The sequence below is a fragment of the Microbacterium insulae genome (assembly GCF_042677065.1).
In the GTDB taxonomy this organism is placed as follows: Bacteria; Actinomycetota; Actinomycetes; order Actinomycetales; family Microbacteriaceae; genus Microbacterium; species Microbacterium insulae.
Genome location: NZ_JBHTII010000001.1, coordinates 1,860,074 through 1,975,416, shown reverse-complemented (window position 1 = coordinate 1,975,416; position 115,343 = coordinate 1,860,074). Strand labels below are relative to the sequence as shown.

The window sequence follows — 115,343 nt, the reverse complement described above, 5'->3', positions numbered from 1 at the left end:
CGGCTGCGGTGACCTCGCCGTCGCCGCTGGCGGCGGCCGGGACGATCGAGGCGTCGAAGCCCGAGCCGATCGGCGCGTCGCCGATGGATGCCGACGGGTCGAGCTGCACGGGGCGTCCGGCCGGTGACGCCACGAGCAGCGTCGGCACGGCGCTGGCGTTGACGCCGCCCGCCCCGGCGAGCGCGTCGCCCTCGGCCAGCGCGCGGGCCACGTCCTTCACCGTCGCGGTCGAGTCGGCGGTCACGAGCACGTCGACCTTCGCGCCGACTCCGCGTCGCAGTCCCAGCTTCAGCTTCACGAATCAGCACCCCTCGGTACGAGCTCGAACGTCCTGCCGCCCACGCGGACGGTCCACCCCACCGGCACGCGCATGCGCTCGCCCGGCGGCACATCGACGACATCGCCTCCGGGAGAGACCAGCTGCGTGCCGTTGCGCGAGCCGCGGTCGCCCACCCACACGCCCTCGGCGTCCTGACCGAACGCGGCGTGCGTCTTGGACATGAGCCGCTGGGGGTCCTCCAGGCGCACGAGCGCGTCGGGCGCCTCGCCAGCGGCGGCCTCGGGGTCGCGTCCGACGAGTCCGAGGGCGGGCACGCGCACGACCGAGCCGTCGTCGAAGCGGATCATCGCCTGGGACCGCCGCAGCCCGCTCGCCGGCGCGGCGCCGGAGGTCTGCACGACCTCGGCAGGGGCGGGGGCGGGGACGGCACCAGGGCCGGCCGTTCCCGCCGACGCGACGGGGGCGAAGGCCGCCGCGGCGTCGTCGAAGCCGACGGGGGCGGGCGGTGCCGGGGCCGTCGCGGGGGCGCCCGTGATGAGCGGGCCCGCGTCGACCGGCGGAATCCCGTCGATCACCCCGAGGTCGTCCTCGCCCGTCGCGAGCCGCCACTGTGCGCCAGTGCCGCCGGGTCCGACCACCCCGGCGCGGGAACGCGCGTCCGGGATGCGCAGCGCGATCTCGTCGGGCGCACCGCTCGCCATCGAGGGCAGGTCCTCGCCGGCCTCGACCCGGTCGCGCAGCGCGCGCCGGGCGTGGCGCATCGCCTTGGCGTCGAACGGGTCCAGGCCCGCGCGGGCATCGATGACCCAGCAGCCTCCGATGCGGTCCAGGATGCTGCGGCCCCGCCGCTGCGGATCCCACAGCGCGGACGCGAACAGCACGGCGGGGCCGACCACGACGAGCACGATCGTGCTCGCCCACAGGACGAGCGCGCGCAGGACGACGCGCCAGAAGCCGGGCCGGCCGAGATCCGCGGACGACACCGAGCGCAGGCGGAGCGCGGCCTTGCCCGCGGTCACGCCGCGGCGGCCGTGCGCGATCAGCTGCACGATGACGAAGACGCTGGTCAGCGCGCCGCCGGCGAGGACGAGGATCACCGGCAGCGGCGAACGGTCGCCGAGGGCGATCATGACGGCGCCGATCGCGAGGGGCGCCGCCAGTGCGAGCCAGATCGCGACGTCGATGGTGAAGGCGAGCGCGCGGAAGCCCGTCCCCGCCGGGACGATGCCCAGCCGTGCGGCATCCGCGGGGTCGACGTCGTGACGGGTGTCGGCGGCGTCGGGTTCGGTCATCGTCATCCTCAGGTCAACGGATCCGTCAGGTCGTCAGCAGCAGCACGAGCGCCGCCGTCGCGGCGATCGCCCCCGCGGTCGCGCACAGCACCACGACCAGCGCGCGGCGCCGGGCCCGCGCGCGGACGGCACGCTCCACACTCTCACGGTCGGGGGCGGGAACCGCGACGTCGTCGTCGGTGCGCCGCGGAGCGACCGGGACCCGCACGATCGGGGCCGGCGGCGCCGGACGGCGTGCCGTCGGGGCGCGCAGGGCCGCGGCATCCGGGATCAGCGCCTCGCGCACGACTCCCGCGCCGTCGTCCGGCGCCGGGGTCGGCGCCCGGCGAGGTGGGCGGAGCACCGTGTCCTCGGTCTCGGGGAGGGTCTCGGCCGCCTGCGCCGCACGGCGCGAGATGACGGTGTCGTCCTCGTCCGGAGGAGGGGATGACGCTCTCCGCGCGGGGGCGGTCGCGTCGTCGGGCTCGAGGCCCGCGGGCCGGCGCCGAGCCGCGATCTCCGTCACGTCCTCGAGCGGCTGGGGCGCCCGCCGCCGCGCGGCGATCACGGTCTCGTCGGCAACAGGGTCGGAGCCGTCCGGGGGCGCGCCCTGCGCGGGCGCGCCGGCCTCGCCGTCAGGCACGTCGGCTGCGGTCATCGGCTCGCATCGTCCGGCGTGAGCCGGAGCTCGGCATCTCCCAGCAGGAGTCGGGCCGCCGCGCGGTGGGGCGCACCGGGAGCGATCTCCCGCTCGGCGCCGTCCGGAGCGACGAGGATCGTGCCGTTGGTCGAGTGCAGGTCGATGACCGACCAGTGCTCGCCGTCGCGCTCGAGTCGCAGGTGCGTCTTGGACACGGTGCCGTCGTGGACCTCGACGAGCTGGGCGTCGGGGTACGCCGTGCTCGGTGCGGGGCGACGCCCGACGAGGACGGTGTCGGCGACGAGCTCCACCTCGGACCCGGTCGGGAGCACGAGGGACCAGTGGGCTCTGCGCCGGTGCGAGATGACCGTGTGGTCGATCTCGTCCTCGGGGATCTCGGGACGGACGTGCTGCGCAGAGACCGAGGAGCGCGCGGCTCGGGGGATGCCGGCATCCGGAGCCCCCACGACCGCCGAGACCTCGCCCGAGGCCTCGGGGAACGCTCCCTGCTCGGGGAACGGGGAGCGCGCGGGCGACCACGGCTCGCGCGTCGGTGCCGGACGGGTGGGCGGAACCCGTGTCACGGCGGGTGCCGCATCGTCACGGGGCACGGCCGAGACGGGCGACGGCGCTCCGGCGACGGCGGCGGTCACCTCGCTCGTCAGCTCGTTCACGGCGCCGAGGTCGAATCCGCCCCAGCCCTGGTTCGCGCGCGCCGCGGAGGCGGGAGCGGGCGCGGAGGGCGCGGCGAGGACGTCGCCGTCGGGCTGCGGCGCGGGCGTGAACGGCGCCGGCGGCACGGGTGGCACGGCGGGGGCGGATGCCTCGGGCTGCGCGGCGGCCGGAGCCGAGGGCAGCAGCGGCACGAACGAGATCGGTTCCTGCGGGTCGGCATCGGAACGCGCCGCGGCCGCCCGGCGCAGAGGCGGCACGGGCGGGGCCGGCGCGGCCGGCTCGAACGACGCGGGAGGCACCGGCGCCCAGCCGCCCGGGATCGTCGCGTCGGACGAGGGAGCCGGCGGGGTGGGCGGCGGGGGCACCGGATCTGCGCCGGACGCGCCCGGCGCGACCGGGGACGCCGAAGTCGTGGCCGCACCGCGATACGCCGTCGCGCCGTCGGGCGGAACGGCCGACGAGCGCCGTGCCCCGGGAACGGTCTCGGCCTCGGCGCCGAGCCAGCGGGCGGCGCCGAATCCGACCACGGTCGCCCACACCGGGAAGAGCAGGGCGGCGAGGACCGTCATCCCTGCGCCGTAGCCGAACGCGACGTTGATGCGATAGCACGCGATGACCTGCACCACCCACAGGGCCAGCAGGCCGGCGATCGGAACGAGAGCGAGCAGCACCAGCCAGCCGGACAGTCCGCCCAGCTGCAGCAGGATCACGACGTTCAGGACCGGGACCCAGGCCTTCCAGCCTTCCTCGCCCGCCTTCCGGAGAACCGCGGACAGCGCAAGGGCCGTCCAGACGTAGAGCGCGACGAACGCGGCGAGGCTGAGGAGGACGGGGCCGATCGGCGCAGAGGCGTCGACGGTGGTGGCTGCGGTGATCATGGCATCGGACGCGCGGGCTGCGGGACCCTGCGCCTCCCCCTCTCAGCGGAACGCGGCCCGGAGCCCGGTACGGGCGCCAGGTGTCGAACGAACGACCTCAACGATACGGCGGCGACGAGCCGGCGCCAGAATCCACCCTCGCGGGCGAGCAGGCGTCGCTGCTCGTCCACCGTCGCCCAATACTGCTCGGCGTCCTGGGCGGTCTGGCTTGAGCGAGAGAATACGGCGCGATCCGCCGCGGCGGCGAGATCCACTCCGGCGTCGCCGCCGAACCCCTCCGCCAGCTCGCTCCGGGTGTGCGTGGACGGCGCATCGCGACCGGCATCCACCGCCGCGTCGACGTACTCCTCCCAGCCGGCGGCGATGACCATCGCCGGGGGCCCGGTGCGACGGCGCGTGCGGCGCCGCGACGCCTTGGCGCCGATCACGATGAGGAACGGCCCGAGCGCCAGGACGAGGATGAGCAGGACGATCGCGACGCCGCGCAGCACGGGCCAAAGCCACGCCAGGTCGATGCCGGCGTCGTCGGCGGCGCGGTCGCCCGCTCCGGTGTCCTCCTGCACGGGGTTCGGCGGCACGACCTCCTCGACGGTGTCGGGGCGCACCTCCGTGACCACCTCGGGATCCCGCTGCTCGGTGACCTCGAGGCTGGGCGGCTGCTCGAACTGGGGCGTGACGTCGATCGGGATCCACTGCCCGCCCGCGCTCTGGACCTCCGTCCACGCCGAGAGGTCGCTCGCGCGGCATGCGCCGTCTTCGCACACGGCCGCGCCGGGTCCGGTCGACGAGAGTCGTGCGCCGAGCACGACGCGCGAGGGGAATCCGAGCTCGCGGGCGATGAGAGCCACCGCGACGGCGAACTGCTCATCGTCGCCGATCGCGGCGACGTAGTTGCCGGATGCCTCGGCACGGGGATCGGTCTCGCGTGCGAGCAGGCGCGAGAACATCGCGTCGATTCGCGCGAGCGAGTGACCCGAGGCGCTCGGCTGGAACGTGTAGCCGGGCAGGTCCTGCGCCCACGACGGCAGCTCGTCCCCCTCGCTCAGACCGTGGCTGAGGTATCCACGGTCGCGAAGGAGCGCGACCAGCCCCGCCAGGGCCGGACCGTCCGTCCCCGACGCGTGCTTCTCGACCCACGCGCGAAGACTCTCCGGCGCGGCCACCCCGCCGGTGTCACCGCCCGGCGCGACCGCCTCCGCGAGATCGGGCGCCGCGGGCTCGACGCCGCGCAGCACGTAGGCGTCGTCTTCCCGAAGACCGCCGCCCGCCGTCTGCACGCCCGCCGCGGCCGCGGCGTTGTAGTAGAACCGGTCGGCGAGCGCGGCAGCCCGGGAGCCGGTGAACTCGACCGATGACAGCCGGCCGGCGGTCGGCATCCAGATGCCGCCGAGGGACTCGACGTCGACGCGCGCGGACACGGGCGCCCCCGGTCCCGGGTCGAGGGTCGACGGCACGCGGATGAAGCGGCCGGAGTCGACAGCGCCCTCGCCGCCGGCGCGGAAGACCTCGCCGTCGTACGCGTCGAGCGTCGCGAGGCGGATCCGCGCCGGAAGGCCGGATGTCGCGGCCACCGTGAAGAGGACGTCATCGGCCCGGTCCTCGGCGAACAGCGACCGGTACTCCGAGAGCGGGCTCACCGCGGCCGACAGATCGATCTCGGGCTCCACGGCGCTGCGCAGCACGTCGCGCTCCGCTCCGCGCGCCGCGTACGGCACGATCCCCACCGCGACGACGAGCGCCCCCGCCACCATCGTCGCGCCGAGCGCGGTGCGCCGGCGGTCGGCTCCCGACGGGCGGCGCGAGATGCGCACGCCGCTGGTGACCGCGGCGCGCTGGAGAGCCCGAACCCGCTCATCGTGCGTGCGCCAGGCCAGCCACAGCAGGCACGACAGGAGGGTCGTCGGGCCGAGGAGGGTCTCCACCGGCGCGTAGAGGGTCAGCGGCCCCAGCCGCAGCGGGGCGCTGACGCTCGCGCGCCCGAAGAACAGTCCGAACGACACCATGCCCAGCGCGACCGGCACCGCGGCGTACGCCCACCCGTCGGAGCGCCACGAAAGCAGCAGCAGCAGACACGTCCCGACCAGGAACACCACGAACGCCGGCACGAGCAGGTTGCGGTACGCGCCCACCGGCAGCTCGACCGTGACCAGGTCCTTCCAGGCGACGACGGCACCGGCGGCGAGCTCCCCCAGACCGCGCGCGATGTCGGTCGCGCCGCCCAGGCGGGACGGCACGGCGAGGGGCACGCCCAGCACGAGGAAGACCCCCGCGAGGGCCGCGGCCACCGTCCAGCCCGACCACCGCAGGCGCTGGGCGAGGGCGGCGATCACCGCGGCCGCACCCGCGCCGACCCCCACCAGCAGCGCGAACTGCCACGAACGGTAGATCGGCCACGCGGCGAGGGCCGCCGTCGCGACGGACACCGCCGCCAGCAGCGCGCCCGCGACGATGTGCGCCGCCTCCTGCGGCGAACGCGTCGCGGGGGCCGCGGCATCCGTCGTCTGGCTCATCCGGTGGCTCCCCGCAGAAGCAGACCGGACAGGTCGTCGAGCGTGCCGACGGTGAGCACGGTGATGCCCGCCAGGGACTGCATGCGCGGGTGCGCGCGCTCGTCGCACAGGACGGCGACGACGGCCGTGTCGGCCGCGAAGGCGAGCGACGCCTGCTGGAGGCGGGTGAGCGTCACGCGCGAGCCCACGACCATGAACGCGATCGACAGGCGGTCGCCGGACTCCGCCGTCAGTCGGCACACGTCTCCGACGTTCATCGTGCTCTCGAGCAGATCCACGCCGCTGAAGCCGTCGAGCATGGGCCGAGGGGCGCCCGCGGGGATGCGCCGGATCGCCCGCAGACGACCGCGCACGACGCGCGGGATCTCCGACCCCACGACGATCTCGACATCCCGCGCATCGCGCACCGCGCGCAGTCCGAGCGACGCCGCGCAGCCGACGGCCAGTTCGAACTCGTCGGCGTCGGCGTACTCCTGCTCCCAGACGCCGAGCACGACCGCCATGCGCGAACGGCGGGACTCCTCGTACTGGCGCACCATCAGCCGGCCGGTCTTCGCGGTCGACTTCCAGTGGACCTGGCGCCGGGAGTCCCCGGGCGCGTACTCGCGGATGGCGTGGAACGACATGTCGGCATCGACCAGGCGCCGCGTGGGACTGCCCTCGAGATCGCGGATGAGCCCCGCGCTCGTCGTCGGCAGGGTCGTCGTGCGCGGATGCACGTAGACCTCGTGGGCGTCCGGGAAGGCGTGCTCGCGACGCAGCAGTCCGATGGGGTCGCTGCGCACGGTCGTGGCGGGTCCGACCGTCACGATCCCGCGACGCAGCCCGGGGATCTCCAGCGGCTGCGAGACCTCGTGACCCGGACGCAGGAGCGGGACGCCGAATTCGACCAGCCCCGCGCCGACGGGGATGTCGAGGCGGCCGGGAAGCGCGGTGCGGTGTCCGTCGTTGCGGACCACGATCTCGCCCGTGACGCCGTCGCCCGCGACGATCCGCTCGTGCGCGAGAGTCAGCCCCACGTCGTACGCCCGCGCGCCGAACAGGAAGGGGACGGATGCCGCGAGCAGCACGAGCGCGGTGGCGCCGGCCACCATCCACTCGACCCAGCCGAAGACGATCCCGATCACGAGCCCGCCCGTGGCCGCCAGGATCACGAGGACGCCCGCGGGCCGCACCGTGCGGGCGGTCCACGCGGACGCCGCCGCCGCGCCGCGCGCGATCGCCGCCCAGGCTCCCGCAGCCCACACGACGGCGCGCACGAGAAGGCGCCCGCGTCGCGACGAGGCCACCGCGGTCTCGGTGACGTCGGTGCGTCCGCCGGTGCTCGTGGCGACCGACGTGCGGGTCAGGCGGGACTCGGTCAGGCTCATACGGCCTCGCGGCGGGTGGGCGGGGCGACGTCGAGGAGCACCTGGCCGACGACGGCCTCCTGCGTGACCCCGTCGAACTCGGCCTCGGGATGCAGGATCAGGCGGTGGGACAGCACGGGCACCGCGAGCGCCTTGACGTCGTCGGGCGTGGCGTAGGTGCGGCCCTGCGACGCGGCGCGCGAACGCGTCGCGCGGGTGAGCGCGAGGGCGCCGCGGATGCTGACGCCCAGGCGGACCTCGTCGGCCGAGCGCGTGCCGTCCACGAGGCGCGCGATGTAGTCCAGCACGAGCGCGTCGACGTAGACCTGCGCGGCGAGGTCGGCCATGCCGACGAGCGCCTGCGGGGTGATGACGGCGGTGAGCTCGTCGGTGGCGACCGCGGCCCCGTCGAGGATGCGGACCGTGGCCGCGTGGTCGGGGTAGCCGAGGGAGGTGCGCATCATGAAGCGGTCGAGCTGGGCTTCCGGCAGGCGGTAGGTCCCCGCCTGCTCGACGGGGTTCTGCGTCGCGAGGACCAGGAACGGCACGCCGACGGGGCGCGTGACGCCGTCGATGGTCACACGGTTCTCCTCCATCACCTCGAGGAGCGCCGACTGCGTCTTGGGGCTCGCGCGGTTGATCTCGTCGGCGAGGACGATGTTGGCGAAGATCGGCCCCGCGTGGAACTCGAAGACCCCTTCCTTCTGGTCGTACACGCTGATGCCGGTGATGTCGCCGGGCAGGAGGTCGGGGGTGAACTGGATGCGCGTGTTCGTCCCCTGCACGGACTGCGCCATCGCGCGGGCCAGAGAGGTCTTGCCGGTCCCCGGCACGTCCTCGAGCAGGACGTGGCCGTCGCTGAGCATGGCCGTGAGCACCAGCTCGACGACGTGACGCTTCCCCAGTACCGCACGCTCGACGTTGTCGGCGAGCTGGCCGAACGTCTGCGCGAACCAGGTCGCCTGCTCCTGCGTGATCGTCATGGGGTTCCTGTCCTCCGGGTCGGGGCGAAGCGGCTCATGGGGTCGTGGTCCCGGAATCGGGTGCACAGTCGGCGGAGAAGGTGGAGGATGCCGGGGCCAGGCCCCATCCCTGCGCGTCCCAGTTCACCGACACGGCGATGCCCTGCACGCTCTCGGCGCCGACGGGCACCGCCCACGAGTCGGGGGTGCGCGGCAGCACGGCACCGTCCGCATCGTAGAACACCAGGCCGGCGTTGCCCCAGGTGAAACTCGCGAGGCCGTCCGTCGAGTCGCCGGCGAGGGTGAGGTCCGTCCCGCCGACGCAGCTCACGGCGCGCCAGCTGGCCTGCACCTGATACGGCGCGCTTCCGGCGCGTGCGGTCACGGGGGCCCACGGCGTCGCGGTGCCCCAGAACTCGTGGACGTAGCGCACCTCGATGTTCGGGTTCTGTCCCACCACCGAGGTCGGCCAGCCCCGGAACTCGACCCGGTTGCGGTTGGGGATGCGGTCGGAGGACTGCGGCTGATCGCGGATCAGCCAGTCGGCCCGCTGTCCTTCGACGGTGGGCTCGGGCGCCACGACGAACGTCCAGCCGACGGGCGGGCGACCGGACTGGACGGCGCGGACGGTCTCGGTGACGGATGCCGAGCCGAACGCCTCGCCGTTCCACCAGGACTCCACGCAGAGGCGGAACCGGTACTCGTTGCCGTCCAGCAGGCCGGGGAAGGTGGCCGTGTCGCCGCCGGTGACGGGCTCGCACCGGTCGCCTTCGGGCACGATGCGGTAGCGGAGCGTGGAGCCGTCGCCGTTTCGCACGGCCGTCCCGCGGGCCGACACGGTGGAGGTCCCGTCCCCGTTGGAGGTAGAGCTGAGCGACAGCTGCAGCTGCAGCGGCGCGCCGACCCCGTTCCCGGTCACGGTGGCCGCAGCGCCGGACTCGCTCCCGGTAAGCCCCGGGGGAAGGGCGAACCGGGAGAAGGGCGTCACGGTGATCGGCGTGGCGGAATTGGTCCCCACACGGTAGGACGGCACCTCCAGCCGCGTCTGATTCCCCTGCAGCGCGATGCGCACGCGCTCGCCCGTCGCACTCGCGATCTCGACGCTCCCCGTCTCGGACGGGTCGAGTCCCTCGATGTCGAGCGCGACGACGCCGCCCTCTCCCGCGGTGACGACGGGCCGCACCGTGACCTGCGACGGCGTCGGGGGCGGGTCGTACGCCCACCCGGTGGTGCGCACGGCGCTGCGCGACTCCCCCACGCCGTTGACCGCGACCGCCTCGTAGGTGCGCTCCTCGCCGTTCGGTGCCGCGATTTCCGGGCACATGCCGTCCACGGAGCACTGCGCGATGTCCTCGCCGTTCCAGCGCAGGACGAAGCCCGACAGCGCCGGGTAGGCCTGCCGGGCCTCCCCGGGGTCGACCCGCAGAGTGAGGCTGCCGTCGTCGTAGGCCGTCTGCGACAGGCTGGCCGGTGCCTTGGGGTAGCCGAGGAGGTCGAGGGTCAGGCGGCCGTCGCGCTCCGACCCCGTCGTACGCGACTGCGCATCGCGCAGTGAGAACGAGGCGGTGCACGTCGCGCCCGGCGCGTCATCGGTCCACGAGGCGAGGACCGACGTCGGCGAGGAGACGCGGAACGAGACGCCGACGCACGCGCCGGTCGCCCGGACGTCGACCAGCTCCAGCGGCGTGCGCGGCAGCGGGTTGACCTCGCCGGTCGCGCCGACGACGGTGATCGTGCACGAGGATCCAGTCGCCTGCGAGCACTGCTGGACTGCCGAGCCTCCCTGGGGGAGCGTCGAGGGCGCCGAGCCCACACGCAGGATGAGGCGCACAGGGGTGACGAGCGGGTGGCTCGTCACCGAGACGATCGCGGCTTCCTCCGAGCCCGGGACGGCGCGGTCCGACCCGGTCACGGTGACCAGGGATCCGTCCGCGGAAACGTCGAAGGCGGTGCCGTCGTATTCGACGGCGTACTCGATTCCGTCCCAGTCCTCGCGCAGCTGCCACGTGGTCAGGTCGCGCAGATCGAAGGTCGTGGTCTCACCGGGCCCGACCGTCAGCGATCCGGGCCGCAGCACGGGCTGAGGATCGAGGGGGATCACGGTGATCGGGACCGAGAGATACGTCCAGTCGTCCTGCCCTTCCAGCCGAACGGGGACGCGGCACGCATCCACCCACGGTGCACCGGCCCCGGATTCGTAGCGCACGACGGCTCCCGACTCCACGGTGCACGCTGCGTCGGCGCGCGCGCCCGAGGCCCGGATGTCGTTGCCGACCTCGACGACGCTGTTCCTCGGCGCGGCGACGAGATCGGCCATGTCGAACGACACGGACTCGAGCTCGGTGACCTCCGGCGGCTCGAGCCCCGCCCGCAGGGCGAGGGACAGGTCGTCGTCGCCCGGAACGCGCAGGAAGGCGTAGGTCGTCACCTCGCCCGACGCGCCCTCGCCGGTCACGGCGAACGGGATCAGGCGCGACGTCGCGGGCAGGTCTCCGCTGAGCTCCCGGCCGTCGACGCTGACGCCGTCGGCCTCGCCCCACAGCGAGACCTCGAGGTCGGTCACGTCACCGCCGGACCACGTCGCCTTCCCGTCGAGCACGTCGACCCCGTCGGGGAAGTCCTCGCGCGTCTCGGCCGTGAGATTCGTGTCGGCGACGATCGGATAGTCCGGGACGCTCTCGCGGACGACCTCGACGACGATGAGCCCGCGCCCGGTGTTGCCCGAGCTGGACTCGATGTCGTACAGGAACGACATCGTCGTGGGTGCGGTGCCGGCGTCGATCACGACGGTGTCGTCGTCGACGGAGCGGATGCGCGCCTCCAGCCGCGCGAACTCCGGATTGTCGGCCCCGTCGAGCAGCTGGGGCGGCAGGTCGGGCCGCACCTCGGTGATCGCGAGGGTGCCGAACGTCGGATCGACATCGTTGGCGAGCGGGCTGACGCGGATGCTGCTGTCGGCGCCCGCCTGCACCTGGACGTAGTCGGTGAACGTGACGGGGCTCGGGTTGGCCTCGCTGTCGAGCACGCCGATCCGCACCGTGGCCTCGCCGGTCTCGCCGAAGGCGTCCACGACGCGGTAGCGGAAGGACACCTGTCCGCTGTCGCCCGGGACGCTGGCGTACACGATGGCCGTGCCGTCCGCCGAGATCGTCGCCGCGCCACGCTCGGGCTGCTCCACGATGCGATCGAGGGTGACGACATCGCCGTCCGGATCCATGCCGAAGCCGTCGAACTCGATGAGCGCCGACTGGCCGCTCAGCGCGCGCCCTTCGAGCGCATCCGGCACCGGGGGACGGTTCGTCTCGTCGGCGAGCACGCGGATGCGCACGGTCGCGGTGTCGGCGAGCGCGGGCGCGCCGGTCGTGAAGACCGAGTAGTCGACGGCGTAGTCCCCCGGCTCGCCCGGCGCGAGATAGCGCAGCATGTCGCCCGAGGCGAAGGCGAGCGCGTCCGGCGTGGTCGAGACCACGGTCGCCGGGTTGAGGGTGGGCCGTCCGCCGGCGGGCGAGATGTCGTTCGCCAGCACGGGGATGTCGATCTGCGCGCCCGCGCGGACCACGATCGTGTCGTCGACCGCGATCGGCGCGAGCTCGGGCGCGGGTGGGAGGAGGTACACGGTGGCCTCCCCCTCGACGCTCGATCCGCGGTCCTCGGTGCCGTCGCTCACGACGTAGCGCACCGTGCCCAGGCGTCCCGCCGCGCCGGAGGCGGTGCTGCCCGAGACGCGCAGGTAGTTCTGGCCGACAGCATCCACCGACAGGCTCGCACCCTCGTCCGCCGCGGCGACGACGTCCGAGAGGAGGAGCACGCGCCCGGTCGGGTTGGAGACCGCCGCGAAGATGTCGAGCGTCGCGTCCTCCTGCGGATGGACGAACGCCACGACGGGGGCGGTCGCGAGGTCGGCGGGAGCATCGGCCGGGAGGAGGGTGATGCGCGCCGTGCCGGTCGCGTCGGTCGTGCCGTCGGTGACCGTGAAGTCCACGCGGAAGGTGCCGGCGCCCGTCGCGGCGAAGTCGAAGGACGTCGTGCCGTCCACCACCGTCGCCCGCGCGGCGGCGTCGTCGAGGACGCGCACCGAATCCAGCGTGACCCTGCCCGCGGTCCCTGTGACATGGCGGGCGACGTCGACGGTGAGCGATCCGCCGGCGCGGTCGACGACGGCGAACGAGCGCACGCGCACCCGCGGCTCCGGAGAGACGCGGACCAGCAGCGACTTCTGCGAGGTCATCCCCTCGGTGTCGGAGACGGTCACGACGAGCTCGACCACCTCCTCGCCGCCCGACCCGTCGTCGTCGTGCTGGTAGACGACCTCGCCGGACGGCGTCGACGCGACGCTGCCGCTGCCGGACACGTCCTCGACCGAGAGGAGCAGGAGCGGGTCGCCTTCGGGGTCGACCCAGCCGGGGAGCACGGGGACGGTCACGGTGCCGCCGCGGGCCACCTCGGGCTGCGGCCAAGGGACGAGGCATCCCTCCACCCCGCACCACTGGGGAGCCGAGTCCACCGACGAGTCGACGACCTCGAGCGTGACCGTGGTCGCCTCCGACAGCAGGCCGCCCTCGGCCGTGCCGTCGGTCACGACGTAGGAGAACGTGGCCGAGCCGGTCGCTCCGGGGGTCGTCCGCACGGCGAGTCGCTGACCGTCGTCGGTGATCGACACCGTCCCGAAGCCGGGATCGAGCCCCGTCACCGAGATGGGGTCGATGCTGAGGACGTCCTCGTTCGGATCGTGATCGTTCAGGAGCACCGGCAGTGCCATGAGGCTTCCCGCCCGGACCCCGAACGCGTCCGGCTCGGCGACCGGCGGCTTCGGGTCGAGCACGACGGGCAGCTGCTCCTCGCTGGGAACGGAAGCGGGGTCGATGCGGTCGTCGAGCGACCAGTCCTGGCTCGACGGGATCAGCGCCCCGTCGGGAACGGTCCATGCCCAGCCCGAGCGGGTCTCGTTCAGGATCACCGCCGAGTCCCCCGCGACGAAGGTGGGCCGACGCTGATCGGGCAGCGTCCGCGCACCGTAGTCGAGCACGATGGGCTCGGCATCCGATCGCCACAGCAGGCCGCCGTCGTCGCCCTGCGCCAGCCACGCGGCGTACACCGTGCCGTCGTGGACGATCGGACGCGCGGGCGTGCCGAACACGGTGCCCGTGCCGCCGGTCGCCACCACCGCGCCCGAGCCGTCGATGGGGACGCGCACGAGCGTCGTCTCGTCGGCCAGATAGACGTCCGCGCCGTCGGAGGCGGGCCTGCTCACCACCACGGCTCCGGTGGTCGGCGCCACCACCGGGCCCTCCGTGCCGCGCAGCCACACCTCGGCGTCCTCGGTGTCCACCACCGCCCACACGTCGCCCGCCGACGTCACCGCGGGCGCGCCCATGCCCTCGGCGTCGAGCGGATCCCGGCCCAGCACCTCCGCGGAGGCGATGTCGTAACGCAGGACAGATCCGTCCTCGCGGGAGTAGGCGAACAGGATGCCACGGTCGTCGACGGCGATCGCGTCCGCAGCGTAGGGCGCAGCATCCTCGTCCTCCGTGGGGAACGGATCCAGCTGCGAGGCCTCCCCCGCCGACAGCAGACCCGCGAAGACCGCGCCGACATCGGTGCGGTAGGCGACGAAGTCGCCGGCGGTCGCGACATCCGTCGTGCCCTCCGGTGTCGACGTCGACGCGCGCAGGGCCTCCTCGTCAAGTTCCGTGGGCTGGGACTCGTCGATGCGCGTCACCTTGGAGAAGCTGTCGCTGAAGATGTAGGCGGCATCCCCCGACTGAGCCACCTGGTCGGGATTGCTGATGCCGCGAACCGTGTCGAGCTCGCCCACGGACGTGTTCACGCGCGCGTAGTTACGGCCCTCGGCCGTCTGCAGCGCCCACACCGCCGTGTCGACCTCGGGTGTCTCCTGTGCGTCGAGCCCCGGCCACACGACGCTGGCCAACACCACGACCGCGACCGCGGCCCCGGCCGCCGCAAGCCCGAACAGCGTCCGGCGGCGCATCACAGCACACCCGTCGCCAGCAGCGTCGCCACCAGGGCGCCGACGGCGACGACGGCGCCCGCAAGGGCACCGAGGACCCACGGCACCGGGCTGCGTCGCGCGGGAGTCGGCGACGAGAACTCGGTCTCCTCGTCGCGTGCGAGGCCGGATACGCCCGCCGGGGCTCGCCCCTTGCGCGTCGACTCGCGCTCGAGCTGCGACCGCGACGGACCGCGCAGGGCGGAGTCGGCGAAGTCGACCGGCGCAGAGGCCGGCGACCACTCCTCATCGGGGATCTCGAGCGGTGTGGGAGACGAGCCGAGCTCGGCCTGAACCGACCGCAGCGCCTCGGCGAACTCCCGTGCCGAGGCGTAGCGCTTCGACGGATCGCGGCTCATCGACCTCGCCAGCACCGCCTGCAGCGACGCGGGAACGTCCGCCCGCGCGATCTCGGTGTAGGTCGCGCGCCCGATGCGGCGGCGAAGGAGGTCCTTCGAGTTCTGGCCGCGCTCCCGGCGCTCGAACGGACTGTGCCCCGCGAGCAGCGAGTAGACCGTCGCTCCGAGGCTCCACACCTCACTCGCGATCGAGCCCGAGGTCTGCTCCGCCACCACTTCGGGCGCGCTCCACGGGATGGACATCGCCAGCACCTCGTCGGTGCTCTTCTGGATGAGCGAGGACGAGATGCCGAAGTCGGCGAGCACCGGCGTCCCGAACGTCGTGATGAGGATGTTGCTCGGCTTCACGTCGCGGTGCACCAGCCCCGCGCGGTGCGCCGACTCGAGCGCGCCCGCCATCCGCACGCCGATGGCCAGCACCTCGTCGACGGGCATGCGCTCGATGCGGTAGCGCTGCGCCAGCGACCCGGGGCAGTACTCCATCACGATGTACGGGCGCCCGTCAGCGGAGATGCCCGCCTGGTAGACCGTGACGATCGCCGGGTGGGCGGAAAGATGCGCGAGGACGTCGGCCTCGGCGTTGAACATGCGCCGCAGCTCGGGATCGCGCACATCGCTCGGCAGGACCTTCACGGCGACGTTGCGCCGCGGCATGTCCTGCTCGTACAGGAAGACGTCGGCGAAACCCCCGGACCCGAGAGGCCGGATGTAGGCCAGACCGGGCAGGATGGGCGGCGCGGAAGGGAGTCTGGTCGCCACGACACCTCCCCGAGTCCGTTCCGCCGGGACTCCGGCGTGCCGACAGCACAGCAAACGCGGTCATGCTAACAAAATCACCTTCGCGTCCCGTGGATGGTTGCCGTGAGCCGCGGAGCGGTCGAGACCCGGGTCTTCAGCCCCCGTTCAGCGGGTCGTGGGGGTCGAACGGCGCATCGAGGGAGCGGGTCAGCTCCTCGAGCATCGCCTCGATCTGGGGCTCGACATATTGCGTGATCGCTTCCTGGATCCGCAGCCGGTGGTGCAGCAGGATCGTGCAGACCTCGCGGCCGACCATGTTCGCGTAGTCGTCGGCCAGGCCGACCTCCTGCCGGAGGGCGGCCTTCGCCTCGTCGCTGAGCGGCGGAAGGGCGGGGATGTCGGCATCGACCTCTTCGGCGAGGCCCGAGATCGTGAACAGGAACGGCGCACCGGGCACCGGGTCGGGATCGAGAGGGAGACCCTCGTACTCGGGCTCGAGATCCTCTGCGGGACGGTAGCTTCGCGAGCGGTTGCGGGCCGCCTGCTGATCGAGCTCGGCCTGCAGCATCGGCAGATTCAGCGAGGTGTACTCCGCTACCGCGCGATCGACGATCGTCTTGACGCGCGTCGAGAGCCCGTGCTGCACGCCGTGGGGCACATCGGCGCCCAAGCCCGCCGCGGAGAGCACCGGCGAGCCGAAGCAGCGACGGCACGGGGCGACGCGTCCGCGGTGGGTGGCGGGCTCCCACCGGGGCAGCCACGCCAGCCAGGCGTCCACCGCCTGGCTCACCTGCGTCTCGAGCGAGCGCTCCACAGCGTCCACGGTAGTACCGACACGGCTCCGCCGCCGGTATTCTCCGGCCCGCACTGTGGAGCGAGCGACGACAGTGGATGCAGCGACCCGGCCGTCAGCGACTCGCAGCGGCCGCTGCGGCCGCTCCGACGCTCCGCGCTGCACTTCGCGACGGGCGCTGTGGTTCGCGACGCAGCGAGCGTCGGAAACTGCCGCGCCACGGGCACAGCCGGGCCGGCTCACTCGTCGAACTCGTCCTCCCACGGCCAGCGGGGCCTCCCCGCCCTCGTGCGCACGAGGGCGATCCCACCCCACGCGCACACGAACCCGGCGACGGCGATCACGAGCCCGAACCACGTCGTGGCGATGCGGCCGGCGATCGCCGCGGCCACCCCGAGACCTGCGCCGGTCACGAGCGCGCCGAACCACAGTCCGCCGAGGTATGCGAGATACGTCGCCGCTGTCGTCCACGCCGACCCCCAGTACGTGACCGGCTCGCGACGGACGGCGACCCAGAGTCCCGCGGCGAACGCCGCGGTCCCGGCGACGGTCGCGACGATGCCCGGGACCTGACCCAGACCACGGGTCGCGATGACGTCCTGACCCCAGGTCAGCGACGTCATCCCGAGACCGAAGATCAGGAGGGCGACGAATGCGGCAGTCGCGAAGACGACCGCGGTGGCCGGCCGAACCGATCCTCCGCCGGATTCGACGGGGTCAGGCATCCCTCACCCCCGATCGCGTTACTGCCGGACGAGCTGCGGCCCCGCCTCGAGCGTGCGCTCGTACTCGCGCTGGGCCTCGGTGTTGAGCTCGGTGACGCGCTTGCCGCGCGAGGCGGCCCACGCGCCGAACCAGATCGTCAGCTCGCGGCCGATGATGAAGGCGGCGATCGCTCCCGGAGCGAGGACGTGCTCCTCCATGAGCTGCGCACCCTGCGACGCGGTGATGTTCCAGAACTGCTCCTGGAAGAGCACGCCCAGGAGGTACCCGCCCCATGAGGCGAACCCGACCAGGAGGCCGAAGACCACCCACGAGCCCCAGCGGCCGCGGTTGATGATCGCGCCGAGCAGCCAGAAGGAGACGAAGAACACGACGACGGGCACCCACAGCAGCCACGACGTCGCGGTCGCCACGGCGACCTCGGCGATGTTCGCGCCGGTGAGCTCGCCCGAGAGGGCGGACAGACCGAGCCACACCGCGAAGGAGAGGACGGCGAAGACGAGGGCGGCGACGAGGCCGATGGCTCCGGCGGCGGCGCGGTTGCCGCGCGGGCGTGGCGCCTCGGGCGCCTGCACGAAGATCGGCTGGGGCTGCGGCGCGACGGGGGCGACCGCCGGGGCGGCGGGCTCGGACACGGGCTCCGCGGGCGTGACGGGCTGGGCGGCGGGCTCCGGGGTGGAGTCGTACGCCGCGACCGCAGGCTCGTCGTACACCCGCGTCTCGGGCGCCGGTGCGGGTTCGGCGTTCAGCGACGCCGCTTCCGGCGAGTCCCAGGGGTCGGGCTCGGCGGGAGCGGCCTCCGGCGCGCGGTCGGCCGAGGCCTCAGGAGCGGACTCGGGCGTCGCCGCGTCGGGGTTCTCGCTGCGCACGGCCTCCGCCTCGGCGAGACCCTCGTGCGCACGACCGACGACGTCGTCGACCGGCGTCGGCTCCTCGACCGGCTCACCGTAGGACGACTTGGGGTCACTCATCGCAGGCACTCCTCACGCGGGAGTCACGGCCCCGCAGTGCGAGGGTAACCCCCGCCCCGCCGTGCGGCGTGGAGGCGTGCCGGTCATTCTCGGCTCACCCGAAGACGGACCGTTCCACTCGCGCGCCGTAGTCGTCGGGATGCCACGCCCGCTCGAGCGAGGCCAGCCACAGTCCGCCGCGCATCACGTGCGACTCCACCGCCTCGCCCTGCGTGCGGGTGCACCGGATCGCGCCGTCGCCGGAGGCGCACGCGAAGCCCTGTCCACGCAGCGCCGCCTCGGCCAGCGCGGGCGCGTCCGGCGGAATCTCGGCGAGCGAGGTCGCCACGGTGCGGCCGGCGCGGTCCGTCCACACGCACGACACGCGCACCTGCGGCGTGAGGACTTCGGTGAGCGCAGCCACGTCCGTGGGCGGGGGGTCGGCCGCCTGATCGAGGATGGTGCGCCCCTGCCACGTGAGCTCGTTCCACAGGCTCGGGGAGTACAGCGCCCGGCAGTCCACCGGTTCGCCCGCGAGCGCACGTCCCGCGGCGGTGTCCTCCGACGAAGGCGCGGGACGCGGAGTGGTCGCGTTGCGCAGCATGTCGCCCGCCCACGCCACCGTCACGGGCACCATCGGCAGCGCCATCCAGACCAGCACGGCGACGACGGCCGCGCAGATCAGTCCGGCGGGCACGGCGATCCAGGAGTTGCGCCCACCCACGCGTGCCATGGCCCCCACCACCTCCGTCTCCACGGTACGGCGGCGGGAGGGGATGCCTCGGCACGGCGCGCGCCGAAGCACCAGGCTGCTCTCCCCCCTCCCCACTTCCCTCCGGCATGTCACACGAATGGCGGGTGCGTCCGGGCGACACCCGCCAATCGTGTGACATATGTGGGATGAACGACCAAGGGCCCCGGGAATCCCGGGGCCCTCGGTCGTTCAGCCGGCTCGGCGACTAGTTGTAGTTGCCGCTGAAGTCGCCGTCGGTGGAGAAGCTGTCGAAGTCGACGTAGCTCAGGTCGGCGTCCGAGTAGGCGCCGTCCGAGGCGAAGATGCGGTTGGGGTACCGCTCGCTCTTGGCCTCCTCCGTCGCCTCGACCGACACGTTCCGGTACTTGGAGAGTCCGGTACCCGCGGGGATGAGCTTTCCGATGATGACGTTCTCCTTGAGGCCGACGAGCGGGTCGCTCTTGCCCTCCATCGCCGCCTGGGTGAGGACGCGCGTCGTCTCCTGGAACGACGCCGCCGACAGCCACGACTCCGTCGCGAGCGACGCCTTCGTGATACCCATCAGCTCCGGACGACCCGACGCCGGGCGCTTGCCCTCGGCGACGGCCTCGCGGTTCATGTTCTGGTAGCGCTTGAAGTCCACCAGCTCACCCGGGAGCAGCGCCGTCTCGCCGTGGTCGACCACGGTGACCTTGCGCAGCATCTGACGGACGATGACCTCGATGTGCTTGTCGTGGATCGGCACGCCCTGCGAGCGGTAGACGCCCTGGACGCCGTTGACGAGGTACTTCTGCACCTCGCGCGCACCCATGACGCGCATGACCTCCTTGGGGTCGAGCGTGCCGACCTGCAGGGGCTGACCGACGGTGACGTGCTGTCCGTCCTCGACCAGGAGCGTCGCGCGCTTCAGGACCGGGTAGACGTGCGGCTCGTCGCCGTTGTCGGGCGTGAGGATGACCTTCTTGGACTTGTCGGTCTCGTCGATCGTGATGCGTCCGTCGGACTCGGCGATCGGCGACGCGCCCTTCGGGGTGCGGGCCTCGAACAGCTCCTGCACGCGGGGCAGACCCTGCGTGATGTCGTCGGCCGACGCCGAACCACCGGTGTGGAACGTACGCATCGTCAGCTGCGTGCCGGGCTCACCGATCGACTGGGCGGCGATGATGCCGACGGCCTCGCCGATGTCGACGATCTTGCCGGTCGCGAGCGAACGGCCGTAGCACTTCGCGCACACGCCGACGGCCGAGTCGCAGGTCAGGACCGAGCGCACCTTGATGCTCTCGACACCCGCCTCGACGAGACGGTTGATGAGCACGTCGCCCACGTCGTCTCCGGCGGCGGCCAGCACCTCGCCCTTCGCGTTGACCGCGTCCGCGGCCAGCGTGCGGGCGAACACCGAGTTCTCGACGTTCGGGTCCTTCACGAGCGAGCCGTCGGCGCCCATCGCGGCGATCGGAAGCTCGAGGCCCTTGGTCGTGCCGCAGTCCTCCTCGCGGATGATGACATCCTGCGAGACGTCCACGAGGCGTCGCGTGAGGTAGCCCGAGTCGGCCGTACGGAGGGCCGTGTCGGCCAGACCCTTGCGGGCACCGTGGGTCGCGATGAAGTACTCCGCCACCGACAGCCCCTCGCGGTACGAGGAGATGATCGGACGGGGGATGATCTCACCCTTGGGGTTGTTCACCAGGCCTCGCATACCCGCGATGTTGCGGATCTGCAGCCAGTTACCACGGGCACCCGACGACACCATGCGGTTGATGGTGTTGTCCTCCGGGAAGTTGTCGCGCATGGCCTTCTGCACGGCATCCGTCGCCTCGGTCCAGATCTTGATGAGCTCCTGACGACGCTCGGCGTCGGTCGTGAGACCCTTCTCGAACTGCGCCTGGACCTTCGCGGCCTGCTTCTCGAAGCCGCCCACGATCTCGGCCTTGTTCGGCGGGGTGAGGATGTCCGACAGCGCCACCGTGACACCCGAGCGGGTGGCCCAGTAGAAGCCGGCGTCCTTGATGCGGTCGAGCGAAGCCGCGACCTCCACCTTCGGGTACTCCTCGGCGAGCTTGTTGACGATCTGCGACAGCTTGCCCTTGTCAGCCTGCTCGCGCACGAACGGGTAGCCCTTGGGGAGCGTGTCGTTGAAGATCGCCTGGCCGAGCGAGGCATCCACCAGTCCGTGGCGCTCGTAGCCCTCGGGGGCTTCGCCCTCGAGGAAGGTCAGGCCGGGCACGCGGATGCGGACCTTGGCCTGCAGGTCGAGGGTGCCCTCGTCCTTCGCCAGGATCGCCTCGCCGACCGAGCCGAACACGCGACCCTCGCCGACGGCGCCCTCCTTGACCGTGGTCAGGTGGTGCAGACCGATGATCATGTCCTGCGAGGGCAGGGTCACCGGACGGCCGTCCGACGGCTTGAGGATGTTGTTCGACGCGAGCATCAGGATGCGGGCCTCGGCCTGGGCCTCGACCGACAGCGGCAGGTGCACGGCCATCTGGTCACCGTCGAAGTCGGCGTTGAACGCCGCGCAGACGAGCGGGTGGAGCTGGATGGCCTTGCCCTCGACGAGCTGCGGCTCGAAGGCCTGGATGCCGAGGCGGTGCAGGGTGGGCGCGCGGTTGAGCAGCACGGGCCGCTCGCGGATGATCTCCTCGAGCACGTCCCACACCTCGGGACGCGTGCGCTCGACGGCGCGCTTGGCCGCCTTGATGTTCTGCGAGTGACCGAGGTCGATCAGACGCTTGATCACGAACGGCTTGAACAGCTCGAGCGCCATCTGCTTGGGCAGACCGCACTGGTGCAGCTTCAGCTGGGGTCCGACGATGATGACCGAACGGCCCGAGTAGTCCACGCGCTTGCCGAGCAGGTTCTGACGGAACCGACCCTGCTTGCCCTTGAGCATGTCGGACAGCGACTTGAGCGCACGGTTGCCCGTACCGGTGACGGGGCGTCCGCGGCGACCGTTGTCGAACAGCGCGTCGACGGCCTCCTGCAGCATCCGCTTCTCGTTGTTCACGATGATCTCGGGAGCACCGAGGTCGATGAGGCGGCGAAGGCGGTTGTTGCGGTTGATCACACGACGGTAGAGGTCGTTGAGGTCACTGGTCGCGAAGCGGCCACCGTCGAGCTGGACCATCGGGCGAAGCTCCGGCGGGATGACCGGGACGACGTCCAGGACCATGGATGCCGGGCTCATGCCCGTCTGCAGGAACGAGTTGACGACCTTCAGGCGCTTGATCGCGCGGATCTTGCGCTGACCCTTGCCCTCGGAGATCTGCAGGTGGAGGCTGTCGGCCTCGGCCTGCAGATCGAACGCCTCGAGGCGGCGCTTGATCGACTCGGCGCCCATGTGGGCCTCGAAGTACTGACCGAAGCGGTCCTGAAGCTCGTGGAAGATCTCGTCCTCGCCCTTGAGCTGGCCGACCTCGAGCGTGCGGAAGTCCTCCCACACGCGCTCGAGACGGGCGATCTGCTCGTCGGCGTTCTTGCGGATGCCGGCCATGTCCTTCTCGGCGGCGTCCTTGACCTTCTTCTTCTGGTCGGCCTTGGCGCCCTCCTCCTCGAGCGCGGCGAGCTCCTCCTCCAGCTTGGCGAGGCGGCTCGCGACGCGCGCGTCGCGGCGGTCGGCGAGCGTCTTCAGCTCGAGACGGATGTTGTTCTCCTGCGTCGCGAGGTCGCGGTGACGCGCCTCCTCGTCGACGGAGATCACCATGTACGCGGCGAAGTAGATGACCTTCTCGAGATCCTTGGGCGCCATGTCGAGCAGGTACCCGAGGCGCGAGGGCACGCCCTTGAAGTACCAGATGTGGGTCACGGGAGCGGCGAGCTCGATGTGGCCCATGCGCTCACGGCGTACCGAGGACTTGGTGACCTCGACGCCGCAGCGCTCGCAGACGATGCCCTTGAAGCGGACGCGCTTGTACTTGCCGCACGCGCACTCCCAGTCGCGGGAAGGTCCGAAGATCTGCTCGCCGAAGAGGCCGTCCTTCTCGGGCTTGAGCGTGCGGTAGTTGATGGTCTCGGGCTTCTTGACCTCGCCGAAGGACCAACGACGGATGTCGTCGGCCGTGGCCAGGCCGATGCGAAGCTGATCGAAAGTTGTTGACTCGAGCACTAGTTCTCAGTTCTCCTGTGTCGAAAATTCTGTAGAGGGCCGGCCGGGTCAGATCTCGTCGATCGACGAGGACTCGAAGCGGCTGGAGATGTTGATGCCGAGCTCTTCGGCCGCACGGAAGGCGTCGTCGTCGGTGTCGCGGAGGTTGACCGCCGTGCCGTCGGCCGAGAGGACCTCGACGTTCAGGCAGAGCGACTGCATCTCCTTCATGAGCACCTTGAACGACTCGGGGATGCCGGGCTCCTGGATGTTCTCGCCCTTGACGATGGCCTCGTACACCTTGACGCGGCCGAGGATGTCGTCGGACTTGATCGTGAGGAGCTCCTGCAGCGCGTACGCGGCGCCGTAGGCCTCGAGGGCCCACACCTCCATCTCACCGAAGCGCTGACCGCCGAACTGCGCCTTACCACCGAGCGGCTGCTGGGTGATCATCGAGTACGGGCCCGTCGAGCGCGCGTGGATCTTGTCGTCCACGAGGTGGTGCAGCTTCAGGATGTACATGTAGCCGACCGAGATCGGAGCCGGGAACGGCTCACCCGAGCGGCCATCGAACAGCTGGGTCTTGCCCGAGGAGTCGATGAGTCGGATGCCGTCGCGGGTGGGCGTCGTCGAGTCGAGCAGACCCGCGATCTCCTCCTCGTAGGCACCGTCGAACACCGGGGTCGCGACCTTGGTGCCGGCGGGGGCCTCGAGGGCCTCCTTCGGCAGGCGCGCGGCCCACTCCGGCTCGCCCTCGACCTTCCAGCCCTGCTTGGCGATCCACCCGAGGTGGGTCTCCAGCACCTGGCCGAAGTTCATGCGGCCGGGGATGCCGAGCGGGTTCAGGATCACGTCGACGGGGGTGCCGTCCGCGAGGAACGGCATGTCCTCGATCGGGAGGATCTTCGCGATGACGCCCTTGTTGCCGTGACGGCCGGCGAGCTTGTCGCCCTCGGTGATCTTGCGCTTCTGGGCGATGTAGACCACGACGCGACGGTTGACGCCCGAGCCGAGCTCGTCGTCGCCGTCCTCGGCGTTGAACTCCTTGACCGCGATGATCGTGCCCTGCTCGCCGTGGGGGACCTTCAGCGACGTGTCGCGGACCTCACGGCTCTTCTCGTTGAAGATCGCGCGCAGCAGGCGCTCCTCGGCCGACAGCTCGGTCTCGCCCTTCGGCGTGACCTTGCCGACGAGGATGTCGCCGGGGCGCACCTCGGCGCCGATGCGGATGATGCCGCGCTCGTCGAGGTCCTTCAGGAGGTCGGGGCTCACGTTCGGAAGATCGCGCGTGATCTCCTCCTTGCCGAGCTTCGTGTCGCGAGCGTCCACCTCGTACTCCTCGATGTGGATCGAGGAGAGGGTGTCGTCCTTCACGAGGTCCTGGCTGAGGATGATGGCGTCCTCGAAGTTGTGACCCTCCCACGTCATGAACGCGACGAGGAGGTTCTTGCCGAGCGCGAGCTCGCCGTTCTCCGTCGCCGGGCCGTCGGCGATGACCTCGCCGGCCTCGATGCGGTCGCCCGCCGAGACGATGACGCGCTGGTTGTACGACGTGCCCTGGTTGGAGCGGTCGAACTTGCGCAGGAAGTAGTCCTGCGTGCCGCCCTCGTCGAGCTGCACGGTCACGACGTCGGCCGAGACCTCGAGCACGACACCGGGCTTCTCGGCGATGACGACGTCACCGGCGTCGATCGCCGCGTAGCCCTCCATGCCGGTTCCGACCACGGGCGACTCCGAGCGGAGCAGCGGCACGGCCTGACGCTGCATGTTCGCGCCCATGAGGGCGCGGTTGGCGTCGTCGTGCTCGAGGAACGGGATGAGCGAGGTCGCCACCGACACCATCTGGCGCGGGGAGACGTCCATGTAGCCGATCTCGTCCGCCGGGAACAGGTCGACCTCGCCGCCCTTCTTGCGGGCGAGGACGCGGGCCTCGGTGAAGTGACCGTCGGCCTTGAGCGGCGCGTTGGCCTGGGCGACGATGAAGTCGTCCTCCTCCGACGCCGTGAGGTAGTCGATCTGGTCGGTGACCTTGCCGCCGACGACCTTGCGGTACGGCGTCTCGATGAAGCCGAACGCGTTGATGCGGGCGAAGGACGCGAGCGAGCCGATCAGGCCGATGTTCGGGCCTTCAGGAGTCTCGATCGGGCACATGCGGCCGTAGTGCGACGGGTGGACGTCGCGGACCTCGACGCCGGCGCGCTCGCGCGACAGACCGCCCGGGCCGAGCGCCGACAGGCGGCGCTTGTGGGTCAGCCCCGCGAGCGGGTTGTTCTGGTCCATGAACTGCGACAGCTGCGACGTGCCGAAGAACTCCTTGATCGCGGCCACGACGGGGCGCACGTTGATCAGGGTCTGCGGCGTGATCGCCTCGATGTCCTGGGTGGTCATGCGCTCGCGGACGACGCGCTCCATGCGCGACAGGCCGGTGCGGACCTGGTTCTGGATGAGCTCGCCGACGGCGCGGATGCGGCGGTTGCCGAAGTTGTCGATGTCGTCCACGTCGAGGCGGATCTCGGCGGGCTTGCCGCCGCGCAGACCGTCGAAGGTGACGTCGCCGCGGTGCAGGCGCACCAGGTACTTGATCGTCGCGACGATGTCGTCGACGGTGAGCACCGAGTCCGTCAGCGGCTTGTCGAGGCCGAGCTTCTGGTTGATCTTGTAGCGACCCACCTTGGCCAGGTCGTAGCGCTTCGGGTTGAAGTAGAAGTTGTCCAGGAGCGCGCGGGCGGCCTCGGCGGCGACCTGCTCGCCCGGACGCAGCTTGCGGTAGATGTCGCGGAGCGCGTCCTCCTTGGTGAGGATCGTGTCCTTCGAGAGGGTCTCCTCGATCGACTCGAAGCCGGCGAACTCGGCGAGGATGTCCTCGCTGGTCAGGCCGAGCGCCTTGAGGAAGACGGTGACGGACTGCTTGCGCTTGCGGTCGATGCGCACACCGACCTGGTCGCGCTTGTCGATCTCGAACTCGAGCCATGCACCGCGGCTGGGGATGACGCGCGCCGACACGATGTCCTTGTCGGAGGTCTTGTCGGGGGTCTTGTCGAAGTAGACGCCGGGCGAACGGACGAGCTGCGACACGACGACGCGCTCGGTTCCGTTGATGATGAAGGTGCCCTTGTCGGTCTGGAGCGGGAAGTCGCCCATGAAGACCGTCTGAGTCTTGATCTCACCGGTCTGGTGGTTCATGAACTCGGCCTCGACGTAGAGCGGAGCGGCGTAGGTCTTGCCGCGCTCCTTGCACTCCTCGATCGAGTACTTCTCGGGCTCGAGGTAGGGGTTCGTGAACGAGAGCTGCATCGTCTCGCTCAGGTCCTCGATCGGCGAGATCTCCTCGAAGATCTCCTCGAGACCGCTGATCTCGGGGACGTCGGTGCGGCCGGCGGCCTTGGCTTCGGCCACGCGCGCCTTCCACGCCTCGTTGCCGACCAGCCAGTCAAAGGACTCGGTCTGAAGCGCCAGCAGGTCGGGGACCGTCAGCGTGTCGGAGATCTTGGCGAACGAGAGGCGGGATGCTCCGCGGCCGTTCTTGGGGGTGGTGGTGGTTGCGTTGCGCGCAGCAGCCAAGGGGATTACCTCCGTGGGCCCGGGTGAGGGCACGTTTCCTTGTCGTCAGGGTGGAGTGCTCGATCGTCCCCGATTGCCCGCGCACCACGCCTCACCGCGAGAGTGAGGGGGCGCAGGCACAGCCGACCACCATATGAGGGCAGGGGGAATCCAAGAGCGCAAGGACCTACTATACGCGGGATGGCGCACCATGTCCAGCGTGATCCTTGACGAGTTTCGGATGCTGCGGTATAACCGCGCACGGACCTGGACGGACGCGGCATCCGCACCCCACAATGAACCCCATGACGCCGGGGAGCGCAGGGACCACCGGCGCGATCCGCACACCCGATCAGCGGCTTCGCGTCTTCGTGAGCTCGACGCTGCGCGAGCTCGAGGGCGAGCGGCGCGCGGTCCGCGGGGCGGTCGAGGCGATCCGCCTGGCGCCCGTGATGTTCGAGCTGGGCGCGCGCCCGCATCCCCCGCGGGACCTGTACCGCTCCTACCTCGCACAGAGCGACGTCTTCGTCGGCGTCTACGCCGACAGCTACGGCTGGGTCGCGCCCGGCGAGGAGATCTCGGGGCTCGAGGACGAGTACCGGCTCGCGCCGCCGGAGATGCCCAAGCTCATCTACCTGCGCGAGCCCGCCGAGCGCGACGCGCGACTCGAAGCGCTCGTGCAGCGCATCCGGGAGGACGACACCGCGTCGTACAAGTCGTTCTCGACCTCGGACGAGCTGGCGGAGCTGGTCGAAGCCGACCTCGCCGTGCTGCTCGCCGAGCGGTTCGACGCGTCGCGCGCCGCCGCGGACGCGCGAGCGGAGCGGGGCCACGAGACCCCCATGCCCGCGCCGTACAGCCGCATCATCGGACGCGAGCGAGAGATCGCCGATGTCATGGCGCTGCTGACGTCCGGCGCCCACCGCGTCGTGACCCTGCTCGGTCCGGGTGGCATCGGCAAGAGCCGCCTGTCGCTCGAGGTCGTCGAGGCGGCGCGGCCCCACTACCCCGGCGGCGCGTGCTTCGTCGGACTCGAGAACGTCTTCGAACCCCGTCTCCTCCTGCCCACGATCGCCTATGCGCTGGGCATCCGCGACGGCGGCGACCTGCCGGTCGAGGAGCGCCTGCGACTCGCCCTGGCCTCGCGCCGCATGCTCATCGTCCTGGACAACTTCGAGCAGCTCGTGGCTGCCGCACCCGAGCTGGTCTCGCTGTACGCGCTCGCCCCCGAAACGTCGTTCCTGGTCACCAGCCGCGCGGTCCTGCGGGTGCGCGGCGAGCGCGTCTACGAGGTCTCTCCCCTGCGCATCGACGACCCGACTGCTCCGGGGTCGGTGTCGAGGGCGGCGACATCACCGGCCGTCGAGCTGTTCGTCGAGCGCGCCCGCGCGGCGAAGCCGGACTTCTCGCTCACGCCGGCGAACACACCTTCCGTCGTCTCCCTGTGCCGGGAGCTCGACGGACTTCCGCTCGCGATCGAACTCGCCGCCGCGCGTATGCGGCTGCTCACGCCCGAAGCGGTCCTGTCGCGGCTCCACAGGTCGGGCTCGGCGCTCGGCGACGCCCGCGATCTGCCCGAGCGCCAGCGCACCCTGCACGCGACCATCGCGTGGTCGGAGGAGCTGCTCGCCTCCGATGAGCGCGCGATGCTCCGAGACCTCGGCGTCTTCTCGGCCGGCTTCACGCTCGATGCCGTCGAGGCGGTCGCCGCCGGCCGGCCATGGGCGGAACGCGCGGTCGACGCGCTCGAGGCGCTCGTGGACAACTCTCTCGTATCCCAGTCCGAGTCCGACGGCGAAGCGGTGTTCACGATGCTCGTCATCGTCCGTGAGTACGCCGTCGATCGGCTTCGGTCGAGCGGCGACGAGGAGCGGATGCGGGGCGCCCACGCCGCCTACTTCCTCGACCTCGCCCGGCGGATCTCCCCGCTCCTCGGCGGCTCCGATCAGCGCAGCGCGACGAGGCGGCTGGACCTCGAGCGGGGGAACCTCCGAACCGCGGTGCGGCACCTGATCGCGGCCTCCCGAGCCGACGCCGCCACCGAGATCGCGTGGCGCCTCTACATCTACTGGTGGCTGCGGGGGTTCTTCTACGAGGTGCGGGTGTGGATGGAGGAGCTCATGGCGGCCGTGCCCGACATGCCGCGCCACTCGCTCGCGATCGCGCGCTTCTACTACCTGTGGTCCGAGATGTGGCGCACGGACGAGCGCGAGGACATCGTGGGCGGGCTGCTCGAGTGCGGCGCGATGTTCGCTGCGACCGGCGACGAGTTCGGCCGCACCATGTCCGAGGCGACGGCCGGCCTCGCGCGGGTGACGATGGGCGACCCCGACATCGCCTCTGCGGCGGTCGACCTCGAGCGCTGCGCGGCACGGTTCCGCGAGGGCGGCGACCGCTGGGCCGAGGTGCTGACGCTCATCGCGCTCGGCCGCCTGGCATGGACTGTCGGCGACACCGAGGGTGCGACGGAGCGGTTCGCCGAGGCATCCGTCGCCGCCCGCGCGGGAGGCGGAATCTTCGGCCTGTCCGTCGCGACACACCACCTCGCGCGCCTTCGGCTCCTCGAAGGAGACACGGATGCCGCGGCCTTCCGCTTCACCGAGGCCATGCGCATGTCGATGGAGCTCGACCACGACGAGGGCATCGCCTACGCGATCGAGGGGCTCTCGGCCATCGCGTCGCTGCGGGGAGACGTCGAGACGGCGGGCGTGCTCGTCGGGGCCGCCGAGACGATCCGAGAGCGGCTCACGATGTACGACGCGCCGCAGTTCGTGTTCCACCTCGCCTATCTCACCGCCGCGACGCGCGACCCGGAACCCGTCGAGGCGGCGCGCGAGCGCGGGCGCGCGATGACCGCCTCGCAGGCGGCGGCTTACGCCCTCGCCCACGTGCCGGCCGTGCCGCGCACGGATGGTGCCGAAGTCGTCCCCGTCCGCGCCATTCGCGAACGGTGATGGCGCCGCGCCGGAGTCCGGGCCAAGATGTGCCTATGACTGGGGTTCAGCACCCCGTGATCCGCACGCCCGACCAGCGGATCCGGGTGTTCGTCAGCTCGACCCTCCGCGAGCTGGCCGACGAGCGTCGGGCCGTCCGCGGCGCCATCGAGAGGATGCGGCTGGCACCCGTCATGTTCGAGCTCGGCGCGCGCCCGCATCCACCGCGCGAGCTGTACCGCTCGTACCTCGCGCAGAGCGACGTGTTCGTCGGGATCTACGGCGACAGCTACGGCTGGGTCGCGCCCGACGAGGAGATCTCGGGACTCGAGGACGAGTACAACCTGGCGCCGCGCACCATGCCGAAGCTGATCTACATCAAGGCGTCGCAGGAGCGCGACGAACGGCTCAGCGAGCTCATCGGCCGTATCCAGTCCGACGACACCGCGGCGTACCTGCACTTCCGCTCCGCGGAGGACCTCGAGGACCAGGTCGCCTCCGATCTGGCCATGCTCCTCGCCGAGCGCTTCGACGAGTCCCGCGCCGCCCTCGAGCCCGATCCCGAGACCGCCGCGTCGGCCCTCGTCGCCCGCGTGCCCGTCCCGTACACCACGACCATCGGCCGCGACGACGACGTCGCGCGCGTGCGCGACCTGCTCGCCCGCGGCACCGACCGGGTGGTGAGCCTCATCGGCCCCGGCGGGATCGGCAAGAGCCGGCTCGCGATCGAGACCGCCCTGGCGACGGAGGACCTGTTCCCGGACGGCACCTACTTCGTCCTGCTCGAGGGCGTCCTCGAGCCGGGACTGCTGCTTCCGACGATCGCGTACACCCTCGGCATCCGTGACAACGGCGAAGCCGAACTCGAGCAGCGCATCTCTCACGCCCTCGCCGACCGCCGGGTGCTCGTCGTGCTGGACAATTTCGAGCAGATCGTGGATGCCGCGCCCGTCCTCGTGCGGCTCTACACCGTCGCTCCGACGGCCGCGTTCCTCGTCACCAGCCGCATCGTGCTGCGCATCCGCGGCGAGCGCGTGTACGAGGTGCCCGCCCTCCATGCGCCGCCGGGCACCGCGCCGGCCAGCCTCGACCCCGCCACGCGGACGCCCGCGGTCGCGCTCTTCGTCGACCGCGCGCAGGCCGTCAAGCCCGGCTTCGATGTCACCGAGGACAACGCCGCAGACCTGGCGGCGATCTGCCGCCGGCTCGAAGGACTGCCGCTCGCGATCGAGCTGGCCGCCGCGAAGGTGAGGATCCTGACTCCCGCCGGCATCGCCGAACGCCTCGAGCAGAGCCTTCCGCTCCTGACCGCCGCGGTGCGCGACCTCCCGGAGCGGCACCGCACGATGCGCGCGACGATCGACTGGAGCGTGAGCCTCCTTCCCGAGTGGCAGCGGGAGCTGCTCGAGGACCTGGGCGTCTTCGCGACGCGCTTCACCCTCGACGCCGTCGAGGCGATCGGGGTCGGCCGGCCCTGGGAGGGGCAGGAGATCGACGGGCTCGCCGCCCTGGTCGACGGCTCCCTCGTGAAGCAGACCGAGGTCGGCGGGCGCGCCGTGTTCTCCCTCCTCGCGATCGTGCGCGAGTACGCCCTCGGCCGGCTCAAGGCGCGGGGCGAGGCCGACCGCGTGCGGGCCGCGCACGCCGACTACTACTTCGGGCTCGTGCGGCGGGTCGCCCCCGACCTCGGCGGCCCGAAGCAGGCGGAGGCCGTCGTCCAGCTCGGACTCGAGCTCCCGAACCTGCGGGCCGCCGTGCGCCACCTCGTCTACACCGACCGTCTCGACGACGCCGGCGACTTCGCGTGGAGCCTGCTCATCTACTGGTGGATCTCGGGGTTCTTCGCCGAGGTGCGGGTGTGGATGCTGGAGCTGCTCGAGAAGCAGCACGACCAGCCGATTACGCAGCACACGCGGGCGGTGGCGTGGTTCCTGGCGCTGTGGGGCGAGATGTGGCAGCACCCGAGCGAGCAGGTCGTCGCCGGGCTCGGCGAGTGCGTGCGGCTGTTCACCGAGAGCGGGGACGAGGATGCCGCGGCGATGGCGCTCGCCGCACGCGCGACGGCGCGTGTGCAGCTGACCGACCCCAAGGCCGCCAAGGCCGAGAAGGAGCTGCGCAAGGCCGTGACCAAGCTCCGCGAACTCGGCAACGGATGGGCCGAGGCCATCACGGAGGTCTCGCTCGGCCGGCTCGCGTGGGTCCGCGGCGCCACCGACGACGCGCTCGTGCACTTCGACCGCGCCCGCGAGATCGCGTCCTCGCGCGGCGATCTGTTCACCACGTCGGTCGCCGGCAACCTGTGGTCGCGACTCAGTTTCCAGCTCGGTCATCTCGACGAGGCGGAGGACGAGTTCGTGCGGACCCTGCTGATCTCGGTGCGGCTGCACTACGAGGAGGGCGTGGCCTACGGTCTGGAGGGCGTGTGCGGCGTGGCGGCGGCGCGAGGTGACGCGTGGCGCGCCGCGGCACTGGCGGTCGCGGCGGGGGTCATCCGGCGGCGCATCGGCATCTTCGACGCCGAGGCGTTCACGGTGCACACGCCCTACCTCGAGATCCTCCGCGGCCGCGACCCCGAGAGCGTCGCGGCCGGCGAAGCGGCGGGAGCCGACCTGCCTGTCGCGGACGCGGTGCTGCTCGCGCTCCCTCCCGAGCACCACGCCGAGGTCGAGGAAGCCCTGCGCCGCTGGTGAGGTTCAGCCCGACGCGCGCGCGTGCCGGAACCGGATGCGGGTCCCCGGGCGCGCCTGCGCGATGAGGTCGAGCGAGGCATCCGTCACCACGGCGATGACCGGATAGCCGCCGGTGACCGGCCCGTCCGCCAGCAGGACCGTCGGGCGGCCGCTCGGAGGCACCTGGAGCGCACCGGGCACCATGCCCTCGCTCGGGAGCTCCTCCGTCCGGGCCCGGGTGAGTTCGGGTCCGTCCAGGCGCGCGCCGACGCGGTCTGCGCGGTTCGACACCGTCCAGACCGAGTCGTAGAGCAGCGCCCGCGACTCGGCGGTGAACCAGTCCGCGCGCGGACCGGGTGCCAGCTCCAGCGTGAGCTCGTCGTCGTGGGGCGCTCCCCACGGCGACGGCGGTGGGACGGGGATGGGGCCGGATGCCTCGTCCCTCACGCCGACGGACTCTCCCGGACGCAGCGCGGGAGGTCCGAGTCCGGCGAGCACGTCGGAGGAGCGCGACCCGAGGGCGGCGGGTCCGTCGAGACCACCCCGGACAGCGAGGTAGGCGCGCGCGCCGTGCGCGAACCAGTCCAGGTGCAGCTCGGCGCCGGCCGGCCACGGGTGGGCCGTGTAGGGGTCCGCCTCCCGGCCGTCGAGCCGCACCGGCCCCCACGCCCCCGTCACGGCGAACCACAGGTCGCGCTCGGCCACGGCCCGCAGCCCGCCCATCGTGACCTCGATCCCGGCTGCGCCCTCGGGGTTTCCGACGAGACGATTGGCCGTGCGCAGCGCCGCACGGTCGAGCGCGCCGGAGCCCGAGACGCCGAGAGCGGCCGCTCCGGGGCGCCCGAGGTCCTGCAGCGTCGACAGCAGCCCCGGCTCGACCACGGCGATCCCGCCGGGGTGACGAGGGTCGACGCCGCGCGCGGCGGCGGGGGGTGCATCGGCGCCGGGTGCAAGAAGCGGAGGAGAAACGGGCGTTCCGGCGCTTGCCGGGAGCTCTAGACCGGCGTATCTCCTCCGCTCTTGGCGGGGCAGGGCCGAGACCGGGCGGAAACGCACGCGCGTTCCCGGCGAGAGGAGGGCCGGAGGGGAGGCGTCCGGGTCGAACAGCCGGGCGTCGGTCGTCCCGATCAGCCGCCACCCGCCCGGCGTCTCGCGGGGATAGGCGCCCGAGAACTGCCCGGCGAGCCCCACCGCGCCGGCCGGGACCCGCGTGCGCGGGGACGCGAGCCGCGGCACGTCGAACGGCCAGTCGTCGCTCACGAGGTAGCCGAAGCCCGGCGCGAAGCCGGTGAAGGCGACCGTCCACTCGGTCTCCGCGTGGCGGCGGGCGAGCGCCGCGGGACTCAGTCCGAGGAGCGCCGCGGTCTCGGTCAGATCCGCGCCGTCGTAGACGATGTCGAGCGCGACGAGGGCTCCGCCTCCGGCCGCACCGGGCTGCGCGGCCGCGGCCGTCGCCGCCGCCCACGCGCGGGCGTCCGCGAGCGTCAGCGCCCGAGGGTCCAGCCTCACGAGCACGGTGCGCGCGGCGGGCACGATGTCGATCACCCCGTCGGGCCGCGAGGCCTCCAGCGCCGCACGGAGAGCGAGCACCTGGGGCAGGGCGTCCGTCTCGACGAGGAGCGCCCGCTCCCCCATCGGCAGGACGCGCGCGCTCACCACGGCGGCCGCACCACCACGCCGGCGGCGTCCAGCGCCGCCCGCACCGCTCGCGCCATGTCGACGGCGGCCGGGGTGTCGCCGTGCAGGCACAGCGATGCCGCCTCGACCGCGACCACCGACCCGTCGGCGGCGGCGACGACGCCCTCCCGCACGAGCCGCACCGCACGATCGGCGACGGCGGCGGCATCCTCCAGCAGAGCTCCGGGGGCGGACCGCGGCACCAGTGAGCCGCCCGCCGTGTAACCGCGGTCGAGGAACGCCTCCTGCACGAAGGGAAGACCCGCGGATGCCGCGGCCCGCGCGATCTCGCCGTGCAGGCCCAGCACGGGCAGGGCGCGGCCGAGCCGGGCGGACTGATCCGCGATCGCCGCCACCACGGCCTCCGCCTGCGCGCGATCGGCCGAGACGGCGTGATAGAGCGCGCCGTGCGGCTTGACGTAGCGGACGTCGGCGCCCGCGGCGATCAGGGCGCGGAGCTGCACGGCGACGGCTTCGGCGAGCTCGTCGCGGGCCATCGCCAGGGGGACCCGGCCGAAGCCCGCGCGGTCGGGGTAGGACGGATGCGCGCCGACGGCGACGCCGTGTCGGGCCGCCCGGGCGACGGCCTCGCGCATGGATGCGGCATCCCCCGCGTGTCCGCCGCACGCGACGCTGGCGCTCGAGATCAGCGCGAACATCGCCTCGTCGTCGGCCGTCGGCACCGCGTCGACCGTCTCTCCGAGGTCGGCGTTGAGGTCGATGGCCACCATGGCTCCACGGTAGCCGGGGCCGTCATCGCGCGCGGTCGTTACGACTGCGTAAAGGCTGGGGAGCCGCGGGTGCGCCGACCCGCGCGGGAAGGCAGGATGGACCAATGGCCCGATCCAACGAACGTCTCGCGGCCGGTGCGCCGCTGCTCCAGGTCCGCGACCTCGCCGTGGAGTTCCGCACCGTCGACGGCACAGTCAGCGCCGTGGAGGGCGTCGACCTCGATCTCGCCGCCGGCGAGACCCTCGCGATCGTCGGCGAGTCCGGATCGGGCAAGTCCACCAGCGCGATGGCCGTCATCGGCCTGCTCCCCGGCAACGGCCGCGTGACGCAGGGCAGCATCCTGTTCGAGGGCGAAGACCTCGTGGGCGCGCCCGAGAGCGTGCTGCGCACGATCCGCGGCCGGTCCATCGGGCTCGTTCCGCAGGACCCGATGTCCAACCTGAACCCGGTCGCGAAGATCGGCTCGCAGATCGCCGAGACGCTCCTCGCGCACGGCCTGGCGACCCGCAAGAACGTCGACCAGCGGGTGGTCGAGACCCTCGCCGCCGCCGGGCTTCCCGACGCGGCCGAGCGCGCCAAGCAGTACCCGCACGAGTTCTCGGGCGGCATGCGTCAGCGCGCGCTCATCGCCATCGGCCTCGCGTGCGATCCGAAGCTCCTGATCGCCGACGAGCCCACCAGCGCCCTCGACGTGACCGTGCAGAAGACGATCCTCGACCAGCTGGACCGCATGACGGGCGAACGGGGAACCGCCGTCATGCTCATCACGCACGACCTCGGCCTCGCCGCCGAGCGCGCTTCGCGCGTCGTGGTGATGAACCGCGGGCGCATCGTCGAGCAGGGACCCGCACGCCAGATCCTCGAGGACCCCCAGCAGCCCTACACGCAGGCGCTCGTGAAGGCGGCGCCCTCGGTGGCCGCCGTGCGGCTGCGGCCCGAGGTCTTCCGCCGGCCGGATGCCGCTGCGCAGCCCGGGATCGCGTCGGCACCGGCAGGCGACACCGCGCCGAGAGCGGCGGAGGTGCCGGATGCCGCGGCCGAGGCATCCACTCCCGATCACATCGTCGAGGTCGAAGGGCTCACCAAGACGTACAAGGTGCGCGGCAGCAAGGAGGACTTCGTCGCGGTGAACGACGTCTCGTTCGCGATCCCGCGCGGTGAGACGGTGGCGATCGTGGGCGAGTCCGGGTCGGGCAAGACGACCACGGCGCGCATGATGCTGAAGGTCATCGAGCCGACCAGCGGCGTCATCCGCTTCGACGGACAGGATGTCGCGGCGCTGAAGGGCCGCGATCTCAAGCAGTTCCGGCAGCGCGTGCAGCCGATCTTCCAGGACCCGTACTCGTCGCTGAACCCGATGTTCTCGATCGAGCGGATCATCTCCGAGCCGCTGGAGTTCTACAAGCGCGGCTCAGCCAAGGAGCGCGCCGCGCGCGTGCGGCAGCTCCTCGACGACGTCGCCCTGCCGCAGACGATGCTGCGCCGGTATCCGTCGGAGCTGTCCGGCGGTCAGCGGCAGCGCGTCGCGATCGCCCGCGCGCTGGCGCTGTCGCCCGACATGATCGTGTGCGACGAGCCGGTGTCGGCGCTCGACGTGCTCGTGCAGGACCAGGTGCTCACGCTGCTGCGAGACCTGCAGCGGGAGTACGGCCTCAGCTACCTGTTCATCTCGCACGACCTCGCGGTGGTGCGGCTGATCAGCGACTACGTGTGCGTCATGAAGGACGGCGCTCTCGTCGAGGCCGCGTCGAGCGAGGAGATCTTCACCAACCCGCGCGACCCGTACACGCGGCGCCTCCTGGCGTCGATCCCCGGCAACGAGCTCGACATCGCCGTCTGAGCCCGGCGGGGGCGGGCAGGTCGTGCCCGCGGGCGTGCCGGACACCGGGGCAGGTGCGTTCTCGGCCGCGCGCGCGGCAGTTCCCGACGCGCGCTGCACTTCGCGACGCAGCGGATGCCGGAAACTGCAGCGGATGCCGCGGCACGGCGGCAGGCCCCCGGCACGGCGGCGGATGCCGCAGCACGGCGCGCGCGGCAGTTCCCGACGCACGCTGCACTTCGCGACGCAGCGGATGCCGGAAACTGCAGCGGATGCCGCGGGACACCGTCCCCGCCGCGGCCCAGCGCCCGCGGCAGCTGCCGCGGGGCGCGAGGCTCAACGAGCGCGGGTGCGGGGATCCATCGCCTCGCGCAGGGCCTCGCCCAGCAGCGTGAACCCGAGAGCGGTGACGGTGATGCAGATGCCGGGCAGGAACGCCAACGACGGCGCGATGGCCAGCTCCAGCTGCGCGTAGGTCAGCATGCGCCCCCATTCCGCGGTCTGAGGCACGTCTCCGCCGAGCCCGAGGTACGACAGCGCGGCCGCCTCGATCACCGCGGTCGCGAGCGACAGGGTTCCCTGGACGATCACCGGCCCGACGGCGTTGGGCAGGACGTGGCTCATCGTGATCGTGCCGCGGCCGAGGCCCAGCGTCTGCGCCGAGAGGACGTAGTCGGCGTTTCGCTGCTGGAGCATCGACGCACGCAGCAGGCGCGCGAAGACCGGCACCTGCACGACACCGATCGCGATCATGAGGGATGCCTGGTTCTGACCGATCACGGCGGCGACCGAGACCGCGAGCAGCAGCGACGGCACCGAGAGCATGATGTCGACGATGCGCATGATGAGCGTGTCGACCCATCCGCCGAACATGCCGCACAGGAAGCCGAGGATCATTCCACCCACGAGGCCGATGGCCGTGGACACGACGCCGATGATCAGCGTCGCCCGCGCACCCCAGATGAGCTTGGACAGCACATCGCCGCCGAAGCGGTCCAGACCGAGCGGGAACTGCGGGAGCTCGCCCGGGCCGGGGATGTACGTCGGCGTGATGTACCGCTGTCCCGGGAGCTCGGTGGGGCCGTACGGCGCGAGCCACGGCGCGAGGAGCGCCACGAGCAGGAAGACCGCCACGATGCCGGCGCCCACCCACGCGCTCGGATTGCGGCGGAGCCGGCGGAACACGTCGCGCCAGAAGCCGCCGCCGGAGGTCTTGGCCGACAGGAGCTCGGCGTCGTCGATCGCGGTGTCGTCGACCGGGCCGCCGCTCGCGGCGGGGGGAAGCATCGCGGACGTCATGAGACCCTCACTCTCGGGTCGATGAAGCTGTAGGACACGTCGACCGCCAGGTTGATGAGGGCGTAGCCGATCGCGATGAAGATGATGAAGCCCTGCAGCACCGGGTAGTCGCGGGAGAAGATCGCGCGGTAGAGGAAGGAGCCGATCCCGGGGAAGGCGAACACCGTCTCGGTGAGGACCGCCCCCGAGATCAGGAGTCCCACCTGGAGACCGATCGTGGTGATGACCGGCAGCATCGCGTTGCGCAGGATGAACCGCCCGCGGATCGTCGAGCGCGACACGCCCTTGGCCATGCCCGTGCGCACGTAGTCCGAGTTCTGCACTTCGAGGACCGAGGCGCGCGTGATCCGCGTGATGATCGCGAGCGGGATCGTGGCGAGCGCGATCGCGGGGAGGATGAGATGCAGGAACGCGTCCCACGCGGCATCCCACTCCCCCGTCAGGATGCCGTCGAGCACGTAGAAGCCGGTGTAGTGCGTGGCATCCATCCGTGGATCCTGGCGGCCCTCGGAGGGGAGCCAGCCGAGCTGCACCGCGAAGATCCACTTGAGGATGAACGCCAGGAAGAAGACCGGGATCGTGATGCCCAGCAGGCTCGCGCCCACGAGGAAGTGGTCGGATGCCTTGCCGTGGCGTCGTGCGGCGAGATAGCCGAGCGGGATGCCGACCCCCACCGCGATGATGATCGCGAAGATCGTCAGTTCCAGCGTCGCGGGGAAGCGCCGCAGGAACTCCTCGACGACGGGCACGCGCGTCTGCAGCGAGACGCCGAAGTCGCCCGACAGCAGCTGACCCATCCAGGTCAGGTACTGCTCGATGAGGGGCTTGTCGAAGCCGTAGGCCTCGTTGATCTCGGCGATGGCCTCGGGGGTGGCGCGCTCGCCGAGGAGCGCGACGGCCGGGCCGCCGGGGAGGGCGCGGACCCACAGGAACAGCAGGACCGAGAGCCCGAAGAGGGTCGGGATGAGGAGGAGGAGCCGATGGCCGATGGTGCGTAGCACGAGGTGGGGTTCTCCGGGGATGGGCGGCCGCGGCCGCGCGGGACGTGCCGGACAGCGGGCGGGGCGCCGCGGCCGATCTTCTGGCCGCGGCGCCCGCTGATCGCTGCCTTACTCGCTCAGCTCGATCATGTTGTAGACCTCGTCCTGCACGGGGCTGGCCGGGTACGACGTCACGCGCTCGGCGAACGCGAGGGTCGGCACCGGGTGTGCCAGCGGGATGCCGGGCAGGTACTCCATGATCTCCTCGTTGATCGCGAGGTAGGCGGCCTCCTGCTCCTCGGCCGTCGCGAGGCCGCGGGCCTCGGTCAGGGCGTCGGTGAGCTCCTCGTTGGTGAAGCCCCACTCGTTGCCGGGGGAGGCGAAGAACGTCCCGACGAAGTTGTCGGGGTCGTTGTAGTCGCCGGTCCAGCCGAGGAGGTGGATGCCGTGGTCGGCGCCGCCCTGGATGCGGTCGAGGTACGTGGGGTTCCACTCCTCGCCGACCGGCTCGAGCACGATGCCCACGGCCTCGAGCTGCGAGGCCAGGTTGGTGTAGATCTGCTCCGGGTTGGGCATGTACGGACGCGACACGTTGACCGGGTAGTTGAACTGGATGGTCAGCGGGTTGGACTCGTCGTAGCCGGCCTCGGCGAGGAGCGCCTGGGCGGTCTCGGGGTCGTACTCGTACGTGGTGACGTCCTCGTTCCAGCCGATGACGGCGGGCGGCATGAACTCCTGCGCCACCTGCGTGCCCTCCGGCAGAACCTGGGCGACGAGCTGGTCCTTGTCGATCGCGTGGGCGATCGCCTTGCGGACGTTCGGGTCGTCGAGGCCGGGAGCCAGCTGGTTGATGCCGAGGTAGAGGATGTTGAACGGGTCGCGGTTGACCAGGTTGAATCCGGCCTCCTCGAGCGCGCCGAGATCGGCGGGGGCGACGAGGTCGTAGCCGTCGATCGATCCCGACTCGAGCGCCTGACGGCGCGCGGTGGTCTCGCCGATCACCTGGAAGATGATCTCCTGCACGGCGCCCTGCTCGCCCCAGTAGTCCTCGTAGGCGCTGAGCTCGACGCTCTCGCCCGGCGACCACGATTCGAACTTGAAGGGTCCGGTGCCGACCGGGTGGCCCTGCGCGTACTCGCTGAGCACGGGAGCCTCGGCGGTGCCGCCGACCTCGTCCGCCGCGTACTCCTCGAGCGCGGCCGGGCTCTGGATCGCGAACGACGGCAGCGACAGGGCCGGGATGAAGCCGGCGAAGGGCTGCGTCAGGGTGATGACCACCTCGGTGTCGCTGGTGGCCTCGCAGCCGCCGTAGATCGAGGTGCCGGTGTCGGCGTAGCCGCGCATGAGCTTGCCCCAGTAGTACGACAGGCTCTCGGATGCCGCGACCCCGGTGAAGTTGTTCATCCGGTCGAAGTTGAAGCAGACGGCCTCCGCGTTGAAGTCGGTGCCGTCGTGGAAGGTCACCCCCTCCTTGAGCTGGAAGGTGTAGCTCAGGCCGTCCTCGGACTGCTCCCAGCTCTCGGCGAGACCCGGGGCAGGGTCGGCCGTGCCCGGCTCGACGCCGACCAGGCCCTCGAAGATCTGGCGCGAGACGCGGAACGTCTCGCCGTCGTTGGCCATCGCCGGGTCGAGGCCCGAGATGTCGCCCGACGCCGCGAACACGAAGGTCGGATCGACGTCGCTCGCCTCGCCGGTGTCGCCGCCGTCTTCGCGCTGACTCGCGCACGCGGTGAGGACGAGCGCGCCGATGGCGATCGCGGCAGCGCCGCCGAGGACGCGGCGCTTCGTTGAGTGGAACATGTGCTGTGCACCTTCCAGGTCGTGCGGGCGCGGCTGCACATCGTCGTGGAGCAGAGGTGCGCGTTGCCCTCAGGGGGTGTGATGCATCGACGCTACCCGGCGAGGACGGCCGCGACGGTTACGCCTGTGTCTCGATTCTGTTTCGGCGCGTTTGATCGTGCGCACCTGATCGATCTGCTCCGACTCTCGTCCTGCTGTTGCGCAGAAGTACCAGCGAGATTCGGCGAGCGCTCTCCGCAGGCCTCTCCGGGCGGGCGCGGGCTAACGTGGTCCCATGGCGCGCGGGCGGGACGAGGCATCCACGCCCGCCGTCCGGCTCTCCGACGGCACGCTGGCGCGTGTCGTCCCGTCGGCCTACGGCGGCGGGAAGGAGCTCGACGTCGACGGCACCCCGCAGTCGCACGTCGACCTCGACGATCCGACGCACCTGCACTTCGAGTACGTCGCGCGCATGGGCGCCGTGATCGACCGGCTCCGGATGCCCGGGCAGCCGCTCACGGCGATCCACCTCGGGGCGGGTGCGCTGACGATCCCCCGCTACATCGAGGCGACCCGGCCGGGCTCACGCCAGCAGGTGATCGAGCTGGAGCCCGCGCTGTGGGACCTGGTTCGGGAGAACCTCCCGCTCCCCCGCGGCGCCGCCGTCCGCGTGCGCATCGGCGACGCCCGCGCGGGGCTCGGCCGCCTGCCCGCGGGACTCGTCGGCGCAGCCGACCTGATCGTGTCGGACGTGTACTCCGGGGCGCAGACTCCCCCGCACCTGACGACCGTCGAGTTCTACACCGAGGCCGCACGGTTCCTCGCACCGGACGGGGTGCTGCTGGTGAACGTGGCCGACGGCGCGGGACTCGCGTTCGCGCGGCGGCAGGTCGCCACGATCGGGCGCGTGCTGGAGCACGTCATCGTGCTCGCCGAGGTGCAGACCCTCAAGGGCCGGCGGTTCGGCAACCTCGTGGTGGCGGCATCCCGCGCGCCCCTTCCCACCGAGTGGCTGCCGCGGCTCATGGCGGCCGGACCCCATCCGGCGAAGGTCGCGCAGGGCGCGGAGGTCGTCGAGTTCGCGCGCGGGGCCCGGATCGCCACCGACGCCGACGCCACCGCATCGCCCCTGCCCTCGGCATCCCTCTTCGACCGCTGACCCATCCCTGCCTGTCCTCCCGTCGAGTTCGCACGTTCTCGCCGACAGACCTTGTCTTCGACGCCGCGAGCATGGTCGTTCGACGACATCGCGGGTTCTCGACGACAGAGAGGATCTGGAGTGGGCTCGGGTGAGCTGGGGGGCGCGAGAACGAGGAGGGATGCCGCGGCTCGGCGTGCCACGACGGCGCACGGTGCCGACCGGGGCACACTGGACGGAGCCGAGCGAGAACGGGCGAAGGGAGTCTCTGTGAGCTACATCCGCGGGTATGACCCCGACACCCTGCGCGAGAAGGTGGACGCGCGCCAGTGCCGCGAGCGGCTGGACGAGATCGGCGAGCAGCGGAGCCTCCCGGCGCTCCTCGAGCGCGTGTGGCTGCTCAAGGTGCTCGATCGCAGCGAGGACGCGCTCGTCATCTCGGAGCAGTCCGTGCGCGTGGCCCGCATGGCCGGGACCCGCAAGGACCTGCTGCGGGCGCGCATCCTGCACGCCACGGTGCTCCAGGCGCGCGGCGCGTATGCGGCCGCCGAGCAGGAGCTGACGATGTGCGCCGAAGAGGCCGAGGGGCAGGGGTGGGCCGGCATCGCCGCGTTCGCGCTCCAGCACCGCGGCAAGGTGGCGTACGAGGCCGGCGACTTCGACGCGGCGCGGCGCGACTTCAAGCGGGCGCTGTTCCTGCGCCAGGAGTCCGGCGTGCCCGACGATCAGCTCGAGTCGACGCTCCTCGCCATCGATGCCGCCGACCGGCGCCGGGCCGCGGCATCCGTCGCCAGCTGACTGTCGCAGGCTCGATCTACTCTTCCCCCATGTCGGATCTTCACCGCGTGCGCCGTTGGGCCGAGGCGCTCATCGACGTCCATCTCGACGACGGGTGGTCCTTCGGGTTCGACAATGCCAAGCGCCGCGCGGGGCTGTGCGACTACACGCGCAAGCGCATCAGCGTGTCGCGGTACCTCGCCGCGCGGTACGACGACGACGACAACCACCAGACGCTCCTGCACGAGGTCGCCCACGCGCTCGCCGGGCCTGCGGCCGGGCACGGCCCGCAGTGGAAGTCGATCGCCCGCGACCTCGGCTACGTCGGAGGCACGACGCACCGCGGCGAGACGGCCACCGAGCTGGCCCCGTGGATCGGGGTGTGCCCGGCCGGGCACGTGGCGTATCGGCACCGCCGCGCCACGCGGTCCACGTCGTGCGCGAAGTGCGCGCCGCGGTTCGACGAGCGGTACGTCTTCACCTGGACCCGCCGTGAGATCACGCCCGCGACGAGGCTGGCCGCGATGACCCCGCGCGGCGACTAGAGAGCCGCGAACACCCCGTCGCGCAGCACCGGGACGACGGATGCCGCGTCCACCGCGGCCGCGGCGAGAACCTCGTCCCGCCGACCGTCCGCCTCGAGCTCGCGGCCCGATCCGCTCGCGGTGAGCAGGTGCTTCGCGGCACCCCGCAGTGAGCGGAACCCTTCGGCGGCGACCGCGGCTTCGGGCGAGGAGTGGTCGAGGCCGAGTGCCGCGAGCGCGTCGATCACCGCCCCGGCGCCGAGGAGGTCCTCGACGGCGAACCGCAGCGCCGCGCCCGGTTCCCGCGACTCGAGCTCACCCGCGGCGATCACGGCCACGCTGGTCCTCGCCCCGCGCCGCTCCTGCTCCGCGAGGACCGCCCCCGCGACGGCCGCGGCGTTGCGCAGCGCGCCGAGCACGACGAGCCCGTTCGCGGCCTCGGCGACGGCGGCGCCGCCCGGGGAGACCGCGGGGGCCGAGGCATCCATCGCGACCGTTCCGCCGCGCTCGATCTCCTGGATCACCGTCGAGGAGAAGCGCAGCACGTCGACGACGACCGTGACGTCGGCGGGCGCGAGGCGGGCGAGCCCGGCGACCCCCCACTCGAAGCGGACCTGGTAGGCGGACTGGTCGAAGGGATGCCCGGGCATCCGTCCAGCGTAGGACGCGTCCGCACGGCGGAGATGCGCACGGCCGCGCGCCGCGCCGACCACCACGATGCAAGACTGAGGCATGCGCATCCTGCTCAAGCTCGTGATCGACTGCGATCCGGATGCCGCGTGGCGGGCCATCCACTCTCCCCGGGCGGTCGCCGAACTGTACGGGCCGCTCCTCGACCTCGAGCCCCTGATCCCGGACGGCCTGCCCACGGCGTGGTCACCCGGCGACGACGTTCCCGTGCAGCTGGCCGCGATGGGGAAGGTGCCGGCAGGACGGCAGCTCATCCACGTCAGCGAGCGGGAGGTCGACGAGCCGGCCGGCCGCGTGCGGATCTTCCGCGACAGCGGCATCCCCCTCACCGGGCCGCTGTCGAGCCTCGATGTGTGGGACCACCAGATGGCCGTGTCCCCCGCCCCCGGCGAGCCGGGCCGCACGCTGTGGCGCGACCGGCTCGTGATCGGGGGCCCGACCGCGCCGATCCTGTGGCCCGTGCTGTGGAGCGCGTGGCAGTGGCGCGGCGCCCGGATCAGGGCCCTCGCGCCGACCTGGGCCCACGACCTTCCGGCGGACGACCCCGAGGCCTGATCGGGCGCTGCTCAGCTCGCCGAGAGGGCGCTGACGACCACCGAACCGGGTCCGGATTCGTCGTTGGCGCCCTCTCGGCAAGGGGCCGGGGCTACTCGGCCAGGGCCTCGACCGGGGCGACGCGGGTGGCAAGACGCGTCGGGACGACCGCGGCGACCAGCGTCAGCACCGCGGTGGCGACGACGATCAGCGCGACCGGCACCCACGGCACGGCGGGCGCGACGAACGTCGGCGACAGCCAGAGCGGCGGGATCGCGACCGACCCGAGGAGCGACTGCGCGCCCGCCCAGCCGTAGGCGGTGCCGAGCAGGAGCCCCGTCACGACGGCGGCGATCGTGATGTGAGCCGCCTCGAGCACGACCATGCGGCGCACCTGCCCGATCGAGACTCCCAGTGACCGCAGCAGCCCCAGCTCGCGCCGGCGCTGCACGACGCCGATCGTCAGGAGGTTGACGAGACCGACCCCCGCGATCACGGCGGACACCGCGACCAGGCCCATCATGATCCCCGCGAACGTGTCGATGACGGCGGTGAACTCCGGGTCGACCTCGCCGCCCGCGGATGCCGTCACCACCGACTTCACGGTCTCGAGCGCGACCGCGAACATCGTCACGAGCGTCACGCCGATCACGACGCCGATCGCCATGCGGCTCGACCGCTCCGGATAGCGCAGCGCGTTCTCGGCCGCCAGCCGCGCCGTCGCCGAGCGGCCGAACATCCGCCCGACCAGGCGCAGCACGGGCGGCATGACGAGCGTCGAGCCGAGCACCAGACCCGTGAACGACAGCAGGCCGCCGAAGAACGCGACGACGACCCCGAGCGGCGTGACCAGCCCGAGCGCGATGCCCGCGGCCAGCAGCGCGGCACCCGCGACGAAGAGCGCGATCGCGCCCGCGTTGCGCCCGCGGCGCCCCGCGACCGCCTCGTGCGTCGCCTCGACCGACCCCCCGAGCGCCTGCAGCGGGGTCACCGCGAGCACGCGGCGCGACCCGACCCAGGCCGCGGCCCACGTCGTGAGCGCGACGATCAGCGCGGGCACGACGAGGACGCCCTGCACCACCCCGTAGCCGACGTCGTCGATGCCGAGCAGCGGCTCGGCGAGCGCGATGCCCGCTGCGGAAAGCACCGTGCCGAGGATCAGGCCGAGCAGCGCACCGATGGCACCGACGACGAGTCCCTGCCGGGCCACCTCGGATCGCTGCGACCGCGCGGATGCCCCGATCAGCCGCAGGAGCGCGATGCGGCGGGTGCGGCCGGCGACGACCGTCGAGAACGTGTTGGCCGTCACGATCGCCGCGACGTACACCGCGACTCCCGTGAGGATCACGGTGAGCACGACCAGCACCACCGCGAGCACCTCGCTGCTCCCGATATACGGATCGGCGCGCAGGATCGCGGCGATGTACCCGGTCGCACTGAGCAGCACGGCGCCGAAGGCGCTCGAGATCGTCGCGACGAGGATGCTCGCGCCCATGCCCCGTTCGCGCAGCCAGGAGGTTCGGGATGCCGCGGGCCGAGGCATCCGCTCCCCCCTCACCGCCACCGCCGCGGCGGTCACGACAGCACCACCGGCTCGGGCGTGCCGAGCTCGGTCGCGAGCATGTACGCCGAGATCTCCTCGGCGCTCTGACGCGGCTTGTCGGCGACGACCCGGCCGTCGCCGAGGAAGACCACGCGGTCGGCGTGGCTCGCCGCCACCGGGTCATGGGTCACCATCGCGATCGACTGGCCGTGATCACGGCTCGCGGCGGCGAGCAGGCCGAGTACCTCGCGGCCGCTGCGGGAGTCGAGGTTGCCCGTCGGCTCGTCGGCGAACACCAGATCGGGAGATGTGGCCAGCGCCCGCGCGATCGCCACGCGCTGCTGCTGACCGCCCGAGAGCTCGTGCGGGCGATGGCGCAGGCGCGACTCCAGGCCGAGCGTCTGCACGAGGCCGTCGATGCGCGCGCGCTCCAGGGCGGTGGGACGCCGTCCGTCGAGGTCGAACGGCAGCAGGATGTTGCCGATCGCGTCGAGGGTCGGCACGAGGTTGAACGCCTGGAACACGAACCCGACCCGCCGACGGCGAAGGATGGTCAGCTCGAGGTCGGACAGCCCGGTGATGTCGGTGTCTCCGATCCACGCGCGACCCGAGGTGGGCGCGTCGAGCCCCGCCATGATGTGCATGAGGGTGGACTTGCCCGACCCGGACGGGCCCATGATCGCGGTGAACTCGCCGCGACGGATGCCGATCGAGACGCCGTCCAGGGCTCGCACCTCGTTCCCGCCGGCGCCGTAGGTCTTCGTGAGCTGCTGGACCCGGGCCGCCAGGCCCAGGTCGGTCGTCGATATATCCATGCCTTCGACGGTAGGAACCGCCGCGGGTCTCTCGCGTCGGCCGGGCGAGGCATCCGCCTACATCCGGAGGATGATCTTCCGGTGCGCGTCCGGCGGCGCTATCGTCGCGGCAGGTCCACCGTCACGGCAGATCCACGAGGAGGAACCCATGCCCGCGACCCCGCTGCCGCCGACCGGTGACTCGCCCGACGGCCCGAAGACGTGCGACGCGAGCGGGATGGCCGAGATCCACCGCATGTTCCGCCGCACGTTCGGCGAGGCTCCCGCTCTGGTGCGCCTGGTGTCGGAGGGGGATGCCGCGCACGCAGAGGTGGTCGCGGCCCACCTCGACACACTGTCGATCGGGCTGCACTCCCACCACGACGGGGAGGATGAGCGGCTGTGGCCGGCGCTCGACGAGCGCGCGCCGTCGTGCGCGGCCCACGTCGCGCGCATGAAGGAGCAGCACGCCGTGATGCTCACCCACCTCGTCGAACTGGACGGCGCACTGCCCGCGTGGCGGCACTCCGGGAGCGGGGCGGACGCCGCGGCAGTCCTGGCGGCGCTCGACGGGATCAACGCCGCTCTGGCCGTGCATCTGCCCGACGAGGAGAAGAACATCGTGCCGGTCGTGGAGCGCACGCTCACCCCTGCCGAGATCGACTGGTTCAGCGAGCACGGCCGCAAGTCCGTGCCGAAGGGGCAGACCTGGCAGGCGCTCGGCGAGATCCTGGCGTCTCAGCCCGACGGCGGCGACGAGTGGCTGCGCACGCACATGCCCGCGCCCGGCCGCCTGGCGTGGCGACTCTTCGGCCGGCCGGCCTACCGGAGGCACCGCGCCGCCCTCGAAGGCCTCTGACGCGCGGCGCGGTCAGGCGAGGCCGTGCTCGAACGCGAACACGACGAGCTGCACTCGGTCGCGCAGGCCGAGCTTGGCGAGGATGCGGCTGACGTGCGTCTTGACCGTCGCCTCGCTCAGGTACTCCCGTCCGGCGATCTCGGCGTTGGACAGTCCCCGCGCCGCGAGCGCGAAGATCTCCTTCTCGCGGTCGGTGAGCTCGCCGTAGCTGTCGGGCACGGCGCGCGGCGCGGCGCCGGCGAAGTGTGAGAACAGGTCACGGGTGGCCGATGCCGCGATCACCGCCGAGCCGGCGTGCACGGTGCGGATCGCGGCGAGCAGGAACTCGGGCTCGGCGTCCTTCAGCAGGAACCCGCTGGCTCCCTGGCGGATCGCGCGCGCGGCCGCCTCGTCGAGGTCGAACGTCGTCAGCATCACGATGCGCGGCGGATCGGGGTCGCCCAGCAGCTCGGCGGTGGCGGCGAGGCCGTCCATGATCGGCATCCGGATGTCCATCAGGACCACGTCGGGCCGCGTCGCGCGCACGATGTCGAGCGCCTCGCGCCCGTCGGATGCCTCGGCGACGACCTCCAGGTCGGGCTGCGAGTCGACGAGCATGCGGATGCCGGCCCGGAACAGCGCCTGGTCGTCGACCAGCGCGACCCGGATCATGCCGGCACCCCGATCGGAAGCCGCGCGCGCACCACGAACCGCCCGTCGTGCGCGCCGGCCTCGAGCGTGCCCCCGGCGAGATGGGCGCGCTCGGCCATCCCGAGGAGGCCGTGGCCGGAGCCGCGCGCCTCCGCCGCCGTGCCCGTGCCGTTGCGCACCTCGAGTTCGACGTGCGACGGATGCCACGCCAGGTGCACGTCGACGGGCCCGCCGTCCCCGTGCCGCAGCGCATTGGTCAGCGCCTCCTGGAGGATCCGGTAGGTCGCGAGCTGCGCGGCCGCGGGCGGCTCGCCGTCCGGAGCGGGATCGACGTCGACGCGCAGCTCCACCCCTGCGCCGCGCACCTGGGCGTAGAGCACCTCGAGGTCGGCGAGCGCGGGCTGCGGTCCGTCGCCCTGGCTGTGCCGCAGCTGCGTCAGGAGCTGCCGGACGTCGGCGAGCGCCGAGCGCGCCGTCGTCGAGATCGTGCCGAGGGCCTCGGTCGCCGCGGCGGGATCGGCCGTCGCGGCGTACCGTGCCCCGTCGGCCTGGGCGATCACGACGGCAAGGGAGTGGGCGACGACGTCGTGCATGTCGCGTGCGATCCGCAGGCGCTGCTGCTCGAGCGATGCCTCGGCCTCGGCCCGCTCCTGCGCGCGCCGGTTCTCGCGCGCCCGGATCGCCGTGCGGACGAGGGCGCCGACCGTCCACGACAGACCGAGCGCGAAGGCCGCGGCGACGAGGACCAGCACGGCCAGCGGAAGCGTCGACAGACTGAGCCTCCCCCCGGCGAACTCGGGGACGAGGAAGAGGTAGCCGGTGATCACGACGGCGCCGAGCAGGCTCGAGGCGAGCCCCGCCCAGAACACGAGCCGCGTGCCGTACGCCGCCGTCGCGTAGAGCACGCCGAAGATGGCGAGGTCGGCCACGATGGGCGGCCGTCCGAACGACATCTGCGTGATCGCTCCGAGCCACGCCAGGCCCAGGGCGAGCCCCGGGGACAGGCGCCGCACGGCGAGCGCCCCCGCCATGAGCAGGCACGTCAGCGTGCTCGCGACGAGCGCCGCCGCATCCGCCCACCCGGACGACAGCTCCGACCACAGCGCGACGAGTCCGAACAGCGCCGCGACCGAGACGTCGACGAGGAGCTGGTGGAGCTTCAGCGGGCGGAACACCGTTTCACGCTACGCGAGGGCGGATGCCGCGGCATCCGTCTCGGGATGTATCCGCCGCGCGATCCTATGGTTTGCCCACCCCACCATTGCCACCGCCCCCGTGAGGCTTTACTGTCGCGTCACAGGCCGAAACCGACGGGAAACGTCGACTCGACAGGATCAACGAAGACGGACGGAGTGACGGATGACGACGGTACGCGCAGCGATTTCGCAGACCACCTGGACGGGCGACAAGGAGTCGATGCTCGACAAGCACGAAGGGTTCCTGCGCGACGCGGCGTCGCAGGGCGCCCAGGTCGTCTGCTTCCAGGAGCTGTTCTACGGGCCGTACTTCGGCATCACGCAGGACAAGAAGTACTACCGGTTCGCGGAGGCGGCCGACGGCCCCATCGTGCAGCGGTTCGCCGCGGTCGCGAAGGAGCTCGGCGTGGTGACGGTCCTTCCGATCTACGAGGAGGCCGAGACCGGCGTCTACTACAACACCGCCGTGCTCGTCGACGCCGACGGCACCATCCTCGGCAAGTACCGCAAGCATCACCTGCCGCACCTCGACCGCTTCTGGGAGAAGTTCTACTTCCGTCCGGGGAACCTCGGCTACCCGGTCTTCGACAGCGCCGTCGGCCGGATCGGCATGTACATCTGCTACGACCGTCACTTCCCCGAGGGATGGCGCGAACTGGGCCTGAACGACGCGCACATGGTCTTCAACCCGAACGCCACCAAGCCGGGTCTGTCCAACCGGCTGTGGGAGGTCGAGGGCCCGGCGGCCGCGGTGGCCAACGGCTACTTCGTGCTCCAGCCGAACCGCGTGGGGCGCGAGGACAACGAGTACGGCGACCTCGCCGTCGACTTCTACGGCACGAGCCAGGTCATCGACCCGCGCGGCAACTTCGTCGGCGAGCGCGGCTCGGGCACGGAGGAGGAGCTGCTCGTTCGCGACCTCGACCTCGACATGGTCCGCGAGATGCGCGACGACTGGCAGTTCTACCGCGACCGCCGCCCCGATTCCTACACGAAGATCGCGAGGCCCTGACCATGGCGACCACACTCATCACGGGCGGCACCGTCGTGTCGGCCACCGGGCGCGGCGAAGCCGACGTGCTCATCGACGGCGAGACGATCGCCGCCGTCCTGGCACCGGGCTCGCAGCTGCTGGGGACGGATGTCGCGGCATCCGTCGACACCGTCGTCGACGCCACCGGCAAGTACGTGATCCCCGGCGGCATCGACGCCCACACCCACATGGAGCTCCCGTTCGGCGGCACGAACGCCTCGGACACCTTCGAGACGGGCACGCGCGCGGCGGCCTGGGGCGGCACGACGTCGATCATCGACTTCGCCGTCCAGCGCTACGGCGAGCGCGTGCAGGACGGGCTCGCCGCCTGGCATGAGAAGGCGCGGGGCAACTGCGCGATCGACTACGGGTTCCACCAGATCGTCGGCGGCGTCGACGAGGACTCGCTCGCCGCGATGCGCGGGCTGCTCGACGAGGGCGTCTCGAGCTTCAAGCTGTTCATGGCCTACCCGGGGGTCTTCTACTCCGACGACGCGCAGGTGCTCAAGGCGATGCAGGTGTCGGCCGAGACCGGCCTGCTCACGATGATGCACGCCGAGAACGGCCCCGCGATCGACGTGCTCGCCGCCCAGCTCGCGGAGGCCGGCAAGAAGGCGCCGTACTACCACGGCATCGCCCGCGCCTGGCAGATGGAGGAGGAGGCGACGCACCGCGCGATCATGCTCGCGAACCTGACGGGCGCGCCGCTGTACACCGTGCACGTGAGCGCCAAGCAGGCCGTCGATCAGATCGCGTGGGCGCGGGACCAGGGCTGGAACGTGTTCGGCGAGACGTGCCCGCAGTACCTCTACCTGTCGCTCGAGGAGCAGCTCGGCGCGTTCAGCGAGGAGTGGGGCCAGTTCGAGGGCGCCAAGTGGGTGTGCTCGACGCCGCTGCGCAGTCGCGGCGAAGGGCACCAGCACCACATGTGGCAGGCGCTGCGCACGAACGACATCCAGATGGTCTCCACCGACCACTGCCCGTTCTGCATGAAGGGGCAGAAGGAGCTCGGACTCGACGACTTCCGCGCGATCCCCAACGGCATCGGATCGGTCGAGCACCGGATGGACCTCATGTACCAGGGCGTCGTGACCGGCAAGATCACCCTCGAGCGCTGGGTCGAGCTCACCTCGACCACCCCGGCGCGCATGTTCGGACTGTACGGGCGCAAGGGCGTGATCCAGCCGGGTGCCGACGGCGACGTGGTGGTCTACGACCCGAACGGGCACACGTCGATCTCCGCGGCATCCCACCACATGAACATGGACCACTCGGCGTGGGAGGGCTTCGAGATCGACGGTCACGTCGACACGGTCATCTCGCGCGGCAAGGTCATCGTCGACGACGGGCAGTACCTGGGCTCCGCGGGCGAGGGCCGGTTCCTCAAGCGCGGCCTGTCGCAGTACCTCATCTGAGGTCTCGATACACCGCCTTCGGCGGCACTCGACCACCGGTCCTCGAAAGGAGAGATCATGGACTTCGGCGTCGTCCTGCAGACCAATCCCCCGGCCGCGCGAGCCGTGCAGCTCGCGCAGCTCGCCGAGGCGCACGGCTTCAGCCACGTGTGGACGTTCGACTCGCACCTCCTGTGGGAGGAGCCGTACGTCATCCACTCGGCGATCCTGAACGCCACCAAGCGCGTGACGGTCGGGCCGTTCGTGACGAACCCCGCGACGCGGGACTGGACGGTCACGGCATCCGTCTTCGCGACCCTCAACGAGATGTACGGCAACCGCACGATCTGCGGCATCGGCCGCGGCGACTCGGCGGTCCGGGTGACCAACGGCAAGCCCGTCACGATGGCCGAGCTGCGCGAGTCGATCCACGTGATCCGGGAGCTCGCCAACTCGCGGCCCGTCGAGTACAAGGGCGCGACGCTGCAGTTCCCGTGGAGCCGCGGGTCGGAGCTCGACGTCTGGGTGGCCGCCTACGGCCCGATGGCGCTCAAGCTCACGGGAGAGGTCGGCGACGGCTTCATCCTCCAGCTCGCGGACGTCGACATCGCCGCGTGGATGATCAAGACGGTGAAGGATGCCGCGGCCGCCGCCGGCCGCGACCCCGACTCGCTCGCCTTCTGCGTCGCCGCGCCCATGTACATCGGCGAGGACCGGGAGCACATGCGCGACCAGTGCCGCTGGTTCGGCGGAATGGTCGGCAACCACGTCGCCGACATCGTCGCGAAGTACGGCGAGCACGGCGCTGTCCCCGACGCGCTCACCCAGTACATCGAGGGCCGAAAGGGCTACGACTACAACACCCACGGGAGGGCCGAGAACGACCACGTGGATTTCGTGCCCGACGACATCGTCGAGCGCTTCTGCATCCTGGGGACCGCGGAGGAGCACATCGCGAAGCTCGAGCAGCTGCGGGAGCTGGGCGTGACGCAGTTCGCCGGCTACCTGCAGCACGACAGCAAGGAGGAGACGCTCCGCGTGTACGGCGAGACCGTGATCCCGGCGCTCTCGGCGCACGTGACGGCCAAGACATGAGGCCGATCTCCTGGTCGGCCCGGCGCCAGGGCGAGCTGCGCGGCTGGATCGCCGCCGCGTGGGGCGCGCTCGGCGTGCTGGTCGTGCTGGTGCTGTGGGAGCTCTACAAGTTCCTGGGGCCGGCCGAGGGCGTCGTGATCGGCGCCGTCGCGGGCGAGTCCGGGTCGGGCGTCATGATCCTCCCCCGCACGCACGACCGTGCGATGCCCCACATCTGGGACATGGTCGCCCGGCTCTTCGCACCGACGAGCGGCGGGGACACGCCGCCGCTGTGGGTCTCGGTCGCCGGCGCCGCGCTCGTCACCCTCGGGATCGCCGCGGTCGGCTGGATCATCGGCGTCGCCGTCGGCGCGATCCTCGGACTCGTGATGCAGCGGTGGCGGCTGCTGGAGTGGGGGCTGCTCCCCTGGATCGTGGTGAGCCAGATCGTGCCGCTCATCGCCTTCGCCCCGGTCGTCAACGCGATCGGCAACCAGATCGACCGCGGCGGCGGCACGTGGCCGCAGTGGCTCTCGGTGGCGGTGATCGCGTCGTACCTCGCGTTCTTCCCGGTCGCGATCGGGATGCTCCGCGGGCTGGGCTCGCCCGATCGCATCCACCTCGACCTCATGCAGAGCTACGCCGCCGGCTACTGGCCGACGCTGCTGCGCCTGCGGTTGCCGGCCGCCGTGCCCCACCTCCTGCCGGCCCTCCGCCTGGCGGCGGCCAACGCCGTGCTCGGCGCGGTCGTCGCCGAGGTGTCGATCGGCATGCGCGGCGGCATCGGGCGCATGCTCATCCAGCTCGCGGGCCAGGCCTCGAGCGACCCGGCAGCGCCGTGGGGCCCGACCTTCGGCTCCATCGCGCTGGGACTCATCGCCGCGGCATCCGTCGCCGTCATCGGCCTGGGCCTTGCCAACTACCGCAGAGGAGAAGCCACGGCATGACCGCTCCAGACCCCCAGATCCCGGATGCCGCGGCACAGCCCGCCGTACGGGCGGCCGGCGTCGGCAAGGTCTTCCCGACCAAAACCGGCGAGGTCGTCGCGCTGACCGAGGTGGAGCTCGAGGTCGCGGCCGGCGAATTCGTCTCGCTGATCGGACCGTCGGGCTGCGGCAAGTCCACGCTGCTCCGACTGATCGCCGACCTCGACGGGGCCACCAGCGGCACCCTCGAGATCTTCGGCAAGCCCGCATCGCGCGCCCGGGCCGACCAGGACTACGGGATCGCCTTCCAGCAGGCCGGCCTGCTCCCGTGGCGCACGGTCGCCGCGAACATCGGACTGCCGCTCGAACTGCACGGCACCGGCAAGGCCGAGCGGTCGGCCCGCGTCGCCGAACTCGCCGAGCTCGTGGGGCTGACGGAGTTCGTGGACCGCTACCCCGACCAGCTCTCGGGCGGGATGCAGCAGCGCGTCGCGATCGCCCGGGCCCTCGCCGCGCGGCCGCGGCTGCTGCTCATGGACGAGCCGTTCGGCGCGCTCGACGAGATGACCCGCGAGTACCTCCAGTCCGAGCTGACCCGCATCGCGGGCGAGACGGGCGCCGCGGTCGTGTTCGTGACCCACTCGATCCCCGAGGCGGTCTTCCTGTCGGACCGGGTCGTGGTGATGAGCCCGCGTCCGGGGCGCATCACCGACGTGATCCCGACGGGGCTCGGCGACGTCCGCGACGAGGGCCTGCGCGAGTCGCCGGAGTACTTCGACCGCGTGACCGCGGTGCGCGAGGCGCTCCACGGCACCCGCGTCGAGAGGGCGAACGAGCGATGACCGACACCGCCGCCCTGTCCGAGATGCTCCCCGCCCCGCCGGGGAAGAAGACGCGGTCCCGTGGGCCGGGCGAGAAGCCGCTGCCCGGCTGGCTGCGCATCGTCGCGCCGATCATCGTCGGGCTCATCATCCTGTCGGCGTGGACCATCTGGGTGGCCTCGGGAACCGCACCGCGCATGCTGCCCAGTCCGGTCGCGATCGGCGCCGAGTTCGTGCTGCGGTGGCCGATCATCGCCGAGGACATGGCGATCACCGCCACCAACGCCCTGGTCGGGCTGGTGGCGGGCTCGATCCTCGCGATCCTCTTCGCGGCCCTCGCGGCGGCGGCACGGCCGATCGACGGGATGCTCGCACCCCTCGTGTCGGCGCTGGCGGTCATCCCGATCGTCGCGATCACGCCCATCCTCAACACCATGTTCGGCGCGTCGAGCCAGTTCGGGCGTCAGGCGGTGGCGACGATCGCCGCGTTCATCCCGGTCTTCGTCAACGTCCTCCGCGGCCTCCGGCAGACGCAACCCGTACATCGGGACCTCCTGCGGGCCTCGGGCGCGAGCGCGTCCCAGACCTTCCGCGTCCTGACGCTGCCGACGGCCCTCCCGTATCTCCTGACCGGCCTGCGCATCGCGAGTTCGCTGGCGGTGATCGCCGCCCTCGTCGCGGAGTACTTCGGCGGACCCGCGGACGGCATCGGCACCGCCATCGCGACGTACGCCAAGTCCGGTCGCGCGGCGCTCGCGTGGGCGTACGTCCTCGGAGGCATCCTCATCGGCCTCGTGTTCTTCCTCGTGACCTCGCTGCTCGAGCGGCTGGCCACGAGGCGGTCGCCGACCTGACCGGCGGGTTCCACCAGCTCGACCACCCAGAGAAGCACCACCCAGGAAGGATCAGCATGAGACACAGCACCGGGCGCGGCCTTGCCGCGGCATCCGTCTTCACGATCACCGCCCTCGCACTCGCGGGGTGCGCGGGGTCGTCCGACCCCGACACGGACGGGGGCGGGGACGAGGATTTCGAGCCCCTCACCTCGGTGAGCCTGCAGCTCCAGTGGCTGCCGCAGGCGCAGTTCGCCGGCTACTACGTGGCCCTCGACCAGGGCTATTTCGAGGAGGAGGGCTTCGACGACGTCGAGATCGTCCCCTCCGGCGGCGACATCGTGCCGCAGGACGCCCTCGTCGCGGGCGACGTCGACTTCGCGATCGCGTGGGTGCCGAAGGTGCTCGGCACCCTCGAGGCGACCGGGGTCGAGCTCACCGACATCGCGCAGGTGTTCCAGGAGTCGGGCACACTGCAGGTGTCCTGGAAGGGCGACGGCGTCGAATCCGTCGCCGACTTCGAGGGCAAGCGGATCGGATCGTGGGGATTCGGCAACGAGTGGGAGATCTTCGCGGCCATGGCCGCCGAGGGGCTGGACGCGAGCACCGTGTCCATCACCACGCAGGACTTCTCGATGAACGCGCTGCTGGACCGCGACGTCGACGCCGCCCAGGCCATGACCTACAACGAGTGGGCGCAGATCCTCGAGGTCGTCGACCCCGACACCGGTGAGCTGTACCAGCCCGAGGACTTCGACGTCGTGTCGTACCAGGACACCGAGGGCGCGATGCTGCAGGACGCCATCTGGGCCGACACGCAGCGCCTCGCGGACGACCCCGCGTACGCCGATGCCGCGGTGAGGTTCCTCAAGGCCGTGACGAAAGGCTGGATCTTCGCACGGGACAACCCCGAGGAGGCGGCCGCGATCGTGTACGACATCGCCTCGAACGCCGAGGCCGCCTTCCCCGTCGGCCCCGTGCACCAGCTGTGGCAGATGAACGAGGTCAACAAGCTCATCTGGACGGGCGCGGACTTCGGCATCGTCGACCAGGCCGCGTGGGACAAGACGGTCGCCGGCGCCTTGTCGGCGAAGAACCAGGACGGCCTCGAGCTCATCACGACCGAGCCGGCCGACTCGGCGTACTCGAACGAGTACATCGAGCAGGCGCTCGCGGAGCTCGAGGAGGAGGGCGTCGAGGTCGGCGGCGAATACACGCCGATCGACGTCGAGCTCACCGAGGGCGGCCAGTAGTCCCGGACGTTTCGTCTCGCTCCGCTCGCTCAACGACCGGGATCGTCGGTTGACCCCCGGTCGTTGAGCGACGAGCGTAGCGATAAGGCGAAACGCACCCGACCCCAGGAGCACCGATGACGGAAGACCTCGACGCCACGGCCAAGACGCTCGACCGCGCCCATGTGTTCCACTCGTGGTCCGCTCAGGCGGCCCTCGATCTGCCGGTCATCGCCGGCGGCTCCGGCACGACCGTGTGGGACCACGCGGGCAATCGGATGCTGGACTTCGCCAGTCAGCTCGTCAACGTCAACATCGGGCACCAGCATCCTGCCGTCGTCGCGGCCATCCAGGCACAGGCGGCCGAGCTGGCCACGATCGGCCCGGCGACGGCCAGCCTCGTCCGCGGACGCGCGGCGCAGCGCATCCTCGACAAAGCCCCCGACGGCTTCGCGAAGGTGTTCTTCACCAACGGCGGTGCCGACGCGAACGAGAACGCCATCCGGATGGCCCGCCTCCACACCGGCCGCGACACGGTGCTCTCCACCTACCGCTCGTACCACGGCAACACGGGTGCGGCGATCGTCGCGACGGGCGACTGGCGACGGATGCCGAACCAGTACGCCCGCGGGCACGCGCACTTCTTCGGCCCGTACCTGTACCGCAGCGAGTTCTGGGCGACGACGCCCGAAGAGGAGTCGGCGCGGGCGCTCCACCACCTCGAGCGCGTCATCCAGTCCGAGGGCCCCGCGACGATCGCCGCGATCCTGCTCGAGTCGGTGCCCGGCACCGCCGGAATCCTCGTGCCGCCGCCCGGCTATCTCGCGGGCGTCCGGGCGCTGTGCGACCGGTATGGAATCATCCTCATCCTCGACGAGGTCATGGCCGGCTTCGGCCGCACGGGCCGGTGGTTCGCCTTCGAGGGCTACGACGTGGTCCCCGACCTCATCACCTTCGCGAAGGGCGTGAACTCCGGGTACGTGCCGGTGGGCGGCGTCATCATCTCCGACGCGATCTCGGCGACCTTCGACGACCGCGTCTTCCCCGGCGGGCTCACCTATTCGGGACACCCGCTGGCCGCGGCATCCATCGTCGCCTCCATCGACGCGATGGAGAACGAGGGCATCGTCGAGCACGCCCGGCGCATAGGCAGCGAGGCGATCGGCCCCGCGCTCGGCGCGCTCGCCGAGAAGCACCGCCTCGTCGGCGAGGTGCGCGGCGAGGGCGTCTTCTGGGCGATCGAGCTCGTGAGCGACCGCGAGACCCGCGAACCGGTCGGCGCCGACGTGATCGGCCGGCTGAAGAAGGAGCTGTCGTCGCGCGGCCTGCTGCCGTTCGCCGCCGACAACCGCATACACGTGGTGCCGCCGTGCGTGGTCACCGACGACGAAGTGGCGCAGGCCATGTCGATTTACGATGAAGCTCTGACGAGCGTCGAAGAGGACCTCTCTTGACGCGTGCGCGTCCTCTCACGAGGAGGGCTTCCCAATGGAGGGCAGGAACACCATGACCGACACGAACACCCTGGAGCGGACCCAGCGGTCCGCCACGACGACCCTCGAGCACTGGGTGCGCGGCGCCGAGTGGCCCGGAACGTCCGAGCGCACCGGAGACGTCTACAACCCCGCACTGGGAACGGTGCAGAAGCACGTGCGGTTCGCCTCGACGGCGGATGTCGGCACCGCCGTCGACGTCGCATCGGAGGCGTGGGCGGGCTGGCGCGACGCCTCGATCGCCAAGCGCCAGGGGGTGCTGTTCGCCTTTCGCGAGCTGCTGAACGCCCGCAAGGGCGAGCTCGCCGAGATCCTCACCAAGGAGCACGGCAAGGTGCTCTCCGACGCGCTCGGCGAGATCGCGCGCGGTATGGAAGTCGTCGAGTTCGCGTGCGGCCTCGGCCACCTCACCAAGGGCGCGTACTCCGAGAACGTCTCGACCGGCATCGACGTCTACACGCTGCGCCAGCCGCTCGGCGTCGTCGGCATCATCAGCCCGTTCAACTTCCCCGCGATGGTGCCCCTGTGGTTCTTCTCCATCGCCCTCGCGGCGGGTAACGCCGTGATCCTCAAGCCCAGCGAGAAGGACCCGACCGCCGCCAACTGGATGGCCGCGCTGCTCAAGGAGGCCGGTCTCCCCGACGGCGTCTTCAACGTCGTCCACGGCGACAAGGAAGCCGTCGACGCGCTCCTGGAGCACCCCGACGTGCGGGCGATCTCCTTCGTCGGCTCGACGCCGATCGCCAAGTACGTGTACGAGACCGCGACGTCGCACGGCAAGCGGGTGCAGGCCCTCGGCGGCGCGAAGAACCACATGCTCGTCCTCCCCGACGCCGATCTCGACCTCGCGGCCGATGCCGCCGTCAACGCGGGCTTCGGCTCGGCCGGCGAGCGCTGCATGGCGATCTCGGTGGTCCTGGCGGTCGACTCCGTCGCCGACGCGTTCGTGCAGAAGGTGTCCGAGCGCATGGCGACGCTGCGCACCGGCGACGGCATGCGCGGCTGCGACATGGGCCCGCTCATCACGTCGCAGCACCGCGACAAGGTCACGTCGTACCTCGACATCGCCGGTGCCGACGGGGCTGCGGTCGTGGTCGACGGGCGCGACGTCGAGATCGACGGCGACCCGAACGGCTTCTGGCTCGGACCCACGCTCATCGACAAGGTGCCCACGTCGTCGGCGGTGTACAAGGACGAGATCTTCGGACCGGTACTGTCGGTCGTCCGCGTCGAGGGCTACGAGGAGGGCCTCGGCATCATCAACTCGAGCCTGTACGGCAACGGCACGGCGATCTTCACGAACGACGGCGGCGCGGCCCGCCGCTTCCAGCGCGAGGCGCAGGTCGGCATGATCGGCATCAACGTGCCGATCCCCGTCCCGGTCGCGTACCACTCGTTCGGCGGCTGGAAGGCCTCGCTGTTCGGCGACGCCAAGGCATACGGCCCGCACGGGTTCGAGTTCTTCACGGCCGAGAAGGCCATCACCTCGAGGTGGCTCGACCCCTCGCACGGCGGCCTGAACCTCGGGTTCCCGCAGCACGACTGAGCGCTATCCCGGATGCCGCGGCCCGCGTGGGTCGCGGCATCCGTTTTCTGCGCCCCCGGGCCAGGCGCGGGGCGCGCACCAGCCCGCAAGTGGCGCAGGTGCAACTGCGCACGGTGCGAACACGTGTGCCCGCGGGAGCCACGCGGGCGGTCAGTGCGGGGCGTAGACGCGGAGCGCGTCGGGGACGGCGCGGCAGCGCAGGCGGAAGCCGCCGGGGTCACGCTCCTCGAGTTCGCCGTCGTGCACATAGACGGCTGGATGCCCGGGAGCGGGCGTGACCCGCAGGTCCAGGCTCGGCACGAGCAGGCGCTCGACGTCGGCGTCGCGGGGGAACAGCCGCACCGCGCGCAGCACCGCCGCAGTCCGCTTGCCGAACGAGAGCGCCGCGAGCGCACGGACGCGGGACCCGCGGGCGTGGTGGACGCGGACGTCGAGGATCGAGGCATCCGTCTCCTGGCGCTGCATCGTCGCGACGCGCTCGGGGTCGTTGCGCCCCGCGCTGATGAAGACCGACCACACTCGTGCGCGGCGCCCGTCGAGCACGATCGTGAGCGGCTCGGTGCTGCGCAGCGCCGTCCACGTCGCCGCCACGCCGCCGAGCCACTTGCCGAGGCTGCGGCGGCGCTGGCGTTCCTCGATGAGCGCCGGATACGCGCCGACCGACACCACGTTGAGCACCGTCACGGGCTCGTCGTCATCGGCGATGGACTCGACGACCCCCACGGAGGCGGTGGTGCCCGCGTGCAGGGCGTCGATCGCGATGCCCACGTCGTCGATCCCGAGAGCTCGCACGAAGTGGTTGAAGGTCCCGCCGGGCATCGCGAGCATCGACCGTTCATGGCGCCGGGCGAGGTGGGCCATGCGGGACACCGAGCCGTCCCCGCCGTAGACGCCGAGCACGGCCGGCGGGGTCGCAGCCCGCATCGCGGCGGCGACCACGTCGTCGAGGCTCTCGTTCTCGGAGAGTTCGTGCACGACCGCCTCGGGCAGCCGCTCGGCGAACTCGTCGGCCGGATCGGCGCGGACCACCGCCGTCCCCGAGGCGGCGTTGCGGACGATCAGCACGCCCTGCCCCCGCGCGATGTCGAGCCCGGATTCCTTCACTCGCTCGACTGTACCCGCGCGCTCGGCGTCTCCGACCGGCGGCTACGGCCGTGCAACGGCCAAGACCGAGGAGAAACGCCGTCGGCCACCCCCTGGTGAGAGCGACGGGCCCGGTTTCTCCTCGCTTCTCGGCGCTGAGCGGCTATGCCGGGAGGATCGGCCGGTTCTCGTAGAAGGTCTGCAGCACGACGGTCGTGCGGGTGTTGACCGACGCGGCGAGGCGGATGTCGCGGATCAGGGTCTCCAGGTGGCGGGGCGTCGTCACCCGCACGAACAGCATGTAGCTCGCGTCGCCGGCGATGGAATGGCAGGCCTCGATCTCGTGCAGGTGCTCGAGCAGCTCGGGCGCGTTGTCTGGCTGGCCGGGGTCGAGGGGCGTGATCTCGATGAAGGCCGAGAGCGGCTTGCCGACGGCTTCCGCGTCGACGGTGGCGCGGTAGCCGGTGATGACGCCGCGGGACTCGAGGCGGCGCAGCCGCGACTGCACCGCCGAGGTTCCGAGTCCGACTCCCGCCGAGAGATCGGCGAGGGTGGCGCGGCCGTCGATCGAGACGGCGCGGACGATTCGTGCGTCGATCTCGTCGTCGAGGTGCGGTTGCGTGCTGGCCATGGCGCGACACTACCACCGCACCGGAAACTTTCCGGCTTGATGAATATGCGGGCGTAGAGATTCCGTTAGAATCGAGACTGCGCGATCCGCGTATCCGCATACAACCCGATCGGAGGTCCCCCATGTCCATGACCCAGCACGCCCGTGCCCAGGCCATCGTCGGCGAGCCCGAGGTCGTCGAGGACGCGATCGCCCTGGCCTCCGGCGTCGAGGACTCCTCCGCGTGGCAGAAGCTCAAGGCGGCGGCATCCGCTCTCCAGCCGCTCCAGGTCAAGGACGGATCGATCCCGGATGCCACGGCCCACGCCGACGCCCGCGGTCACGTCGACGCGATCATCGCCGCGATCGACGAGCTGCGCCCGCGCTTCCCGCACGACGCCGCATACCTCGAAGCCTCGATGCGCGATTTCGCGCGGTGGCGTGACGGCGGCTTCGGCGTACCGGACTTCCTGGACTCGCTCGTGGCCTTCCAACCGCAGCAGCACCGGGTCGACGGCATCCGTCACCTGGTCGTCTTCCCGATGTACACGCAGAACGGCTCGAGCGAGCGTCACGTCGAGGCCGTGCTCGTCGAGGTGATCTGGCCCGACTTCATCGCGGAGCTCGAGACCGCGTACACCAACAAGCTGTTCGTCTCGCTGCGGTTCATCGACTTCACGCCCGGCTACGACACGAACTCGGCGGTGCTGTTCCCCGAGACCGTGGCGATGCGCGAGATCCCGTCGTTCACGTGGGGGGCGATCTTCCAGGATCGCGAGGCCGCCCGCTTCCGGCGCGTCGTGCGCGCCGCCGCCGAGATCACGAAGCTCGACCTGCCCGACGACGCCGCGCGGATGCTCGACGACCAGCAGCTCACCGAGAAGACCTTCGTGATGTGGGACATCATCCACGACCGCACGCACATGCGCGGCGACCTGCCGTTCGATCCGTTCATGATCAAGCAGCGGATGCCGTTCTTCCTCTACTCGCTGGAGGAGCTGCGGTGCGACCTCACGGCGTTCCGCGAGTGCGTCGCGATCCAGGGGCGCCTGTCCGCTCGGGATGACCTGACGGCCGACGAGGCCGAGATGCTCGAGCACGCGAAGCTCGTTCAGTACGCGGTGATCTTCGACCGCATCTTCCGGTTCGCGATCACCGGCTCGCGCGTGCGCAACTACGACGGCCTCGGCGGACAGCTCCTGTTCGCCTGGCTGCACCAGCGCGACGTCCTGCACTGGACCGACACCGCCCTCGCCTTCGACTGGGATGAGGTGCCCGCCGCCGTCGTCGCTCTCGGCGACGCGATCGACGAGCTCTACTGGCGGTCGATCGACCGGCCCAAGACGGCGCACTGGCTCGCGGCGTACGACCTCGTGCGCGGCACGCTGACTCCCCACCCGGCGTCGCAGTGGGCGCGGGGCCTGCCCGACGAGATCCTCGCCGGTGCGCCGAAGGGCTACACCGACGCGGTGCTGGACGACGAGTTCCCCCTGTCGATGTTCTTCGAGGCGCTCGACAAGAAGATGAAGCCGGTCATCGAGTCGACCGCCGGCATCACCGGCGCCGATGCCTGAGGTGACCCCCTTCGTCGAAAACGCACGATCTCGCCGAGGCCGCACGTCATCGACGCGGACAACCTGGTTGTTCGGCGAGAACGCACGTTGTCGTCGCGGAAGCGCGGGAACATGAGCGTCGCGGGCCGGCTCGTCCTGATCGCGGGCGCGACGAGCGCCTCCGGCCTCGCGGCGACGCGCGCCCTGGTCTCGGCCGGTGCGCGCGTCGTCGCCGTCGGACGGGATGCCGCGAAGCTCGAGCCGGTCGTCGCCGCGGGTGCCTCGGCCGAGGTGTGCGACCTGACCGACGAGGCCGCCGTGGGCGAGCTGGCCGAACGCATCCACGCCCACGAGGGCAGGGTCGACGGGGTGCTCCATCTCGTCGGCGGCTGGCGCGGCGGGGGCGGTCTCGCCGGGCAGAGCGACGCGGACTTCCGCTTCCTCGAGGGCTCGCTGACCTCGCTGCGCCACGTGAGCCGCGTGTTCGACGCCGACCTGCGGGCATCGGACGCCGGCCGTCTGGCGGTCGTGTCCTCGACCGCCGTCGCGCGGCCGCTCGCGGGGGGCGCGAACTACGCGGCGGTGAAAGCCGCCACCGAGGCGTGGGCGCGCGCGGTCGCGCAGGGCTTCGCGAAGAACGCCCGGGATGCCGCGAAGCCGCTGGCGGCGGCATCCGTCATCTATCGCGTGAAGAGTCTCGACGGCCTCGAGGACGCCCTCGCACAGCGGTTCGCCGACCTCTGGACCACCGACGCCGAGCACGTCAACGACACCATCGTCGAGCTCACCGATCCCGCACTCTGAGCCTCGTGCGCGGGCCCTCGCCGGCACGAACTAGATTGGACACCCGTGACCACGATCCACGATCCGAACCTGCGCGGGTTCGCCAGCGACAACTACTCCGGCATCCACCCCGAGGTGCTGGCCGCGATCGCCGCGGCGAACGACGGTCACCAGGTGGCCTACGGCGAGGACGCCTACACCGAGCGGCTGCAGCAGGTGATGACGCGCCACTTCGGCGACGGGGTCGAGGCGTTCCCGGTCTTCAACGGCACCGGCGCGAACGTCGTGGGGCTCCAGTCGATGCTCCCGCGCTGGGGTGCGGTGATCTCGGCCTCGTCCGCGCACATCAACGTCGACGAGGGCGGCGCGCCCGAGCGGGTCGGCGGGATCAAGATCCTGCACGTGCCGACCGACGACGGCAAGCTGACTCCCGAGCTCATCGACCGCGAGGCGTGGGGCTGGGGCGATGAGCACCGCGCCCAGCCCCTCGTGGTCTCGATCACGCAGTCGACAGAGCTCGGCACGCTCTACACCGTCGACGAGATCCGGGCGATCGCCGAGCACGCGCACGGCCACGGTATGCGCCTCCACCTCGACGGCGCGCGCATCGCGAACGCCGCCGCAGCCCTCGGCGTGCCGCTGCGGGCCTTCACGCGCGATGCGGGAGTGGACGTCCTGAGCTTCGGCGGCACGAAGAACGGGGCGATGCTGGGCGAGGCGATCGTGGTGCTCGATCCCGAGGCATCCACCGGTCTCACCTACCTGCGCAAGCTCGACATGCAGCTCGCGTCGAAGATGCGCTTCGTCTCGGCGCAGCTCGTGGCGCTGCTCGAGGGCGATCTGTGGCTGCGCAACGCCTCGCACTCCAACGCGATGGCGCAGCGTCTGCGGCGCGGGGTCGAGGCGGGCCTCGCGGACGGTACGATCCGCGGCGTGACGTTCACCCAGCCGACGCAGGCCAACGGCGTGTTCGCGACGCTTCCCGACGGGGTCGCCGACCGGTTGCGCGCGTCGTTCCGGTTCTACGACTGGGATGCGGCGCGCAACGAGGTGCGGTGGATGTGCTCGTTCGACACCAGCGAGAACGACATCGACGCGTTCATCGCCGCGATCGCCCGGGAGACCACGCGGGGCTGAGCTCGACGGCCGGGTCACGGCCGGGATGGCCGGGTCACCGCCGGGTCGGCCGCGCGCGCAGGATTCAGCGCTGGGCGTGCTCCTCTTCGGCCGTCGACCACTCGGGCTCCGCCTCGCCGGCCTCGCCGTCGGCGTGCGCCTCCGTGGCCTCGACCACCACTTCCTCGTGCTCGGTGTCGGCGTCGCCCTCCGTGTCACCGTCGGCGTCCGGCTCGTCCTCGGCGGCCGGCTCGCCCTCGGCGTCGAACTCGTCCTCGGCGACCCCGTCCGGGTCCGCGGCGGCGAACTCCTCCTCGATCGCCTCGTGCTGGGCGATCTCGTCCGCGGCGCCGCTGTCAGCGGCCTCCGCGGGCTCGACGTGCTCAGCGGCGTCGTCCGGCTCTGAGGTCGCAGCCTCCGGGTCCGTCGGTGCCGCGTCGGCCGCGGCATCCGGAGTCTCGGCGGAGAGCGGCGATTCGGGACGGATCATCTCACGCACCTCGGCCATGAAGCTCGTCAGCTGGTGCTGCTGCCAGCGCAGCTGCCGGGTGCGGTCCTCGGCGTCGCGGAGCACGGACTGCGAGTGACCCGTCACGAGGTCGATGATGCGCTGCGCCTTCACATGAGCCTGGTCGAGCAGCTCGCCGGCGCGCAGGCGGGCGTCCGCCTCGATCTGGTGAGCCTGAGCACGCATGAGGCGCTCGAAGTCCTCGGCCTTCGCCGACACGCGCTGCGCGTGATCGAGCGACGCCGCCACCTGCTCGTTGGCGTCCTGGGTGATCCGCTCGGCGTGCGCGACCGCCTGGTTGTGCAGCACGAGGAACTCCTGCTGCGCGTCGTCCTGGCGGCGGGTGAGGGATGCCTCGAAGTCCAGGGCGCGCACCCGCAGCTCGCGCACCGCCTCCTCGGCCTCGGCGCGGGCCTCGCCGGTCTCGCGGGCCACCATCGAGCGCAGGGCGGCCGCGCCCTTCTCCGCCTCGGAGCGGATGGCGGCGGCCTCGCGCTCGGCCTGAGAGACCTTCTCGGCGGCGTGCGCCGCCTCACGCTCGATCTGCGACCGGTGCGCGGTCAGCTCGGTGTCGATGCGCAGACGGATCTGCTGCGCTTCGTGCTGAGCCTGCGACACGATCGCGTCGGCCTCGGCCTGGGCGTCGCGGCGGCGGTTGTCGATCTCGGCGCGTGCGGCCTCGAGAAGGCGCTCGCCCTGCACGGTGGCGTTGCGCAGCAGCACTCCGGCCTGCTCCTCGGCCACGCGCAGCACCTCTTCGAACTGCTGCCCGTTCGGGGTCGACTCGGTCGCGCCGACGAGCTCCTCGGTGAGTGCCTGCACGCGCTGCTCCGCGGCGGCCGCACGGGCGTTCGTCGCGGCCAGTTCGGCCTCGAGCGCCGCGACGGCCTCGCGGCTCTCGGCGGTGGCTGCCGCCACGGCCGCGTCGCGCTCGTCGTCGGCCGCGCGGCGGGCGCGCTCCGCCTCCTCGAGCTCGGTCTCGAGGGCTGCCAGCTTCTCGCGGCTCTGGGAGACCACGACGCTCGCGCGGCGGTGGTTCTGCTTGAGGGCCGACACCTGCTCCGCCGCGGCGCGGGCTCGCGTCTCGAGGTCGGCGATCGCCGCGTCGACCTCGTCCTTGTCGTATCCCCGGAAAGCGGTCGCGAACGAGACGGTGCGCGTGTCGGACGCCGCCGTCTGCGCGGCGAGCAGCCGCTCGAAGGTCGAGTCCTCGGCCTGCGCGTTCCGGTTCGCTTCGCCGTTGTCGGACATCGGGGTCTCCGCTTCTTCTTCGATTCGCGTCGCCGGAGAGGGTTCGGGCCCGGGCGGCGGCGCGGATCGCGGTGCGCGCGCCGCGACGAGCGAGTCGAAGGAGGCGAGGAGCACCGGATACGCGGCGCCTCGACGACATCAGGGGGATGGACGTCGCAGCGGATTGCGCGTGCGGCAGGGGCAGGATACCTGGCCGACCTGTGTGCCGGCGACCCCCGTCCGCTGCGGCCTCGCGTGCCCCTCCCGCGCCCCGGGTGGGCAACCCGCTGCAGTTTCCTGCGAGCGCTGCGTCGGGATCTGGCGCACTCGGAGGAAACTGCAGCGCGTCTCGCCCGTCCGGGGATCGGCGGCCGCGGCATCCCTCCTCGCCCGATGGTGCATGACTCCTGCAGCTCGGGCGTGCGGCGGGCGCGGTCCGACGCGCGTCCGCCGTGGCCCTCGCCACGCACCGGGCGCGTAACTCCTGCAGTTCGGATGCGGCGGCCCGCCGGCTGGGCCACGAGGGGCGGGAATCCGCAGGGCTTTTCGATGCGCCGCGGATCCGAGACGCCGACGTGCAGGAGTTATGCGCACGGAGCGGAAGCGGAGACGCCGGGGCGGGACGGCGACTTCCGGGCGAGCTTCACGAACTGCAGGAGTTATGCGCAGAAGTGGCCGGCAGACCGGAGTGGCCGGCAGGCCGGAGGAGACATCGCGCGGCGGGTCAGCGCAGGGCGCCGACGCTGGCGAGCCCGAGGCGGACGAGCGTGCCGCGGCCGCCTTCCATCTCGGCCGAGAGGGCATCGGATGCCGCTTCCTGCGGTGTCATCCACGTCACCTCGAGCGCGTCCTGACGCGGCTCGCATGTGCCCGTCACGGGCACGACGAACGCGAGCGACACCGCGTGCTGGCGGTCGTCGTGGAATGCGCTGACGCCGGGGATCGGGAAGTACTCGGCGACCGTGAACGGCGCCGGCTGCGGCGGGAGGAGAGGGAAGGCCATCGGCCCCAGGTCGTTCTCGACGTGGCGGAACAGCGCATCGCGCACCGTCTCGCCGTAGCGCACGCGTCCCGAGACGAGGGTGCGCGTGATCTCGCCGAGCGGGGTCGCGCGCAGCAGGATCCCCACCTCGGTCACGGCCCCGACACCGTCGGTGCGCACGGGCAGGGCCTCGACGTAGATCATCGGCAGCCGGCGACGCGCCTCGGCGAGCTCGACGTCCGTCAGCCATCCCGGGTTCGCGGCGTTCCCGGGTGCGGGCGAGCCGAAGGTGCCGTCGCCGAGCGGTCGCCCGCCCTGGCCGAACGATGCGCCGGCGCCGTCGAGCGGATCGCGGGGCGTGCGCGAGTCGTCGTTCTCGTTCGGGTCGGGGTCTGGGGTGCGCACCGGCATGTCTCCTGTATACCTCAGCGGCCGCGGCGGCACCGCCTCCCGCCGCTGGGACGGCGAGACCGGCGACCGCCGGGCCGGGTCAGCGCGGGAGCGAGGCGGGCACCGAGGCCAGCAGGCGACGGGTGTACGGATGCTGCGGCCCGGCCAGGAGCCGCGCCGTGGGCCCGCGCTCGACGATCTCGCCCTGCGACATCACCACCGTCTCCTCGCACACTCTCCGCACCACGGCGAGGTCGTGGCTGATGAACAGGAGCGTGAGGCCGCGGTCGCGTCGAACGGCCGCGACGACGTCGAGCACCTGCGCCTGGATGGAGACGTCGAGCGCGCTCGTGGCCTCGTCCATCACGAGCATCCGCGGCTCGACGGCGAGGGCGCGCGCGATCGCGACGCGCTGGCGCTGCCCGCCGGAGAGGGTGCGCGGCCGGGCCGAGGCGTGCGCCGCGCCGAGGCCCACGGATTGCAGGAGGGAGAGCACCCGCGCCCGCGAGTCGGCGGTCGTCAGCCTGGTGTGCAGCCGCAGCGCGTCCTCGATCGCCCGGCCCACCGCGATGCGGGGGTCGAGCGACAGGTAGGGGTCCTGGAACACCATCTGCACGTCGCGCGCGTGGGCGAGGCGCTCGGCGCGCGTGCGGGGCACGGCGGTGCGGTCGCGTCCGGCGATCGTGAGGACGCCGGTGTCGGACTGCTCCAGACCGACCACCATGCGCGCGAGCGTCGACTTGCCCGATCCGGACTCGCCGACGACGGCGAGCGCACCGCCGCCGGGGACCGCGAGCGACACTTGCCGCACCGCCTGGACCGGGGGTTTCCCGCGGCGGGGGTACGACTTCGACAGATCACGCGCGTCGAGCAGCGGGGCCGTGCCGGCGACGGGAGCGAGCGGCGGATCGGCCAGCGGCCCGTCGAGCGTCGGCGTGGTGGCGACGAGGCGCCGGGCGTAGTCCGTGGTGGGCGCGCCGAGCACCCGGCGGCCCTCGCCCTGCTCCTCGATCTCCCCCGCCCGCATCACCGCGATGCGGTCGCACAGCGATCCGGCCAGGGTGAGGTCGTGTGTGATGAAGAGCAGCCCCATCCCCCGCGCATCCCGCAGCTCGCGGAGGAGACCGACGATCTCGGCCTGCGTCGTCACGTCGAGCGCGGTCGTCGGCTCGTCGCACACCAGCAGGCGGGGGTCGCTCGTGAGGGCGCCGGCGATCATGACACGCTGCAGCATCCCTCCCGAGAACTCGTGCGGGAACTGGCGCAGATGCTCCTCCGGATCGGGCAGCCGCACGGCGGCGAGCAGCTCGACCGCGCGCTCCCGGGCGCGCGCGGTGCTCCACCCGTCGTTGAGCCGCAGGGTCTCGGTCATGTGGTCGCCGATCGTCCGCATGGGGTTCACACCCGCCCGCGGATCCTGGAAGATCATCGCCGCGCCGCGCCGGCGGAGGTCGAGGAGGTCGTGCCGCGAGGCCCCGAGAACCTCGCGCCCGCCCAGCCGGACCGACCCCTCGGTGCGCGCTCGTTCGGGCAGCAGCCCGAGCACGCTCCGGGCGGTCAGCGACTTGCCGGATCCCGACTCGCCGACGAGCCCCACGGTCTCGCCCGCCGCGACGTCCAGGGACACGCCCCGCAGGAGCGCCGTCCCATCGGTGAGACGGATGCCGAGCCCATCGATCTGCAGAAGCGTCATCGCGATCCTCCTCCGACGCGGCGCGAGAACTCCTCGCCGATGATGTTGACGGCGACCACGACGATCACGACCGCGACCGCGGGGGCGATCGCGGGCAGGAAGTGGCCGCCGGGGAGTCCCGCCTGCGCCTCGTTGATCATCGAGCCCCAGTCCGGTGTCGGAGGCTGGACGCCGAGCCCGAGGAACGAGAGCGCGGCGAGCTCGGCCAGCACGTAGCCGAAGTTGAGCGTGGACTGCGCACCGACGACCGGCGTGACGTTGGGGAGCACGCGTCGCAGCGCGATCCAGGGGGCGCTGAAGCCCTGCACGCGGTACGCCGACACGTACGGGCGGTGCCGCTCCGCGGTCACGAGCGTGCGCGTGAGCCGCGCCACGAAGGGGATGTAGGCGATGCTCATCGCGATGACGGGGGCGACGAGGCCCTTGCCGAACAGCGCGACCGCCATGATCGCGATCAGCAGCGACGGGAAGGCGAAGACGACGTCGAAGATGCGGCCGAGAGTCGCGTCGATCCAGCCGCCGCGCCAGCCGGCGAGCAGGCCCAGCAGCGCGCCGAGCACGGTCGAGAGCATCACGACCAGGAGAGGTCCGATCAGCGCGGTGCGCGCGCCGAAGACGATGCGGCTCAGGATGTCGCGGCCCAGCCCGTCGGTGCCGAGCCAGTGCGCCGGACTCGGCGGCGCGTAGACCGCGAGCAGATCGACCGCATCGGGGTCGTACGGGGCGAGGAAAGGCGCGAAGACGGCGGCGAGCGCGAAGAGCGCCAGCACGACCACGGCGGTGAGGAACACGGCATCCGTGCGTCGCGCACGCGGCGCGCGCAGGACCCGGACGGCGATCGTCGGAGAGCTCATCGGGCACTCGCCCCCGCCGCCGTGCGCGGATCGATCCACGGCTCGAGGATGTCGATCACGGCGTTGACGGCGACGAACGCCGTGACGATCAGGAGCACGATCGCCTGCACGACCGGGAAGTCCAGCCGATCGACGGACTGCACCAGAAGAGATCCGATCCCGGCGATGCCGAACGCGGACTCGACGATCGAGCTCGCTACGAGCAGGCCCGCCACGAGGATGCCGCTCACCGTGAGGATCGGCCACAGCGCGTTGCGGAACACGTGCCTGCGCACGACCACCGCGCGCCGCAGCCCGCGGCTCGTGGCGACTTCGACGTGCTCTCGATCCAGCTGCTCGACCATCGCCGACCGTGTCACCTTGGCGACGAGCACCGTGAAGACGATCGCCAGTGCCGTCGCCGGGAGCACGAGGTGATAGATCGTGTCGATCAGCCCCTCCCCCGATCCGAACGACGGGAACCAGCCGAGCTGGACTGAGAAGACGGCGATCAGCACGATCGAGCCGACGAACGAGGGGATCGCTCCGAGGATCGTGAGTGCGATCAGCACGAGACGGTCGCCGGCCCGGCCGCGGTTGAGCGCAGCGATCGCGCCGAAGGCGAGTCCCGCCACCGCGATCGCGGCCCCGGACATCACCACGAGCAGGAGGGTGACCGGGAGTCTCTCGCCGATGACCTCGGCGACGTCCTGCCGGTATTGGAGCGAGCGCCCGAAGTCGCCCTGCACGACCCCGCCGAGCCAGTGGAGGTACTGCTGCCACGGGGGCAGATCCAGTCCATAGAGCGCCTTCACCTCGGCGACGGCCTCGGGACTCGGTGTACGGCCCCGCAGCAGGAAGTTCACCGGGTCGCCCGGGACGAGGAAGCGGGAGAAGAAGACCAGGAGCGAGGCGAGGAAGAGGGTGAGCAGGAGCCCACCCAGCTTCCCCACGACGCGTCGGACGGCGATCATCGGATGCCGGTGCCAGGACGATCGACGCTCAGCGGGCGCCGATGGTCGCCGCCCACGGGTAGTACATGAAGGCGATCGACGGCGCGACGCCGGTGATGCGGTCGCCGAGGAACATCGACATCGGCGTCGTGTAGAGCGGGAGCCACGGCACCTGCTCGTTGGCGATCTGCTGCGCCTTCGCCGTCTGGATGCTGCGCGCCGCCGGGTCGTCGATCGCCATCGCCTCGTTCACGACGGCGTCGAATTCCGGGTCGTTCCAGTTCCCGTAGTTGCTGAACTCGCCGGTGCGCAGGACGGCGTACATCTCCAGCGGATCGGGGCTGGACAGGTACCAGTTCGTGAAGAACAGGTCCACGCCCTCGCGCGCGCTCGGGTCCGAGAACAGCGAGGTGTAGGCGCCGGGGGTGACCGACTCGATGCGGGCGGTGAGCCCGATCGACTCCGCCGCCGCGGCAGTCGCCTGCGAGATGACCGCGAACTCCCCCGAGATGGGAGCCGTGACGATGACGAGCTCCTCGCCCGCGACGCCGGCCTCCTCGACCAGAGCCTTGGCGGCTTCGACGTCGTACTCGTAGTGATCGACGTCCTCGAAGGCCGTCTCCACGGCGGCGGGGTCGGCACCGACCCAGACCGACTCCGTCGTGAGCACGTCGGTGACCTCTCCGACGCCTCCGGCGGCGGCCTGCACGATCCCCTCGCGGTCGAGGGCCATGAGGAGCGCCTGGCGCACCTTCGCGTTGCCCAGCGGGCCTTCGAGGTTGCTGACGATCAGGCTCGCGACGGCCGTCGTCAGGCCGAAGTAGACGTCTCCCGCGTCGGAGCCGCTCAGCTGGGGGTACGCGGCGGCGGGCACCATCCACGTGCCGTCGACCTCCCCCGACGCGAGGGCGTTGACGCGGGCGGTGGGGTCGGCCTGGAAGACGAACTCCACCTCGCCCGCGCGGGCCGCGAGGTCGGCATCCCAGTATTCGTCGTAGCGCTCGAGCGTGAGGGATTCGCCTGACTTCCAATCGGCGAGCCGGAACGGGCCGGTGCAGTTGACCCCTCCCGACGAGTTGCCGTAGTCGGCGCCGGTCTCCGCGAGGGTCGCCGCGGACTCGACGACGCCCGCCGCTCCCCCCATCGCGAGGTTGAACTGCGAGCCCGCCGCGGACAGGGTGACCGTCACCTCGCGATCGCCGGTCTGCTCGATCGACGTGACGTTCTGGTAGACGGAGTACCAGAACGAGCCGACCGCCGGGTCGAGGTGGCGGGTCATCGACGCCACGACGTCCGCGGCCGTCAGCGGGGTGCCGTCGTGGAACGTCACGCCCTCGCGGATCGTGTAGACCCACGTGTTCGGGTCCGGCTGGGCGTAGGACTCGGCGAGCCCGGGGCTCAGCGAGAAGTCGGGGTTGAGGCGCAGCAGGGACTCGCACACGTTCGCGAGCACCTGGTTGTCGGCGTAGTCGAACGCGTAGGCGTAGTCCAGTGAGAACGGCTCGGCGTAGATCGACCACGTGAACGAGTCGATGTCACCCGACGGTGCCGGGGTCTGGTCGGTGAGCTCCCACTCGGACGAGGGGGGCTCCGGGGCAGCCGACCCGCCCGAGCAGGCGCTCACGACGAGGGCCGATACCGACAGGCCCGCCGCGACGGCGAGGGCTCGGGCGATGCGCGGATTCTTCATGACGGGTCCTTCACGGTGTCGGTCTGCCGGAGGTAGACGAGCTCTCCCTCGATCCAGGTGGACTGGACGGTGGCGCGGTGGATCTCCTCCGCGGGCACGGAGAAGGGGTCGGGTGAGAGCACGACGAGGTTGCCGAGGTAGCCCTCGCGCACCCAGCCGGTGTCGTGATCGCGGTGATTCACGTAGGCGGAGCCGGAGGTGTAGGCCGCCATCGCCGTCTCGAGGTCGAGCCGCTGATGCTCCCCGCCGAGCGGAGGGGCCTCACTGCCGGGGTGCACCCGCGTGACCGCGATGTGGATGGCGGCCATCGGGTCCGCGCTGGACACGGGCCAGTCGCTCCCGGCGGCCAGCCGGACTCCCTCGCGGGCGAAGTCGCCGAACGGGTAGTGCCGCGCCTCGGCGCCGTCGCGGAGGAACGGGAGGGTGAGCTCGTCGAGCTGCGGCTCGTGCGACGCCCACAGCGCCTGGAGGTTGGCGACGGCATCCGTCTCGACGAAGCGCGTCACCTCGGCCTCGTCGACGACCTGCAGGTGCGCGAGGTGGTGCCGGTTGTCGGTCGGGCCGTTCTCGACGCGCGCGGCCTCGACGGCATCGAGGGCTTCGCGCACGGCGCGATCGCCGAGGGCGTGGAAGTGCACCTGCATCCCGGCGGCGTCCAGCGCGGTGACGGCCTGACGCACGATCGCCGGGTCGACGAACGACAGCCCGCGGTTGCCCGTCACGTGGCCGTGCGGGTCCTTGTACGGGGTGAGCATCGCCGCGGTCTGATTCTCGGCGACGCCGTCGACCATGATCTTGGTGCTCGCGATGGTGAGACGGTCGGCAGGGACCCGGGCGGCGAGCGCGTCGCGCCGGGCGGTCATCCGTTCGACCTGCTCGAGGCCCTGGTCCCGTTCCCACCACTGGGCGCCGCGGACGTGCACGCGCAGCACGCCCTCGCCCACCGCGCGCTCGTACGCGTCGAGGGGGTCGGCGATGATGCTGGATGCCCCGACCGCGGCATCCTGCCACCCGGTGATGCCCAGCGCGATGAGCGCCTCCTGCGCGGCGAGCAGCCCGCGATAGGCGAGCTCCGGGTCGTGCTCGGGCTGCACGCCGGTGAAGAGGGCTCCCGCGCCTTCGTGGAATGTGCCCGCCGGGAAGCCGTCGGGCTCGCGCTCGATGCGACCGTCGACGGGATCCGGTGTGGACGCGTCGAGACCCGCGAGCCGGATAGCCGCGGTGTTGGCCCACGAGCTGTGATGATCGCGGCTGAGGAGGAGCACAGGACGCTCGATCGCGTCGAGGAGGCCGCGAACGGGCGAGCCACCCGGGAAGTGGTCCATCGACCAGCCGCCTCCGAGGATCCACGGCTCGTCGGGGTGGGACTTCGCGTAGGCGAGGACCGTCGAGACCGCTTCGGCCGCGTCGGACGCGTCGGTGAGGTTGCACTGCAGCAGTTCCATGCCTCCCGAGACGGGGTGCACGTGGGCGTCCTGGAATCCGGGCGAGAGCAGCGCGCCGTCGAGATCGACGACCCTGGTGGCCTCCCCGATGAGGACGGATGCCTCGGCTTCCGGCACGACCGCGGCGATCCGGCCGCCGGTGACCGCGACCGCGAGCCCGTCCATCGGCCGGCCCTCGCCGGTGAACACCGGTCCGCCGACGAACACCACATCTGCGACTCCCATGTCGCCTCGCTTCCTCTGGAGTGTCTCGATGGGGCATGAGGCTACGTCGTGGACAACGTCGATGTCAACGGTGTTGACTAAACCGTGATGCAGCGGGTTAGCATGGGGCGACGGACGGATGCCGCACCCGCCCGTCCGTGAGAGGAGTCGTCGTGGCGAACGCGCCCACGGGCCGAGCGAGCACCGCCCGCAAGGCCCGCCTCGATCGCGAGTCGATCGTCGCCGCGGCGCTCGAGCTGGCTTCGGCTCCGGGCGCGACGAGCGTGAGCTTTCGCGAGCTCGGATCCCACCTCGGCGTCGACCCCACAGCGGTCTACCGGCACTTCCGCAGCAAGGACGAGTTGATGGGTGCGCTGTTCGACCACGTCACCGAGATCGGCCTCGACGCGATGGACGCGCCGCCGGAGCAGTGGCAGGAGCGTCTGCGGCAGCTCGCGCTGCGATCGCGGGACGCGTTCGGGCACTACCCCGCCGTCGGCGCCGAGGCCATGCTGCTCACCACCAACGGCGTCGCCGAGCATCGCGCGATGGAGACGATCCTCGACGCGTTCACCCGCGCGGGGCTCGACGGCGACGAGCTCGTGCGGCACTACGCGCTCTTCGCCATGCAAGTGCTGTCGGGCAGTGCGAACGTCGCGCGTGCCCGGGCCCGACGGCCGGACGAGTCCGACACCCTCTGGCTCGACGCCCCGCTGATCGTCGACCCGCGCGAGTTCCCCCTGATCGCGCGCAACGCATCACAGCTGGCCGAGCTGGACGACGAGGCCCTCTTCCTCGCCGGCATCGACATGGTCATCGCGTCGGCCGAGCGGGCCGCCGCGGCATCCTGATCCCCGCGCGCGGGACCCAGCGCCGAGGTGCAGGATGGAGCGGTGAGCATCTCCCTCGATCCCGCCGCGGTGCTGTGGTCCACCGACGCCGCGCAGCGCGCGGGGCGCCCCCTCCTCGTGCTGCTGCACGGCTACGGCGCCGACGAGCGCGATCTGTTCGGGCTCATCCCGTACCTGCCCCCGGAGTTCGCGGTCGCGGCCGTCCGCGCTCCGCTCGCACCGCCCTTCCCCGCCCCCGGGTACTCCTGGTATCCGATCGAGAACCTCGAGGACCGCGACCCCGCGCACACCACGGCCGCCGCCGCGGGGCTCGTCGCGTGGGCCGATGACGCGGCATCCACTCACCCGGCGATCGGGCTGCTGGGCTTCTCGCAGGGGGCCGCGGTCTCGCTGCAGGCCATGCGCCTCGAGCCGCAGCGGTTCGCGTTCACCGTGAACCTCTCGGGCTACGCCACCCCCGGGGAGCTGCCGCGCGACGCCGAGCTGGCCGAGGCGAAGCCGCCGGTGTTCTGGGGACGCGGCACCGCCGACGACGTCATCCCGGCCTTCCTCGTCGAGCACACGACCCAGTGGCTCCCCGCCCACACCGAGCTGAGCGGCCGTGTCTACCCCGGGCTGACGCACAGCGTCTCGGAGCAGGAACTCTCCGACGTGCGCGTGTTCCTCGACAAGCGGGTCGCCGAGCTCGGCTGAGCCGTACCCGCGACGCCGGGCCGGGGCATCCGCTATCGTGGTTCTGCCTCTGTCCCGAGTGTGAGGAACTCCGTTGAAGCACATCGACGCGACCGCGCTGTAATCGCGCCGCTCCGTCGTCCTTCGATACGCGGCCTCCGGCCGCTACTCAGGAACCGAGCGACAGCCTTCGCTGTCGCTTCGACGTGCCGGCGCTTCACTCTTCCGCGCTGACCGTCGATCCCGCCGCTTCACCCTCGCTCCGGCCTGCCCGCCGGGCGCCCGCGGCTTCGTGTGTCAGCGCCTGACCGACACCGGAGGCCCCATGCCCGCCCACACTCCCACCCCGTCCGTCGTGCTCGACCGCGTCTCGTTCGCGTGGCCCGACGGCACCATCGCCCTCGACGGCGTCACCGGCTCGTTCGGCGCCGGCCGCACGGGGCTCATCGGCCGGAACGGATCCGGCAAGTCCACGCTGCTGCGCCTCATCGCCGGCGAGCTCGCGCCCGACGGCGGCCAGCTCGTCCGGACCGGGGATGCTGCGTACCTCCCGCAGCGGCTCACGCTCGACACCGCGCGACCCGTCGCCGACCTGCTCGGCGTCGGCGAGGCGCTGCGCGCCGTCCGCGCGATCGAGTCCGGAGACCCCGACCCGCGCCACTTCGACGCCGTCGGCACCGACTGGGACGTGGAGGCTCGGGCGCACGCCGCTCTCGCCGAAGCGGGTCTCGATCCGGCAATGCTCGACCGCCGCGTCGGTGGCCTCTCCGGCGGCGAAGCGGTCCTCGCTGCGGTCGCCGGCATCCGGCTGAGCGGTGCGCCCGTCGCCCTCCTCGACGAGCCGACGAACAACCTCGACCGCGAGGCGCGTGCGCGGCTGCACGGCCTGATCGCCTCCTGGCGGGGAGCGCTCGTCGTGGTGAGCCACGACGAGGCGCTGCTCGAACTCCTGGACGACACCGCCGAGCTGTACGAGCACGAGCTGGCGACGTTCGGCGGCCCGTACTCGCAGTGGCGCGCGTGGCTGGATGCCGAGCAGGACGCCGCCCGTCAGGCCGAGCGGTCGGCCGCCCAGGCGGTGCGACGCGAGAAGCGCGAGCGGATCGCCGCCGAGACCACGATCTCGCACCGCGCCGCGATGGGTCGCAAGGCGCAGCTGGAGAAGCGCGTGCCGAAGATCGTCGCGGGTGGCCGGAAGATGGCCGCCCAGGTCTCGGCCGGGAAGCTCCGCGGCGAGAAGGCCGACCGCGAGGCGACCGCGCGCGCCGCGCTGGACGCCGCCGAGCGGCGCGTGCGCGACGACGACACCGTGCGCATCGACCTGCCCGACCCGGGCGTTCCGGCGGGGCGGCGCATCGCGACGATCGGCGACGGCGAGCGCTCCTGGATCATCCAGGGGCCCGAGCGGGTCGCGCTCATCGGTCCGAACGGCGCCGGCAAGACGACGCTGCTCGAGGCCCTGGTCGGGCCCGTCCGCGGGGCGGAGGGGGAGGACGCATCGGTGAAAGCGGCGGGAGAAATGGGGCTGACGGGTGCCGCTGAGGTCGATCCAGTAGCAAATCTCCCGCGCCTTTCACGGGCGATGGCCGGCGGCGAGCTGCACACCGACCGCGTGGGCTACCTGCCGCAGCGCGTGGACGGGCTCCGCGAGGACGCCTCGGTGCTCGACAACGTGCGGGCCGCGGCTCCGTCCGCGCCGGTGGCCGAACTGCGCAACCGGCTCGCCCGGTTCCTCATCCGGGGGGCTGCGGTCGAGCGACCGGTCTCGACCCTGTCGGGCGGAGAGCGGTTCCGGGTGGCACTGGCACGGCTGCTGCTGGCCGACCCGCCGCCGCAGCTGCTCGTGTTCGACGAGCCGACGAACAACCTCGACCTCGACACGGTCGGGCAGTTCGTCGACGCGCTGGCGTCCTACCGCGGCGCGGTGCTCGTGGTGAGCCACGACGACGCGTTCCTCGACCGCGTCGGCGTGAGTCTTGTGCTCGAACTCGGGCGCGACGGGACCCTCATCGAGCGATGACGGCGGTCGCGGCATCCGGCTGCCGCGTCAAGCCCGCGCCGATGTCGGCGGCAGCGTCCAAGATGGAGGGATGGGCGAGGTGCTCGAGCGGTTCAGTCCTGCCACGCAGGACTGGTTCCGCGGTGCCTTCGCGTCCCCTACCGACGCGCAGATCGGCGCGTGGGAGGCCATCTCCCACGGCAAGCACGCGCTCGTCGTGGCCCCCACCGGGTCCGGCAAGACGCTGTCGGCGTTCCTGTGGGCGATCGACCGGGTCTTCCGAGAGAAGGCGGTCGACGCGCCGGCAGCCCCGCGCGGCAAGAAGCGGGTGGATGCCTCCACCTCCCCCACCCGCATCCTCTACATCTCGCCGCTCAAGGCGCTCGGGGTCGACGTCGAGCGCAACCTGCGGTCCCCGCTCGTGGGGATCGGCCAGTCGGGCAGGCGCCTGGGCGTCCCCGTCCCCGAGGTCACGGTGGGCGTGCGGTCGGGCGACACCACGTCGAGCGACCGCCGCAAGCTGGTGACGGCGCCGCCCGACATCCTCATCACGACGCCGGAGTCGCTCTACCTCATGCTCACCAGTGCCGCCGGTGAGACGCTCGCGAACGTGCACACCGTGATCGTCGACGAGGTGCACGCGGTCGCGGCGACGAAGCGCGGCGCGCACCTGGCCGTGAGCCTGGAGCGTCTCGACGCGATCCTCGAGAAGCCCGCACAGCGGATCGGGCTGTCGGCGACCGTGCGTCCGATCGACGAGGTGGCGCGGTTCCTGGGCGGGGCGGCCCCGGTCGAGATCGTCGCGCCGAAGGCGACCAAGGCGTTCGACATGAGGGTGGTCGTGCCGATCGACGACATGCTCAACCCCCCGCCGCCACCGGGTACGGAGGCGTGGTCGCCGGCCGACGACGCCGCGAAGGGAGCGGATGCCGAGACCGGAGAGGTGATCGACGAGGACTGGTTCGCCGACGGGCAGTCGCGGCGTGCGTCCGGATCGGGCGAGACGGAAGTGACGGGATCCGTGTGGCCGCACGTCGAGGAGGCCATCGTCGACCGCATCCTCCAGCACCGGTCCACGATCGTGTTCTGCAACTCGCGACGCCTCGCCGAGCGGCTCACCGGTCGACTCAACGAGATCTACACCGAACGCCTCGGCCTCGACCTGCCCGATCCCGCGGTGCCGGCGGCCATGATGGCCCAGGCCGGAGCGACCGCGGGCGCCGACCCCGTACTCGCCAAGGCGCACCACGGTTCGGTCTCGAAGGAGCAGCGCGCGCAGGTCGAAGAGGAGCTGAAGTCCGGAATGCTGCGGTGCGTCGTGGCGACCTCGAGCCTCGAGCTCGGCATCGACATGGGCGCGGTCGATCTCGTGATCCAGGTGGAGGCGCCGCCGAGCGCGGCATCCGGTCTCCAGCGCATCGGCCGCGCCGGGCACCAGGTCGGAGAGGTGAGCCGAGCGGCGCTGTTCCCCAAGCACCGGGGCGACGTGCTCCACACAGCGATCGTCACCGAGCGCATGCTGGCGGGGCAGATCGAGGCGATCTCGATCCCGCAGAATCCGCTCGACATCCTCGCCCAGCAGACGGTGGCCGCGTGCGCGCTCGTGCCGCTCGACGTCGAGGGCTGGTACGAGCTGCTCAAGCGGAGCGCCCCGTTCCGCTCGCTTCCGCGCTCGGCCTACGAGGCCACTCTCGACCTTCTCGCCGGTCGCTTCCCGTCCGACGAGTTCGCGGAGCTCCGGCCGCGACTGGTGTGGGACCGTGATCACGGCACCCTCACCGGACGCCCCGGCTCGCAGCGCATCGCGGTGACCAGCGGCGGCACGATCCCCGACAGGGGTCTGTTCGGGGTGTTCATCGCCGGTGAGTCCCAGAACGCCCGCGTCGGCGAACTCGACGAAGAGATGGTCTACGAGTCGCGCGTCAACGACGTGTTCACCCTCGGCACAACGAGCTGGCGCATCGTCGAGATCACGCACGACCGGGTGAACGTCGTGCCCGCGTTCGGTCAGCCCGGCAAGGTGCCGTTCTGGCACGGCGACGGAATCGGCCGGCCCGCCGAGCTGGGCGAAGCACTCGGCAAGTTCTCGCGCGAGGTGTCGACGGCCAAGCCCGAGAAGGCCGAGGAGCGACTCCAGGACGCCGGCCTCGACGACTACGCACAGAGCAACCTCCTGTCCTACCTCGCCGAACAGCGGGAGGCGACCGGCACCCTTCCCACCGATCGTCAGCTCACGGTCGAGCGCGGCCGCGACGAGGTGGGCGACTGGCGTGTGATCCTGCATTCCCCGTACGGCATGCAGGTGCACGCGCCGTGGGCGCTCGCCGTCAACGCCCGCATCCGCGAGCGACTCGGCGTCGAGGGCGCGGCGGTCGCGAGCGACGACGGCATCATCGCGCGCATTCCGGATGCCGCGGCCGACCCTCCGGGCGCAGATCTCTTCGTCTTCGATCCCGACGAGCTGGAGCAGATCGTCATCGACGAGGTCGGCGGCTCCGCCCTGTTCGCCTCCCGATTCCGCGAGTGCGCGGCCCGAGCCCTGCTGATGCCGCGCCGCAATCCAGGACGCCGCAGTCCGTTGTGGCAGCAGCGCCAGCGCTCCGCCCAGCTGCTCGAGGTCGCCCGTCGCCACCCCACGTTCCCGATCATTCTCGAAACGCTGCGCGAGGTGCTGCAGGACGTCTACGACGTGCCATCGCTGCTCCGGATCGCCCGCCGCATCGCGGACCGCAGCATCCGTCTCGTCGAGACCGAGCCGCCGCAGCCGTCGCCCTTCGCGCGGGATCTGCTCTTCGGATATGTCGGCGCGTTCATGTACGAGGGCGACTCGCCGCTGGCCGAGCGGCGCGCGGCCGCCCTCTCGGTGGATCCCGCGCTGCTGTCCGAGCTGCTCGGCAAGATCGAGATGCGCGAGCTGCTCGACCCGGACGTCATCGCGCAATTCGAGCGCGAGGCGCAGCGCCTCGAACCCGAACGCCGCGCCCGTGGCCTCGAGGGCGTCGCCGACCTGCTGCGCATCCTCGGCCCGCTCGATGCGGCCGAAGTGGCGGCACGGCTGCAGCCCGCCGACGGTGGATCGGTCGCGACCGAGTCCGAGGCCGCCGAGCTCCTCGAGGCGCTCGTCACGGCACGCCGTGCGATCGAGGTGACCATCGCCGGCGTGCGCCGGCACGCCGCCGTCGAAGACGCCGGTCGCCTGCGCGATGCGATCGGCGTCGCCCTTCCCGTCGGCATCCCGACCGCCTTCCTCGAACCCCTCGCCGACCCGCTGGGCGACCTCGTCGCACGCTACGCGCGCACGCACGGACCCTTCGCAGCGGATGCCGCGGCCCGACGCCTGGGCGTGGGCGTCGCCGTCGCGCGGCTCACCCTGCAGCGCCTCGAGTCCCAAGGGCGCATCGCGAGCGGCTTCTTCCTCCCCGCCTCCGCGGGCCAGACCGGCGATGACACCGAGTGGTGCGATGCCGAGGTGCTCCGCCGACTGCGAATGCGGTCACTCGCGGCCATCCGCGGGAGCGTCGAACCCGTGCCCCAGGACGCCTACGCGCGGTTCCTCCCCGACTGGCAGCACGTCACGCGGCCGCTCGAGGGCATCGACGGCGTCGCCGCCGTCATCGAGCAGCTCGCGGGAGTGCCCATCCCCGCGAGCGCGTGGGAGTCGCTGATCCTGCCGGCGCGCGTGCGCGACTACAGCCCGGCGATGCTCGACGAGCTGACCTCCAGCGGGGAGGTGGTGTGGTCGGGTCACGGCAGTCTCGCGGGGCGCGACGGCTGGATCGCGCTGCATCCGTCCGACGCCGTGCCGCTCACACTCACGACGTCCGACTCGGAGATCGCCCCGGACTCGCTGGACGCCCGTATCCTCGACGCGCTGGGCGCCGGCGGCGGGTTCTTCGCCTCGCAGCTGCGGGGGCTCACGGATGCCGAGAACGAGCAGTCCGTCGTCGAGGCGCTGTGGCGGCTGACGTGGGGCGGCCGCGTGACCAACGACACCTTCGCCCCGGTGCGCGCGCTGGTCGGCGGGGGGTCGCAGACGCACCGCGTCGCGCGCAAGGCCCCGCGCACGCGGCTGTACCGCGGGGCCGCCGTCCGCGCGGTCGCCGCGACCGTTCCGCCGCGCCCGCCCGCGCTCGGCGGACGATGGTCGCTTCTTCCCGAGCCCGAAGCCGACGCCTCGCTGCGCGCGACGGCGGCGGCCAGCCTGCTGCTCGACCGCTACGGGGTGGTCACGCGGGGCGCCGTGCAGGCCGAGGGACTCCCCGGCGGATTCGCGCAGGCCTACCGGGTGCTCGCCGGGTTCGAAGAGGCGGGGCACTGCCGCCGCGGGTACGTCGTCGAGAAGCTCGGAGCCGCCCAGTTCGCAGCATCCGCCACCGTCGATCGGATCCGCGAGTTCGCCGGGCTGCCCGATCCGCCTCCGTTGCGCGCGGTGACGCTCGCCGCGACCGATCCGGCCAACCCCTACGGTGCGGCCCTCGCCTGGCCGGGTCTCGAAGGCGTCGGACACCGCCCCGGACGCAAAGCGGGGGCTCTCGTCGTGCTGGTCGACGGCGTCCTCGTCCTCTACCTGGAGCGCGGCGGAAAGACGGCCCTCGCGTTCACCGGCGACGAGGCCGCCATCGCCGCCGCCACGCGAGACCTCGCCGCCACCGCACGCAGCCGACGCCTCGACACGCTCACGATCGAGCAGGTCAACGGGGCCTTCGTGCATGGCACGGGGTGGGGGCGCGCCCTCCATGAGGCCGGGTTCGTCGAGTCGCCGCGCGGACTCACGCTGCGTCGACTGACCGCCGGCGATCTCGAGCGCGCCGCCCGCCAGTCGGCCGGACCCGCCCGTGCCTGAGGGCGACACCGTCTTCCGTGCGGCGCGGCGGCTGAACGATGCACTCGCCGGCGCGGAGGTGACGGAGTTCGACCTGCGCGTCCCCCGGTTCGCGACGGTCGACCTCACGGGCGAGACGGTCGAGTCCGTCGTCGCGCGGGGCAAGCATCTGCTGCATCGGATCGGCACCTGGACGCTGCACTCGCACCTCAAGATGGAGGGCGAGTGGCACGTGTACGCCCGCGGAGAGCGCTGGCGGAACGCGGCCTTCAAGGCGCGGGCCATCGTGGGCAACCGCCGCTGGCAGACGGTGGGCTTCGACCTCGCCGACATCGACCTCGTCCCCACCGTGCAGGAGGAAACCCTCGTCGGATATCTCGGCCCCGATCCGCTCGCGACCGATTGGGATGCCGCGGAGGCGGCTCGTCGCGTGCAGGCCGACGACCGACCGGTGCACGTGGCCATCCTCGACCAGCGCAGCGTGGCCGGATTCGGGAACGTCTACGCCAACGAGATCCTCTTCGTGCGCGGCGTCGATCCGCACACTCCGGCCAGCGCCACGGATGCGCGGGCGATCGTCGACCTCGGAACGCGCATGATCCGCGCGAACCGCGACCGCTCGGCGCGGACCTTCACCGGCGAGAACAGACCCGGCCGCCGGTTCTGGGTCTACGGGCGCGAGGGGGCGCCGTGCCGTCGCTGCGGCACGGTCATCCGCGCGACCACTCTCGGAGCGGACCCCACCAAGGAGCGCAACGTGTTCTGGTGCCCCCGCTGCCAGACCTGACGCCCCTCCCCTCTCACCCCTCCTCGGTCTTCACGGGCTCGCCGGCCCTCCCGCGCGCCGCGGCGCCGATCTCGAGCGCTCGGCGGACGATCTGTCGCCCGCCCCGCACGTGCAGAGAGTGCTGCGCCGTGAGCACACCGAAACCCCGCGGTTTCCTGACTGTTACACAACTCCGGACGATCTGTCGCACCGGAGCCACGCGGGCCCCTAATCGTCCGGTTCGCCGTGCGGCGCGTTGCATGGGCGCACGCGGCCCTATTGAATACCCCACACCAGCCCACCCGGCCGCGCAGTGTCGCGGGGCCCGCTTGCAGGAGGACCTCACAGGTGACCACGGCGACTGACGCAGAGACGGCCCCCGCAACTCCCCCTGTCACGGCAGACGACCGCGGCGCCGTCGTCCTGGATGCGGTGACCAAGCGCTACGGCGACCAGGTCGCCGTCGACGCGCTCTCGCTGACGATCCAGCCCGGCGAGTTCCTCTCCCTCCTCGGACCGTCCGGCTGCGGCAAGACGACCACCCTCCGCATGATCGCCGGGTTCGAGCAGCCCGACGAGGGCGACATCAAAGTCTCCGGCACCTCCGTGCGCGGGGTTCCGCCGTACCGCCGAGACGTCAACACCGTCTTCCAGGCCTATGCGCTGTTCCCGCACCTCTCGGTCGCCGAGAACGTCGCGTACGGCCTCCAGCAGCGCCGCACCCCGAAAGCCGAGATCCGCGAGAAGGTCACGCAGGCCCTCGACCTCGTGCAGATGCGCCGGTTCGGCGACCGCAAGCCCACCCAGCTGTCGGGCGGTCAGCAGCAGCGGGTCGCGCTCGCACGCGCCCTCGTCAACCGGCCCGCCGTCCTGCTCCTCGACGAACCGCTGGGCGCGCTCGACCGGCAGCTGCGCGAGGAGATGCAGCTCGAGCTCAAGCTGCTGCAGGCGCGCCTCGGCATCACGTTCGTCTTCGTGACCCACGATCAGGGCGAAGCGCTCTCGATGAGCGACCGCATTGCGATCATGCGCGCCGGGCGCATCGAGCAGCTCGCCGACGCCGACACGGTCTACGCGCGCCCGTCGTCCGCCTACGTCGCCGCCTTCGTCGGACAGCAGAACTTCTTCCGCGGCGAGGTGAGCGAGGCCGGCGCCGCCGTCCGCTCGCCACACGCGCTGGTGCGCGGCTCCGACCCGCGGCTCGCCGGGACGGCCCAGGGTGAAGCCGCCGTGCGGCCGGAGTACATCACGATCGCGGCCGACGCGGGCGACGCCCTGCCCGCAGCCAACGCGACGCGCGGCCACCTCATCGGCGTCTCGCACCTCGGCGACACCATGCAGTACCTCGTGCAGCTCGGCGGCGACCAGAGCCTCATCGTGCGCCGCCCGACCCCCGACGCGCCCGCTCTGCGGATCGGCGATCCCGTCGTCTGCACGTGGGCCGACCACCATGTCCTGCTCTTCCCGGCCGACGCCGCCGCCGAGGACGGCGGCTACATCGCGCCGCCGACCGCCTAGAACACTCGCCCCCTCCGCCGCAGCATCCGCCCTCACCGGCTTCCCGACCCGAACCAGGAGATCCCGATGACCGAATCCCGCAACCCGCTCCGCATCCTCGCGCCCGAGGCCTCGACGCCGGCGATCGTGCGCGAGCTGTCGCGCCGCCGCTTCCTCAGCATCGCCGCCATCGCGGGCGGTGCGGCCGCGCTCGCCGCGTGCGCCCCCGGGGGCGGCTCGTCTCCTCAGCCTCAGGCGACCGGCGGCGAGCTCGAGGACAGCCTGTCGGTGTACACGTGGGGCGACTACGACTCGCCGGATGTGGTGTCGGGCTTCACTTCGGAGCTGGGGCCGAACGTCACCCTCGACTCCTACAGCTCGAACGAGGAGCTCATCGCGAAGCTCGTCGCCGCCAAGGGCACCTCGGGATACGACATCGTCGTGCCGACCGGCGTGTTCATCCCGCAGATGATCGAGAACGGCCTGCTCACGAAGTTCAACAAGGACCTGCTCCCGAACATCTCGAACATGGATCCCGCCTACCTCGGGCGGGCGTGGGATCCGGGCAACGAGTATTCGGTCTGCAAGGCGTGGGGCACGACCGGCTTCGTCTACGACAAGAACGTCATCACGCGCGAGCTCGCCACGTGGGCGGACTTCTTCGACGCAGCACAGAACGAGGCGAGCGGCAAGACGTCGATGCTCGACGATCCGGCCGGGACGATCGGGTCCTACTTCTGGTCCAACGACACCGACTGGAACACGCAGGACCCCGAGCAGCTCGAAGCGGCGCGCGCGTTCCTCGTCTCGGAGATCGCCCCCAACGTCGCCGCATTCGACTCGTACCCGAGCACCGCGATCGTGCAGGGCTCTCAGGTGCTCATGCAGTCGTGGAACGGCGAGGCCCGTCTGGGCATCCAGGAGTCGAGCGAGCCGGACCGCTGGCAGTGGGTGCTCCCCGGACCGCAGACCGAACTGTGGATGGACAACTGGGCCATCGCGGAGGGCGCACCCCACCCGGAGGCAGCGCACGCCTTCATCAACTACTCGATGTCGCCCGAGAGCCTCGCGCTGAACCTCGACTACATCGGCTACAACGTCGGCGGCAAGGACATGGACACGAGCGCGGTCGAGCTCAGCGATTTCATCTTCTTCACGCCGGAGCAGCTGGAGACGATGCACGAGCAGGAGCTCAACGACTCGCAGCAGACTCGGGTGGAGATCCATAACGAGATGAAGGCCGCCGCGGGTGCGTAAGCCCGCCGCCGGAGCAGCTCTCGCGGTCCCCGCGTGGGCGTGGCTTCTGCTGTTCTTCGTCGCGCCCGTCGGGATGGTGGTGTGGTTCAGCTTCGGCTACAAGCCGGGGATCTTCGGCACGCACGCGAACGACATCCTGTCGTTCGACCGCTACGTCGAGGCCGTCTCGCCGACCTTCTTCGCGACGTTCCAGAACACCCTGTGGGTCGGCATCCTCGGCACCGTCCTGTGCTTCCTGATCGGAGCACCCGTCGCCTACTGGATGGCGTTCAAAGTGCGTCCCTCACGCCGGGGCCTGCTCATCGCCCTGGTCCTGGTGCCGTTCTGGACGAACTTCCTCGTGCGCACGATCGGCTGGCAGGTGATCCTCGCCCCCGAGGGCTGGCTTTCCACCGTCCTCCAGGGAATCGGCGTGCTCGATGGCCCGCTGGCGCTGATGTACACGCGCACCGCCGTGGTGATCGGCGTGGTGTACAACTACCTGCCGCTCATGATCCTCCCGCTGTTCGTCGCCTTCGACCGCGTCGGACCGGCTCTGCGCGAAGCGTCGAAGGACCTCGGCGCCGGAAAGCTCACGACGTTCCTCCGCGTGACCCTGCCCCTCTCGCAGCCGGGAATCATCGCCGGCGTGCTCCTCGTCTTCATCCCCCTCATGGGCGACTACATCACAGCCACCGTGCTCGGCGGCGCGCAGGGCAACATGGTCGGCCAGCTCGTGGCGAGCCAGTTCCAGACCGCGCAGAACTGGGCCCTCGGCTCGGCGATGGCGGTGCTCCTCATGCTCGTGATCATGCTCACGATCGGCATCGCCGCCGTGCTGATCTGGCTCGTGACGATGCCGTTCCGCTCGCGCAATCGCCTCGTGCTGGGCCCGGTGACCGAGGCGGTGCCGGTGGATGCCGCGACCAAGACCCCCGTGGAGGTGGCGTCATGACGCAGACCGCGACCGAGACGATGCTGCGGGCGCAGGACCCTGCGGGCTCGAGCGCGAAGCGCACCGGCCCGAAGAGGTCGTGGTCGGACGTCGCCTTCACCGTGTGGGGCGTCCTGGTGATGCTCTTCCTCTTCCTGCCGATCATCGTGATCGTGATCTACTCGTTCAACACGGGCCGCCTGCTCGTCGCGTGGGACGGCTTCGGGTTCGACGCATTCCTGACGATCCTCGAGAAGCCGGCGATCCAGAGCGCAGTGCGCGTCTCGCTCATCACCGCCTTCATCGCCGCGATCATCGCCACGGCGCTCGGCACCCTCGCCGGCATCGCCATGGCCCGCTACCCCGGCAAGTGGGTGTGGTGGTTCCTCGGCCTGCTGCTGCTGGTCTCCGTGACCCCCGAGATCGTGGACGCCGTCGCCCTGCTGCCGTGGCTGGTCTTCCTCGGACAGGATCTCGGTCTCGGCATGTTCAACGACGGCATCGTGCGCCTCTCCGTGGGTTCCTCGCTCTTCGCGACGGCGGTGGTGTCGTACATCGTGCGCGCCCGCCTGGTCGGCATGGACGCCAACCTCGAAGAGGCGTCGAGCGATCTGTACGCCAAGCCGTTCACGACCTTCCGCCGCGTGACGCTCGCGCTCGCGATGCCCGCCGTGCTCGCGGGCTTCCTGCTCGCGTTCACCCTCAGCCTCGACAACACGATCGTCGCCGCGTTCGTGCAGGTGTCGGGCACGACGCCGTGGCCGGTGTACGTGCTCAGCGCGGTCAGGTCGGGTCTGCGTCCGGAGATCGCCGCTGTCTCGACGATCATGCTGCTGCTGACGCTCGTCGCCCTCGCGCTCGTCGCGCTCGTGCTCAAGCGGGCGGGCGACTCGGCCACGCAGATCGCCCGGACGATGACGGGCGGCTGACGCCGGATGCCGCACGCCGACCTCGTCTTCACCGGCGGGCCCGTCTTCACCTCCGACACCGTGCGCTCGCGCGCGAGCTCGGTCGCGGTCGCCGATGGACGCATCGTCGCGGTCGGCGGCGACGAGCTCGCCGAGTTCGTAGGCCCCCGCACCGAGATCGTGGACCTGCGGGGGCGGATGCTGCTCCCCGGGTTCCAGGACGCTCATGTGCATCCGGTGTGGGGCGGCCTGGACATGCTGCGGTGCGACCTCGCCCCGTACTCCACCGCGGACGAGTACGTCGAGGCGATCGCGCACTACGTCTCGGAGCACCCCGACGACGAGTGGATCCTCGGGGGCGGCTGGCAGATGTCGGCGTTCCCCGGCGGCACGCCCACCGCGGCGGCGCTGGACCGCGTGGTGCCCGACCGCCCGGCGTTCTTCCCCAACCGCGACGGACACGGAGCGTGGGTCAACTCGGCCGCGCTCCGTCTCGCCGGGATCGATCGGGACACCCCCGACCCGGCGGACGGCCGCATCGAGCGAGACGCCGACGGCACCCCCTCCGGCACGCTCCACGAGGGCGCGATGGGCCTGGTGAACCGGCTGCTCCCCGACGAGCCGCTCGACAGGCTCACCGAGGCGCTCCTCGTCGGTCAGCGGTACCTGCACTCGTTCGGCATCACCGCGTGGCAGGACGCCATCGTCGGCTCGTACGGCGACGCCGGCGATCCGGGGCCCGCTTACCTCCGGGCCGCAGCCGACGGCACGCTCACGGCGCGCGTCGTGGGCGCGATCTGGTGGGACCGCACGAAGGGGCTGGAGCAGATCCCCTCGCTGATCGAGCGACGCGAGCAGTACCGCGGTGGGCGCTTCGCGGCGACGAGCGTGAAGATCATGCAGGACGGCGTGGCCGAGAACTTCACCGCGTCGATGCTCGAGCCGTACTGCGACGGTCACGGTCACTTCACGGACAACTCCGGCATCTCGTTCGTCGCGCCCGAGGTCCTGAACGAGGCGGTGCCCCTTCTGGATGCCGAGGGGTTCCAGGTGCACTTCCACGCGATCGGCGATCGCGCCGTGCGGGAGTGCCTGGACGCGGTGGAGCGGGCGATCGGCCGCAACGGCCGGGGCGACAACCGTCACCACATCGCACACATCCAGGTCGTGCATCCGGAGGACATCCCCCGCTTCCGCCGCCTGGGTGTCGCGGCGAACATGCAGTCGCTGTGGGCCGCGCTCGAGCCGCAGATGGTCGACCTGACGCTCCCGTACCTCGGGGAGCCGAGGAGCGCATGGCAGTACCCGTTCGGCGATCTGCTGCGCGCGGGTGCCGTACTGGCCGCGGGCAGCGACTGGTCGGTGTCGACGCCCGACCCGATGGCGGCGATCCACGTCGCCGTGAACCGCAAGGCGGCGCCCGGACACGAGGAGGGCGAGTACGACGCGTTCCTCCCCGAGCAGGCGATCGATCTGGCGACGTCGCTGACCGCATATACGGCCGGGTCCGCGTGGGTGAACCGCCTCGACCGGTCCACCGGCACGATCGAAGTCGGCAAGCGCGCCGACCTGGTCGTGCTCGACCGCGATCCCTTCGAGGCACCGGCAGACGAGATCGGAGCCACGCGCGCGCTCCAGACCTTCGTCGACGGCGACCGCGTCTACGCCGCCGCGGACGCGTAGCGCGGCGGGTCCGAGCGGGGTCGAACAGGACGTCCGGTGCGCGTGGGAAATCGCGACAGCGCGGGGGTGACGCGGGGGCGCGGAGCGGACAGGATCGAAGCAACGCATCTGACAGGGAAGTGATACCCGTGGGCACGACCGTCTTCGAACGACAGCGGCCGGCAGCATCCGTCATCCGTCACGCACTGGCGGACACGTCGCACTCGATCTTCTGGCGCGACGACCTCCCGCTCTCTCTCCTGCCCGACCGCCCTGCGCTCACCGGCCCTCATCGTGCCGACCTCGTCATCGTCGGCGCGGGCTACACCGGGCTGTGGACCGCTCTCCTCGCGACGGAGCGCCACCCCGGCGCCCGCATCGTCGTCGTCGAGGCGCAGCGCGTCGGATGGGCGGCCTCGGGCCGCAACGGCGGGTTCTGCGAGGCGAGCCTCACCCACGGGCATGAGAACGGCATGGCGCGCTGGCCGGACGAGATGCCGGTCCTCGACCGGCTCGGCCGCGAGAACCTCGATGCGATCGAGGCGGCGGAGTCCCGGTACGGCATGGACTTCCACTTCGAGCGCACCGGGCAGCTCGCGCCCGCCGTCGAGCCGCACGAGATCGAGTGGCTCGAGGAGTGGGCCGCCGAGGGCGAGGAGGGCGTGGTCTACCTCGACCAGGCCGAGGCGCAGGCCGCGGTGCACTCCCCGACCTACCTCGCCGCTGTCTGGGAGAAGGACACCTGCGGGATGCTGCATCCCGCCCGCCTCGCCGCCGAACTCGCGCGCGTGTGCGAGGAGCGCGGCGTCGAGATCTTCGAGCGCTCGCGCGTGACCGGACTCGACACCCCGGGCGACACGGGCGTCTCGGTCGTCACCGAGCGCGGTCGCGTCGACGCGGACCGCGCCGTGCTCGCGACGAACGTCTTCCCGTCGCTCATCAAGCGCAACCGACTGATGACGGTTCCCGTGTACGACTACGTGCTGATGACCGAGCCGCTCACCGACGAGCAGCTCGCGTCGATCGGCTGGGACGATCGGCAGGGCATCGGCGACATGGCCAACCAGTTCCACTACTACCGGATCTCGAAGGACAACCGGATCCTGTTCGGCGGCTATGACGCGGTCTACCACTACGGGCGCAAGGTGCGGCCGGAGTACGAGGACCGCCCCGAGTCGTTCGAGAAGCTCGCGAGCCACTTCTTCACGACGTTCCCGCAGCTCGAGGGCCTGCGCTTCTCGCACCGCTGGGCAGGAGCGATCGACACGTCGACGCAGTTCACCGCGTTCTTCGGCACCGCACGCGACCGTCGCGTCGCCTACGCGGCGGGCTTCACGGGCCTCGGGGTCGGCTCGACCCGGTTCGCGGGAGAGGTGATGCTCGACCTCCTCGACGGGGCCGACACCGAGCGCACCCGGCTCGAGATGGTCCGCAAGCGCCCTCTGCCGTTCCCGCCCGAGCCGGCGGCCGCGATCGGGATCAACGCCACGCGCTGGTCGCTCGACCGCGCCGACCACAACCGCGGAAGGCGCAACCTGCTGCTGAAGACGCTCGACGCGCTCGGCCTGGGGTTCGACTCGTGACGCGTCTCGAGCCGGGCACGCCGGTGGATGCCGCGGCCCTCCCGGTCGCCCTCGGCGCCGTCCCGACAGATCAGGTGCGCGAAGGAGCACCCGCTGCGGGAGCGGCCGAGCTGGGCACCGTGGGCGGTGTCGAGATCGGGGTGTGGGAGCACACCCCCGGGGTGTCGACGGACGTGGAGGCCGACGAGGTCTTCATTGTGCTCGCCGGGGTGGCTACGGTCTCGTTCGACGACCCGGATCTGCCCGACCTCGACCTTCGGCCCGGCGTCGTCGCCCGTCTGAGCGCCGGAATGCGCACGACATGGACGGTCCGCGAGACCCTCCGCAAGGTCTATCTCGCGCCGTAGCCCGCGGCCGGGCGGCGGTCTCGACGCCGGATCAGCGACCGGCGCTGCGACGCACGAGGAGCGCCAGGTGCAGGGCGGTCTGGGTCTCGCCGTCGTCGAGGTCTGCGCCCAGCAGCTCTTCGATGAGGGCGATCCGCTGGTAGAACACCGAGCGCGACAGGTGAGAGGCGGATGCCGCGGCCGTCCGGTTGCCCGGATGGGCGAGCATCGCCTCGAGGACGTCGAGCAGGTCGCCGCTGCGGGTGAGGTCGTGGACGATCAGTGGCGCCAGCATCCGCTCGCCGTGTTCGAGCACGCGGTGATCGTCGCGCAGGGCGGTCACGAGCTGGACCAACGGACGGTTCTCGGCCCGCCGCAACTGCGGGCCCTTGCCTCCGCGGCGGCGGCGGCCCCGGGCGAGGTCGACGGCGTCGTGGAGCGAGGCGAGCGCCTCGTCGAGGCCCTCGGCGGCTCGGCCGACCGACAGCGTGAGGCGATCGGCATCGGGTCCCGCGTCGACGAGCGCCGCCGCGAACGACAGCGCCGCGTCGTCGTCGAAGACGGCGTCCGACGGGAGGGAGAGCAGCACCGCGGTCGCCGGGGCGGCGACCCCGTCGGGCGCCGAGCCGGCCAGCGCGCGCCCGCGCATTGCCCGGGCCGCGGCATCCACCCGCTCCGCCGGGATCGGCGCACCCGACGCGACGATGCCGAACAGCCTCGCGCTGCGCAGCGGCAGCCCGGCGGCCTCCAGCCGGGCGGCGGCGCCTCCCGCGCCCGCGAATCGTCCGGCGAGCAGACCGTCGACCAGACGGCGCCGGCCGATGCGGCCCCACTCGTCGGACTCGCCGTCGGCGAGGCGCCCGACCGCGAGGGCGATCGCGCCCTGTTCGAGCACGGCGGTGCGGCCGGCGGGATGGTCAGGCCCCGGGAGCGCGATGAGGGTGCCCCATCGGATGCCGCGGGCCTCGACGGGCACGATGAGCCACTCGTCCGCGCCGGGCGGCGCGCCGCGTTCGCGCCGCTGCTCCGCACGCCGGTGCGCCGAACGGGATCGCAGTTCCCACTCGGTGAACAGCTCCTCCTCGAGCGCGAGCGGCACCTCGGCGGCGACGACCTCGTGCCCGCGGTTCTCGAGGATCACGGGGGCGCCGAGCGTCTGAGCGAGCTGATGCACGATGAAGTCGGCGGGCGATCCGCGCAGCACCAGCGCGGTGAAGCGCTCGCGCACCTCGTCGCGCGAGCGGAGCGCGTCGCTCTGGCCGGTGATGATGCGGGCGTGGACGGCCTCGGTGATCGTGATGAACTTCAGCTCGCGGTGCAGGACGATCAGCGCCAGATTGCGTTCGCGCGCCGCCTCGACGACGACGGCCGGCACGTAGCGGTAGTGCGTCCCGAGCTCGAGGATGAGGCCCGACAGGCCGGCGTCGTCGAGCTCGCCGATGAATCGGCGGAGGTCGGCGGGGTCGGAGGGCCACGACGCGCCCGTCGAGAGGAGGAGCTCCCCGCCGTCGAGCAGGCGAGCGACTCCGGCGTTGTCGGAGACGTGGAGCCACCGCACGCGCGCATCGAGCGCGTCGTCGCCGACGACGACCTCGGGAACCCCCTGGACGACCGCGTCGAGCGAGATCACTTCGCGCACCGTCGGAAGGGTCTCGAGGGCAGATCCGGCGACCAGACGATCCGTCTGGATCGTTCGATCTTCGCGACGATCGAGCACCGTGGCACCAACTTCTGCTCTGACAAACTGGGCGCACTCAGCCTAAGCCATCCCCGGTCGATCTGTCCGGGAGACTCCCGGGAGCATCGAATGACCCTGGCCGACACTCTCCCCCGTGCGCCCTTCCCCGCCGACCCCGACGCCGACGCGCGCGTGCGGGAGGACGACCGCGCGCACGTGTTCCACTCCTGGAGCGCGCAGGCCCTGATCGACCCGCTTCCCGTCGCCGGTGGCGAGGGTTCGACGTTCTGGGACTACGCCGGCAACGCCTACCTCGACTTCAGCTCGCAGCTCGTGAACCTCAACCTCGGGCACCAGCATCCCGATCTGGTCGCCGCCATCCAGCGCCAGGCATCGCGCCTGGCCACGATCCAGCCGTCGATGGCGAACGACGTGCGCGGCGACCTGGCCCGGCGGATCGCGGCGGTGGCCGGCGACGGTTTCGAGAAGGTCTTCTTCACCAACGGCGGCGCCGACGCGAACGAGAACGCGGTGCGCATGGCCCGCCTGGTGACCGGCCGGCGCAAGGTGCTGTCGATGTATCGGAGCTACCACGGCAACACGTCCACCGCGATCGCCCTCACCGGCGACCCGCGACGGTGGCCGAACGAGCCGGCGGACGGCTCGACGGCGAAGTTCTTCGGCCCGTACCCGTACCGTTCGGCGTTCCACTCGTCCTCGCCGGAGGAAGAGGCGCAGCGCGCGCTGGAGCACCTCGAGCAGACGATCGTGCTGGAGGGGGCGGGCACCATCGCGGCGATCGTCATCGAGTCGATCGTGGGGACCAACGGCGTGCTCGTTCCTCCGCCGGGGTATCTCGCCGGCGTGCGGGAACTGTGCGATCGGTTCGGCATCGTGTACATCGCGGACGAGGTGATGGTGGGCTTCGGCCGCGTCGGCGAGTGGTTCGCGTTCCAGGCCGACGGGGTCCTTCCCGACCTGATCACCTTCGCGAAGGGCGTGAACTCCGGGTACGTGCCGCTCGGCGGCGTCGTCATCTCCGACCGCATCGCGGCGCACTTCGACACGGTTCCGTTCCCCGGCGGCCTCACCTACTCGGGCCACCCGCTGGCGTGCGCGGCGGGGGTCGCGACGTTCGAGGTGTTCGAGCGGGACGGCATCCTCGCCCGCGTGCGCGACCTCGGCGCGCGCGTCGTCGCGCCTCGCCTGCAGGAGATCGCGTCGCGGCATCCGTCCGTCGGCGACGTGCGCGGCCGCGGACTGTTCTGGGCGATCGAGCTCGTCAAGGACCGCGACACGCGGGAGCCCCTCGTGCCCTTCAATGCGAGTGGGATGGATGCCGCACCCGTCGCCGCCGTCGCGGCGGCGTGCAAGCGCGACGGCGTGTGGCCGTTCACGCACTTCAACCGTCTGCACGTCGCACCGCCGCTGGTCATCGGCGAGGACGAGCTCGTGCGCGGGCTGGACGTCATCGACCGGGCGCTGTCCCACGCGGACGAGCACGTGAGCTGAACCCGCGCGGCGGCAATCCGTCCGTAGCCCCACTCCGAAGAAAAAGCAACCCTGTGCATCCGGGACGACCGATGCGGGGGAATGAATTCACAAGAGTTGGAGTTATTCCTGTACTCGGCACCACAAGGTGCCGCAGGAGGGGACAGTGGGCAAGAACTACGTCGACATCGAGAACGACCGCGGAGAGACGCTGCGTTACCGCAAGCACGCCAACGGTCGGGGCCTGATCGCGCACGGCGCCAAGGTGCACCCGAGCGCCGTCGTCGAAGCGGGGGCATATGTCGAACCCGGGGTCCAGATCGCGGCGGGCGCGCACGTCGGCCGCGGTGCCTGGGTCGAGTCGGACGCCGTCATCGGCCCCGACGCCGACATCGCGCCGCACGCGCACATCGGACCCCGCGCCGCCATCGGGGCCGGAGCCAAGATCGGCGTGCGGACGCACGTCGGGAGCGAAGCACGCGTGGCGGTCGGTTCCCTGATCGGCGACGACGAGACGATCGCCGACGGCGAGCGCGTGGCCACCGACCCGCGAGGCTTGCGGCTGGCCGCCTAGGCGGGGTCTCGCAGCCGGGCGGCGTCAAACAGGTAGGAGATTTCTGCCTGATCCGGCACTGGCGGGGCTCGGGACCCCGAAATCTCCTACCCGTTTGACGTGCCCCGGCCGAGTCGCCGGCCCGCGCTAGGGTGGCGCGCATGAGGCGCTGGGCATGGGCGGCGGCCGTGGTGCTCGGCGCTGCGGTCTTCGTCGCCGTCGTGATCTGGGTGTATCTGAGCACCGCCGAAGTCGGCGACGCGCCCGAACCGAGCGCCTCGGAACCGGCCGACACGACGGCGCCTCCGCGTCCCGACGGCGCCTTCCCTCTCACCGTGCTGTACGTGTACGACGGTGACACCATCCAGGCGCGGATGCAGCAGCCCGACGATGTCGTGACGACGTCGAACCCCATCCGCATCCGCCTGATCGGCATCGACACCCCGGAGGGGACGCCGACGCCGGAGTGCTGGGCCGACGAGGCGCGCACGCACCTCGCCGAGCTCCTCCCCGAGGGCTCGACGGTGTGGGCGGCGCCCGACCGCGACACGTGGGACGACTACGACCGGCGCCTCTTCAACCTGTGGACCGTCGACGGCGCCTTCGTCAGCCTCGAGCTCGTCATCGCCGGAGACGCCGAGGCGATCCGCGTCTGGCCCAACGTCGCCCACTACGACCTGCTCGTCGATGCGCAGGCACGGGCGGAGGCATCCGGATCCGGCCGCTGGGGCGCCTGCGGCTGAGCAGCCGCGAGCCCTGCCGACGACCCGCCGAACGGCCTAGGCGAAGAGGAACAGCACGAAGCCGATGAGCGGCAGCGTGCCCTGCGTCGCCGCGGCGCGCAGGTACTTCGATCCGGTCGTGAGCAGCACCAGCGCGGCGGCGACCATCGAGCCGAGCGAGAACAGCACGAGAGCCAGGCCCGCGGCGCGGAGCGCGGAGTCCTCGCCGCCCGCGAGGGAGAGCACGAGGCCGATCGCGGTGCCGACCGCGAGGAACAGGTTGTAGAAGCCCTGGTTGTAGGCCATCGGCTTGGTGATGTCGGCCGCCGTCTGGTCGGGCAGGCCGAACCGCTTCCAGATCTTGGGCTGCGTCCATTGCACGCTCTCCATCACGAAGATGTAGACGTGGAGCAGCGCGGCGAGCGCGGCGAAGACCGTGGCGAGGATCGCGACCATGAGCGAACGATATCGCCCGGCTACGCTGAGGCCTATGACGAAGGGCGGCGGTTCGCGCGCACGCAAGGGCGGCAAGGGACGGGATGCCTCATCCGCCCGGTCCGCGGGCAAGCGACCGTCGCAGACCCGCCAGCCGAAGCCCCAGCGCACACCGCGGCCGTCGCCGGCGCCGTCACCCGAGCCTCCCGCACGGCCGGCCGAGCGGTTCGTGCTCGGCGCGTTCCCCGGGGCGACCCCCGGCAAGTGGATCGACGTGTGGAAGGACCGGATGCCGCACACCGCCCTCGAGCTCGTCTCCCTCGCGGTCGCGGACCAGCGGCGGGCGCTCGTCGACGGCGAGGTCGACGCGGCGCTCGTCCGGCTGCCGGTGGACCGCACGGACCTGCACGTGATCGCGCTCTACGACGAGGTGCCGGTGGTCGTGACGGCGGCGGACTCGCATCTCACGGCCGCCGACGAGCTCGAGCTGGCCGACCTGGCCGGCGAGGTCGTGATCGTGCCGGGCGACGACGTGCTCGGACTCGACGTGGCCGGCGCCGTCGCTCCGGCGTTCGCGCCGCCGGCCGACACGGCCGAGGCGATCGCGACCGTCGCGGCCGGGGTCGGCGTGGTGATCGTGCCGATGTCGCTCGCCCGCCTGCACCACCGCAAGGACGCCGACTACCGCCCGCTGCGCGATGCCCCCGCATCCTCCGTCGCGCTCGCGTGGATCGCCGCCCGCACGACCCCCGAGGTCGAGGCGTTCGTCGGGATCGTGCGCGGCCGCACCGTGAACTCCTCCCGCTGACCCCCCCCCCCCCCCCCCCCGACTTCTTGCCGAGCGGGCGCAAACGACCGTTCGCGACACCTGAAACCGGTGATTCGCGCCCGCTCGGCAAGGGTGGGCGGGCACAAGAAAGCGGGGGATGTCGCCGACCTGGGCCTCTGCGACATCCCCCGTGTTCCTGCTTCGAAAGCCGTACGTCCCCAGAACGCGTCCCCAACTCTCCGGCTTTCTGCTCCCAGTCGCGTCCGGCCCCAGTCCGTCGGCGTGCATAGCAGTCCCGACGATGAAGAGCGGCCCCCCGCCGCCCTGATACATCGATCGAGAAAGTTTTCTCCAAGGATTCCCGACGCCGGCTCAGCAAAGCCCGGCACCCGCCTCCGGAACGCCTCAGAACCCGGCGCCGTGCACCTGGAACGGAGCCACGATCCCGGTGCTCGCGGCGGCTTGGGCGAGCGCCTCCGACGGGGAGCTCCCGACGGCCAGCCCTTCGTGCATCGCGCCGAGCAGCTCGCACGCCACGTCGTCGGCGACGATGACGGGCGCGGCGACGACACTGCGGCTGCCGGCGTGCAGCCAGATGCGGGTCATGCCGATCGCCTCCTCGCCCCAGCGCACCGACGAGCGGCCCACCTCGCAGGCGGACAGCACCACGGTGTCGGGCACCTCCGGCATGAGGTCGATGTCATAGCCGAACAGGGTTCCGTCAGCGAGCTCGAGACCCGAGAACAGCGGGTTGTCGACCGCGTGCCGTCCGTGCGCGGCGACGTGCAGCACCTCGACGGAGGACGCGAGCGCGGTGACCCGCTCGACGGATGCCTCGTCCTCCCGCAGCATCTCGGAAGCCGGCCACGAGGCCGCGCCCACCTCGGCCTCCTCCCGTCCGCGAGCGACCCCGGGCCCGACGGCGAAGCCGACGCGGGTCGGACGGACCGAGGATCGGCCGGGGCGCGAGTGCGCCCACTTCGTGGCCGACGCGGCGAGTGTGAACACGCGACCCCGCATCGCGGGCAGCATCGCCCACGGGACCGCGTTGAGAAGTCCCGGGATCGTCAGCACGAGCCGTCGATCGCCCGCGAGCGCCACGGCCGCATCGAGGAGGACGCGCGACAGCGCATCCAATCGCGCATCGAGGCCCCGCTGCACGATGGCGGCCATCGGGCCCGAGCGGATCGAGGCCGCCATGTCGAGATCGGCGCGCAGGCCCTCTTGCAGGCGGCGGATGTCGGCACCCGACGCCACCGGGACCACGACGGTCCGCTGCGACGCGCACACGAGCGCGACGAGCTCGGATCCTGAGTAGACGTAGGCGATGAGCGCGGTGTCGTCGCCGAGCTCGCTCCGCAGCTCGGACAGCGGGATGCGCTCGTCCCCGTCAGCCACCCCCGTCGCCGACCATTGGCGCTCCCGCGCCCGCTCGCGCAGCGCTGCGGCCCGGGGCACGGAGAGCCAATCGGCACCGGGATTCTCGGCGCGCAGCATCCGGAGCTCCGCGAGCTCCTCGGCGAGCTCCGGGTCCGGCGGCGGGCGCAGGGGCACGACCTGCTGGCTCAGATGCCGCGCCCGCTCCGACCACTCGAACACCACATCGGGTCGTCCCGACCGGACAGCCGAGTCGAGCCCCGCGAACACGAGGTTCGCCCCGTGCATCGCCACCGAGGTCTGCAGGTCGAGGCTGCCGAACGAGCGCTGCCACCCGCCGAGCACGTCGAGGCCGTGCGCGGCGTGCCGTCTGGCCGCCGCGCCGCGGTTCGCGGCCGACGCCCGCGCCGACCGCAGCTCCGCGGCGAGCAGCTGAACCTCCATGGGTGAAGACGCCGGCACGCGAAAGCTGCGTGCCGGCGCTTCGCCGCGACGCGCGCGAGCGAGCGCGTCGGACATGCGAAGGGCGGCCGCCTCGCCGCGGAACCCCCGTGCGGCGAGGACGCGCGCGACCTCCTCGACCTGCGCCGTCGCCGGGAGCCGGCGACGCGCGGGAGCAGCGCCGTCCTCCACCCGCGGACCTCCGAGCACCGCGCGCAGGTGCACCGCATCGGCGCGCGCGGCCCACGCGTCATTGCCCAGCGCCCGGAAACGACGGGATGCCGCGCGTGCGACGACGCTCGCGCGCGCGCTGTCGTGCGACAGCAGCGAGCGCGCGAGGTGGAACTCGGCTTCGGCGCGCGACTGAGGCATGCGGTGCGCGCCGAACACGTTCGCGGCGCGCGCGAGGATCTGCTCCGCCTCCGTCGAGAGCCCGGCGTCGCGCAGCACTTCCGCGCGATCGACGTCGGTGATCGCCGCGTTCACGGGAGTGGATGCCGCGACCGGCCGTGCCGCGAGCATCTCCCGGAGCGCCGTCACGAGGTCTCCCGACAGCAGCGACGTGTACCCGAGATTGTGGCGCGCCTGGGCCTCATCGGTCGGCAGCTCGTGGTCGGCGAACGTCGCCGATGCGCGCTCGAGGTCGTGCGCGGCATCGGCCAGCCGTCTCTGCTGCATCCGGACGAGACTCCGGTTCACCCGAGCGCGCGCGGCCGGAACCGGATCGTCGTCGAGGCGGTCGATCGCCTCGGTGAGCCACCGCTCGGCCTCGTCCAGCCGTCCGCCGTAGTTCGCGATCGCGCCGAGCTGACCGAGGAGGATCGCCTGCGTGTGCGCGGTGAGATCGCCCCCGGCGACGGCGGCCCTGAGCAGCTCCTCGGCCAGCGCGGGATTGCCGGTGCGCTGCAGGGCGAGGGCCCGCGTCCCGACGATGCGCGCCCGCAGGTCGGGGTCCTCTGTGCGAGCCTCAGCCTGATCGAGGACACGCTGCGCCTGCGCGTACTTCCCGTTGATGCACAGATCGACGGCGCGCCGGTGAAGGTCGGAGGCGGAGCGCGTCATCCCCTCATCTTGGCCCAGTCCGAGGCATCCTGGGCCCCGGCCGCGCCCCGCATCACGACGGGGCGCGCGTGTGGCCGTTCCAGTCGTGCAGCACCTTCTCGCCCGCCTTCACGAGCGCCTTGACCCGGGCCTTGGCGTCCTCCTTCGCGTGACCGTCCATCATCCGCACACCGACGATCTCCGCCAGGGTGCCGGCGATGTACGGCGCCGCGAACGACGTGCCGCTCCACACGGCGAATCCGCCCGTGTAGTCGTCGGGGTCGATGGTCTCGCGCCTCAGGCCGAAGCGATCGTTCCGCGTCCCGGCCTGCACGCCGCCGTTCATCGGCGGAAGCGAGGACACCACGGCGACACCGGGCGAGTACACGCGCACCCACTTCCCGACGTTGCTGAAGAGCGCCACCGATCGCCCGTTCGGGTTGAGCGCGCCGACGGAGACGTGCGGAGAGGCATCCGGCGGATCCTCCACGACGAAGTCGGCACCGGGCCAGGCCCACAGCGCCGCCGGGAACGCCGGTCGGTCGGTGGCATCGTTCCCCGCCGAGCAGACGATCGCGCACCCGGCGCGTCGTGCCGCGAGCAGGTAGGTGCTGAGTGTCAGGTCGAACTGTCCGTCGTCCGGGGTCTCGTGGTAGTAGCTGAGCGACAGGTTGAGCACGTCGATCGGCCGGCCGCCCTTGCCTCGCGCGTACCTCACGACGCACACCGCGACAGCGCGCACCGCCTCGAGGAACTCGCCCTCGAGGAGCGCGCCCTGGCTGTCGGCGACGCGGATCGAGATGAGATCGGCGTCGGGGCAGATCTGACGGATGACGCCGGCGACGAAGGTGCCGTGGCCGGCCGCTCCATCGAGGAACCCGTCGTACGGGCCGGCCAGGTCGCCGATCGCCTCGGGGTCGGTCGCCGGGTCGACGATGCCGACGGGCTCGCCGTCCACGACGAGGTGGCGGTCGACGATGGAACCGGGCAGCCACGCGTGCTCGCCGCATCCGGTGTCCATGAAGGCGACGACCGGCCGGCGCCCCTTGATCGCGGAGTCATCGCGCCGCGGCGGGTCGCCGATGTAGGTCACCACCTCGCGACCCCCCGACCCCGGGTACGCGTACGTTCCCGGTCCGGGGGCGTTCGTCGATCCGAACGGGTTCGTCGACCCGAATGGATTGGTCGATCCGAACGGGTTCGTCGAACCGAACGGATTGGTCGATCCGAACGGGTTCGTCGACCCGAACGGATTGGTCGATCCGAACGGGTCGACGGTGATGACGTGATCGAGCCCGACACCGGAGAGGTTCGTGCCGCGGCGCGCTCGCGCCCGCTGCAGCAGACGCCACGCGTCGATCGGCGGCACCGGCTGGTCGTCGCGGTCGTCGCGCGGCGAAGGGAAGATGACGGCGAGGAGAACGATCGGCAGGCCGGTCTCCGCCTGCTCCCTGCGCGCGCGCTCGAGGGCCTCCTGTTCCTCGAGCGGCGCGCCCTTGATGGTCGTCAGGCGCACCCCCCACCCGAAGTCGGCGCCCGCTTCGCGCAGGGCCTCGAGGATCTCCGGGAGCCGCAGCACGTCGGAGACCAGGAGATGATCCGGAGCATACGAGGTCGGGTACGCCCGAACCCCCTCCACGGGTTCGCTCGTCGGATCGAGGGGGACGCCGCGGGGTCGTGCCGCGTCGACTCTGCTCCGCCAACCGGGTCGCTCCGTCGCTGCCATCTCGCGCTGCCTCCTCTGCGCGGGCGACGTCCGTCGTCGTCACCGCGAATGCCTCACTCCACCCGGAGCTCGTCGGTCACACTTCGAATTGAGGTGTCTGGAACTCGCGGATCTCCCCCGACGCATCCTTCACCACTACACGCAACCGCGCCACTCCTGCTCCGACCTCGTCGAAGGCGAATCGTCCGTGCTCCCCCGGCTCCGCGGCCGACTCCTGGTCTCCCTGCACGAGGCGGATCGCGAGGGCCGCGGCATCCACCCACCCGTCGATGCGGCGCGCACCGCTCTCGGTGGCGCTGACGTGCAGCAGCACGCTCGTGGTGCCGTCGCTGAACTGCAGCGTCGCGGTGTCGGACTCGCCGCGCACCGCCGCGAGGGATCCCTCGACGAGCGTCAGGAGCGCGTACTCGCGGGAGAGGTCTTCGACGGCGACCGCCGCGACCATGCGGTCCACGAGGTCGGCGGGCACCGGATCCACCTCCTCCCACATCCGCCGCATGCGCGCGAACAGCGCCGCATCGGCGGTGAAGTCCTCAGCGTCCATCGTCATCTCCTCCCCCGTCCGGACCGTCCAGAGCGGCCCGGAGCTTCGCCAGACAACGCTGACGGGTCGGTCCGATGGAGCCGACCGGCATCGCGAGATCCTCGGCGATGCGCGCATAGTCGGGGCGATCCTCGAACGCGACGATCCGCAGCAGCCGCTGGCATCGTTCGTTGAGCGTCGCGACCGCGGACCACAGCCGACGCGAGGCGTCGTTGGTGGTGGCGGTCTGCTCGGCTGATTCGTGGACCGGCAGATGGTGCTCGAGCGACTCGGCCTCGGTCGGGTCCGCCCGGCGCTGCTGCTTGCCGACGCGCCACGCCTCGCGGCGCGCGCACATCGTGAGCCACCCCGACACGGCCTGCGCATCGAGGATCGTCTCGTGACGCCGCACGAGCGTCAGCCACGTCGTCTGCACGACGTCCTGCGCCAGCGCGTGGTCGAGACCGTACGCACGCACGACGTGCCACAGCGCTGGCGACATGAGACGGACGAGCTCGTCCATCGCACGCTTGTCGCCCTCGCGCCATCGCACGAACATCGCCGCGGCGCGCTCCCATCGGGCAGGCTCGACGGAATCGAGCCCGCGGGGGGCATCCGCGTGCGTCATGACGCCCATTGTGTCCACATGATGGTGGAGAGCGATAGATCACGCCTGATACGCGTGACGGCCGATTTCTTCCGGATCGCCCTGCGGGCGGCGGCGACCTAGAATCGCGGCATGACGACCGCGCCGCTGCTCTATGTCTGCGTGCGGCCTCAGCTGGGCGCTGCGGCGGCCGAGTACGAGTCCTTCCGCACCGCCCTGCACGTCGATCCCTCGGGGCTGGGTCACCACGACCTCGTCCGCGAGCCGCTGCCCGACGACGTGTTCGAGCGCTACAGCGGATTCCTCATCGGCGGCAGCCCCTTCAACGTCGCCGACCCCGAGTCGACGAAGACCGACGTGCAGCGGCGACTGGAAGCGGACCTCGAGCGCATCGCGTCCCGCGCCGCGCAGCCCGACGGGCCGGCCGCCCTGTTCACCTGCTACGGGATCGGGGTGGTCACGCGGATGCTGGGCGGCGCCGTGAGCCGCGCCTACCCCGAGGACACCGGGCCGGTCACGATCGAGCTCACGCGGGACGCGGCATCCGATCCGCTGTTCGGGGGTCTGGCCGACCGCTTCACGGCGCTCACCGCCCACAAGGAGGGCACCCCCGTCGCCCCGGGCGGAGCCACCCTGCTCGCGGTGAACGACGCATGCCCCGTGCAGGCGTACCTCGTCGGCGACCGGCTCTACGCGACGCAGTTCCACCCTGAGCCCACGACGAGGGCATTCACGGAGCGCATGGCCGTGTACCGCGACGACGGCTATTTCGAAGCCGACGCGTACGACGCGATCGCCGCACGCGTGCTGGCGGCATCCGTCACCGAGCCGGCGCGCCTGCTGCGCGCGTTCGCGCGGCGGTTCGGTCCGGCGCCCGCCTGATCAGACCTCGGCGTTGCGCACGTCGGCGGCACGGTGGACCACCGCGCCCACGACCGGCACCAGGATCACGATCGCGGCGACGATGATCGCCGTCACGCCGATCGCGGTGCTCTCCGGCTCGAAGACGAGACGGCCGACCCCGATCCATACGAGACCCCACCCCATCGCGAGGCCGGGCGCGATCCGCCAGTGGCTCGCCCACGCGATCGCGACGCCGATGACCGCGACAACCGCGAGGACGAGGATGCCCCACAGCGCCGCCGCATCGGCGGCGGAGTCGGGGACGATCGTCGTCAGCCACGCGGTCGTGTTCGCGACGGTCGCGAGGGTCACCCACCCGAGGTGCAGGCCGGTCACGCCGTCGATCAGCAGCGCGTCCGCCCAGCCGCGGCCGGGATGGAGGACCGCGAGGCGGAACGTCACGCCCAGCAGCACCAGGAGCAGCACGATCCCGAGGACCGTGAGCGGCAGGGTCAGGAACTGGGCGGTCACGAGCCACAGGCCGTTGAGCACCATCGTCCCGGCGATGAACCACCCCAGCGTCCGCTGCCGATCGCGCTCGCGCTGCCCCGGCAGCGCCTGCCACACGGTGTACGCGAACAGCCCCACGTAGATGACCGACCAGATCGAGAAGGCCGATCGGGCGGGCGCGAGGTACGACCCGTCGGCGTCGAGCGCGCCGTTCTGCAGATCCTGCACGGCCGTGCCGCCGAACAGACCTGTGCCGACCATCGCGGCGATGATCATGAAGCAGAACGCGCTGATGACCGCGATCTGGCGGACGAGATCCTTGGCTGCCATGCCTCCACGGTACGAGACGACGCTCCCGCACGAGCGCAGTTGACAGCGACTGCGCGCCGGTATAGCCGCGGTCAGGCGCCCGAAGGCGGGTCGAGCAGCAGGGCGACCCGCTCGTCGAGATACCGTGCGAGGGGCTGGTATCCGCCGCTCGCGCTCCACCGCACGCTCGGCACGCCGTCCACCCCCGCCAGGGGGCCGGATGCCGCGCCCCGGTCGACCGCGTCGGGATCCAGCATCCGCCATCCGAGGTGCACGACCGCGCCCTCTGTGAAGCCGCCGCGGCGTGCGGCCGCCGCGAGCTCGGCCCGGCGCCGCTGCGACTCGGCGGTGAAGCCCCGGCGGGCCTCGGCGCGCGCCCGGAGGACGTCGCCCGTCGCGAGGACGGCGTCGTCGGTGAGCAGCAGCACCCCGAGGTGCCACGCGGTGCCCCGCGGGACGATGCGCGGGGCGCGGCTCAGACCCAGGATGCGGCGCGGCTCGACGAGCTCGCCCAGGCCCTCGCGCGGCGCGTCCGCGAGCCGCATGCGCGCCGCCGCGAGGAGCTCGGCCGTGCTCACGCGGCGTCGTCCTCCACGGGGGCGGCGGTCAGGGCGCCCCGCTCACCGCGCAGGCTCATCGCCACGAGCGGGAAGACGAGCACCGACAGCATCCCCGCGCCCACGAGCAGAGCAGAGGCTGCGGACGACAGGATGCCCTCATCCACGCCGATGGCCGTCACCGCGACGATGATCGGCAGCGCGGTCGCCCCGAGCAGCGCGACCGAGGCCCGGTCGCGCCGCGAGGACCCCTCGGGCGCGGCGAGGGTCGAGGGCAGCCCGCGAACGAGCAGCAGCACCACCACGACCACGGGGAGGAACAGGAACAGGATGGGCTGCGCGAGCAGCGCCGAGAGATCGAACGTCACGCCGGTGTAGATGAAGAAGATGGGCACCAGGAATCCGAAGGCGACGGCCTCGACCTTGCTCTCGACGGCCGCGCGGTCGGGTTCGGCGGCATCGCGCATGAGCAGGCGCCACACGATGCCGGCCGCGAACGCGCCCAGGAGGATGTCGAGGTCGAGGACGACGCTCACCGCGATGAGCCCCGACAGGATCAGGAGCACCACGCGGATCGCGAACTGCCCCGACGTGTGCAGCGTCGAATTGACGAAGCGGTGCATCGCACCCCGCGGCACACGCAGCGCGACCCAGATCGCCAGCCCGGCGACGAGCGCGAAGACGAGGAGCACGATCGTCGAGATGCCCGGGTTGCGGCCGCCGAGGAAGACGGAGATCGCCACGAGGGGCCCGAACTCGCCGACGGCGCCGATCGCGCCGATCGCCCGACCGAACGGCGTCTTGAGCTCGCCCGCGTCGCGCAGGATCGGCAGGATCGTCCCGAGCGCCGTCGAGCACAGCGCGATGCCGATGATGACCGCCTCCTCGCCGGGCACGAAGATCCAGGCGAGGCCGACGCCGATCGCCAGGCTCAGCAGCCACCCCAGCGACGCGCGCCCGCCGGTCCGGCCCCTGAAGGCGGCGAACTCGATCTCGGACCCGGCCACGAAGAACAGCATCGCCAGACCGAACTCGGCGAGGACGTCGAGGAAGGCATCCGGCTGCGCCCAGCCCAGCACGCTGGGCCCCACGAGGATCCCGAGCAGGAGCTCGAAGACGACGATCGGAACCCGCACCCAGCGGCTCAGGCCCCGCGCCACGAGCGGTGCCAGCACGCCGAGGACCGGGATGATGAGCAGCGTCGGCTCGAGGTCGTCCACGCTCACACCCTAGCGACGGCCGGGCGCCCGCGACCCACCCGTGCGGGGTGATGCGGGCGGCGGCTCCGCGGGCCCGAGTCAGGCCTCGATCGCGGCGGCGAGGCCGGCCGGCCGCAGGCGCGGCGGCCGCGCGGGCGAGGAACCCCGGATCTCGCGGTGCAGGCGCTCCATGCGCTCGTCGAGCTCCGCGGCGGTGTCCGCGGCATCCTTCAGGCTGTCGAGGAGCTCGGCGGGCACCTTCGTGTCGTACTTGTAGTAGATCTTGTGCTCGAGGCTCGCCCAGAAGTCCATGGCGATCGTGCGGAACTGCACCTCGACGGGCACCTCCACCCGCCCGCTCGACAGGAAGACCGGCACCGCGACGATCGCGTGCAGGCTCTTGTACCCGTTCGCCTTCGGGTTCGCGATGTAGTCCTTCACCTGGAGGACCTCGATGTCGTCCTGCGCGGTCAGCAGATCGAACAGGCGATATGCGTCGGTGACGAAGCTGCACGTGACCCGCACGCCGGCGATGTCGGTGATGCTCTCGCGGATCGATGCGAAATCGGGCTCGATCCCCTTGCGCCGCACCTTCTCGACCAGGCTGTCCGGGGACTTCACGCGGCTCGACACGTGCTCGATCGGGTTGTAGTCGTGGACGAGCTGGAACTCGTCGCGCAGGATCGACAGCTTGGTCTCGACCTCCTGCATGCCGAAGCGGTACTCCATGAGGAAGCGCTCGAACTCGTCCCTCAGTTCCCGGAGCTCGGCCGGCGACACCATGATCGCCGTGTCGTCTGGACTGTCTGCGTGCGCCGACGGCGCCGTGCCTGCCATGCCGACCACGCTAGGGACGCCGGCTACGAGACACCTGTGAGCCCGGTCTCAGTCCTCCAGCGCGTCTCTCGCGCGCTGGGCGACCGCCGCCGCGGCGCGGGCCCGGGATGCCGCCTCCCGCCGCTCCTCCTCGACTCCTTCGAGCGCCGCCTCCGCCGTCCCACGCTCCCCCTCGAGGCGCTCGAGGTCCCGGCGCAGGTCCTCGATCCGCTCCGAGACGTGATCGACCCGCTCCCGCAGCTTCTGCTGCTGCGCGTCGATCCGCGCGAGCTCGCGCTCGGCCTCGTTCGCGGCGCGCTCCGCTTCGCGCGCGGCCTTCTCGGCCGCCTTCCGCGCTCGGCGCTCCGCGAGGTCGTCGCGGGCCGGCGCCTCCGCCACGCCCGGCAGGGAACCGCCGACGGCATCGGCGAGATCGGCCGGCTCGAACGCGCCGGCCTCGAGCGGCGCCACCAGACGCGCCGTCATGACCGCGGCGGCGGCCGAGGCATCCATCACCGCCGCGTTGATCGTCTTCTCGACGTCCTCCCGCGCTGCCGCGCTGACGGCGACACCGGCGTCCTTCGCGAGCGCGACCGCCTGTGTCGCCAGCGCCGCCACCAGCTGCCGCCGCTCCCGTCCGAGGCGGGAGAGCTCGGCCGCGTCGAGGTCCTCCTGCGCCTCGCGCAGCGCCGCGGACAGCTCGACGGCCTCGGCGAGCTGCCCCTCACGAGCGAGGAGGTTCACCGTCCACGCCGCGACCGTCGGCTTGCGCAGCGCCTTCACCTGAGCCGCGATCGCGCGGTCGGCCATCCCCGTCTCGCGGTTGCGGGCGGCCGTGAACTCGGCGGGCGGGAGGGCGTACAGCTCCGCGGCGATCGCGTCGAGGTCGGAACGGTCGGGCACACGCCCATCCTGTCCCACCTGGCCGGGTTCGGGCGAGGTCCGGGGACGGGCCAGGTCGGAGTGAAAACGGAGGAGATTCCGACACGGCGGGTCGTTTTCAGGCGTCCGGCGCGGCGTTTCTCCTCGCTGTTTCACGGTGTCCGGCCGGAAGGGCAGCCGGGATGCCGGGCGGCCCGGCGCGGGTCAGGCCTGCAGGTTCGACGCCGCCTGGCGAGACGCGCCGAGCGCGACGTACTCGCCGGGTTCGGGCACCTCCACGGCCAGGCCGAGCACGTGCGGCGCGATCCTCCGCACCGCCTCGGACTGCGCGCCGCCCCCGACCAGGAGCGCGCGCTCGAGCGGAACGCCGAGCCCGCGCAGCGCCTCGAGCCCCGCGGCGAGGCCCGAGAGCATGCCCTCGACGGCGGCGCGGGCGAGGTTCTCGCGGGTCGTCGAGGCGAGCGTCATGCCGGTGAGAGAGGCCGTGGCGTCGGGGAGGTTCGGCGTTCGCTCGCCCTCGAAGTACGGGATCAGGGTGAGCCCCGATGCCCCGGCCGGCGCGGCGAGGGCGAGACGGGAGAGCTCGTCGTGGTCGACCCCGAGCAGCCGCGCGATCGCGTCGAGCACCCGCGCCGCGTTGAGGGTGGCCACGAGCGGCAGGAACCGGCCGGTGCAGTCGGCGAACCCGGCCACCGTGCCGGTCGGGTCGATCGTGCGCTGCTCGCTGACGGCGAAAACGGTGCCGCTCGTGCCGATCGACACGACGACGTCCCCCGGCCGCGCCCCGAGTCCGAGCGCCGCCCCGGCGTTGTCGCCCGCGCCGCCGCCCGCGCGGCGGCCGTCGGCGTCGGCCACCCACTCGTGCGGGCCGAGCACGCGCGGCAGCACCGCGTCGTGCCCCAGCGCGGCCACGAGGAGCTCACGGTCGTAGCCGCCGGTCGACGGATCCCAGTAGCCGGTGCCCGAGGCGTCCGATCGGTCCGTCACGAGCTCGTCGAGCACCGGACCGCGCGCCGACTCGTCCGCCGGCCCGAAGCCGCGAAGCCGCCAGGTCAGCCAGTCGTGCGGGAGGGCGACCGCCGCGACCCGCGCGGCGTTGCCGGGCTCGGTGTCGCGCAGCCAGCGCAGCTTCGTGATCGTGAACGAGGCGACCGGGACGAGGCCGGTGCGCTGCGCGAGCGCGTCCGCTCCGAACTCGGCGATCAGCTCGGCAGCCGCCCCCGCCGAGCGGGTGTCGTTCCACAGCAGCGCGTCGCGGATGACCCGGCCCTCGGCGTCGAGGACGACCATCCCGTGCTGCTGGCCGCCGATCGCCCAGGCCGCGACGTCGTCGAGGCCTCCGGCGTCCGCGATGGCCGACCGCAGGGCCGACCACCACGCGCCCGGATGGACCTCGGTCCCGTGCGGATGGGAGGCCCGCCCCTGGCGCACGACCTGGCCGGTCGCGGCATCCGTGATCAGGACCTTGCACGACTGCGTCGACGAATCGACTCCCATCACCAGCGTCATCGCGGCTGCCTTTCCTCGATGTCCCTCTTCCTCACCGGCTGATCCCCGCGGTCACGACGTGACGCGGGGACCTGCCCGCGAGCGGGGTCCGGAACTGAGACGGATGCCTCAGCGGGCGCCGAGCAGATGCTCGGTCGCGAGCTGCTGAAGTCGCACGAACCCGGCCCCCTTGCCGCCGAGGTACACGCTCGGGTCGAAGTCCTCGTAGGCCGATCGGTCGGCCAGGAAGTCCTCGTAGGACTCGCCCGGGTTGAGGGTCGGGGTCGAGAGCTCGTCGACCTTCGCGGCGGCGAGCGCCTCCTGCACCTCGGGGTCGGCGCGGAAGGCGGCGGCCCGCTCCTTGAGCAGCAGGTACGTGCGCATGTTCGCGGCGGCCGACTCCCACACCCCGACCTCGTCCTCGGTACGGCTCGGCTTGTAGTCGAAGTGACGGGGTCCGTCGTACGCCGGCACGCCGCCGGGGCCGCCGTTCTCGAGCAGGTCGACGAGCGCGAAGGCGTTGTGCAGGTCGCCGTGGCCGAACACGAGGTCCTGGTCGTACTTGATGCCGCGCTGACCGTTCAGGTCGATGTGGAAGAGCTTGCCGTGGTACAGCGCCTGCGCGATGCCGGCGGCGAAGTTCAGGCCCGCCATCTGCTCGTGGCCGACCTCGGGGTTCAGGCCCACGAGCTCGGGACGCTCGAGCGAGTCGATGAATGCGATCGCGTGGCCGAGCGTGGGCAGCAGGATGTCGCCGCGGGGCTCGTTGGGCTTCGGCTCGATCGCGAAGCGGATGTCGTAGCCCTTGTCGGTGACGTAGTCGCCGAGCAGGTTGACGGCCTCGCGGTAGCGCTCGAGCGCCTGGCGGATGTCCTTGGCCGAGTCGTACTCCGCACCCTCGCGACCGCCCCACATGACGAACGTCTTCGCTCCGAGCTCGGCACCGAGGTCGAGCTGACGGAAGACCTTGCGCAGCGCGTAGCGGCGGACGTCACGGTCGTTCGCGGTGAAGCCGCCGTCCTTGAAGACGGGCGCCGAGAACAGGTTCGTGGTCACCATCGGCACGATGAGACCGGTGTCATCGAGCGCCCCCTTGAGGCGATCGATCTGACTCTGGCGCTCGGCGTCGCTCGAGCCGAAGGCGAACAGGTCGTCGTCGTGGAACGTGAGGCCGTAGGCGCCGAGCTCGGCGAGCTTCTCGACGACGTGCACGACGTCCAGGGCGTTGCGGGTCGGGCCGCCGAACGGGTCGGTGCCGTTGTAGCCGACGGTCCAGAGACCGAACGAGAACTTGTCGTCGCGAGTGGGGGTGGGCATGACGCTCCTGAGTTCGACGGTGAACGAAATGTTGTTAACGACAACCTATACCATGATGGATGCCCCGTCCACCGCCCCGTCGGCGCACGCCAGGCCGGAAACAGGCAACCGGCATTCCGATACTTTCGGGGCTAGCATCGACCCATGACCGACTCTCCTCGGGTGACGCTCGCCGAGATCGCCGCGGAGGCCGGGGTGTCCCTCGCCACGATGTCGAAGGTGCTCAACGGCCGCACCGACGTCGCGCCCGCCACCCGCGCGCGGCTCGAGGACCACCTCGCGCGGCACGGCTACCGACGTCGCGCCTCGGCGCAGCGCAGCGAGGTGGTCGAGCTGGTCTTCCACGAGCTCGAGCCCAGCTGGTCCATGGAGGTGATCGAGGGTGTCGAGGACGTCGCGCACGCCGCCGGGCTCTCGGTCGTGCTCACGGTCAGCGGAGACCGTCACGCACCCTCGGCCGACTGGATCGACGGCGTCCTGCGTCGCCGCCCCGTGGGCGTGGTCCTCGTCTTCTCCGACATCGAGGAGCGGTTCCGGGAGAAGCTGCGCTCGCGCGGCATCCCCTTCGTCATCGTCGACCCGGCCGGCGACCCCTCGCCCGATGTGCCCTCGGTCGGCTCCGCGAACTGGTCGGGCGGCGTCATGGCGACGCGGCACCTCATCGAGCTCGGGCACCGCCGCATCGCCGCGATCACCGGGCCCGAGGACATGATGTGCTCCCTCGCCCGCGTGGACGGGTACCGCTCGGCGATGAACGCCGCGGGCCTGCCGATCGATCCCGCACTCATCCGCTTCGGCGACTTCCATCCCGGCGGCGGCGAGCGTCACGCGCGAGATCTTCTGGCGCTGCCGGACCCGCCGACCGCGTTCTTCGCCGGCAGCGACCTGCAGGCGCTCGGGGTGATCGCCGCGGGCTCGGCCGCCGGCCTGAGCGTGCCGGACGACCTGTCGGTCGTGGGCTACGACGACATCGCGCTCTCGCGGTGGATGAGCCCGCAGCTCACGACCGTCCACCAGCCCCTCCGGCGGATGGGCGAGGAGGCGACGCGGCTCGCGCTGCGCCTGGCCGACGGCGAGACGGTGGACACGCTCCGCATGGACCTGGCGACCCACCTCGTGGTGCGCGGCAGCACGGCCCCCCTCGGCGCCTGACCCACCCCGCTGCGCGGGGGAAGCCGTCCGGCGAGACATGTCACCGCTGCGACAGGTGCGGGAATGCGCTACCCCGACTTCCCGGTGGAGTCAAGCCCCGCCGTCCTGCGACAGTCCGGGGCGAGGATCGGTGCACGACGAGAGGAGTCGTGCTCATGGTCCTGGAAACACCCGCCTCGTCGTCGCGGCGCAACGCCGTACGTGCGCGCGCTCTCCGCGCGCTCAAGGAGCTTCCCACCCGCCGCCCGGAGCCCCCCGCACCGCAGGACGCGGCCGTCTGGTGGGAGCTGGTGGACATCGACCGGTACCGGGTCATCGCCGACGGCCGCACCGTCGGGTTCATCGACGTCGTCGGTGCGGTGTTCGTCGCTCTCGCCGGCCCGCGCTACGCCCGGGCGGTCGAAGTGCTCCAGACCCTCGACTTCGCGGCCGCCGTCGCCGCGGTCTCTCCTCCCGAGTCCTGACTCCGCTCAGCCCTCCCGCGCCACCGTCACCCCGGCGTGCAGGGCGCGTCGGTGGTCCACGTGACGCGGCTGCCCGGTGATGCGCACGGCTGTGCTCGCGACGATGTCGGCGCTCGAGCGTCCGAAGCCGAGCACGATCTCGCCCGGTTCGACCACGCGCCGGCCGTCGATCCCCGTGAAGGCGGCGAGATCCGCCGGAACGTCGAACGAGACCGTCGCGGTCGCCCCCGCCGGCAGCGCGACACGCGCGTACGCGAGGAGACGCTGCATGGGCCGCACCGTGGAGGCCACCGGATCGTGCAGATACAGCTGCACGACCTCGACGCCCTCCCGCGCGCCCTCGTTCGCGAGACGGATCGAGACCGTGACCGACCCGTCCGCGGGCATCTCGCGGGTGTCGGCCGAGGCATCCGACCACGTCACCGGCGCATAGCCGAGACCGTGACCGAACGCGAACGCGGCGCCCGGGTCGACGTTCGAGACGTCGCTGCGGCGGGCGAGGGTGGAGGCGAGGTACGTGGACGGCTGCGCCCCCGGGTCGCGCGGGATGCTGACGGGCAGCCGTCCGCTCGGGTTCACCCGTCCGCTGAGGACGCCCGCCACCGCTGCGGTTCCCTCCTCGCCCGCGAAGAACGCCTGCACGATCGCGGCCGCCTCCTCGGGCGCGCGCCCGAGCGCGTACGGGCGCCCCGACAGCAGCGTCACGACGGTCGGCACGCCGGTCTCGAGGATGGTGTCCAGCAGGTGCTGCTGCGCGCCGGGCAGCGTCAGGTCCGCGACGTCGCAGCCCTCGCCGCTCGTGCCGCGGCCGAACAGTCCTGCGCGGTCTCCGAGCGCGAGCACGACGAGATCCGCTCCGGATGCCGCCTCCCGCGCCGCGGCGAAGCCCTCGGTCTCGCCACCGTCGATCGACGTGCCCTCGGCCCACACGATCTCGGCCCGCGGGAACTCCTCGGCGAGCGCGGCGCGCAGCGTGGGGAGCGCGATGCCGAGGGGGAGTTCGGGATGCCGCACCCCGACGTGCGCCGGGAACGAGTAGCACCCGAGCACGGCGTACGGGTCGTCGGCGGTCGGACCGATGACCGCGATCCGGCCGGGTCCCGCCGCGGGGAGCACTCCATCGTTCTTCACCAGGACGACCGCCTCCTCGGCGATGCGGCGCGCGAGGGCCCGATTCTCGGGCGGGTCGAGATCGACCGTGCCCCGCACGTCCTCGGCCGGTGCGCCGGCGCGCCCGGCCAGCACCGGCGGGACGGCGGACCACCCGGGGTTGAGCATCCCGAGTTCGGCCTTCTGGCGCAGCACGCGCCGCAGAGCCCCGTCGACGAGCGCGTCGTCGACCTCGCCGGCCTCGACGGCGCGGACCAGGTCCTGGCCGAAGGTCTTCACGGTGGGCAGCTCGACGTCGATGCCCGCGGCGAGCGCGGCGTGCGCGGCATCCGTCCACTCCTCGCTGTGGCCGTGAAGCTCCTTGAGGAAGGCGATCGAGAAGTAGTCGGCCACGACGGTGCCCTCGAAGCCCCACGTATCGCGCAGGAGCGTCGTGAGGAGGGACCGGTCGGCCGCGGTCGGCACGCCGTCGAGGTCGGTGTACGAGTTCATCACCGAGCGCACGCCGCTCTCGCGGAGCGCCATCTCGAACGGCGGCAGGAGGACGTCGGCGAGCTCGCGCGGTCCGACCGAGACCGGGGCGAGGTTGCGGCCGGCCCGGGACGCCGAGTAGCCGACGAAGTGCTTGAGGGTCGCGATGACGCCCGCCTGCTCCACGCCCTGGATGTAGGCGGTCGCTACGGTGCCGACGAGGTACGGGTCCTCGCCGATCGTCTCCTCCACGCGTCCCCAGCGCGCATCGCGCACCACGTCCAGCACGGGCGCCAGCCCTTGGTGGACGCCGACCGCGCGCATGTCGGCGCCGATGCGCCCGCCCATCTCGCGAATGAGGTCGGGGTCGAACGTCGCGCCCCAGCTGAGCGGCACCGGATAAGCCGTCGCCCCCCACGTCGCGAACCCCGCGAGGCACTCCTCGTGGGCGATCGCGGGGATGCCGAACCGGCCGGCCGCGACGATCCGCTGCTGTGCGCGCATGAGCGACAGCGCGCCGACCGCGGGGTCGACCGGCGCGGTCCCGAACGGCCGCGTGAGCTGCCCGAGCCCGGCGGGCAGGAGCGCGTCGAGGTCGACCTCCTCGCTCAGGTCGTGCTGGTGGGGCGCGACATCCTCGCCGTCGGCGGATGCCCCGACCCACACGCCGTAGAGCTGGGCGACCTTCTCGGCCACCGTCATCTCGGCGATCAGCGCGTCGACGCGCTCGTCGAGCGGCCGCGTCGTGTCCTTCCAGAGCGCCTCCGTGCGCACATGGTCGTGCAGCGTCATCCCTTCACCGCTCCCGTCAGTCCGCCGACGATCTGCTTCTGCATCGCCAGGAAGAACACCAGCGCCGGGATCATCGCCAGCGACGTGTAGGCGAGGACCGCCCCGGTGTCCTGCGAGTACTGCGACGAGAACTGGGTCACCCCTAGGGGCAGCGGCCACAGCTCCTGCGGCAGCGTGCCCGTGCTGATCACGAGGAGCGGCAGGAGATAGCCGTTCCAGCTGGCGACGAACGCGAGGATGCCGACCGTCACGAGCGCGGGCCGCGAGAGCGGGAGCATGATGCGCCAGAAGAATCCGAGTCGCGAGGCACCGTCGATCACGGCGGCC

General features: G+C 71.8%; 88 protein-coding genes (2 of these 88 running past the window's edge). 39 read left to right on the top strand and 49 right to left on the bottom strand.

Features of this window, described 5'->3' with window-relative positions; all coding sequences use genetic code 11:
- From ACFQ0P_RS09130 to rpoB, 15 genes are all read right to left on the bottom strand, one after another.
- Positions 1-298, bottom strand: the start of a protein-coding gene (locus tag ACFQ0P_RS09130; protein ID WP_204978407.1) for an FtsK/SpoIIIE domain-containing protein. 4,190 nt of this gene lie to the left of the window's left edge; 298 of the gene's 4,488 nt are visible here — the first part of the coding sequence; its start codon is at positions 296-298; its stop codon lies off the left edge, out of view.
- Complete coding sequence (locus tag ACFQ0P_RS09125; RefSeq protein ID WP_204978406.1) at positions 295-1,572, bottom strand: RDD family protein; 1,278 nt, start codon at positions 1,570-1,572, stop codon at positions 295-297. The genes ACFQ0P_RS09130 and ACFQ0P_RS09125 overlap by 4 nt, the downstream gene beginning before the upstream one ends.
- 25 nt (positions 1,573-1,597) lie before the next feature.
- Positions 1,598-2,209: a hypothetical protein gene (locus tag ACFQ0P_RS09120; protein ID WP_204978405.1), complete on the bottom strand. Its 612-nt coding sequence runs from the start codon at positions 2,207-2,209 to the stop codon at positions 1,598-1,600.
- Positions 2,206-3,744 carry a DUF5684 domain-containing protein gene (locus ACFQ0P_RS09115; protein WP_204978404.1) on the bottom strand — a complete coding sequence of 513 codons (1,539 nt, stop codon included), beginning with the start codon at positions 3,742-3,744 and terminating at the stop codon, positions 2,206-2,208. The genes ACFQ0P_RS09120 and ACFQ0P_RS09115 overlap by 4 nt, the downstream gene beginning before the upstream one ends.
- Positions 3,741-6,254, bottom strand: a complete 2,514-nt coding sequence (locus ACFQ0P_RS09110) for a transglutaminase domain-containing protein (RefSeq protein WP_204978403.1) — start codon at positions 6,252-6,254, stop codon at positions 3,741-3,743. The genes ACFQ0P_RS09115 and ACFQ0P_RS09110 overlap by 4 nt, the downstream gene beginning before the upstream one ends.
- Positions 6,251-7,624: a DUF58 domain-containing protein gene (locus ACFQ0P_RS09105; protein WP_204978402.1), complete on the bottom strand. Its 1,374-nt coding sequence runs from the start codon at positions 7,622-7,624 to the stop codon at positions 6,251-6,253. Before ACFQ0P_RS09105 ends, ACFQ0P_RS09110 begins: the two co-directional genes overlap by 4 nt.
- Positions 7,621-8,586 carry an AAA family ATPase gene (locus tag ACFQ0P_RS09100; RefSeq protein ID WP_204978401.1) on the bottom strand — a complete coding sequence of 322 codons (966 nt, stop codon included), beginning with the start codon at positions 8,584-8,586 and terminating at the stop codon, positions 7,621-7,623. The genes ACFQ0P_RS09105 and ACFQ0P_RS09100 overlap by 4 nt, the downstream gene beginning before the upstream one ends.
- Before the next feature lie 34 nt (positions 8,587-8,620).
- A complete protein-coding gene (locus tag ACFQ0P_RS09095; protein WP_204981327.1) occupies positions 8,621-14,554 on the bottom strand; it encodes an Ig-like domain-containing protein in 5,934 nt (1,977 codons plus the stop codon).
- Complete coding sequence (locus tag ACFQ0P_RS09090) at positions 14,554-15,690, bottom strand: serine/threonine-protein kinase (RefSeq protein ID WP_204978400.1); 1,137 nt, start codon at positions 15,688-15,690, stop codon at positions 14,554-14,556. Before ACFQ0P_RS09090 ends, ACFQ0P_RS09095 begins: the two co-directional genes overlap by 1 nt.
- Before the next feature lie 133 nt (positions 15,691-15,823).
- Complete coding sequence (locus ACFQ0P_RS09085) at positions 15,824-16,483, bottom strand: spermidine/putrescine ABC transporter substrate-binding protein (protein WP_204978399.1); 660 nt, start codon at positions 16,481-16,483, stop codon at positions 15,824-15,826.
- A 218-nt stretch (positions 16,484-16,701) separates the two neighbouring features.
- Complete coding sequence (locus ACFQ0P_RS09080) at positions 16,702-17,187, bottom strand: hypothetical protein (protein ID WP_204978398.1); 486 nt, start codon at positions 17,185-17,187, stop codon at positions 16,702-16,704.
- 18 nt (positions 17,188-17,205) lie between these two features.
- Positions 17,206-18,156, bottom strand: a complete 951-nt coding sequence (locus tag ACFQ0P_RS09075; protein ID WP_204978397.1) for an ABC transporter — start codon at positions 18,154-18,156, stop codon at positions 17,206-17,208.
- 94 nt (positions 18,157-18,250) lie between these two features.
- Complete coding sequence (locus tag ACFQ0P_RS09070; protein WP_204978396.1) at positions 18,251-18,868, bottom strand: hypothetical protein; 618 nt, start codon at positions 18,866-18,868, stop codon at positions 18,251-18,253.
- Between the two features lie 226 nt (positions 18,869-19,094).
- Positions 19,095-22,970, bottom strand: coding sequence for a DNA-directed RNA polymerase subunit beta' (gene rpoC, locus ACFQ0P_RS09065; RefSeq protein WP_204978395.1), 3,876 nt, complete (start codon positions 22,968-22,970; stop codon positions 19,095-19,097).
- 48 nt (positions 22,971-23,018) lie between these two features.
- The gene (gene rpoB, locus ACFQ0P_RS09060; protein ID WP_204978394.1) at positions 23,019-26,510 is read right to left on the bottom strand and encodes a DNA-directed RNA polymerase subunit beta; all 3,492 of its coding nucleotides are present in this window, start codon (positions 26,508-26,510) and stop codon (positions 23,019-23,021) included.
- Between the two features lie 284 nt (positions 26,511-26,794).
- Between rpoB and ACFQ0P_RS09055 the strand changes: the two genes are divergently transcribed.
- Positions 26,795-29,443 (top strand): ATP-binding protein, encoded by a 2,649-nt coding sequence (locus tag ACFQ0P_RS09055; RefSeq protein ID WP_204978393.1) that lies wholly within the window; start codon positions 26,795-26,797, stop codon positions 29,441-29,443.
- Positions 29,444-29,478: 35 nt separating this feature from the next.
- Positions 29,479-32,112: an ATP-binding protein gene (locus tag ACFQ0P_RS09050; protein ID WP_204978392.1), complete on the top strand. Its 2,634-nt coding sequence runs from the start codon at positions 29,479-29,481 to the stop codon at positions 32,110-32,112.
- Between the two features lie 3 nt (positions 32,113-32,115).
- Here the strand turns inward: ACFQ0P_RS09050 and ACFQ0P_RS09045 are convergent, their stop codons facing one another.
- A complete protein-coding gene (locus ACFQ0P_RS09045; protein WP_378771972.1) occupies positions 32,116-33,747 on the bottom strand; it encodes a 5-oxoprolinase subunit B/C family protein in 1,632 nt (543 codons plus the stop codon).
- Complete coding sequence (locus ACFQ0P_RS09040) at positions 33,744-34,499, bottom strand: 5-oxoprolinase subunit PxpA (protein WP_204978391.1); 756 nt, start codon at positions 34,497-34,499, stop codon at positions 33,744-33,746. The genes ACFQ0P_RS09045 and ACFQ0P_RS09040 overlap by 4 nt, the downstream gene beginning before the upstream one ends.
- A gap of 104 nt (positions 34,500-34,603) precedes the next feature.
- On the opposite strand from ACFQ0P_RS09040, the gene ACFQ0P_RS09035 reads away from it, so the two are divergent.
- A complete protein-coding gene (locus ACFQ0P_RS09035) occupies positions 34,604-36,340 on the top strand; it encodes an ABC transporter ATP-binding protein (protein WP_204978390.1) in 1,737 nt (578 codons plus the stop codon).
- Positions 36,341-36,655: 315 nt separating this feature from the next.
- Here ACFQ0P_RS09035 and ACFQ0P_RS09030 read toward each other — a convergent pair whose 3' ends face one another.
- The 3 genes from ACFQ0P_RS09030 to ACFQ0P_RS09020 all read right to left on the bottom strand — a co-directional run bounded on the left by ACFQ0P_RS09030 (position 36,656) and on the right by ACFQ0P_RS09020 (position 40,398).
- On the bottom strand, positions 36,656-37,618 hold the full coding sequence (locus ACFQ0P_RS09030) for an ABC transporter permease (protein ID WP_204978389.1): 963 nt from the start codon (positions 37,616-37,618) through the stop codon (positions 36,656-36,658).
- Positions 37,615-38,619: an ABC transporter permease gene (locus ACFQ0P_RS09025; protein ID WP_204978388.1), complete on the bottom strand. Its 1,005-nt coding sequence runs from the start codon at positions 38,617-38,619 to the stop codon at positions 37,615-37,617. The genes ACFQ0P_RS09030 and ACFQ0P_RS09025 overlap by 4 nt, the downstream gene beginning before the upstream one ends.
- Positions 38,620-38,727: 108 nt before the next feature.
- Positions 38,728-40,398, bottom strand: a complete 1,671-nt coding sequence (locus ACFQ0P_RS09020; protein WP_204978387.1) for an ABC transporter substrate-binding protein — start codon at positions 40,396-40,398, stop codon at positions 38,728-38,730.
- A 274-nt stretch (positions 40,399-40,672) separates the two neighbouring features.
- On the opposite strand from ACFQ0P_RS09020, the gene ACFQ0P_RS09015 reads away from it, so the two are divergent.
- From ACFQ0P_RS09015 to ACFQ0P_RS09005, 3 genes are all read left to right on the top strand, one after another.
- Positions 40,673-41,536 (top strand): spermidine synthase, encoded by an 864-nt coding sequence (locus ACFQ0P_RS09015; protein ID WP_204978386.1) that lies wholly within the window; start codon positions 40,673-40,675, stop codon positions 41,534-41,536.
- Positions 41,537-41,785: 249 nt separating this feature from the next.
- On the top strand, positions 41,786-42,313 hold the full coding sequence (locus tag ACFQ0P_RS09010) for a hypothetical protein (RefSeq protein ID WP_204978385.1): 528 nt from the start codon (positions 41,786-41,788) through the stop codon (positions 42,311-42,313).
- 29 nt (positions 42,314-42,342) lie between these two features.
- Positions 42,343-42,837: a SprT-like domain-containing protein gene (locus ACFQ0P_RS09005; protein ID WP_204978384.1), complete on the top strand. Its 495-nt coding sequence runs from the start codon at positions 42,343-42,345 to the stop codon at positions 42,835-42,837.
- On the opposite strand, the gene ACFQ0P_RS09000 is transcribed toward ACFQ0P_RS09005, so the two are convergent.
- Positions 42,834-43,466 (bottom strand): 2-phosphosulfolactate phosphatase, encoded by a 633-nt coding sequence (locus tag ACFQ0P_RS09000; protein ID WP_204978383.1) that lies wholly within the window; start codon positions 43,464-43,466, stop codon positions 42,834-42,836. The two genes, ACFQ0P_RS09005 and ACFQ0P_RS09000, sit on opposite strands and share 4 nt — an antisense overlap.
- An 82-nt stretch (positions 43,467-43,548) precedes the next feature.
- Here ACFQ0P_RS09000 and ACFQ0P_RS08995 point away from each other — a divergent pair, with 82 nt between their 5' ends.
- Positions 43,549-44,061: a hypothetical protein gene (locus tag ACFQ0P_RS08995; RefSeq protein WP_204978382.1), complete on the top strand. Its 513-nt coding sequence runs from the start codon at positions 43,549-43,551 to the stop codon at positions 44,059-44,061.
- A 91-nt stretch (positions 44,062-44,152) separates the two neighbouring features.
- On the opposite strand, the gene ACFQ0P_RS08990 is transcribed toward ACFQ0P_RS08995, so the two are convergent.
- Both ACFQ0P_RS08990 and ACFQ0P_RS08985 read right to left on the bottom strand, forming a co-directional pair.
- A complete protein-coding gene (locus ACFQ0P_RS08990; protein ID WP_378771965.1) occupies positions 44,153-45,583 on the bottom strand; it encodes an ABC transporter permease in 1,431 nt (476 codons plus the stop codon).
- 32 nt (positions 45,584-45,615) lie between these two features.
- Positions 45,616-46,398: an ABC transporter ATP-binding protein gene (locus ACFQ0P_RS08985; protein WP_204978381.1), complete on the bottom strand. Its 783-nt coding sequence runs from the start codon at positions 46,396-46,398 to the stop codon at positions 45,616-45,618.
- Between the two features lie 148 nt (positions 46,399-46,546).
- On the opposite strand from ACFQ0P_RS08985, the gene ACFQ0P_RS08980 reads away from it, so the two are divergent.
- Complete coding sequence (locus tag ACFQ0P_RS08980; RefSeq protein ID WP_204978380.1) at positions 46,547-47,236, top strand: hemerythrin domain-containing protein; 690 nt, start codon at positions 46,547-46,549, stop codon at positions 47,234-47,236.
- A 12-nt stretch (positions 47,237-47,248) separates the two neighbouring features.
- Here ACFQ0P_RS08980 and ACFQ0P_RS08975 read toward each other — a convergent pair whose 3' ends face one another.
- The gene (locus tag ACFQ0P_RS08975; RefSeq protein WP_204978379.1) at positions 47,249-47,887 is read right to left on the bottom strand and encodes a response regulator; all 639 of its coding nucleotides are present in this window, start codon (positions 47,885-47,887) and stop codon (positions 47,249-47,251) included.
- Complete coding sequence (locus ACFQ0P_RS08970; protein ID WP_204978378.1) at positions 47,884-49,041, bottom strand: sensor histidine kinase; 1,158 nt, start codon at positions 49,039-49,041, stop codon at positions 47,884-47,886. Before ACFQ0P_RS08970 ends, ACFQ0P_RS08975 begins: the two co-directional genes overlap by 4 nt.
- A gap of 184 nt (positions 49,042-49,225) precedes the next feature.
- Here ACFQ0P_RS08970 and ACFQ0P_RS08965 point away from each other — a divergent pair, with 184 nt between their 5' ends.
- From ACFQ0P_RS08965 to ACFQ0P_RS08925, 9 genes are all read left to right on the top strand, one after another.
- The gene (locus ACFQ0P_RS08965; protein WP_204978377.1) at positions 49,226-50,074 is read left to right on the top strand and encodes a nitrilase-related carbon-nitrogen hydrolase; all 849 of its coding nucleotides are present in this window, start codon (positions 49,226-49,228) and stop codon (positions 50,072-50,074) included.
- 2 nt (positions 50,075-50,076) lie between these two features.
- The gene (gene hydA, locus ACFQ0P_RS08960; protein WP_204978376.1) at positions 50,077-51,510 is read left to right on the top strand and encodes a dihydropyrimidinase; all 1,434 of its coding nucleotides are present in this window, start codon (positions 50,077-50,079) and stop codon (positions 51,508-51,510) included.
- A gap of 57 nt (positions 51,511-51,567) precedes the next feature.
- The gene (locus ACFQ0P_RS08955; RefSeq protein ID WP_204978375.1) at positions 51,568-52,584 is read left to right on the top strand and encodes a TIGR03842 family LLM class F420-dependent oxidoreductase; all 1,017 of its coding nucleotides are present in this window, start codon (positions 51,568-51,570) and stop codon (positions 52,582-52,584) included.
- Positions 52,581-53,510 carry an ABC transporter permease gene (locus tag ACFQ0P_RS08950; protein ID WP_204978374.1) on the top strand — a complete coding sequence of 310 codons (930 nt, stop codon included), beginning with the start codon at positions 52,581-52,583 and terminating at the stop codon, positions 53,508-53,510. The genes ACFQ0P_RS08955 and ACFQ0P_RS08950 overlap by 4 nt, the downstream gene beginning before the upstream one ends.
- Positions 53,507-54,331 carry an ABC transporter ATP-binding protein gene (locus ACFQ0P_RS08945; protein ID WP_204978373.1) on the top strand — a complete coding sequence of 275 codons (825 nt, stop codon included), beginning with the start codon at positions 53,507-53,509 and terminating at the stop codon, positions 54,329-54,331. The genes ACFQ0P_RS08950 and ACFQ0P_RS08945 overlap by 4 nt, the downstream gene beginning before the upstream one ends.
- On the top strand, positions 54,328-55,164 hold the full coding sequence (locus ACFQ0P_RS08940) for an ABC transporter permease (RefSeq protein ID WP_204978372.1): 837 nt from the start codon (positions 54,328-54,330) through the stop codon (positions 55,162-55,164). Before ACFQ0P_RS08945 ends, ACFQ0P_RS08940 begins: the two co-directional genes overlap by 4 nt.
- 56 nt (positions 55,165-55,220) lie before the next feature.
- Positions 55,221-56,396 carry an ABC transporter substrate-binding protein gene (locus ACFQ0P_RS08935; protein ID WP_204978371.1) on the top strand — a complete coding sequence of 392 codons (1,176 nt, stop codon included), beginning with the start codon at positions 55,221-55,223 and terminating at the stop codon, positions 56,394-56,396.
- A 116-nt stretch (positions 56,397-56,512) separates the two neighbouring features.
- Entirely contained in the window at positions 56,513-57,829 is a 1,317-nt protein-coding gene (locus tag ACFQ0P_RS08930; protein ID WP_204978370.1) for an aspartate aminotransferase family protein, read from the top strand.
- Between the two features lie 52 nt (positions 57,830-57,881).
- The gene (locus tag ACFQ0P_RS08925; RefSeq protein WP_204978369.1) at positions 57,882-59,414 is read left to right on the top strand and encodes a CoA-acylating methylmalonate-semialdehyde dehydrogenase; all 1,533 of its coding nucleotides are present in this window, start codon (positions 57,882-57,884) and stop codon (positions 59,412-59,414) included.
- Between the two features lie 150 nt (positions 59,415-59,564).
- On the opposite strand, the gene ACFQ0P_RS08920 is transcribed toward ACFQ0P_RS08925, so the two are convergent.
- A complete protein-coding gene (locus ACFQ0P_RS08920) occupies positions 59,565-60,518 on the bottom strand; it encodes a diacylglycerol/lipid kinase family protein (RefSeq protein WP_378771956.1) in 954 nt (317 codons plus the stop codon).
- A gap of 142 nt (positions 60,519-60,660) precedes the next feature.
- The gene (locus tag ACFQ0P_RS08915; protein ID WP_204978368.1) at positions 60,661-61,128 is read right to left on the bottom strand and encodes an Lrp/AsnC family transcriptional regulator; all 468 of its coding nucleotides are present in this window, start codon (positions 61,126-61,128) and stop codon (positions 60,661-60,663) included.
- Positions 61,129-61,250: 122 nt separating this feature from the next.
- Between ACFQ0P_RS08915 and ACFQ0P_RS08910 the strand changes: the two genes are divergently transcribed.
- The 3 genes from ACFQ0P_RS08910 to ACFQ0P_RS08900 all read left to right on the top strand — a co-directional run bounded on the left by ACFQ0P_RS08910 (position 61,251) and on the right by ACFQ0P_RS08900 (position 64,580).
- Complete coding sequence (locus tag ACFQ0P_RS08910; RefSeq protein WP_204978367.1) at positions 61,251-62,681, top strand: DUF6421 family protein; 1,431 nt, start codon at positions 61,251-61,253, stop codon at positions 62,679-62,681.
- 111 nt (positions 62,682-62,792) lie between these two features.
- Complete coding sequence (locus ACFQ0P_RS08905) at positions 62,793-63,464, top strand: SDR family NAD(P)-dependent oxidoreductase (protein ID WP_204978366.1); 672 nt, start codon at positions 62,793-62,795, stop codon at positions 63,462-63,464.
- A 45-nt stretch (positions 63,465-63,509) separates the two neighbouring features.
- The gene (locus ACFQ0P_RS08900) at positions 63,510-64,580 is read left to right on the top strand and encodes a threonine aldolase family protein (RefSeq protein WP_204978365.1); all 1,071 of its coding nucleotides are present in this window, start codon (positions 63,510-63,512) and stop codon (positions 64,578-64,580) included.
- Positions 64,581-64,644: 64 nt separating this feature from the next.
- Here ACFQ0P_RS08900 and ACFQ0P_RS08895 read toward each other — a convergent pair whose 3' ends face one another.
- The 7 genes from ACFQ0P_RS08895 to ACFQ0P_RS08865 form a co-directional block, all read right to left on the bottom strand.
- Positions 64,645-66,318 (bottom strand): DivIVA domain-containing protein, encoded by a 1,674-nt coding sequence (locus ACFQ0P_RS08895; protein WP_204978364.1) that lies wholly within the window; start codon positions 66,316-66,318, stop codon positions 64,645-64,647.
- Positions 66,319-67,021: 703 nt separating this feature from the next.
- Positions 67,022-67,690: an NUDIX hydrolase family protein gene (locus tag ACFQ0P_RS08890; RefSeq protein ID WP_204978363.1), complete on the bottom strand. Its 669-nt coding sequence runs from the start codon at positions 67,688-67,690 to the stop codon at positions 67,022-67,024.
- Positions 67,691-67,769: 79 nt separating this feature from the next.
- A complete protein-coding gene (locus tag ACFQ0P_RS08885) occupies positions 67,770-69,362 on the bottom strand; it encodes a dipeptide ABC transporter ATP-binding protein (protein ID WP_204978362.1) in 1,593 nt (530 codons plus the stop codon).
- Positions 69,359-70,216 (bottom strand): ABC transporter permease, encoded by an 858-nt coding sequence (locus tag ACFQ0P_RS08880; RefSeq protein ID WP_204978361.1) that lies wholly within the window; start codon positions 70,214-70,216, stop codon positions 69,359-69,361. The genes ACFQ0P_RS08885 and ACFQ0P_RS08880 overlap by 4 nt, the downstream gene beginning before the upstream one ends.
- The gene (locus tag ACFQ0P_RS08875; RefSeq protein ID WP_204978360.1) at positions 70,213-71,169 is read right to left on the bottom strand and encodes an ABC transporter permease; all 957 of its coding nucleotides are present in this window, start codon (positions 71,167-71,169) and stop codon (positions 70,213-70,215) included. The genes ACFQ0P_RS08880 and ACFQ0P_RS08875 overlap by 4 nt, the downstream gene beginning before the upstream one ends.
- Before the next feature lie 28 nt (positions 71,170-71,197).
- Positions 71,198-72,838: an ABC transporter substrate-binding protein gene (locus tag ACFQ0P_RS08870; RefSeq protein ID WP_204978359.1), complete on the bottom strand. Its 1,641-nt coding sequence runs from the start codon at positions 72,836-72,838 to the stop codon at positions 71,198-71,200.
- Positions 72,835-74,508 carry an amidohydrolase gene (locus ACFQ0P_RS08865; protein ID WP_204978358.1) on the bottom strand — a complete coding sequence of 558 codons (1,674 nt, stop codon included), beginning with the start codon at positions 74,506-74,508 and terminating at the stop codon, positions 72,835-72,837. Before ACFQ0P_RS08865 ends, ACFQ0P_RS08870 begins: the two co-directional genes overlap by 4 nt.
- Before the next feature lie 152 nt (positions 74,509-74,660).
- On the opposite strand from ACFQ0P_RS08865, the gene ACFQ0P_RS08860 reads away from it, so the two are divergent.
- The 12 genes from ACFQ0P_RS08860 (at position 74,661) to ACFQ0P_RS08805 (ending at position 91,764) form a co-directional block, all read left to right on the top strand.
- Positions 74,661-75,338 carry a TetR/AcrR family transcriptional regulator gene (locus tag ACFQ0P_RS08860; protein ID WP_204978357.1) on the top strand — a complete coding sequence of 226 codons (678 nt, stop codon included), beginning with the start codon at positions 74,661-74,663 and terminating at the stop codon, positions 75,336-75,338.
- A 42-nt stretch (positions 75,339-75,380) separates the two neighbouring features.
- The gene (locus tag ACFQ0P_RS08855; protein WP_204978356.1) at positions 75,381-76,031 is read left to right on the top strand and encodes an alpha/beta hydrolase; all 651 of its coding nucleotides are present in this window, start codon (positions 75,381-75,383) and stop codon (positions 76,029-76,031) included.
- Between the two features lie 304 nt (positions 76,032-76,335).
- Entirely contained in the window at positions 76,336-78,030 is a 1,695-nt protein-coding gene (locus tag ACFQ0P_RS08850; RefSeq protein ID WP_204978355.1) for an ABC-F family ATP-binding cassette domain-containing protein, read from the top strand.
- A gap of 70 nt (positions 78,031-78,100) precedes the next feature.
- A complete protein-coding gene (locus ACFQ0P_RS08845) occupies positions 78,101-82,852 on the top strand; it encodes an Lhr family ATP-dependent helicase (protein ID WP_204978354.1) in 4,752 nt (1,583 codons plus the stop codon).
- Positions 82,845-83,618 (top strand): Fpg/Nei family DNA glycosylase, encoded by a 774-nt coding sequence (locus ACFQ0P_RS08840; RefSeq protein WP_204978353.1) that lies wholly within the window; start codon positions 82,845-82,847, stop codon positions 83,616-83,618. The genes ACFQ0P_RS08845 and ACFQ0P_RS08840 overlap by 8 nt, the downstream gene beginning before the upstream one ends.
- Before the next feature lie 327 nt (positions 83,619-83,945).
- On the top strand, positions 83,946-85,115 hold the full coding sequence (locus ACFQ0P_RS08835) for an ABC transporter ATP-binding protein (RefSeq protein ID WP_204978352.1): 1,170 nt from the start codon (positions 83,946-83,948) through the stop codon (positions 85,113-85,115).
- A 66-nt stretch (positions 85,116-85,181) separates the two neighbouring features.
- The gene (locus ACFQ0P_RS08830) at positions 85,182-86,351 is read left to right on the top strand and encodes a polyamine ABC transporter substrate-binding protein (protein WP_204978351.1); all 1,170 of its coding nucleotides are present in this window, start codon (positions 85,182-85,184) and stop codon (positions 86,349-86,351) included.
- Positions 86,344-87,285: an ABC transporter permease gene (locus ACFQ0P_RS08825; RefSeq protein ID WP_204978350.1), complete on the top strand. Its 942-nt coding sequence runs from the start codon at positions 86,344-86,346 to the stop codon at positions 87,283-87,285. Before ACFQ0P_RS08830 ends, ACFQ0P_RS08825 begins: the two co-directional genes overlap by 8 nt.
- Positions 87,282-88,193, top strand: coding sequence for an ABC transporter permease (locus tag ACFQ0P_RS08820; protein ID WP_378771941.1), 912 nt, complete (start codon positions 87,282-87,284; stop codon positions 88,191-88,193). The genes ACFQ0P_RS08825 and ACFQ0P_RS08820 overlap by 4 nt, the downstream gene beginning before the upstream one ends.
- Before the next feature lie 6 nt (positions 88,194-88,199).
- Positions 88,200-89,855, top strand: coding sequence for an amidohydrolase (locus ACFQ0P_RS08815; RefSeq protein WP_204978349.1), 1,656 nt, complete (start codon positions 88,200-88,202; stop codon positions 89,853-89,855).
- Between the two features lie 128 nt (positions 89,856-89,983).
- The gene (locus ACFQ0P_RS08810; RefSeq protein WP_204978348.1) at positions 89,984-91,417 is read left to right on the top strand and encodes an NAD(P)/FAD-dependent oxidoreductase; all 1,434 of its coding nucleotides are present in this window, start codon (positions 89,984-89,986) and stop codon (positions 91,415-91,417) included.
- Positions 91,414-91,764 carry a cupin domain-containing protein gene (locus ACFQ0P_RS08805; RefSeq protein ID WP_204978347.1) on the top strand — a complete coding sequence of 117 codons (351 nt, stop codon included), beginning with the start codon at positions 91,414-91,416 and terminating at the stop codon, positions 91,762-91,764. Before ACFQ0P_RS08810 ends, ACFQ0P_RS08805 begins: the two co-directional genes overlap by 4 nt.
- A 31-nt stretch (positions 91,765-91,795) precedes the next feature.
- Here the strand turns inward: ACFQ0P_RS08805 and ACFQ0P_RS08800 are convergent, their stop codons facing one another.
- On the bottom strand, positions 91,796-93,382 hold the full coding sequence (locus ACFQ0P_RS08800; RefSeq protein ID WP_204981322.1) for a PucR family transcriptional regulator: 1,587 nt from the start codon (positions 93,380-93,382) through the stop codon (positions 91,796-91,798).
- Positions 93,383-93,550: 168 nt separating this feature from the next.
- Here ACFQ0P_RS08800 and ACFQ0P_RS08795 point away from each other — a divergent pair, with 168 nt between their 5' ends.
- From ACFQ0P_RS08795 to ACFQ0P_RS08785, 3 genes are all read left to right on the top strand, one after another.
- The gene (locus ACFQ0P_RS08795) at positions 93,551-94,933 is read left to right on the top strand and encodes an aspartate aminotransferase family protein (protein WP_204978346.1); all 1,383 of its coding nucleotides are present in this window, start codon (positions 93,551-93,553) and stop codon (positions 94,931-94,933) included.
- 145 nt (positions 94,934-95,078) lie between these two features.
- The gene (locus ACFQ0P_RS08790) at positions 95,079-95,486 is read left to right on the top strand and encodes a transferase (protein ID WP_204978345.1); all 408 of its coding nucleotides are present in this window, start codon (positions 95,079-95,081) and stop codon (positions 95,484-95,486) included.
- 140 nt (positions 95,487-95,626) lie between these two features.
- Positions 95,627-96,208 carry a thermonuclease family protein gene (locus ACFQ0P_RS08785; protein WP_204978344.1) on the top strand — a complete coding sequence of 194 codons (582 nt, stop codon included), beginning with the start codon at positions 95,627-95,629 and terminating at the stop codon, positions 96,206-96,208.
- Between the two features lie 36 nt (positions 96,209-96,244).
- Here the strand turns inward: ACFQ0P_RS08785 and ACFQ0P_RS08780 are convergent, their stop codons facing one another.
- Positions 96,245-96,643, bottom strand: a complete 399-nt coding sequence (locus ACFQ0P_RS08780; RefSeq protein ID WP_204978343.1) for a DUF1304 domain-containing protein — start codon at positions 96,641-96,643, stop codon at positions 96,245-96,247.
- A gap of 34 nt (positions 96,644-96,677) precedes the next feature.
- Between ACFQ0P_RS08780 and ACFQ0P_RS08775 the strand changes: the two genes are divergently transcribed.
- The gene (locus ACFQ0P_RS08775) at positions 96,678-97,430 is read left to right on the top strand and encodes a LysR substrate-binding domain-containing protein (RefSeq protein ID WP_204978342.1); all 753 of its coding nucleotides are present in this window, start codon (positions 96,678-96,680) and stop codon (positions 97,428-97,430) included.
- Between the two features lie 366 nt (positions 97,431-97,796).
- Here the strand turns inward: ACFQ0P_RS08775 and ACFQ0P_RS08770 are convergent, their stop codons facing one another.
- From ACFQ0P_RS08770 to ACFQ0P_RS08755, 4 genes are all read right to left on the bottom strand, one after another.
- Positions 97,797-100,271, bottom strand: coding sequence for a CHAT domain-containing protein (locus tag ACFQ0P_RS08770; RefSeq protein ID WP_204978341.1), 2,475 nt, complete (start codon positions 100,269-100,271; stop codon positions 97,797-97,799).
- 52 nt (positions 100,272-100,323) lie between these two features.
- Positions 100,324-101,889, bottom strand: coding sequence for a S8 family serine peptidase (locus ACFQ0P_RS08765; protein WP_378771932.1), 1,566 nt, complete (start codon positions 101,887-101,889; stop codon positions 100,324-100,326).
- 163 nt (positions 101,890-102,052) lie between these two features.
- Positions 102,053-102,520: a hypothetical protein gene (locus ACFQ0P_RS08760; RefSeq protein WP_378771929.1), complete on the bottom strand. Its 468-nt coding sequence runs from the start codon at positions 102,518-102,520 to the stop codon at positions 102,053-102,055.
- Positions 102,510-103,127 carry an RNA polymerase sigma factor gene (locus ACFQ0P_RS08755; RefSeq protein WP_378771927.1) on the bottom strand — a complete coding sequence of 206 codons (618 nt, stop codon included), beginning with the start codon at positions 103,125-103,127 and terminating at the stop codon, positions 102,510-102,512. Before ACFQ0P_RS08755 ends, ACFQ0P_RS08760 begins: the two co-directional genes overlap by 11 nt.
- 111 nt (positions 103,128-103,238) lie before the next feature.
- Here ACFQ0P_RS08755 and ACFQ0P_RS08750 point away from each other — a divergent pair, with 111 nt between their 5' ends.
- Positions 103,239-103,988 carry a glutamine amidotransferase-related protein gene (locus tag ACFQ0P_RS08750; RefSeq protein ID WP_204978337.1) on the top strand — a complete coding sequence of 250 codons (750 nt, stop codon included), beginning with the start codon at positions 103,239-103,241 and terminating at the stop codon, positions 103,986-103,988.
- Here the strand turns inward: ACFQ0P_RS08750 and ACFQ0P_RS08745 are convergent, their stop codons facing one another.
- From ACFQ0P_RS08745 to xylA, 7 genes are all read right to left on the bottom strand, one after another.
- A complete protein-coding gene (locus ACFQ0P_RS08745; RefSeq protein ID WP_204978336.1) occupies positions 103,989-104,789 on the bottom strand; it encodes a tryptophan-rich sensory protein in 801 nt (266 codons plus the stop codon). It abuts the gene before it with no gap.
- Between the two features lie 71 nt (positions 104,790-104,860).
- Positions 104,861-105,346 (bottom strand): glutaminase, encoded by a 486-nt coding sequence (locus ACFQ0P_RS08740; protein ID WP_378771924.1) that lies wholly within the window; start codon positions 105,344-105,346, stop codon positions 104,861-104,863.
- Entirely contained in the window at positions 105,343-106,545 is a 1,203-nt protein-coding gene (locus ACFQ0P_RS08735; protein WP_204978335.1) for a cation:proton antiporter, read from the bottom strand. The genes ACFQ0P_RS08740 and ACFQ0P_RS08735 overlap by 4 nt, the downstream gene beginning before the upstream one ends.
- A 78-nt stretch (positions 106,546-106,623) precedes the next feature.
- The gene (locus ACFQ0P_RS08730) at positions 106,624-107,361 is read right to left on the bottom strand and encodes a GTP pyrophosphokinase (protein WP_204978334.1); all 738 of its coding nucleotides are present in this window, start codon (positions 107,359-107,361) and stop codon (positions 106,624-106,626) included.
- 48 nt (positions 107,362-107,409) lie between these two features.
- Positions 107,410-108,243, bottom strand: a complete 834-nt coding sequence (locus ACFQ0P_RS08725) for a transposase (RefSeq protein ID WP_204978333.1) — start codon at positions 108,241-108,243, stop codon at positions 107,410-107,412.
- A 183-nt stretch (positions 108,244-108,426) separates the two neighbouring features.
- On the bottom strand, positions 108,427-109,731 hold the full coding sequence (xylB, locus tag ACFQ0P_RS08720; protein ID WP_204978332.1) for a xylulokinase: 1,305 nt from the start codon (positions 109,729-109,731) through the stop codon (positions 108,427-108,429).
- Positions 109,732-109,839: 108 nt separating this feature from the next.
- Entirely contained in the window at positions 109,840-111,027 is a 1,188-nt protein-coding gene (gene xylA, locus ACFQ0P_RS08715; protein ID WP_204978331.1) for a xylose isomerase, read from the bottom strand.
- A 144-nt stretch (positions 111,028-111,171) separates the two neighbouring features.
- Here xylA and ACFQ0P_RS08710 point away from each other — a divergent pair, with 144 nt between their 5' ends.
- Positions 111,172-112,179 carry a LacI family DNA-binding transcriptional regulator gene (locus ACFQ0P_RS08710; protein WP_204978330.1) on the top strand — a complete coding sequence of 336 codons (1,008 nt, stop codon included), beginning with the start codon at positions 111,172-111,174 and terminating at the stop codon, positions 112,177-112,179.
- A 155-nt stretch (positions 112,180-112,334) separates the two neighbouring features.
- A complete protein-coding gene (locus ACFQ0P_RS08705; RefSeq protein WP_204978329.1) occupies positions 112,335-112,643 on the top strand; it encodes a hypothetical protein in 309 nt (102 codons plus the stop codon).
- Positions 112,644-112,649: 6 nt separating this feature from the next.
- Here ACFQ0P_RS08705 and ACFQ0P_RS08700 read toward each other — a convergent pair whose 3' ends face one another.
- Both ACFQ0P_RS08700 and ACFQ0P_RS08695 read right to left on the bottom strand, forming a co-directional pair.
- Entirely contained in the window at positions 112,650-115,016 is a 2,367-nt protein-coding gene (locus tag ACFQ0P_RS08700; protein ID WP_204978328.1) for a beta-xylosidase/alpha-l-arabinosidase, read from the bottom strand.
- Positions 115,013-115,343, bottom strand: the final stretch of a protein-coding gene (locus ACFQ0P_RS08695; RefSeq protein ID WP_204978326.1) for a carbohydrate ABC transporter permease. The gene runs 560 nt beyond the window's last position; the window shows 331 of its 891 coding nt (coding positions 561-891); its start codon lies beyond the right edge, outside the window — the gene reads right to left on this strand; it ends in the stop codon at positions 115,013-115,015. Before ACFQ0P_RS08695 ends, ACFQ0P_RS08700 begins: the two co-directional genes overlap by 4 nt.

What these genes read in the sequence shown, in the direction of transcription:
- ACFQ0P_RS09120 (WP_204978405.1), bottom strand. Translation starts at nt 2,209, where the DNA reads ATGACCGCAGCCGACGTGCCTGACGGCGAGGCCGGCGCGCCCGCGCAG.
- ACFQ0P_RS08700 (WP_204978328.1), bottom strand. Translation starts at nt 115,016, where the DNA reads ATGACGCTGCACGACCATGTGCGCACGGAGGCGCTCTGGAAGGACACG.
- ACFQ0P_RS08845 (WP_204978354.1), top strand. Translation starts at nt 78,101, where the DNA reads ATGGGCGAGGTGCTCGAGCGGTTCAGTCCTGCCACGCAGGACTGGTTC.
- ACFQ0P_RS08995 (WP_204978382.1), top strand. Translation starts at nt 43,549, where the DNA reads ATGCGCATCCTGCTCAAGCTCGTGATCGACTGCGATCCGGATGCCGCG.
- ACFQ0P_RS09005 (WP_204978384.1), top strand. Translation starts at nt 42,343, where the DNA reads ATGTCGGATCTTCACCGCGTGCGCCGTTGGGCCGAGGCGCTCATCGAC.
- ACFQ0P_RS08875 (WP_204978360.1), bottom strand. Translation starts at nt 71,169, where the DNA reads ATGATCGCCGTCCGACGCGTCGTGGGGAAGCTGGGTGGGCTCCTGCTC.
- ACFQ0P_RS09055 (WP_204978393.1), top strand. Translation starts at nt 26,795, where the DNA reads ATGACGCCGGGGAGCGCAGGGACCACCGGCGCGATCCGCACACCCGAT.
- ACFQ0P_RS08885 (WP_204978362.1), bottom strand. Translation starts at nt 69,362, where the DNA reads ATGACGCTTCTGCAGATCGATGGGCTCGGCATCCGTCTCACCGATGGG.
- ACFQ0P_RS08795 (WP_204978346.1), top strand. Translation starts at nt 93,551, where the DNA reads ATGACCCTGGCCGACACTCTCCCCCGTGCGCCCTTCCCCGCCGACCCC.
- xylB (WP_204978332.1), bottom strand. Translation starts at nt 109,731, where the DNA reads ATGACGCTGGTGATGGGAGTCGATTCGTCGACGCAGTCGTGCAAGGTC.
- hydA (WP_204978376.1), top strand. Translation starts at nt 50,077, where the DNA reads ATGGCGACCACACTCATCACGGGCGGCACCGTCGTGTCGGCCACCGGG.
- ACFQ0P_RS08955 (WP_204978375.1), top strand. Translation starts at nt 51,568, where the DNA reads ATGGACTTCGGCGTCGTCCTGCAGACCAATCCCCCGGCCGCGCGAGCC.
- ACFQ0P_RS08890 (WP_204978363.1), bottom strand. Translation starts at nt 67,690, where the DNA reads ATGCCGGTGCGCACCCCAGACCCCGACCCGAACGAGAACGACGACTCG.
- ACFQ0P_RS08880 (WP_204978361.1), bottom strand. Translation starts at nt 70,216, where the DNA reads ATGAGCTCTCCGACGATCGCCGTCCGGGTCCTGCGCGCGCCGCGTGCG.
- ACFQ0P_RS09125 (WP_204978406.1), bottom strand. Translation starts at nt 1,572, where the DNA reads ATGACCGAACCCGACGCCGCCGACACCCGTCACGACGTCGACCCCGCG.
- ACFQ0P_RS08850 (WP_204978355.1), top strand. Translation starts at nt 76,336, where the DNA reads ATGCCCGCCCACACTCCCACCCCGTCCGTCGTGCTCGACCGCGTCTCG.
- ACFQ0P_RS08710 (WP_204978330.1), top strand. Translation starts at nt 111,172, where the DNA reads ATGACCGACTCTCCTCGGGTGACGCTCGCCGAGATCGCCGCGGAGGCC.
- ACFQ0P_RS08865 (WP_204978358.1), bottom strand. Translation starts at nt 74,508, where the DNA reads ATGGGAGTCGCAGATGTGGTGTTCGTCGGCGGACCGGTGTTCACCGGC.
- ACFQ0P_RS08745 (WP_204978336.1), bottom strand. Translation starts at nt 104,789, where the DNA reads ATGGCAGCCAAGGATCTCGTCCGCCAGATCGCGGTCATCAGCGCGTTC.
- ACFQ0P_RS08820 (WP_378771941.1), top strand. Translation starts at nt 87,282, where the DNA reads ATGACGCAGACCGCGACCGAGACGATGCTGCGGGCGCAGGACCCTGCG.
- ACFQ0P_RS09095 (WP_204981327.1), bottom strand. Translation starts at nt 14,554, where the DNA reads ATGCGCCGCCGGACGCTGTTCGGGCTTGCGGCGGCCGGGGCCGCGGTC.
- ACFQ0P_RS08945 (WP_204978373.1), top strand. Translation starts at nt 53,507, where the DNA reads ATGACCGCTCCAGACCCCCAGATCCCGGATGCCGCGGCACAGCCCGCC.
- ACFQ0P_RS08895 (WP_204978364.1), bottom strand. Translation starts at nt 66,318, where the DNA reads ATGTCCGACAACGGCGAAGCGAACCGGAACGCGCAGGCCGAGGACTCG.
- xylA (WP_204978331.1), bottom strand. Translation starts at nt 111,027, where the DNA reads ATGCCCACCCCCACTCGCGACGACAAGTTCTCGTTCGGTCTCTGGACC.
- ACFQ0P_RS09105 (WP_204978402.1), bottom strand. Translation starts at nt 7,624, where the DNA reads ATGAGCCTGACCGAGTCCCGCCTGACCCGCACGTCGGTCGCCACGAGC.
- ACFQ0P_RS09075 (WP_204978397.1), bottom strand. Translation starts at nt 18,156, where the DNA reads ATGAGTGACCCCAAGTCGTCCTACGGTGAGCCGGTCGAGGAGCCGACG.
- ACFQ0P_RS08830 (WP_204978351.1), top strand. Translation starts at nt 85,182, where the DNA reads ATGACCGAATCCCGCAACCCGCTCCGCATCCTCGCGCCCGAGGCCTCG.
- ACFQ0P_RS08985 (WP_204978381.1), bottom strand. Translation starts at nt 46,398, where the DNA reads ATGGATATATCGACGACCGACCTGGGCCTGGCGGCCCGGGTCCAGCAG.
- ACFQ0P_RS09115 (WP_204978404.1), bottom strand. Translation starts at nt 3,744, where the DNA reads ATGATCACCGCAGCCACCACCGTCGACGCCTCTGCGCCGATCGGCCCC.
- ACFQ0P_RS08780 (WP_204978343.1), bottom strand. Translation starts at nt 96,643, where the DNA reads ATGGTCGCGATCCTCGCCACGGTCTTCGCCGCGCTCGCCGCGCTGCTC.
- ACFQ0P_RS09015 (WP_204978386.1), top strand. Translation starts at nt 40,673, where the DNA reads ATGGCGCGCGGGCGGGACGAGGCATCCACGCCCGCCGTCCGGCTCTCC.
- ACFQ0P_RS08705 (WP_204978329.1), top strand. Translation starts at nt 112,335, where the DNA reads ATGGTCCTGGAAACACCCGCCTCGTCGTCGCGGCGCAACGCCGTACGT.
- ACFQ0P_RS08815 (WP_204978349.1), top strand. Translation starts at nt 88,200, where the DNA reads ATGCCGCACGCCGACCTCGTCTTCACCGGCGGGCCCGTCTTCACCTCC.
- ACFQ0P_RS08975 (WP_204978379.1), bottom strand. Translation starts at nt 47,887, where the DNA reads ATGATCCGGGTCGCGCTGGTCGACGACCAGGCGCTGTTCCGGGCCGGC.
- ACFQ0P_RS08940 (WP_204978372.1), top strand. Translation starts at nt 54,328, where the DNA reads ATGACCGACACCGCCGCCCTGTCCGAGATGCTCCCCGCCCCGCCGGGG.
- ACFQ0P_RS08785 (WP_204978344.1), top strand. Translation starts at nt 95,627, where the DNA reads ATGAGGCGCTGGGCATGGGCGGCGGCCGTGGTGCTCGGCGCTGCGGTC.
- ACFQ0P_RS09050 (WP_204978392.1), top strand. Translation starts at nt 29,479, where the DNA reads ATGACTGGGGTTCAGCACCCCGTGATCCGCACGCCCGACCAGCGGATC.
- ACFQ0P_RS08935 (WP_204978371.1), top strand. Translation starts at nt 55,221, where the DNA reads ATGAGACACAGCACCGGGCGCGGCCTTGCCGCGGCATCCGTCTTCACG.
- ACFQ0P_RS09040 (WP_204978391.1), bottom strand. Translation starts at nt 34,499, where the DNA reads ATGGTGGCCATCGACCTCAACGCCGACCTCGGAGAGACGGTCGACGCG.
- ACFQ0P_RS08990 (WP_378771965.1), bottom strand. Translation starts at nt 45,583, where the DNA reads ATGCCTCGGCCCGCGGCATCCCGAACCTCCTGGCTGCGCGAACGGGGC.
- ACFQ0P_RS08930 (WP_204978370.1), top strand. Translation starts at nt 56,513, where the DNA reads ATGACGGAAGACCTCGACGCCACGGCCAAGACGCTCGACCGCGCCCAT.
- ACFQ0P_RS08755 (WP_378771927.1), bottom strand. Translation starts at nt 103,127, where the DNA reads ATGACGCACGCGGATGCCCCCCGCGGGCTCGATTCCGTCGAGCCTGCC.
- ACFQ0P_RS09035 (WP_204978390.1), top strand. Translation starts at nt 34,604, where the DNA reads ATGGCCCGATCCAACGAACGTCTCGCGGCCGGTGCGCCGCTGCTCCAG.
- ACFQ0P_RS08760 (WP_378771929.1), bottom strand. Translation starts at nt 102,520, where the DNA reads ATGGACGCTGAGGACTTCACCGCCGATGCGGCGCTGTTCGCGCGCATG.
- ACFQ0P_RS08925 (WP_204978369.1), top strand. Translation starts at nt 57,882, where the DNA reads ATGACCGACACGAACACCCTGGAGCGGACCCAGCGGTCCGCCACGACG.
- ACFQ0P_RS09000 (WP_204978383.1), bottom strand. Translation starts at nt 43,466, where the DNA reads ATGCCCGGGCATCCCTTCGACCAGTCCGCCTACCAGGTCCGCTTCGAG.
- ACFQ0P_RS09020 (WP_204978387.1), bottom strand. Translation starts at nt 40,398, where the DNA reads ATGTTCCACTCAACGAAGCGCCGCGTCCTCGGCGGCGCTGCCGCGATC.
- ACFQ0P_RS08965 (WP_204978377.1), top strand. Translation starts at nt 49,226, where the DNA reads ATGACGACGGTACGCGCAGCGATTTCGCAGACCACCTGGACGGGCGAC.
- ACFQ0P_RS08770 (WP_204978341.1), bottom strand. Translation starts at nt 100,271, where the DNA reads ATGACGCGCTCCGCCTCCGACCTTCACCGGCGCGCCGTCGATCTGTGC.
- ACFQ0P_RS08775 (WP_204978342.1), top strand. Translation starts at nt 96,678, where the DNA reads ATGACGAAGGGCGGCGGTTCGCGCGCACGCAAGGGCGGCAAGGGACGG.
- ACFQ0P_RS08980 (WP_204978380.1), top strand. Translation starts at nt 46,547, where the DNA reads ATGCCCGCGACCCCGCTGCCGCCGACCGGTGACTCGCCCGACGGCCCG.
- ACFQ0P_RS08950 (WP_204978374.1), top strand. Translation starts at nt 52,581, where the DNA reads ATGAGGCCGATCTCCTGGTCGGCCCGGCGCCAGGGCGAGCTGCGCGGC.
- ACFQ0P_RS08870 (WP_204978359.1), bottom strand. Translation starts at nt 72,838, where the DNA reads ATGAAGAATCCGCGCATCGCCCGAGCCCTCGCCGTCGCGGCGGGCCTG.
- ACFQ0P_RS08750 (WP_204978337.1), top strand. Translation starts at nt 103,239, where the DNA reads ATGACGACCGCGCCGCTGCTCTATGTCTGCGTGCGGCCTCAGCTGGGC.
- ACFQ0P_RS09110 (WP_204978403.1), bottom strand. Translation starts at nt 6,254, where the DNA reads ATGAGCCAGACGACGGATGCCGCGGCCCCCGCGACGCGTTCGCCGCAG.
- ACFQ0P_RS09080 (WP_204978398.1), bottom strand. Translation starts at nt 17,187, where the DNA reads ATGCCTGACCCCGTCGAATCCGGCGGAGGATCGGTTCGGCCGGCCACC.
- ACFQ0P_RS08910 (WP_204978367.1), top strand. Translation starts at nt 61,251, where the DNA reads ATGTCCATGACCCAGCACGCCCGTGCCCAGGCCATCGTCGGCGAGCCC.
- ACFQ0P_RS09100 (WP_204978401.1), bottom strand. Translation starts at nt 8,586, where the DNA reads ATGACGATCACGCAGGAGCAGGCGACCTGGTTCGCGCAGACGTTCGGC.
- ACFQ0P_RS09030 (WP_204978389.1), bottom strand. Translation starts at nt 37,618, where the DNA reads ATGACGTCCGCGATGCTTCCCCCCGCCGCGAGCGGCGGCCCGGTCGAC.
- ACFQ0P_RS08915 (WP_204978368.1), bottom strand. Translation starts at nt 61,128, where the DNA reads ATGGCCAGCACGCAACCGCACCTCGACGACGAGATCGACGCACGAATC.
- ACFQ0P_RS09070 (WP_204978396.1), bottom strand. Translation starts at nt 18,868, where the DNA reads ATGGCACGCGTGGGTGGGCGCAACTCCTGGATCGCCGTGCCCGCCGGA.
- ACFQ0P_RS08905 (WP_204978366.1), top strand. Translation starts at nt 62,793, where the DNA reads ATGAGCGTCGCGGGCCGGCTCGTCCTGATCGCGGGCGCGACGAGCGCC.
- ACFQ0P_RS08730 (WP_204978334.1), bottom strand. Translation starts at nt 107,361, where the DNA reads ATGGCAGGCACGGCGCCGTCGGCGCACGCAGACAGTCCAGACGACACG.